This window comes from Sinorhizobium arboris LMG 14919, assembly GCF_000427465.1.
Classification (GTDB): domain Bacteria; phylum Pseudomonadota; class Alphaproteobacteria; order Rhizobiales; family Rhizobiaceae; genus Sinorhizobium; species Sinorhizobium arboris.
Genome location: NZ_ATYB01000008.1, coordinates 172,511 through 287,853 on the forward strand (window position 1 = coordinate 172,511; position 115,343 = coordinate 287,853).

The following is a 115,343-nucleotide window of genomic DNA, read 5'->3' on the forward strand; positions in this document are numbered from 1 at the left end:
GTGCATTATCCGCACCAGCTTTCGGGCGGCCAACGCCAGCGTGTCGGCATTGCGATGGCGCTCGCCAACGATCCGGAAATCATCATTGCAGACGAGCCGACGACCGCGCTGGACGTGACCGTTCAGGCCCGCATTCTGCAGCTCCTGCGCGATCTTCAGCGCGAGCGGGGGATGGCACTGCTCTTCATAACACACGACTTCGGCATCGTTTCGGAGTTCTGCGACCGCGTGGCCGTGATGAAGGATGGCGAGATCGTCGAAACCGGGAACACCCGGGAGGTGCTCGCCAATCCGCAGCATGCCTATACGAAACGGCTGATCGCCTGCGTGCCCGAGCTTGGAACGGGCGAGCGTTTCCTGGATCGTGTCGCGGGGCTTTTCGCGGGCGGCACGGCGGAGGTGGCATGATGGCGAGTACTGCCATTCAGGTTCGGGGCCTTTCCAAGACCTTCGGCGGAGGGCGTAATCTTTTCGGGAAGGCAAGGCACGAGATAAAGGCCGTGAAGGCGGTGTCGCTCGACGTTGCACGGGGCGAAACGCTCGCCGTGGTCGGCGAAAGCGGGTCAGGCAAGAGTACGCTCGCCCGCATGCTTGTCGGCCTCGAGGAGCCTACGTCCGGCAGCATGCTGATCGGCGGCAGGGATGCGGCGGCGCTTCGGCGATCCGGCCCGAGGGCCTTCGGCAAGACGATCCAGTATGTCTTCCAGGATCCGGTCGCTTCGCTCAATCCGCGCAAGACGATTCGTGAGATCCTTGATACGCCGCTGAAGCTTTTGTGCAGCTACGAGGCGCCGCGCCGACGCGCGCGGATGCAGGAGTTGCTTCATGCGGTGCAGATGCCTGAGGACACGCTCTTGCGCTACCCGCACGAGTTTTCCGGCGGACAGGCGCAGCGGATCGCCATCGCGCGGGCACTCGCGACCGAGGCCGAAATCATCGTGCTCGACGAACCGGTGAGTGCGCTTGACGTGTCCATCCAGGCGCAGGTCCTGCTTCTGCTTCGCGATCTGAAGGAGCGCTTCGGCCTTTCCTATCTCTTCATCAGCCACGATCTCGCGGTGGTCGAGGCGATCTCGGACCGGGTGGCGGTGATGTATTTCGGCGAGGTGGTCGAGACCGCACCGGCCGCCCGCCTTTTTGCCGACCCTGAGCACGCCTATACACGACAGCTGGTCGCAAGCGCGCCCCGCATCAGGAGAGAGTAACGGTTCATGCCAGTGGTCATCGAAAATAAGAAGGTACGCGGTGGAGACGGTCAGCGCCTCTTTGTTCCGGCCGAGCGAACGAAACGGAGACCGGAGGCGATCGCCGATCGCATCAAGGACTACATCCGCTCGGAAGGACTGGGACCCGGCGATCGCCTGCCGCAGGAACGCGACCTGATCGACACGTTCAAGGCGGCCAAGGGGACCGTACGCGAGGCGATGAAAGCGCTGGAGACGCAGGGCCTCGTCTTCACGCGCAGCGGTCCGGGAGGCGGCGCCTTCGTCGCCAAGCCCTCGGCGCGGCACGCGATGGAGCTTCTGTCGACCCACTTCTTCTTCGATCAGCCGAGCATTTCCGACATCTATGCCATCCGAAAGATGCTGGAGCCGGAAGTCGCGGCCCTGCTGGCCGGCAGGGTGACCCGGGAGGATCTCGTCGCCCTCGAAAACACGATCCGCATCTACGATCATCCCCCCGCGGATCTGGACGAACAATATCGCCAGCGCGTCGCCGAACTCGATTTTCATTCGATGCTGGCGCAGCTCTGTCCGAACCCGCTTCTCGGCTTCGTCTGCGGGCTCATGCACAATCTGCTGCGTGAACTCCCGGCCGCGCGGGCGATCTATGCCGACCCGACGTCGCTTTCACGCGAAACGGGCCTGTCCTTCCAGTACCGGCTCATGGCCGCCCTCAAGGACGGGCGGTCGGAAGATGCGCGCGCGATCGCCGCCGAGCATATGGCTTTCGCCGAAAACTATATGCTCGAACGCGCAGCCGCGACCGAATGAGGCCCATGGTGGAACTGTGGGCCCGGTGGGGCATTGGATTTTCATGACGACGCCGGGCCGCGGATCGATCCCCGGCCTGGCGTCGCGTCTCGTACCAACAATGGAGGTTTCGACCCGGTTCATGTGTGGAATTTGCGGAGAAGTCAGGTTCGATGGCGGTTCGCCGTCGGTTACGGCAGTCTCGACCATGGCGGACGTCCTTGCCCCGCGCGGGCCGGATGGATCAGGCGTGGTGGTGCGGGGCAATGTCGGGCTGGGACATCGGCGATTGCGGATACTCGACCTCTCCGACAAGTCGCAGCAGCCGATGGTCGATCCCGACCTCGGCCTGTCGCTTGTCTTCAACGGCTGCATCTACAATTTCCGCGAACTGAGGTCGGAGCTTGAAGCGAAGGGCTACAGATTCTTCTCCTCCGGCGATACAGAGGTCATCCTGAAGGCATGGCATGCATGGGGTGAGGAATGCGTCTCCCGGTTCCACGGCATGTTCGCCTTCGTCATCCACGAGCGTGACAGCGGCCGTGTCGTGATGGCGCGCGACCGTTTCGGCATCAAGCCGCTCTATATTGCCGAAGTGCAAGGCGCCTTGCGCTTTGCTTCCACCTTGCCCGCGCTCGTCAAGGCGGGTGGCGTCGACACCTCGATCGACGTGGCAGCGCTTCACAACTACATGACGTTCCATGCGGTCGTGCCGCCGCCGCGCACGATCCTGAATGGCGTGCGCAAGCTGCCGCCTGCGACCCTCCGCGTTTACGGACGCGACGGCAGCTTCAAGGACCGGCGCTATTGGGATCCGCCCTATCGCCGGCAGGCGGGCGACGCAGCTATTAGCCGCGAGGAATGGCAGGAACTGCTTCTGGACGCGCTGCGCATTGCCGTGAAGCGTCGCATGATCGCCGACGTGCCGGTCGGCGTGCTTCTTTCCGGCGGCGTCGATTCAAGCCTGATCGTCGGGCTTCTCGCGGAAGCGGGCCAGCGCGGCCTCATGAGCTTCTCCGTCGGATTCGAGGAGGCCAATGGCGAAAAGGGCGACGAATTCGTCTATTCGGACCTGATCGCCAGTCATTTCGGTACGGACCATCGCAAGATCTTCGTGCCCTCGGCCGATCTGATGGGCGCCTTGCCCGGAACCATCGCCGCTATGTCCGAGCCGATGGTCTCCTACGACAATGTCGGCTTTTATCTGCTGTCGAAGGAGGTCTCCAAACACGTCAAGGTCGTACAGTCGGGGCAGGGCGCGGACGAGGTCTTCGGCGGTTATCACTGGTACCCGCCGCTGATGAACTCCAACAACGTCGTCGCCGATTACGGCAAGGCCTTCCGCGACCGTTCCCATGAGGTCCTGGCCACCCAGTTGTCGGATGCCTGGATCGCTGAGCGCGACGTGAGCGGCGACCTGCTGAAAGAGCATCTCCTGCGCGACGGTGCCGATACGCCCGTCGATCAGGCGCTCCGTCTCGACAGCAACGTCATGCTCGTCGACGATCCCGTAAAGCGCGTCGACAATATGACGATGGCCTGGGGCCTGGAAGCGCGCGTGCCCTTCCTCGACCACGAGCTCGTGGAACTTGCCGCGCGCATACCGCCGGAGGAGAAGCTGCGCGACGGCGGCAAGGGAATTCTGAAGGATGTGGCGCGCCGGGTCATTCCGAGCGAGGTCATCGACCGCAAGAAGGGCTATTTCCCTGTGCCGCAGCTTAAATATATCGCCGGTCCTTACCTCGACCTGATACGTGACACCCTGCGCTCGCAGAAGGCGCGTGAGCGGGGTCTCTTCCGCGACGCTTACCTCGATCGTCTTTTCGCGCGGCCGTCGGATCACATCACGCCGCTGCGCGGCTCCGAACTGTGGCAGGTCGGACTGCTCGAGATGTGGCTTGAGGCGCAGGGGGTGTAGCATGAAGAAGACGCGCGAGATCGCGTTGCCGCGTCAACGCAGCAAAGGCACCAAAGCCGTCACCCACCGGCTGAAACGTTTGCGGACGCGTGCTCAGCCGAGCCGCGACACCGAGGGGTCGGGAGCCTCTGGGGGGATGAAGCGGGACGTCGTGCTCGACTGCGGTTGGGGCAGGCTGCTGTTTGCGCAGACCTTTTCCGACGACGAGAAGCTCCTGTCCGAGCTGCGCGAGGAAGCTCCCTCGAGCCGGGACATTGCCTTCTATGTCCGGGATCCGCATGTGCTTCTGTCACGGGCCCCGCAGGAGATTTTCCTCGATCCGTCCCACACCTATCGGCTCGACCTGTGGACCTACCGTGCCAATACCCGCCGCACGCGCGGCATCACGATCCGCAGGCTCGCTTCGGAATCCGATGGTGACGGCATCAACCGGGTCTATGCCGCCTGCGGCATGGTTCAGATCCGATCCGATTTCTTCTCTTCCGAGAGGGACGACCGGTCGCTGACCTATTTCGTGGCGCAGGACGACGCCACGGGCGATATCGTCGGCACGGTCACCGGGATCGACCACCAAAGACTGTTCAATGATCCGGACCGTGGCGCCTCGCTGTGGTGCCTCGCGGTTCATCCGCAGGCGCGCCAGCCGGGCATCGGCGAACAGCTGGTTCGAAAGCTTGCCGAGCATTTCCAGGCCCGTGGCCTTTCCTATGTCGACCTGTCGGTCATGCACGACAATACCTTGGCGATCGGGCTCTATGAGAAGCTGAATTTCCGGCGCATGCCGCTTTTCGCCATCAAGCGGAAGAATGCGATCAACGAGAAGTTCTTCGCGATGCCGCATCAATCCTACGATGCGCTCAATCCCTATGCGCGGCTGATCGTGGATGAGGCGACGCGGCGCGGGATCCATGTCGAGATCACCGATGCGGAAGGCGGGTTCTTCCGCCTGTCCCATGGCGGCCGCTCGATCCACTGCCGCGAAAGCCTTTCGGAGCTGACTTCCGGCGTCGCGATGTCGATTTGCGACGACAAGGCGATTACCCGCCGCATGGTCTCCGCCGCCGGGCTTGTCGTCCCGGACCAGATGGAAGTGGGGGAGGATCGAAAGGCCATTCGCGCCTTTCTCCAAGAACACGGCAAGCTCGTGGTCAAGCCGGCGCGCGGAGAGCAGGGCCGGGGCATTTCGGTGGGCATCACAACGATGGAGGCGCTGGAAGAGGCAATCGCGTCGGCCCGCCAGGTCTGCGACCGGGTCCTGCTGGAAGCGTTTTTCGAGGGAGAGGACCTCCGCCTCGTGATCATCGACTATACGCTCGTTGCCGCCGCCGTTCGTTTGCCGCCACGCGTCATTGGCGACGGCCGCAGCAAGATCGCCTCCCTCATTGAGAAGCAGTCGCGCCGGCGCGAAGCCGCAACGGGCGGCGAGAGCCGGATTCCGCTCGACGCGGAAACCGATCGCTGTCTTGCGGAGCAGGGGCTCGATCGCGAAACGGTACTGGACGAGGGACGGGAGATTACCGTGCGCAAGGCCGCCAATCTCCATGCCGGCGGGTCGATCCACGACGTGACGGCGATGGTGCATCCCGACCTCGTCGAGGCCGCCTGCCGTGCGGCGCGGGCGATCAACATCCCGGTGGTCGGCATCGACCTGATGGTTCGCGATCCGGCGGAGCCGACTTACGTCTTTATCGAGGCAAACGAGCGTCCCGGCCTGGCAAATCACGAACCGCAGCCGACGGCGGCAAGCTTTATCGAGCTGCTATTCCCCGGCAGTCGCACGGCGGTGTAGCGGGTCCCGTCATTCCTGAGGCACCTCGCTGTCCATCAGCGCATCGAGCGGACCGATCAGCGCCGTTCTCGGCGGCACGAGCTGCGGCTCGATCATGTGTATTTGCAACGATGCTCTCGGTTCTTCGATCACTTCGAAAGCTTTTGCGATCATTCCCTCGATATTCTGCCGGATCATGATCACGGGGAAGGGGAGGAAGGAGGCGAACGGATCGTAATCGTAGCAGCCGACGACGAGATCCGTGAAATTCTCGAGCGGATGCTCGGCCATGAAACGCAGCAACCCCTCGAAATTTATCGATGAGTTGACGAAGAAGCCGCGCGGCAGTTTCCCATGCTGTTCGTAGAACGCTTCGAAGGCCTTTCGGGCATTGTCGGCGGCATAGCCGGTCGGCCATATGCATTCGTCCGGATCGCTTCCCAGCAGCTCCTGCTTTACCGCCCGAAATCCGCGGATGCGCTCGCGGGTGGCGTGATCATCGCGGCCGCCGAACAGGTAGAGGTCGTCGGGCTCGAGCGGCCGCTCGGCGGGGAAGTGCCTGATGATCGCCTCGGTCAGACGGCGGCCGCCTTTGAAATTGTCGCTGATGACCGACGGCACTTTCGTGCCGGGAAGATCGATGTTGATATGCCTTAGGCCGGCCGCTTCGCAGACTTCGTGCACGCCATCGGGATCCGTCGCACCGCAGATGAACAATTCGTCGATGGAATAGGAGATCAGCGTTTCGGCCGTCCTGCGCTCCTGCTCCGGGTCCCGGCTGGCGCTGACGACGATCGGACATTGGCCCTTGCTGCGCACATGCGCCTCGAAGGTCTGGGCGAGCGAAGAAAAGTAGCGGTTGTCGTGCACGGGCAGGAGCAGCCCGACGAGGCCGGAACGGGAACTGCGCAGGCCCCGCGCTTGCCGGTTTGCAGTGTACTGATGGGTCTCGGCGAGGCTTCGGATGAGCTCCGCGGTGCTCTCCTTGATCCGTCGCTTGCGCCACGTGCCGTTCAGCACCGCGCTGACGGTAGAGGGCGAACTTCCGGAAAGCACCGACAGATCGTAGATCGTCGCCTTTTTCCTGATACCGTTCGTCATCCGAGCCTCCTCCAAAAACCCTTGGTGCATTCCCGCTTTTCGACGAGTGTCGGAAACGCTCTAACCCTCTGTTTTGCCGCAACTCCGGGCGGAAAGCCGCGACCCACTTTTCCTGGAATTGCTCTAGTGCCGATTTCGGCTTGACGAAAGATCAAGTCTGCATGATAGTCATTGCACCATCGATTGTGCAAAAAAGAAATATCGATTGTGCAAATTGTTGGTGCCGTCTGAGGAGGCGGCCGTCAGCGGCGGGGCATTCCCTTCCGTCCATGAGAATATTGGAGGCCGGAGCGTGAAGCGTCCGGGAGCGTTCCCTTTAGGGAACTTGTGGAGGAGAGACATGATCAGAAAAATTCTGGCTGCCGCTCTGGCGGCGTCGCTTTCGCTTGCGGGCGCTTACGTCGCCGCGGCGCAGGATTCTGGCAAGGTCGGCGTCGTCGTCAAGATCGGCGGCATACCGTGGTTCAACGCCATGGAGGCGGGTATCAAGGAGCGCGGCGAAAAGCTTGGCGTCGACGCATTCATGGTCGGGCCGACGAGTGCCGACCCGGCGCTGCAGGTCCGAGCGATCGAAGACCTGATCGCCCAGAACGTCAAGGTGATCGGCGTCGTTCCCAACGATGCCAAGGTGCTGGAGCCGGTGCTCACCAAAGCCAAGGAAAAGGGCATCATCGTCATTACGCATGAGTCTCCGAGCCAGAAGGGCGCCGACTGGGACTTCGAGCTGGCATCCTCCACCGGCTTCGGTGAAGCCCATGCCAAGCTGCTTGCGGAGAAGATGGGCGGCAAGGGCGAATATGCGGTCTTTGTCGGCTCGCTGACCGTTCCGTTGCATAATGCCTGGGCGGATGCGGCAATCGAATACCTCAAGAAGAATCATCCCGAGATGACGCTCGTCGGCGAGCGCTACGGCGTCGCAGAGGATGTCGACAAGAGCCGTTCGACGGCGCTCGACCTGATCTCCGCTCATCCGAACCTCAAGGGCTTCCTCGCTTTCGGGAGCCAGGGCCCGATCGGCGCCGGCCGCGCCATCGAGGAGCGCCGCAAGGTCGGCGAAATCTTCGTTCTCGGGCCCTTCTCGCCCGGCCAGGGCCAGAAGCTCATCAAGTCCGATGCGATTTCCGGCGGCTTCATGTGGAATCCCAAGCAGGCCGGCGAAGTCTTCGTAACGCTCGCCGACAAGCTCATGAAGGGCGAGGAAATCAAGGACGGCGAGGAAATCGAAGGTCTCGGCGTGATCCACCCGGACTTCGAAAACCGCAACATCATCGTCGACCAGCTCGTGCCGATCAACAAGGAGACGGTCGCCGACCTCGCGGCAATGGGCCTCTGACCGGACAGAAGTTGGGCGGGAGCCAAATGCATCCCGCTCACCAACGGGTTCTCCCGGCTGCTGGGCCGGCTCCGGCCGGCCTGGCAGATCCCCTGGAAACACCATCGATGGGCCTCGAAAAGGATGCACCAGTCGGCAAGCGCGGCGAGTACGGACAAGCCGCTTCTGTCTCTTCGCAACATCAACATGACCTTCGGCGGCGTCAAGGCACTGAAGAATGTCGGCTTCGATGTGCGCCCGGGCGAGGTGCACTGCCTGGCCGGAGAGAACGGTTGCGGCAAGAGCACGCTCATCAAGGTGATCACGGGCGTCTACCGCCCGGCCGAAGGGGCGGTCATCGAATATGACGGGGAGACCTATTCGCATATGTCGCCGGTCACCGCTCAGGACCGCGGCATTCAGGTCATCTGGCAGGATCTCGCCCTCTTCCCCGAAATGAGCGTTGCGGAAAACATCGCCTTTCGCGAAGTGCTCGGCGGCCGGCCGCGGCTGGTGGACTACGGCCGCATGCGCCGGATCGCCGTCGACGCGCTGGGCCGGCTGGGCGTCACGCTCGACGTCGACCTGCCGCTCAAGGAATATGCGATCGCCCAGCGTCAGATCGTGGCGATTGCCCGGGCGCTGGTCGGGGAGGCGAGACTGGTCTTCATGGACGAGCCGACGGCATCATTGACCCAGTCGGAGACGGACCATCTGCTCGAAATCGTCCGCAGCCTCTCCGCGTCAGGCGTCGCAGTCGTTTTCGTCAGCCATCGGCTTGCCGAGGTGCTGGAGATTTCAAGCCGCATCACGGTCTTGCGCGACGGTGCGCTGGTCGGGGTCTATCCCGCCGCCGGCATGACGCAGTCGAAAATCACCGAGCTCATGACCGGCAAGACCTTCGATCAGCAGGTCCGCGCGCGATCGCAGGAGGACCAGCCGGCCGTACTCGAGGTTCGCGGTCTCACCCGGCCAGGCGAGTTCGAAGACATTTCGCTGACCGTTCGCCGCGGCGAGACGGTCGGCATAACCGGTTTGCTCGGGGCAGGGCGGACCGAACTGGCACTCGCCCTTTTCGGCATGACGAGGCCCGGTTCGGGCACGATTTCCATCGACGGCCGGGAGGTCCGCTTCGCTTCGAACCGCGACGCGATCAAGGCCGGTATCGCCTACCTGTCGGAGGACCGTTTGTCACTCGGGCTCATCCAGCCGCAGCCGATCGCCGACAATCTGGTCATCGCCTCGCTGCGCAAGATACTCTCCGGGGGTCTGCTTTCCGAAGACCGCAAACGAAGTCTCGTCGGCCGCTGGATCGCCGATCTCGGCGTCAAGATCGGCCGCCAGTCCGATGCGATCTCGACGCTGTCCGGCGGCAACCAGCAGCGCGTGGCAATCGCCAAATGGCTTGCGACCGATCCCAAGCTGTTGATCCTCGATTCACCTACAGTCGGCGTCGATGTCGGGGCACGCGCCGGCATCTTCGACATCGTCGCCAAGCTCGCCGAGAGCGGGCTTGCGATCATCCTGATCTCGGACGAGGTGCCGGAAGTCTATTTCAACGCCGACCGTGTCCTGCACATGGCGCAGGGGCGCATCGTCGGCACCTATGATCCGCGCCGGACGCGGCTGGAAGAGATCGAGGCGGCCGTCTATGCGTAGTCTGATCCGCACTCACGCAACCGAGTTTTCGCTGCTGGCGGTCATCGTCGCCATCAGCGCTGTGCTCTCCTTCGCAACGACGAACTTCTTCTCGCTCGGCAACGCCTTCGATCTCTTGAACATCAGCGCGGTCAACATCATCTTCGCAGTCGGCCTCCTGGTGGTGCTGATCGCCGGTGGCATCGACATCTCCTTTGCCGTTGCCGCTTCCGTCGTCCAGTACGGTACGGCGATCGCGCTGGGCTGGATTGGCGGCGGCGGCTGGATCTCCGGGCTTCTCATCGCCGGCTCGCTGGGCGTGCTGCTCGGCTGCTTCAATGCCTTCCTGATCCACCGTTTCCGGATCATTTCGATCGTCGCCACGATCTCCACCTTCAACATCTATTTCGGATTGCTGATGTTCTTCACGCGTGGCGTGTCGATCTACGACCTGCCCGATTGGCTGACGGACCGGGTGATCCTCTTCGAACGTGAAATGCCCGACGGTACCTGGATCGAAATCACGCTTCCGGTGCTCGTCATGATCGTCTGCGTGGTCGCGACCTGGACACTGATCACGCGCACCACGATCGGCCGGCAGCTTTACGCCTTCGGCGACAATCCGGAAGGCGCCCGGCGCTTCGGCATCAATATCGGTGTCATGCAATTCATCGCCTTCGGCTGGCTTGGCCTAATGGCCGGCGTCGGGGGGCTGATCCAGGCGCATTATGCTCAGGAGGTCGTGCCGAATGCGCTCTATGGCCGCGAGCTCGACGTGCTTGCCGCGGTCGTCCTGGGCGGAGCGCGCCTGGGTGGCGGCAAGGGGACGGTGCTCGGCTGCGTGCTCGGCGTGCTTTTGATCTCGATCACCCAGAACGGTCTCAATCTGATGGGTGTGTCGCCCTTCGCCTTCAAGATGATCATCGGCGCCATCATCCTGATCGCCATCACCCTTTCCAACACGCGGATCGAGCGTCTGCTGCCTTTTATTGGTCAAAGGGGAACGAGACGATGACCACAGTCTTCGAAAGGATCAAGGTCGCGGCAGGTCCGGAAATGGCTGGTCCGGGGCTCGCTTTCATCGCCGTCGTCCTCATTTTCGGCATTGCCTCGCCGCAATTCCTGAGCGCCGCAACATTCGGATCCGTCGCCTTTCAGCTTCCCGAACTCGGGCTCCTCACGCTTGCCATGCTGCTTCCGATCCTGACGGGCGGCCTCAATCTCGCAATCACATTCACCGCGAATGTCGCGGGACTGACCGCCGCCTGGGTGCTGAAAGCAAACGGCGGTGTCGATGCGGGTCTCGGCATTTTTCTCGTCGCCGCACTCCTCGCCCTGATGGTCGGGGCGGCGAGCGGAGCCGTAATGGGCCTGGTGATCGCCTTTACCCGCGCCCACCCGATCCTCGTGTCTTTGTCGATGATGATCTTCCTGCGCGGGCTCGGAGAATTCCTGACGCGGGGCGGCGACATCTCCGGTTTTCCCGCCTTCGTCGGCGTGATCGGCCATGGCTCGATCGCCGGCATCCCGGTGCCGCTGATCGTCTTCGTCGTCTGCGTGCTCGCCTGGCACCTGCTTCTCGGCCGCACCAAGCTCGGCTTCAACACCTATATGATCGGCTCAAACCTCGAGGCGACGCGCTATTCCGGCATCAACACGCGCAAGGCGATCGTGCTCGTCTACACGCTGTCCGGCATCATGTGTGCGATCGCCGGCATCATCATGCTGGCGCGGTTCAATTCCGTGCGCATCGGCCACGGCGAATCCTACCTGCTGATCACGGTGCTTGCGTGCTTTCTCGGTGGCGTCGATCCGTTCGGCGGCTTCGGCCGGGTGATCCCCGTCTTCGTTGCGCTGGTGGTGCTGCAGCTTCTCTCGTCCGGGCTCAATCTCGTCGGAGCCAACCAGCATCTCGCGACCGCCGTCTGGGGCATCCTTCTTGTCGTCGTGATGATCCTGCGTTGGGCCGTTTCCAGGATCAGGATTTCAATTGTCAGAAGAGGATCATGACCATGCAGGGTTTTGGCGTCCATACGAGCATGTGGACAATGAACTGGGACCGTCCGGGGGCCGAGCGGGCGGTAGCGGCCGCAGTCAAATACAAGGTCGACTTCATCGAGATACCGATGCTTAATCCACCTGCCGTCGACACGGAGCACACCCGCGCGCTTCTCGAGAAAAACCGCCTGCGCGCGGTTTGCTCGCTCGGCCTGCCGGAGCGGGCCTGGGCGTCGGTGCGGCCAGAGGCGGCGATCGACCATCTTAAAATCGCCATCGACAAGACGGCCGATCTTGGCGGGGAGGCGCTGTCGGGCGTGATCTATGGCGGTATCGGCGAGCGGACCGGCGTGCCCCCGACCGTGGACGAGTATGACAACATCGCCCGCGTGCTGCAGGCCGCTGCCAAGCACGCCAAGACGCGCGGCATCGAACTCGGGGTCGAGGCCGTCAACCGCTATGAGAACCACCTGATCAATACCGGCTGGCAGGCGGTCAAGATGATCGAACGGGTCGGAGCCGACAACGTCTTCGTGCACCTCGATACCTATCACATGAACATCGAGGAAAAAGGTGTCGGCAAAGGCATCCTCGATGCCCGCGAGCACCTGAAATACATCCATCTGTCCGAAAGCGACCGCGGCACGCCGGGCTACGGCACCTGCGGCTGGGACGAGATTTTTTCGACGCTTGCGGCGATCGGCTTCAAGGGCGGCCTCGCCATGGAAAGCTTCATCAACATGCCGCCGGAAGTGGCCTATGGCCTTGCCGTCTGGCGCCCGGTCGCAAAGGACGAGGAAGAGGTGATGGGCAACGGCCTGCCGTTCCTGCGCAACAAGGCCATGCAGTACGGCCTGATCTGAAGGAGCTCGCAGCGGAGAAGGTCGAGGAGAAGAAGACGTGGGTGCGATGATCGGGCGGGACAGCGGAGCGGCTTCGATAGCGGTCCTCGACGTCGGCAAGACCAATGTCAAGCTGAGTGCCGTCACAGCCGACGGGATGGTGGTCGAGACGATCAGCGTCCCCAATCCCGTCCTCCCCGGGCCGCCCTGGCGCCACCATGATCTCACGAGTCTGGGCGAATGGGTTTTCGAGACCCTGGCGGCTCTGTCGCGGCGCCATGAACTTGCCGCCGTCGTCGCGGCAGGGCACGGCTCGGGCGGCGTTCTGACCGGTGCGGATCCGGACGCCGGCGATGGCGCCGCGCTCCCGATGATCGACTACGAGCAGCCGCTGCCGCCGGAGATTCGCGACGGCTACGCGCCGCTTGCCGGTACGTTTTTCGACCGCGGCAGCGCGACCATGCATGGCGCGACCCATCAGGCTCGCCAGCTTTTTTGGATGGAGGAGCGCGAACCGCGTGCTTTCGGGAAAGCCCGCTGGTATCTCGGCCTGCCGCAATATTGGGCTTGGCGTCTTTCCGGTGTCGCCGCGTCGGAAGCGAGCCTTCTCGGGGCCCAGTCGCATCTCTGGAATGTCGCCGAAAGGCGCTTCTCGCCGATCGTCGCTGCCCGCGGCTGGGAGCGGCTGATGCCGCCGTTCTCGAAGGCCTGGCAGACGCTTGGGCCGATCCGGCCCGAACTGGTCCGGAGGTTCGGACTCCCGGCAGAAATGCGCGTGCTTACGGGCGGCCACGACAGCAGCCTTAATCATTATCGCTATCACGCTGCCGGACTGAGGGATTTCACGGTAATTTCGACGGGTACCTGGATCGTCGGCTTTTCACGCACGACACCGATCGAGCGCCTCGACGAGAACAGAGGCATGACGCTCAACAGCGACGTTTTCGCAAACCGTCTCGGCGGTATCCTCACAATGGGCGGACGGGAATTCTCCCATATCGCCGGCGCCGATCCGCCGCGGGACGACGTCCCGCCCGAGGTCCTCGAGCGTCTCGTTTCGCAGCGGACCATCGCGGTGCCCTCCTTCGGCGACGATGATGGTCTCTTCCCCGGCAGCGCCGGACGCGGGCGCGTCCTTGGACCTGCCGAGACGGCAATGGAGCGCAAGGCCCTGGCGCTCCTTTATTGCGCGCTCCTGACCGCGGAATGCATCGAGACGCTTTCCGCCGATCGCCTCGTCGTGCTCGACGGCAGCTTCCTGCGCGATCCCCTCTATGCGGGCGTCGTTGCGGCATTGCTTCCCGAGCGCCGGGTGCGCTTCAATCTCGACGCCTATGGCGTTGCCGCCGGTGCGGCGCTGCTTGCCGGTCACGAGGCGCGTGCGGGGCCGGCGCCGCTGGCCCTCAGCGAGCCCGTCGATCTTGCGCGGCTCAATCCCGACCTTTCCCGCTATGGCGCCGATTGGCGCGCGATCGCCCGCGCAGTGGCAGGCAACAGAGATAAATTCCGGAACACGAAAGGAAAACTTCATGGCTGAGACGGACAAGCTGGCACTCCGGCGGGAAATGGTGGACATCTGCCGGCGGATGAATTCGAGCGGCATCAACCAGGGCACGGCCGGCAATCTTTCCGTCCGCACCGATGACGGCTTCCTCATCACGCCGTCCTCCATGCCCTATGACACGATGCAGCCGGAAGACCTGGTGGAGATGGGCTTCGACGGCACCTATGTGGGCCATCGGCCCTCATCGGAGTGGCGCTTCCATCGCGACATTCTGCGCGCGCGCACGGATATCGACGTGGTCCTGCATTGCCACTCGATCTACGCGACGACACTCGCATGCCATCACAAGACCATTCCGAGCTTTCACTACATGACGGGGATTGCCGGCGGCACGACCATCCGCTGCGCCGAATATGCGACCTTTGGCACACAGGCCCTGTCGGACAATGCGCTTGTCGCGCTCAAGGACCGCCTTGCCTGCCTGCTCGGCCAGCATGGTCAGATATCGCTCGGCAAGACGCTGGAACAGGCCTTGTGGCTCGCGATCGAAGTCGAAACGCTTTCGCGGATCTATGTCCAGGCTCTCACACTCGGCGAGCCTCCCGTGCTGCCGGACGAGGAAATGGAGCGGGTGATCGCCCAGATGCGGCGCATGAGCTATGGCCAGGCGCCGGACCCGGAGGGCGTCAACGACGTGGCGCGCCCGCGCGGCGCCTCGTGAGCCGGTGAGATCATTCCTGCTCGGATGAATTCAGGTTTGAGCCCCGTCCGGTCAGATCGTAACGGCGAAACAGCGGAGCGGGGGCTGAGACGCGGGACGCGGGCGGAAAACCGCACACACATTTCCTGGGCTTGCTTCAGCGGCCACCTTCCGGCGGATGGCTCTGGACGGCGTGCGCTGGCCGTTGACAAGGCCAGGCATGTATATACAATTGCCGTCACGATTTCTTTTCGGAATATTTTGGAAATTGCGTGATCACCAAACAAATCGCAGGGCCGGCGTTCCGATCAGCCAGCAGATCAAGGAATACATCCTTGAGGAGATAAGCTCCGGCCGATGGGTGGCAGGGGACAAGGTGCCCTCCGAAGCGCAACTTTCGGAGAGATTCTCCGCTTCTCGCATGACGGTCAACAGGGCGGTGAGGGAACTGACCGTTGAAGGCCGGCTGCACCGGATTCAGGGCTTGGGCACCTTCGTATCGGATTTCAAGCCGCTTGCGCCGCTGATCGAGATTCGCAGCATTGCGGAAGAGATCGCCCTGCGCGGCGGCGTTCATTCCTGCACGCCCATCCATGTCGGCGAAGGCCCGGTCACCACTCAGGAGGCGGAGTGGCTGCGTTTGCCGCCGCGTAGTCGCGTCTATCGGCTCAAAGCGGTCCATAAGCAGGATGGCGTGCCGATCCAGTTCGAAAACCGGATCGTCAATCCCGCCTTCTGCCCGAATTTTCTCGACCTGGATTTCACCAAGGCGACAGCATCCGACTATCTTCTGAAAAACGTCAAGTTCACCGAGGTCGAGCACCGGGTCGATGCGGTCCGGCCCACGCCGGAAGTCAGCAAGTTGCTCGAAATCAACGAAAACGACCCCTGCCTTCGGCTAGTGCGCAGAACCTGGTCGGAGGGTCGGCTGATCACCTATGTCCAGCTTATCCATCCGGGCGATTCGTTCTGTCTGGTCGGAAGGTTTCAAGGCCGCGGAATCGCAAAGGTAGTCGCATGATGATCGCTTGCACACGGATGTATAATCTCAACCCGGCGGTGACGGGTCATTGGCGCGATCTCGTCGCCAAGGTTGCCGCAAATGCCGAACTGCGGCTCGAATTCATCGAGTATCCGGCGCCCCAGCCTCTGGATGAACTGTGGGACCGCCCCGACCTCGGAGCGGTATTCATGTGCGGTTGGCCGTTTCTGAAGCGCTCGCCGGGGCCTCAGATCGTCGCGGCGCCGATGCCCGACGATCCCGATTGCGAGGGTGCAAGCTATTGCACCCACTTGGTCGTGCGCGCCGATGGACCTTTCGAAACCCTCGAAGACACGTTCGGCGGGCGAATCGCATGGACCGATCCCGGCTCGCAATCCTGATTCAATGCGCCGCGCAAACTGCTCCTCCAATATCGGCAGCCGGGCGCAAATCTCTATCGCGAACACGTCGGGCCGGTGATTACGCCGCGCGCGTCCCTGCAGTCGGTTCTGGAGGGCAGGGCCGATGTGGCGCCGCTCGACAGCTATTTCCACGCCCTGCTCAAACGCCACGAACCGGAGACGGCAGGGCGGCTGCGGGTAGTCGCCCGCACGCAGCCCACGGCCAACCCCATGCTCGTCGCCTCGCAGGAGATCGATCCGCGGATCGTACGGCGGCTGGGCGAAGCTTTCGAGGAGGCGAGACAGGATCCGGCGCTGCAAACGCACCTGGAAGCGCTTTGCCTGCTCGGCTTTGCACGCGTTCCCGACCCGGAGCGCTACCGCATCCTGGGCGAATGGGACCGCGAAGCGATCGCTGCAGGTTATCTGATGCCGTGCTGAGACCGGAGCACTAAAGGCTCCCGCGGCAGAAGCAGGCGCTCGTCACGGCGACATCGGCCCTTGCTTCGGCGAGCGTCAGTTTTTGTCTGACGATGTCGAGCTCGCTGCCGCCACCCTTCCGCTCCAGGCATTCAAGCAAGCCGCGCAGGGCCCAGATATTGTCGGGGTGCTGGGTGCAGCGGGCGACCTCGCCGACAAGTCCGAGATCGGCGCGATAGGCATGTTCGGCTTCGGCGAAACGCCCTTGCTCGGCCAAAAGCGCGCCGAGAGCGTGGCGCGGAGGGTGCATCCAGGCCCATGGCTCGGTATAGGTCAGGTTGTCGTCGCGCGAAACGGCCCGGCGCAGGCCCTGGAACGCGAGGTCGTAGTTGCCTTTGCGATATTCGAGCTCGCCTTCAAGCATCGCTTCGCCGACCGCCAGCATATCGGTCACCGGATTGCTGAGAAAAACCATTTCCGTCGGAATATCGGCCAGCAGTGCATGGAAGCGGCGGCGTGCCTGTTCGGCCTCTTTGATATTGCCGAGCGCGGCATGGGCTACGCCTTTGCCATAGGCATGCATCGCCCGGCGGATCGGGGCGCGCGTTCCATCCGGCTCTTCCACGGCGGAGACCAGATCCGCCCATCTGCCGAACCGCACCAGAACATGGGTGCGCATCGCCGAATAGCCGTCCAGAATCGCCGCCATGAAAGGCGGGCTCGTTTCGAGCTGCTCGGGCGTGGCCTCCGCGCAGATACGGTCGGCCGCATGGAGCGCCTCGCGGTACTGGCCGAGCATCATGGCCGCGAACATGTGAAGGTGCAGATCGTGGCAGCGGGCAGTGGTGTAGAAATTTCTCGCGCCCCGGCGCGCGACATATTCGTCGTCCTTCGCGACGGCGCGTTTGCTGACGGCGACGGACTGGGCATAGTCGCCGCATTGCACATAGATATGGGCCGGCATGTGGTGAAAATGCCCCTCGTCGCGGGCGAGATCCCGCATCGCATCGGCGGCCGGCAAGGCCTTCTCGGGAGTTTGCGACATCTCCAACGCATGAAGATACATGTGGACCAGACCGGGATGCCGGGCCGCCCGCGGATCGTTCATGCCGCGCAGCATCCTGTCGAGCACCCGGACGCATTCGGCGGCATCCGAGCCGGACAGAGGTTCGCCCGTGCGCAGGTCCCATAGCCGCCGGGGGGTGCGCGTCACCGCCGCTTCGACGAAGAGAGCGGCGATATCGAGGTCATCCGGAAAGGCTCTGTGGGCGGCGCGCATCCGATCGGTAAATTCGTCATGCCATCGGTTGAGCGTTTCCGGCGGCGCTGCTTCGGCTTGGGGATACCGGTAACCGATCGCGGCGATCAGAGCGCTTTCCGCCGGCGAAACGCCATCCCTGCAAGCGGCGGCCTTCATCGCCGCCTCATGGCAGACGGGCAGGGTCCGCTCGATCTCGGCCTGTGTGAAACGGACCCAGGGGCGATTGTAGAACGGGCCGCTGGCATAGGCTACGCCCCACCAGGCCATGGCGCAGCCCGGATCGTGTTTCAACGCTTCGCGAAAACACAACACCGCCTCTTCATGGTTATAGCCGTAGGTCCAGGTGAGCCCGCGATCGAACCATCGCTGGGCGGCCGGTGAAGACGTGGTGATCTCCCGGTGCCCCGCAGCCAGCTGAAAGCAATATTCTTCGTTCATCGCCCACCTCCTCCCTGTCTTATAGGCCGAGCGTTCGGCCGTTGACGAGTCACGCTATCGTATATACTCTTATATACAAGTAGGGGGCGCAATCGCAAGGCGGGGGCGGCGCTGTGCTACCCCGGAGGGTTGCGGGTTGCACTGTTCATTCGGGTGGGGGCGAGCGGGCGAGGCATGCATGTAAAGTTCAAGCCGCATGCGGACCGATTGCGGTCCATTGCTCCCGGGCTGCTGATAGCCGCCTTCGTGGCACTGGCGGCGCAATTCCTGTCGGAGCATTACGGCGTACCGGCCATGCTCATGGCCCTGCTGCTCGGCATGACCGTCACCTTCCTGTCGGAGTCGGGGCGTTGCGTGGAGGGAGTGAACTTTTCGGCCCGGTCGTTGCTGAGACTCGGCGTGGCGCTGCTGGGGGTGCGGATCAGTTTCGGGGCGCTGATCGAACTTGGTCCGGCAATGATACTGCTCGTGGTTCTGGCGGTTGTCTGCACCACCCTTTTCGGTTTCTTCGGCGCCAGACTGATGGGACGGGGATGGCGTTTCGGCGTGCTGACCGGCGGCTCTGTGGCGATCTGCGGCGCGTCGGCCGCCATGGCCCTGGCGGCCGTCTTGCCCCGCGACGAAAGGTCCGAACTCGATCTGACCTTTACGGTGTTGGGCGTGACCCTGCTCAGCACCCTGACGATGATCCTCTATCCTGTGCTTGCCACGTGGCTGAACTTCGACGACGTTTCCGCGGGACTGTTCCTCGGCGGCACCATTCACGACGTTGCCCAGGTCGTCGGGGCCGGCTACTCGGTCTCGGAGGTGGCGGGGGACACCGCGACGCTGGTCAAGCTGATCCGGGTCGCCATGCTGGCACCGGTGGTCATCACATTGGTCGCGCTGTTGCGGTTCCGCACGAATGGATCGCCAGGCGGGAGGGCCGGGGCACGCCTGGTTCCGACCTTCCTGGCCGGCTTCGCCGCCATCGCGGGGCTGAACTCGGCCGGCCTCCTGCCGCAAGCAGTCGTCCTTCTCATCAGCGACATTTCGAGGTGGCTGCTGCTGATCGCCATAGCCGCGGTCGGCATCAAGACTTCTGCTCGCACCGTACTGGAGGTCGGTCCGCAGGCGATGATCCTCCTTATGGCGGAAACGCTTTTCATCGCGGCCTGGGTCGTCGTTGGGTTGCACCTCTTGTAAGAGCGATTACGCGGATTTGTATATATGTGTATATACAAATCAACCGAAATGCGTTAGGTGTCGGTGTCTGTTCGCCGATGCCAGACCCTGGAAGACAGAGCATGATATGACGCATAATCCGCTTCACACCATATCCCTGGCCGGCAAGCCGCTGAACTTCGCGGAACTTGTCTCCATCGGCGCCCGGCAGGCGGTTCTCCGGGCTGGCCCCGAGGCCATGGCAAGGGTGGCCGCGGCCCGTGCCGTGGTCGACGCCGCACTGGCGCAGAACAAACCGATCTATGGTTCGACCACCGGCGTCGGCGCCATGAAGGAAGTGGCCTGGGCGGAAAATCAGCTGGATACGTTCAACATGGGTCTGGTGCGGGCCCACCACTTCGGCACTGGAGAGCCATTTTCCGACAAGGTGATCCGCACCGCCATCGCCATTCGCGTCAATACTCTGCTGACCGGCCGTGTGGGCTGCACCACCGGACTGGTCGATGCCTATCTTGCGCTCTTGTCCACCGATGTGGTGCCGGTCGTGCGGCGCACCGGTTCGATCGGCTGCGCCGACATCGGGCTGATGGGGCAAATAGGGGCCGTGCTGACGGGTGTGGGAGAAGCCGTTTTCGCAGGAAGGCGCCTTCCGGCCGATGAGGCGCTCGCAGCAGCCGGGATCGAGCCAATTCGGCTGGCGCCGCGCGATAGTTTGGCAGCGGTTTCCACAAATGCAGTGGGATATGCGGCGGCCGCCCATGCCGTGCGTGCGGCGGCGACGGTGGTGCGGGTGATGCTGGCCACGGGGCTGACGACAGCCGGCGCGCTTGGCGCCTCGCGTGATCCGTGGAGAGCCACGGCCCATGTCGGCAATGCACATGAGGCCGTCATCGGCGCCTGGCTCTATGCTAATGCCAAGGGGTGGGACTGGCCCGATGCCACCCATATCCAGGATCCGCTCAGCATAAGAATGATGAGCCAAGTCTTCGCGACTGCTTTCGACGTGCTGACGAAAGCCGGAAATGTCCTGCTCGACGCGACCGGCCGCACCGACGACAATCCGGTGGTCTGCGACGGGGAGGTGCTGACCTCGGGCGGTTCCCTGCCACTCGAAGTCACAGTCGCGATCCAGTCGGCCCAGATCGCGCTGGCGCATGTGGCGCGCAATTCCTTCAACCGCTGCGTGCTTCTCGGCAATGGTGGTCGGCGCGGTCTGCCGGTCAACCTGGTCATGCCGGGGGCAATTGCCACTGGTTTCGGACCTGCGATCAAGCTGGCAGGGGAGTTGTTCGCCCGTGTTCTGACCATGATGAATCCGATTTCGGCCAGCTCGGTCGTGGTGGCCGGCGGGCTGGAGGATGAAGCGGCCTTCCTGCCTCTGGTCGTCGAGCGCTTCGAGCGCCAGGTGGCGACACTCGAGCGTCTCGCTGCGCTCGAGAGCATCCTGGCGGCCCAGGCCATGGACATTTCCGGGGACCGGCCGGATTGCGTAGCCGGCATGATCTACGAGCTGACGCGTCGACACTCCGAAACCTATGTCACGGACCGCCCGCTCTCCGCCGAGGTTGAGGCGGTGGAACAGGCGTTATCCACGCCGGCCACGCTTGCCGAACTGATTTCCCATGCGTCGCTCGCGGACGTGGATACGTTCTTCGCGCTCGGCGGCGTCGGCGATTGCAACCGCCAAGGTTCGCTGCCCCTGACGGGATAGGTTTTGGAGAAGCCCGGCCGGTGCCGGGAATACGGAGGAGCCCATGCGACTGACAAGAGTAATGACGATATTCGCCGCCGCCTTTGCCCTATCGGCCGGTATCGCGAGCGCCCAGGTGGTCGTTTCGTCCAAGATCGACACCGAGGGCGGGGTTCTGGGCAACATCATCAAACAGGTTCTGGAAGCCAACCGGATTCCGGTCGAAAACCGTATTCAGCTGGGGGGAACACCGATCCTGCGCAAGGCCATCACCGCCGGCGAGGTCGACATCTATCCGGAATACACCGGCAACGCCGCATTCTTCTTCGAGAAGGCCGGCGACCCCGTTTGGAACGACGCTGAAAAGGCATATCAGGAGGCTTCGCGGCTCGATCTCGAGGCCAACCGCATCGTCTGGCTGACCCCCTCGCCGGCGAATAATACCTGGGCGGTGGCGATCCGAAAGGAACTCGCCGAGGCCAACAATCTGAAAACCTTCAGCGAGTTCGGCGCCTTTGTCGCGGCCGAGGGCGCGGTGAAGCTGGCGGCCTCGTCGGAATTCGTGAATTCGCCGGCTGCCCTGCCCAAGTTCCAGGAGGTCTACGGCTTCAGGCTTTCGCCTGATCAGTTGATCACTCTTTCGGGAGGCGATACGGCCGCAACGATCGCTGCCGCGGCCCAGCAGACCAACGGTGCGAATGCCGCCATGGTCTACGGAACAGATGGCGGCATCGCGCCCTCGGGCCTGGTGGTTCTGGAAGACGACAAGCGCGTCCAGCCGGTCTATCAGCCCGCCCCGCTCATCCGCGAGGAGGTATTGGCCAAATACCCGCAGATTGCCGATCTGCTCAAGCCGGTATTCCTGAGCCTGACGCTGGAGGTCCTGCAGGACCTTAACGGCCGCGTACAGGTGGGCGGCGAAGCGGCCGCGGCAGTGGCCGCCGATTACCTCGCGAAAAACGGTTTCGTGAAATAGGCCCGGCCGCCTGGCAAGACCAGAAGCAGGGCGGCACCTGACCTGCCGTCCTGCCCCCAAGCGACATGATTTCAAAGCGTTGTGGCGTTTCGCTGTCGAGTGAAACGTCTAGGGGGCCCCTCGGGCACCCGCGTTGGAGAACCCGTATGAGCAGAGCCGAAACCATCAGCGCAAGCAAACGTCCCATCTGGCCGGCGGTCGACAGGCTCGGCGTGCTGATCGCTCTTATCGCCATCATCGGGGCAGTGCTGCCCTTCGCTCTCTTTCGTGCCAACCGCATCGTTTCCGGGGAGGGCCGGAGCCTGACAGAAAGCCTTCCCGCGCCGCAGGCGGGCCTGCTGGCAGCCCTCCTTGCGATGAGCCTTCTGGCGGCGCTGCTGCGGATACGCCCCGTCATCAAGCTGGGAAGCGGCGCGGTGGCACTTGCCGGGCTTTTCCTGTTGGCCGGCGTGGCGGCCAGCACCCTGACGCCGCCTGAAAACAATTTTGCGCGCGTGTCCCCCGCGTCCGGTTTTTGGCTGCTGGTGTGCGCAAACGCGCTTCTGGTGGCCGATGCACTGACGCGCCTGCAGCTCGGGCCGTGGCCGCGTATCGCCATCCTGATATCGACCTCAGCCGGCTTCGCCGTCTTGCTCGCAAGCGGCGCCTGGAACGACCTTTCCATTCTGAAGGAATACGCAGTCCGCGCGCCGGCCTTCTGGCAGGAAGCCCGCATCCATCTTTTGTTGACCTTCGGCTCGGTGGCCGCCGCGATCGCCATAGGCATTCCGCTCGGCATATTCTGCTACAAGGTTCCGGTCTTGCGCGCTGCGGTGCTCAATTTCCTCAATATCGTGCAAACCATCCCTTCCATCGCCCTGTTCGGCCTCCTGATTGCGCCGATGGCCTGGCTTGCCGCCAACATGCCCGCCGCCGCCGCCATGGGCGTGTCGGGCATCGGCGTCGCGCCGGCCCTGGTCGCGCTTTTCGCCTATTCGCTGTTGCCCGCGGTCTCCAACACGGTGGTCGGCCTGATGGGCGTGTCTCCTGCCGCGGTCGATGCGGCACGCGGGATGGGCATGACCGGGGCGCAGCGCCTTGTCGGCGTCGAACTGCCTCTTGCCTTTCCGGTAATTCTGACGGGCATCCGCATCGTTCTCGTGCAGACGATCGGCCTGGCCACCATTGCCGCGCTGATCGGCGGCGGCGGCTTTGGCGTATTCGTGTTCCAGGGCATCGGCCAGACGGCGATGGACCTGGTGCTGCTTGGCGCGGTGCCGACCGTGGCGCTCGCTTTCGCGGCGGCCGTAGTGCTCGACGCGGCCGTGGAAATGATAAGCCGTGAGGAGGCGAAAACGCCATGATCGAAATCGACCGCATTACCAAAGCCTATGGCCGGGCCGTCGTGGTTGAAGAGGTGAGCCTGACGATCGAGCCGCACAGTATTTGTACGGTGGTAGGCACGTCCGGTTCGGGCAAGACCACGCTGATGCGCATGATCAACCGTCTGGTCGAGCCGACGGCCGGGCGAATCCGCATCGACGGGCAGGACGTGAACGAGGTTCCGGCTTACGAACTGCGTCGGCGCATAGGCTATGCGATCCAGGGAAATGGTCTGTTCCCGCACCGGACGGTGGGACAGAATATCGCTACGGTGCCGCGGCTGCTCGGCTGGGACGACAAGCGTATCGCCGCCCGGGTGGACGAGCTGCTGGGCCTTTTCCAGCTCGATCCCGCCAAGTATCGGGACCGCATGCCGCATGAGCTTTCCGGCGGGCAGCAGCGGGTCGGGGTGGCCCGCGCCCTGGCGGCCGAACCCAAGATCCTGTTGATGGACGAGCCCTTCGGTGCCTTGGATCCGGTGATCAGGACCAAGGCGCAGGACGATCTCCTCGCCATTCAGAAACGGTTCGGAACCACCATCCTGCTGGTGACGCACGACATGGAGGAGGCGATCCGTCTGAGCGACCGCATCGCCGTGATGGACAAGGGCAAGCTCTTGCAATATGCCCCGCCCGCCGAGATCGTCGCCCGTCCCGCCACCGGTTTCGTGGCCGAACTGCTGGGTCCGTCGGATCGCGCCTTCCGCCTCCTGTCGCTGTCACGGCTGGGCGATCATGCCGAGCCGGGCGAGGCCACGGGCGCGCCGCTTTGCGCCGGCGCGAGCCTGCGGGACGCCTATTCGGAGCTTCTGTGGTCGGGCAGGCAGGCAGCCCCGGTGGAGGCCGACGGCAAGCTGATCGGCCGTATCCGGCTTGAAATGCTGACCAGACTTGCGGTGGCGCCGAAATGACCGCCGGGACCCTTGTAAGACTTGCTGCGCTCGCCGCGCTCGCGCTTCTTCTGCTGCGGCCGGAGCTCTTCGCGGGATTCTTCGCGCTGTTCGCAAATCCGGAACAGCCGGTCATCTACAATCAGGGCAACCTGCTGAACATCACCGTCAGCCATGTCGCGATCGTAGCGGTGGCAGTGCTGGCCTCGAGCGTGGTCGCCGTTGCGCTGGGGATATTGGTGACCCGGCCGGCGGGGGCGGATTTCCTGCCGCTTTCTCGCGCCATAGCCAATATCGGCCAGACCTTTCCGCCGGTCGCGGTCCTGGCGCTGACCGTTCCGCTGCTGGGCTTCGGCACGGCGCCAACTCTGGTCGCGCTCTTTCTGTACGGTCTTCTGCCGGTGTTCGAAAACACGCTGGCGGGTTTTACCACACTGCCGTCTTCCGTGATCGAAGCCGCTCGGGGTATGGGCATGACCGGCCGGCAGCGCCTTCTTAAGGTGGAACTGCCACTCGCCCTGCCGGTGATCCTGGCCGGCGTACGGCTATCGACCGTCATCGCCCTGGCAACGGCCACCATCGGTTCGACCGTGGCGGCGCGCACGCTGGGCGAGGTGATCATTGCGGGCCTGCTTTCGAGCAACACGGCCTTCGTGCTGCAAGGCGGGCTGATCGTCGGCGCGCTTGCGATCCTGATCCATGACGCGCTGTCGGCGCTCGAGCGTTGGCTGACGGCACGCAACGGCCAGAAGGGGCGCAGCTAAACTAACCGCGCAGGATCGCCTCGGCTGCCTTTTCGGCAATCATGATGACCGGAGAATTGGTGTTGCCCGAGACGATGGTCGGCATGATCGAGGCGTCGACGACGCGCAAGCCGTCAAGACCGTGGACTTTCAGCGAAGGATCCACCACTGCCAATGGATCGCTGCCCATTTTGCAGGTGCCCACCGGGTGGAAGATCGTCGTCGCTATGTCGCCGGCGCGCCGAACGAGTTCCGCCTCGCTCTGGAACTCGACGCCGGGCAGCATTTCCGCCGGCTTGAATCTTGCGATCGCCTTCGTCGCCATGAGGTTGCGGGCGTGGCGGATCGCCTGCGCCGCAAGCAGCCTGTCGCCGGCGGTCGACAGGTAGTTCGGCCGGATCTCCGGCGCGGGCGACGGCTCGGCGGTCGTGACATGCACGCTGCCCCGGCTTTCCGGCCTCAGGTTGCAGACCGAAACGGTGACCGCCGGATATTTGTGCAGCGGCTCTCCCAGGCGGTCGGTGCTCAGCGGCTGGACATGGTATTCGAGGTCGGCGGTCGCCACCGACGGACTGCTCTTTGCAAATATCCCGAGCTGGCTCGGCGCCATGGACAATGGACCGGCACGCCTCAGCACGTATTCGAGGCCCATGCCCATGCGGGAAAAAGCGCTGTGATAGAGCTGGTTCAGCGTCTTCGCCCCTTCGATGCGGAAGACGGTGCGGATCTGCAGATGATCCTGCAGGTTTTCGCCGACACCCGGGAGGTCGTGGACCACCTCTGCGCCGGCCGCCGAGACGATATCCGGCCGGCCGACTCCCGATAGTTCGAGGATTTTCGGCGAGTTGATCGCGCCTGCGGAAAGGATCACCTCGCGCGTGGCGCGCGCCATCTGGATGCGGCCGTTCAACCGGAAGCGCACGCCCTTCGTCCGGCGGCCGTCGAAGATCAGACGCTCCGTCTCGGCGCCCGTCAGCACACGGAGATTTGGCCGCTTCATGGCAGGGCGCAGGAAGGCCTTGGTCGTGTTCCAGCGCACACCGCCGCGCTGGTTCACCTCGAAATAGCCGGATCCCTCGTTGTCGCCGGTGTTGAAATCCTCGGTCTTCGGAATGCCGAGCTCTTCGGCGGCATCGCGAAAAGCGTCGAGGATCGGCCAGGACAGCCGCTGCCGTTCGACCCGCCATTCCCCGCCCGCGCCGTGCATCGGCGACTTGCCGCGGAAATTGTCTTCCGACTTCAGGAAATAGGGCAGGACATCGTCCCAGCCCCAGCCGGTATTGCCGGCCTGGCGCCAGCCGTCGTAGTCGGCCGCCTGGCCGCGCATATAGATCATGCCGTTGATCGAAGAACAGCCGCCGAGCAGCTTGCCGCGAGGATAGGGGAGGCTCCGGCCATTGAGACCGGCCTCCGCAGCCGTCCTCATCATCCAGTCGGTGCGCGGATTGCCCATGCAGTAGAGATAGCCGATCGGCACATGCACCCAGTGATAGCGGTCGCTGCCGCCGGCTTCGAGCAGCAGGACCCGATTTTTCGGGTCGGCCGAAAGGCGGTTGGCAAGCACGCAGCCTGCGGAACCGGCGCCGATGACGATGAAATCGTAGGTGCCCGCGTCGGCTATCGTCTCTTCCATGTGAGGGTTCACGCAGCAGCTCCCGTCTTCATCGCCTGCATTGCCGAAAGCCGTTGCCAGAGCGGGGTCATGGCCTCCGCTATCTCCCTGTAGATTGCGTATCGCCGGGCATAGTGCGCTTCCAGCGCCGTGTTCGGTCGATAGTGCCGCTCGGTTCTCACCATGGCGGCAGCCCCATCGGCGAAGTCGGAGAAAATGCCGACGCCGGTACCGGCGGCGATTGCCGCCCCCAGTGCGCCCGTCTCACGCGAGCGGGCAACGGAGACCGGGACGCCGAGAACGTCGGCGAATATCTGCGGCCATACGAGACTGCGCGAGCCGCCGCCGGAAAGCACCGCCTCGCCGAAGGCCGCACCTGCTTTCCGCATCGTCTCGATGTGCTGGCGATGGCCGAAGGCCACCCCTTCCAGGACCGCGCGGACGAGTTGGCCTTTCGTGTGCCAGCCGGCGATCCCGTAGAACCCGGCGCGCGCGCTGCCGTCCTGCTGGGCGCCGTAAAGATAGGGGTGGTAGAGGGGGTCGTCGGACGCCGGATCGCTTAAGGACGCGAGTTCGCAGCAGAGGTCGAAGGGCGAGCGCCCATCGGAACGCACCTCGGAAAAGAACTCTCGCACCAGCCATTCGAGGTTTGCGGCGGAGGTCGCGCTGGACTCGATCGCCATGTAGCGGTCGCGGTCGAAAGTCGACGACATGAACACCGGGCCCTGGAGCTGCGGGCGTTCGATGATCACCTGGTTGATGCTCCAGGTCCCGGCGATGATGGAAGCCGCCCCGGTGCGGGTGACCCCGGAGCCGATCGCGGAGGCGACCACGTCGAAGAGACCGCCGACAACAGGCGTTCCCGCGGCAAGCCCTGTCTCGGCCGCGGCTGCTTCGGTGATGCGGCCGGCGATGTCGGCGCTTTCCACGAGCGGCGGCAGGAGGTGCATGGATTCAGAGAGCCCGTAAGCTGCCATGAGTTCCCGGTCGTAGTGCCGGCCGGCGACGTTGAGCAAACCGCAGCCGGTCATGTCCGAGACGTCGCTGACGCGCGCGCCCGTCAGCCGGTTGACGATGAAGTCCTTGCAGAGAAAGACCGTGCCGATACTGGCGAAGACCTCCGGCCGGTGCCGTTTCAGCCAGGCGAGCAGGGTAGGGGTCTGCGAGGGCCAGGGCCGTTGCTGACCGATCGGATAGGTCCGGTCGCCGACGCCTTGCGACGTCCACTCTTCGAGAAGCGCCGCCGCCCGGGTGTCGAGCGATTGGATGCCGAGAAGCGGATGCCCCTCATGGTCGAGCGCGTAGAGCCCGTTGCCATGGCCCGCGCAGCCGATCGCCGTGATTTCGACGGCGTCGATCCCGGCCTCATCGACACATGCGCGGATGACCCGGCGCGCATTCTCCCAAAGCTCGTCCAGGCCGCGCTCGACATGGCCGGGGAACGGCATCCGGCTGTGCCCTTCCGCCGCAGCCGAAGCGATCTCCTCGCCCGCCCGGTCGAAGATCACCGCCTTGATGACGGTGTTTCCGGCGTCGAGCCCCAATAGATAGTCTCCCATGCTGAACCCCTCCCAAGGTCCGATATCCGATCAGCCTTGACGATACAGCGCGAAAGCCTCTTCACCGCTCGCATTCTCGTGCACGATCGCCATCAATCCGCGCACCACGGCTTTCGGATTGGAGTGCTGATAGATGTTGCGCCCATAAACCATGCCCATAGCCCCCTGCTTCATCAAGGCCGCCGACTTGTCGAAGACGGATCTCAGATCCTCCTTGCCGCCGCCGCGAACAAGAACCGGGCAACGCGCCGCTTCGACCACCCGGTGGAAATCTTCAGCAGCGGTGGTCGGGTCCGCCTTGACGATGTCGGCGCCCATCTCCCGGGCAAGCCGTGTCAGCGTGACGATCTTGTCGGCATCGCCGTCGACCATGTAGCCGCCATGCTCGGTAACCGGCTGCATGACGAGCGGCTCTATCATCAGCGGCATGCCGTACTTCTCGCAATCGGCCCGCACTCGGGCGATGTTCTGCACGCATTGGCGGAAAAGATCCGGTTCGTCCGGCAGCATGAACAGGTTGACGACGACGCAGGCCGCGTCCATCGCGAGCGCGCCGATCAGCGGCTCGGCCTCGTTCTGCAGCACCGCCCACATGTCGCGGTGGCGAATACGGTTATAGGGATTGCCCATGTCGATGCGCATGACGAGCGCCGGTTTGTCCTTGCCCGGCAGTTCCTGCAGCAGATCGGCCTGGCCGTAATTCATCTGGATCGCGTCGGGGCCGGCCTCGGTAAGCGCGCTTACCACGGCCCCCATGTTCTCGAGCCCGTTCAGGAAGGATGGTTCGTTGCACACTCCGTGATCGATCGCCACGTCCAGGCAGCGCCCGCCGTTGAAAAGGCGGTTCATCCGCACCTTGCTATTGTTTCTCATTTTCTTCTCCTTCTTCGTATCTGCGTGCTGCCGGAATCGAGGCCACCATAAAAGATTGCGGTATCAACCCGCCGCGGCGGCCTTGGCCAATGGGCGCGGCATTCGGGTCGCAAGGGCTTGCTCGTCGAGCCCGTGCCGGTCTCGCAACAGCGCCAGGCACCGGTTCCGCTCACTCAGGCCGCGCGCCTCGGACCAGCCCTTCTCCTCCGTAAGCAGTTCGAGCGCAGCGTCGAGAATGGCGAGCGAGAGCGTGCCGGAGACCGCGAGCGTCGTGCGGCGCAAGAGCAGATCGTCCAGATGCTCGACCGCCTCGTTGCGGATCAGGTACAGAAGTTCCCGCACGGTATGACCGGCGCCCGGGATCACGGCATCGCTTCCCTGGGCGATGAAAGCCGCCAGCGCCTCCGCTTCCGTTCCGTAGCGGGAGAACAATTCGGCGACGTGCGGCGGCGGCAGGCCGCAACGAGCGGCCAGCGCGGCAATCCAGCTTTCGCGATCGGCTGGAAATCGCCGCCCGCCGCCGATGGCGCGGTCGGCCGTCGAGACGTGGCGTGAAAGACCGAGCCGTTCCAGAGCCGTGTCGGCGGCAAGTTCGCCGAACGAGCGAAAGGTCGTCCACTTGCCGCCGATCATGCACAGCACCGGCGTGCCGGCGCTCTCGATCATGGTGCAGAAATGGTCGCGCGGGATGCGGCCGGTGAAACTGTCGCTGCTGGCGGGCAGCGGTCGCACGCCGGAGAACTGGAAGACGATTTCATCCTGCCCGATCTCGATACCGGGCAAGACGAAGGCCAGAGACTGCAGGATGTAGTCGCGCTCTTGTTCCTCGCACCTGACGGACCCGGGATCCTCGACCCGAATGTCGGTCGAGCCGACCAGCACCTTGCCGAAAAAGGGAAAAAGGATGCAGATGCGGCCGTCCTCGTTTTCGTAATAGATCATGTGGTCGCCGAGTGCTTCTCGCAGGCGGGCATTGTCGATGATCAGATGCGATCCCTTCGTGCCGCCCATCAGGGGAGCTGGACGGTGGTCGGCGGGGAGCAGCGCGCAATTGGTGATGTCGATCCATCCGCCGGTCGCGTTTACGATCAGCCGGGGCTCGATCTCGACTCCGACCTCATCGATGCCGTCGGCTATGAGGTATTTGCCGGCCTCGTTTCTGCGAAGCTCGGCATAGTTCAGCGCTGCCGCCTCAGTCGAAGCGGACAGGCCGTCCTGCAACAGTTCCATGCCGATGCGCTCGGGGTGGCTCACCCAGGCATCGTAATAGGTGGCGGAACTGCGGATCTTCGGGTTGAGCGCAGGCCATTTCGCGAGCGTCGCACGACGGCCGCGGAACCGGTGCCGCGGCATCAGCGCCCGCTTGCGCGTCAGCAGATCGTAGATCGAAAGTCCGGCTTTGATCGCGATCGCACCGCGGCGGCTCGGCCGACGGCTCAAGCCGAGAAAGCGGACGATACCGTTGGCAAGGCCGGAGAATGTGTCGAAGACCGGAACCGTCGTCGCCAGAGGCGCCACAAGATGCGGCGCGTTCCTGAGCAGCCGGTCCCGCTCCACGAGCGACTCCTTGACCAGCGTGAATTCGCCGTTTTCGAGATAGCGCAGGCCGCCATGCACCATGCGCGACAGGGCAGCACTTGCACCGGAGCAGTAGTCGTGTTTCTCGACGAGCAGGACGCGCACCCCCTGCAGCGCGAGCTCGCGAAAGACGCTGAGCCCATTGATGCCGCCGCCGAGGACGCACACGTCCACCTTCGGGCTCCGGCGGAGCCCGTCCAAAATCTCTGTTCTTGTCATGGGGCGGTCCGTTACCTGTCCATGTTAGCCAGCTCAGCCGCTATCGCAGCATCGATCGCCGAGAGGTCGTTCGCGTCGAGCCGGATCGTGCCGGCTCTTGCGTTGTCGAGCGCCTGGGCTGGATTGCGTGCGCCACAAAGCGCAAAGGTTATGCCGGGCTGCGCCAGGGTCCAGGCGATGACGATCTGAGCGACCGTTGCCTCGCGCGTTTGGGCAATCGGCCGTATCGCGTCGGCGAAGCGCATGGCCTTTTCCCGGTTTGCGACGGAGAACCGCGGGTTGTCCTTGCGCTGGTCGTCGCCGGAAAAGACCCGTTCCGGCCCGATCGAGCCGGACAGGAGCCCCAGAGCCAGCGAAGAATAGCTGAGCGTTGCCACCCGATTGGCCGTCGTGACCGGCAGGAGCTCCGCCTCGATCTCACGGTCCATCATGCTGAATCGTTCCTGGATCGCGTCAAGGCCGCCGATCTTTACGTAGGTCTGAAGTTCTTTCAGGTTCACGTTGCTTGCGCCGATCGCCCGGATCTTTCCGGCAGCGCGCAGGTCTTCCAGCGCCCGCATGGTTTCCTCGATCGGCGTCGTCGGGTCCTGCCAATGGGTGATGTAAAGATCGATATAGTCCGTGCCGAGTCGCCTGAGGCTCTGTTCCACTTCGTGGAAGATCGATTCCCGGCCGAGATGGCGATGGACGGGCTTGCCGTCCTGGTCGAAGAAGTGATTGCCCCGGCGTGTGTGCCAGACGAGGCCGCACTTCGTTGCGATAACCGCCTTGTCGCGGCGCCCGGAAAGCGCCTTGCCGACGATTTCTTCCGCCCGGCCGAGCCCGTAGGCGGGCGCGGTGTCGATCAGCGTCACGCCGGCATCGAGCGAGGCATGGATGGCGGCGACGGATTCCCGTTCGTCCGTGCCGCCCCACATCCAGCCGCCGATCGCCCAGGTGCCGAGGCCGACCGCCGACGTGGCAACCCCGGAGCGGCCGATTTCCCGTATCAATTGCCGTCCGTTCATCAGTGCTCTCCGCCTTCCTTGGCCAGTTCGAGAATGCGAACCCCCGTCGCCTGGTCGGTGACGAGCGTGTCCAGATGATTGCCGCGCATGACGCTTAAGATCGGCCCCGCCTTGGTCGGTCCGCTTGCAACACCGATCTTCGTCGGGATCGAAGCGAATTCCGCGAGCGTCAGCGAGACCAGACGCCGGTTGAGACCGTAGCCGCAGACGCGCCCGTGATCGTCGAGCAGATGTGCCAACAGTTCGCAGGAGGCGCCGGATCGTTCGATCGCCTCGCGATCCGTGCTCGAGGAGGGGTGCAGGTCGTAATAGCTGGAGTCGTCCGACAGGATCGAACCGATGCCGACGACCGCAACCTTCGCTTCTCGTGCCCGCTTGAAAACGTCGGCCACCGCGCGCATCCCGAGCAGCATTTGCCGCTCTGCCTCGCTGTCGGCAAAGAGCGGCGCGTGGATCTGGAACGAATGCCCGCCGAGCCGGTCCGCCATCAGGGTCGAGACGTGGTTGACGTCGGTATAGTGCTTGCCCTGTACGCAGCCGGTGGCCGGTATGACCTCAACGTCGAAACGCCGTGGCGGCTGCAGGCCTGCGACCACGGCGCTCACGCCCTTGCCCCCGGTGATGCAGATCGTGTCGCCGTCGGCGATCTCCTCCATCAGCAGCCGTGCCGCCGCCTCGCCGACCGCTTGCAGCGCGATCTGGGGGTTGTCGGAGACGGTCGGCACGACGACCGCACGGCGGATGCCTCCGAGCGCCAGCAATTGCTCTTCGATTGCGACCAGCGGTTCGACGGGGGACTTGATCTTGATTTCGACAAGGCCGAGTTGGCGGCCGCGCTTGATCAGGCGGTTGACGGTCGCATGCGAGATGCCGAGCTGATCGGCTATCTGCGCCTGCGTCAGTCCCTCCAGGAAGTGGAGCACCAGGGCCTGGTGCATCTGCCGGGCGATGACGATCTCTTCACGCGGGGCAGACAAGGGTTTCGGTTTGGCGTTCGGCATTTCAGGCAGCCTTCCGCTTGTGCAGCATATGATCGATGGAAACGGCTGCGAGCAGTATGCAGCCCTTGATCATATCCTGCCAGTAGACCGAAACGTCGAGCAGGATCAGCGAGCTGGTGACGACGGAGAGGAGGGCGATGCCGAGGATGGCGCCGAGGATCGTCCCCGATCCGCCGTTGAGCGAAGCGCCGCCGATCACCGCCGCCGCGATGATGTTGAGCTCCATGCCGACGCCGAAGGTCGGCGTCGCCGCGCCGAAGCGCGACATGTAGATCGTGCCCGCCACACCCGAGAGTGTCGCGCAAAGAACCGTCACCCAGAATTTGACGTCCTTCGTCTTGATCCCGGAATAGAGTGCGGCCTTCTCGTTGCTGCCGGTGTAGAAAACCTTGCGGAAGGCGGTTGCCCGGCGCAGCAGAAAATCGAAGGCGGCAACGACGGCGATGAAGATCAGGATCACATAGGGCACACCGAAGAAAGTGCCCTGGCCCACAGCCTTGAACTCCGGCGGCAGGGTGAAGAGCGAAAGCGGCGTGCCTTTCGTGATGACGAGGCAGAGACCGCGCACGATCACCATGGCCGCAAGCGACGTGATGAAGTGGTTGAGCCCGACGACGGTGACGAAGAAGCCCATGATGCAGCCTATGGCGGCACTGGCGGCAATGCCGACGAGCGATGCCGTCCAAGGATCCAACCCCATCAGGAACAGAGAGCCGGAGAGTACCATCGAGAAGCAGACGACGGAGCCGACCGAGAGATCGATGCCGCCGACGATCAAGAGGATCGTCATGCCGACGACGACGATGCCCTCGACCGAGAAGGACATGAGCATCGCCCGGAAATTGCCGAGCGTCAGGAAATGCGGCGAGGCGAAGCTCATGATGATGCAGAGCGAAAGGATGATCGCGATCAGTCCCGCCTCGCGCATCGTGCCAATCCGCTTCCAGCCGGGTCTGCGCGTTCTTCCGGCGACCCCCAATGTATCGACTGCCATAGCCCTGTCCCCTGCTTCTTCAGGCAGCATGCCCGGATGCCTTCAAATTTGTTTCGTTCGCCGCGCCGATGCCGGATGCCAGCCGCATGATCGCTTCCTCGGTCATTTCATCGCCCGAGACCTCTCCGGCGATCCGGCCCTCGTGCACCACCAGCACGCGATCGCAGAGGCCGATGAGCTCCGGCAGTTCCGACGAAATCACCAGGATGCCGATGCCGGCCTGGGCAAGCTCGCGCAGCAACCGATGGATTTCCGATTTGGCGCCGACATCGATGCCGCGCGTCGGTTCGTCCATCAGGATCACCTTTGGATCGACGGCCAGTTGCTTGGCGATCGCGACCTTTTGCTGGTTGCCGCCCGAGAGCGAGGAGACCGGCATGTCGACGCCGCCCATCCGCACGCCAAGCCTGCGGGTCAGGTCTTCGGCGAGCATCCTTTCCCTGCGGGAGTTGAGCAGGCCCAATGAGGTCAACGCCTTCAGATCGAGTGCGGCGATGTTCTGGGCGATCGAGAGATCGAGGAAGACGCCGGATCCCTTCCGATCCTCCGAAAGATAGACGACGCCGGCCGTTGCCGCGTCGCAATAGCGCCGTAGACGAAGCACCCTGTCATGCAGCCGGACTTCGCCTTGCGTCACCGGTCGCAGCGCGCAGATGCCCTCGGCGATTTCCGTCCGCCCGGAGCCGATCAGGCCGCCGACGCCGAGAATCTCGCCGTGGCGAAGGTCGAAGCTGACGTCGCGGAAGCGCGCGCCGTCGCCAAGGCCGCGGACCGAAAGAACCGGCTTGCCTATGCGCCCGCAGAATTGCTGCTTGTCCGGATAAAGCTGATCGATCTCGCGGCCGACCATCAGGCGGACGACGTCGTCAGGAGTGACCTCAGCGATGGTTTCCGTCGCAACATAGCGGCCGTCGCGGAACACGGTCACCCGGTCGCAAAGGCTGAACACCTCCGCCATGCGATGGCTGATATAAATGATCGAGATCCCGCGCGCCTTGAGGTCGCGAATGATGCCGAAGAGCACCTGCGCTTCTGTCTCGGTCAGCGCCGCCGTCGGCTCGTCGAAGATGAGCACGCGGCAATCGAGCGTCAGCGCCTTGGCGATCTCTACGAGTTGCTGGCTGGAGATCGGCAGGTCGCCCACCCTTTGGGTAACGTCGATCGCGGCCAGTCGGTTCATCACGGCCTGGGCGTCGCGCTCCAGCTTGGCGAAGTCCATCAGAACCGAGCGTCTCCGGTTCGTCGCCGCCATGAACATGTTTTCCGCGATCGTCGCGTCCGGGCAAAGAGCGATCTCCTGGTGGACGAGCCCGATCCCGAGCGACTGCGCCGCCGCTGGCGAGGCGATCTTCACCGGTGCGCCTTCGACGAGGATCTCTCCCTCCGACGGCTGCAGCACGCCGGCGATGATGTTCATCAGTGTCGATTTGCCGGCGCCGTTCTCACCGCAAAGTGCGTGAACTTCGCCCCGTTCGAGCCGAAAGTTTACAGCTGTCAATGCCTTCACGGCACCGAAGTGCTTGCTGACATTGTGGATCTCCAGCACGGTTGCTGACGCCATTACCGATCTCCTCCCGGTTCGTGGGCCGCCCGGAGGGCCGGGCGGCCGCTTTGGAACCTTATTCCTCGATACCCTTGGTGCCGCGGCGCTTCAGGTACCTGTCCCAGTAGAAGTCGTCGGCGTTGTCGGCCGTGACGATCGACAGTCCGTTGTCGACGACGGGGATGCTCATCGGGTTGAAGCCGGAGCGCTTGGCGTCGTTCATCGGGTCGATGAGCTCGGGATGCTTGGCGAGCCAGAGCAGCAGGAAGCCCATATAGCCCTGCATGCCCTGGTTCGGGTTGATCGAGCCGAAGACCTCGCCAGCCTTGATCATGTCGAGAATGTTGGCGTTGACGTCGGCGCACATGACGAGGACCTTGCCGCCGGTTTCCTTGTTCGCCTGCGCCGCGCCGATCGCCGAATTGGCCTCGGGCATGAAGACGGCGCCAAGGTTCGGGTTGGCCTGGATGAGGCTCGTCAGGCCCTGGTAGGCCTTGTTCGGGTCCTGATTGGAAGCGGCCCGGCCGACGAGCTTCATATCGGGCCATTTTTCCTCCATGCGGCCGATGAAGGCCGCAATGCGCTTGTCGTGATTGTCCTGGCCGGGATTTTCGAGCACCGCATATTCGCCCTTGCCGCCGAGCTTTTCGGCGATCTTGTCGGCGGCATAGATGCCTTCGCGGGTATTGTCGGAGGTGATGTAGGAAACGCGCTTCGACAAGGGTGAATCCGCGGCGAAGGTGACGACCGCCGTACCCTGCTCGATCGCCCGGTTGATCGGCTCGATGAACGGATCGGAGTTCATCGGATGAACCAGGATGCCCGCCGGGTTCTGCGCGAGTGCCTGGTCGAAGCTGGCGATCTGCTTGTTGACGTCATATTCCGGCGTTCCGGTGTATGCCGTCTCGCAGCCGAACTGCTGGCCGGCCTGCTTGAACATCTCATAAACGGGGAACCAGTATTCGACGCCGGATACCATCACGTTCATGACGTATTTTTCGCCCGGCTTGCAGCGGAACGGGTTTTCCGTTTCGGCGGCGGCTGTGCCGGCAAGAAGCGTGGTTGTAAGGACCGCCATCGCGGTCGTGCTGAGAAAATTGCGCAAGAGTCCTCCTCGAGGCCGAAGCCCCTCCCAAAAAGCGCGTCGGCGCGCCCAAGGCGGCCGCTCAAGTTCGTGAAGTCCGACCTTCCTCCTCGAAGTCCGGTAGAGGCAGGTAACTCCATGGAAGGACGTGTGTCAATATATTTCGCTATGTGAAATATATTTCATACCGTCTCCGCTTGTGCGGGGATGCCGGGTTTGAAGACAGCTGGTCGAGAGGACAAAGTCATGGAGCATGGGATCACACCTAAGACCGAGCATGCTCCGCGCGTCCGGGGCATCGCCTGGCAGACGCGCAGCGTCGCCTGGTTGCTGCGCAACGGCAACGCTCTCGAGAGCGCACTTGCGCAGCAATAGCGATCAAACCCTGTCGGTGCGGCCTTCGGCGTTGCGGCTTCAGCCCCGCGGCCTGCCGGCGACGGATCGCAGGTTGTCGAGGAGGACCGCGATCAGCAGGATGAGGCCACGCACGACATTTTGATAGAAGGCCTGGATGTTGAGCAGGTTCATCACGTTCTCGGCAATGCCCATGATCAATACGCCGACGACGACGCTGGTCATGGTCGCCCTGCCGCCGGCAAGCGAAACACCGCCGAGAACGCAGGCGGAAATGACCGAGAGTTCGAGGCCGATTGCCGCATTCGGCTGGCCGGAAGTGATGCGCGAGGCCAGCAGGATTCCTGCCACGGCGCATACGAGTCCCTGCAGTGCGAAAATCCAGATGCGCGTGCGCGCGACGTCTACGCCCGCAAGCCGGGAAGCTTCCGGGTTGCCGCCGATCGCAAGCGTGTTCTTGCCGAAGACGGTACGGTTGAGCAGGAAGCCGAAGACGATGAAGAAGGCGACCATCACCCAGATCGGCGTGGGGACAGTCAGAAACTTGGACAGGGAGAGCTGGTAAAAGGCCGGATCGTTGATTCCGACCGCGCGCCCGTTCGATGCGATCAAGCCGAACCCGCGGACGATTTGCATCGTCGCCAGCGTAGTTATGAGCGCATTGATGCGGAAACGGGCGATCACGATGCCGTTCGCGACGCCGACGATTGCGCCGCAGGCGAGAGCTGCGAGCAGCCCGAGTACGATCGAGCCCGTGGCATTCGATGCCATGACGGCTACCATTCCGGAGAAAGCCACAGTCGAGCCGACGGAAAGGTCGAAGTCACGCGACGCCAGGCAGAACATCATCGTGCAGGAGACGACCCCGATGGTCACCACCGACTGCAGCAGGCCCAGCATGTTGCGTTCGGTGAGGAAATTCGGAACCGTCAGCGACACCACCAGCAAGGCCGCGGCGAAAATAACCACCAGTCCCTGCTCGCCGAGAAGGAGTTTTTTCAAGGAAGTCGTCATCGTTACCGTACCTGTTCGGAAAGGGACACACTTTGGGCTGAAGCATCCGGGAGCGCGGCTGCGAGAATCCGGTGTTCGTCGAAGTCGGCTCTTGCGACATCGGCCGCGATGCGGCCTTCGCACATCACCAGAATGCGGTCTGCAATGCCCATTACCTCGGGCAATTCGCTCGAGATGACGACGATGGCCATGCCTTGCGCCGCAAGCTCGTAGAGAATGTCGTAGATTTCCGATTTCGCACCGACATCGATGCCGCGGGTCGGCTCGTCGACCAACAGCACCTTGACGCCCTCTTCCGACAGCCAGCGTCCAAGGATCACCTTCTGTTGGTTTCCGCCGGAAAGATTGACGATGTCCTGGGTGCGCGACGGCGTGCGCACGCGCAGCTTCGCGATGAACCTGTCGGCGAGCTCCGCCTCTTTTTCGAGGTCGAGAATGCCGAAACGCGAGAAATGGCGGCGGGAGGAGATCGCTATATTCTCCTCGATTGAACGCCCCTGGACGATCCCGTCGGATTTTCGGTCTTCCGGGCATAAGACGACGCCGGCACGGATCGACAGTTGCGGATTGTCCGCCGGTACGGCAACGCCATCCACCAGGACCTTGCCCCGCGAGCGGCTATCGGCACCATAGACCAGGCGGGCCATTTCGCTGCGGCCGGCGCCGATCAGCCCGAAGAAGCCGAGAATTTCGCCCCTGCGCACGGAGAAACTGATCGGATGGGGCAGAGCGGCGCCGGCAACGCCTTCGACTGTAAGCCTCGCCGTCCCGAGCGGCCTGGGACGCCAGCCCCAGATGTTCGCTATTTCGCGCCCGACCATCTCGGCGATGATCTGCTCGCGGCTGACTTTCGAGATGTCCGGATGATGGGCGGCAAGGCGGCCGTCTCTCAGCACAGTGAGGCTGTCGCACAGGCGGAAGATCTCATCCAGCCGATGCGAAACATAGAGGATAACGGTGCCGTTCGACCGCAACCTCTCGATCAGGGAAAAGAGGATCTCGCTTTCGCGTGAGGAAAGCGAAGAGGTCGGCTCGTCGAGCGCAATCACCCGGGCATCGATCATCACTGCCTTGGCGATCTCGACCATCTGGCGCTCCCCGATCGACAGGGACGCGACCTTCGCGGCAGGATCGACGTCGATACCGATTTCCGCAAGCCTGTCGGCGACGACTCTGACCAACTGGCGGCGGTCGATGACGCCGGCCCTGCCGGGAAAACGTCCTAGCCAGAGGTTTTCGGCGACCGTCAGCTCCGGCACGAGCTGCAGCTCCTGATGGATGACGATTACGCCCGCGTCAAAGGCGTCGCGTACGGAACGATAGTGTTGCGGCTCGCCGTCGATGCGGATCTCGCCGGTATCGGCAGCCTGGTCCCCGGAGAGCACCCGTATCAAGGTGGACTTTCCGGCTCCGTTTTCGCCCATCAGTCCGTGAACGGCACCCTTGCGGACGGAAAAGGAGACCTCCGACAGCGCCTGGACGCCGGGATAGCCTTTTGAAATCGATTGGAAGTCCAGAAAATCCTGCATGGCAGCGCTCGGGGAAGGATGCCCGGCGCTTGCGACCGCCGGGCTCGTTTCAAACGGGGGCAGGGCTTACTCGATGCCGAGTTCCTTGCGGACGGCCTCGTAGTTGTCGCGCAGCGCGAGCTGGCCCGCGGTCAGGGTCAGCTTTTCCGGTTCCTTGGCGTTGGCGATCCACTCATACATGTTGAGGGCCGTCTCGTAGCCGTGGCGCTTCGGCGAGATGATGACGGTGCCGAAGAATCCCGTGGGCGAGGGCTTCTTGAATTCGTTGATCGCGGAGTCCGCGCCGCCGATGCCAACGCCGATCATGCTGTCTGCGGAAATGCCGACCGTCTCGGTGGCGCGCACTGCACCGAGAACGGCTTCGTCGTTGAGACCGACGGCAACCCACTTCTTGATGCCGGCGTTCTTGTTAAGAACGACCGTCGCGGCGTTGAGCGCAGCTTCGGTGTCGGTCTTTGCCTGCGGTGCGTCGAAGATATTGGCTTCAGGGAAGCCGTTCGCTTTCAGGACGGAGAGCGCGCCCTCGACGCGGTCGACCGCAGTCGGGAGCTGGTCGTAGGAAACGCGGATCGCGCCGACGTCCTTCATGTCCCAGCCACGCTTCTTGATCTCGGCAATAATCGCCTCGCCGACGGCCTCGCCGATCTTCGTGGCGGATATGCCCATATGCGGCACGTCTTCGATCGGGCTGCCGTCTGCATTGACCAGGCGATCGTCGACGGTCATCAGCTTCAGGTCGTTGGCTGCCGCCTTCGCGACGATGCCGGGGCCAAGCTTCACGTCAGGGGTGCAGATGATGAAGCCCTGTGCACCTTGAGCGCCGAGATTGTCGATGGCCGACTGAACCTTTTCGCCATCCTGGGCGCCGATCTTGACGAGCGTGAAACCCTTTTCCTTGGCTGCCTCGTCGGCGAATTTCCATTCGTCCTGGAACCATGGCTCCTCCGGTTGCTTGACGATGAAGCCGATCTTCACGTCGGAGGCGAAGGCGGATGTTGCAGCAAGAATCGCGACGGTGCCGGCCAAAGCGACGGCCTTGATAAAGCGCATGATCTCTCTCCCTGTTCGAACTGCTCCCTGCAGCGGTCATTGGTGTAGGATGGAAAGATCATACTTGTCAATTGGTCTTGTATGATGAATGATGGACTTAAATCTGATAATGAGCCGTGAGCGGGGGATCGTCACTCCAGGCCAATTGCGATAAGCATCGCTTCAAGCCTCGAGAAATTCGGTCGCAGATGGAGAGTTCGGTGCAAGCACAAGAGGAAGAATTGGTGGATGCGAGCGGCACGTCTGCCCGCCGGCCCCGTGTCCGGAAGGACGTGACACGGGCGATCGCTTCCGAGATCTGCGGCGACACCTATCCGGCGGGCAGCTTTCTGCCGCGGGAGAACGACCTATGCGAGCGCTACGGCGTCAGCCGGACGGTGATACGGGAATCGCTGAAGATTCTCGAATCGAAGGGACTGGTGCGCGGTCGCTCGCGCGTCGGCACCGTCGTCTGCAGCAAGGACGAGTGGAACATTCTTGACCAGCAGGTGCTGGAGTGGATCGGCGACCGGATTTTTCAGTTCGACCTTCTGAACTGCATTCTGGAAGCCCGCCGTGCGATCGAGCCGGTTGCGGCGGAGCTGGCAGCTGCCCGCGCGACGGTGCAGGAACTCGCCGAGATCGAGCGCGCCTGGCAGCAGATGAGAGACGCCGAAGGCGACATCGTGAAGTTCACGGCGGCCGACGTCGCCTTCCACGAGTCACTGTTGAGGGCGAGCCACAATCAGGTGTTTCAGCAGCTGGCGAGCATCATCCAGGCCGGCCTCAAATTCTCTCTGCAAGCCTCGAACGAGGCGGCGGATACGTGCGGCGACGCTGTGGAGATCCACAGACAATTGCTCGAAGCGCTGCGGATGCGCGACACGGCTGCAGCACGTGCCTGCTCGTATCGGTTGTTGGACCTTGCCGCACGCGATCTCGCCGTCGCCGTCGAAAGGCATTCGCCGCAAGTCTGACGGCCAATATCCGACGCCGTTCGGATAACCATCTTCCCACGCAGATTGGACGCATTTCCATGAAAATCACAAAACTGACGACCTATATCGTTCCGCCGCGCTGGCTGTTTCTCAAGATCGAAACCGATGAGGGTGTCGTCGGGTGGGGGGAGCCCGTGGTCGAGGGGCGGGCTCTGACGGTCGAAGCTGCCGTTAACGAGCTCTCGGATTATCTCGTCGGCAAGGACCCCTTCCTCATCGAGGACCATTGGAATGTCCTTTACCGCGGCGGGTTCTACCGCGGCGGCGCGATCCATATGAGCGCGCTCGCCGGTATCGACCAGGCGCTCTGGGACATCAAGGGCAAGGCGCTCGGTCAGCCGGTGCACTCCCTCCTCGGCGGGCAGTGCCGCGACAGGATCAAGGTTTATTCCTGGATCGGCGGTGACCGCCCGAGCGACGTCGCGAACAATGCGCGCGAGGTGGTCGCCAGAGGCTTCAAGGCGATCAAGCTCAACGGCTGCGAGGAGATGCAGATCGTCGACACCAATGAGAAGATCGACAAGGCGGTCGAGACGATCGGGCTCATCCGCGATGCGATCGGACCCCACATCGGCATCGGCGTGGATTTCCACGGACGGGTCCACAGGCCGATGGCGAAGGTCCTTGCCAAGGAACTCGAGCAGTTCAAGCTGATGTTCATCGAGGAGCCGGTTCTTTCGGAGAACCGCGAAGCCCTCAAGGAAATCGCCAATCACTGCTCGACGCCGATCGCGCTTGGCGAAAGGCTCTACTCGCGCTGGGACTTCAAATCGGTTCTCTCAGACGGCTTCGTCGATATCATCCAGCCGGATCTTTCCCATGCCGGCGGGATCACCGAATGCCGCAAGATCGCCGCGATGGCCGAGGCCTACGACGTGGCTCTGGCGCCGCATTGCCCGCTCGGGCCGATTGCGCTTGCCGCCTGCCTCCAGGTCGACGCGGTCAGCTATAATGCATTCATTCAGGAGCAGAGCCTCGGAATTCACTACAACGAGGCGAACGACATCCTCGACTACATCTCCAATAAGGAGGTCTTCGCTTACGAGGACGGCTTCGTTTCCATTCCGCAGGGACCCGGTCTCGGCATCGAGGTGGACGAGGCCTATGTGGTGGAGCGCGCGAAGGAGGGGCATCGCTGGCGCAATCCGGTCTGGCGCCATTCGGACGGCAGTGTGGCCGAGTGGTGAGGACTATGCGCCGATCGAAGGGAGGGCAGGGATGAGCGGCCGGCTTCAAGGCAAGCGGATCATGGTGACCGGGGCGGCGCAGGGCATCGGCCTTGCCATTGCCGAAGTGTTCCTGTCGGAGGGGGCGGCACTCTTCCTTATCGACCGCGACGGCCCCCTGCTCGAAAAGGAAGCAAGGCGCCTGCAGCGGCCGGGACGAGTGTTGGCCTCCGCGCAGGCCGACATTACCGATGCGGAAGCGATCGAGGCGGCCGTCTCGGCCGCCGCTTCGTCGATCGGCCCGGTCAATGCGCTCGTCAACAATGCCGGGGTCAACGTGTTCTCGGAACCGCTGGCGACGAGCGATGCCGACTGGCAACGATGTTTCGACGTCAATCTCCGTGGCGCCTGGAACTGCTGCAAGGCGGTGCTGCCCGGCCTGATCGAGCAGGGCGGCGGGGCGATCCTCAACATCGCCTCGACGCACGCCTTCACCATCATTCCGCACACATTTCCCTATCCGGTCGCAAAGCACGCGCTACTCGGCATGACGAAATCGCTCGGCATCGAGTACGCGTCGAAGGGTATACGGGTGAATGCGCTGGCGCCGGGTTACGTCCTGACCCAGAAGGCCCATGACTACTGGAACAGTTTCCCGGACCCGGCGGCAGCCGAGGCCGCAACCATGAAGCTTCACCCGGGCGGCCGCATCGCGACAGCGGAAGAGATCGCCCGCGCCGCCGTCTTCATGATCTCGGACGAGTGCCCGTTCATGAATGCGACGTGCCTGACGGTGGATGGCGGGCTCAGCGTCCTGCATCATCCGGCGTGAAGCCAAGCGCCGCCGCGGCAGGCGCTGACTGAAGGAGCTAAAAAGCCGCTCGCCCGGTGCCCCGAGTCACAATGCCGACGCATGTGGCATCGAAGCGCAGCATTTCGCCTCTCTTCGGGCGTGATCTACAATCGGTCTCGCCTGCGGCGGAGTTCGGCGGCGATCAGTGCTTCGTCCCTCCGCAGGGAAAGATGTTGTGCGGCGGCCATCCCATCCTTCCAGACGGACATGGCGCGAGCCTCCTTCCCGTCCAACCAAAGCGATACGCCCGACCACAAGGCAAATTGCGGCGCTCCGATCGGAAATATCCGGGCGTATCGATCGAGTTCGCGGAGCGCCTGGCCTTCCCATTGCGGCCAGTCTTCGTATGCGTGTGAAAGGCCCGCCTCGCGGCCGCGCAGGAAAACCTCGGCCGCGCCCGAGATGCCGACCAGCGTGCTGTGGGACGAGGGGCGCCGCATCGCTTTCAGCAGCTGCAGGGTTTCCGCAGCAGCCTGGACGCTCTCCGCATGCCGCCCTGTACGCGCAAGAGCAAGCGCAAGCGCCCCCTTCGCCGATATCTGCGCCGCCAGATCCACCGACCCGAGCATGGCTGATGTGATCAGTCGGAGAATATCGACTGCCTCGCGCGGCTGATCGGTATGGAGCACGCAGAGCGCCTTGCACCGGAGCGCCCAGATCTCCTGCTGGATATTTCCGGCGTTCTGAGCGCGGGAGAGAAGCGCCGTCGTCGTCGGCTCGAGGGCGGCCTGCTCGCCGCGGTAGTACAAGGACCAGAAGCGCATGCCCTGGGCGTTGCACCATCGCAGCTGGTCGCCGGATCGAAGGCAAAGTTGTTGTGCCTGCTCGAGCCGCGCGTCGACGCCCGGCCATTCTCCACGGCCGAGTTGCCAGAGAGCATCGAGATTGCACACGTGCGAATGTATCGCGGTGTCCGCAAGTTCGACGGCAATCCGTTCCGCTCTTTCCATGAAGTATCGGCAAGCGCGGCGCCAGCCCATCATCCCGAGTCCACAGCCGAGCTGAGACGCGGCGACCGCCATTTCGGTCGTCTGTCCGGTTCGTTCCGCGCGTGCCACGGCTCCGAGCAGATTGCACATTCCGCGCGTGAAGCGAAGCTCGAAATAATCCACCATCGCAGCCTGGTTGAGGCAGCGCGCCATCTCCCGTTCCCAGGATCGGAGGTCTTCGCGGCGTATGATCTTCGCGGACGCCGGCAGGACCTGCTGCAACGCCAGCCGCATACCCCGGGCGGCAAGGCGCAGCAAAGTGACGGATGGGGAGACTGGAACCGGTTGCCCGGCCGCCTTGAGTGCCTTTCTGACGGCCACGCCCTGCGCATGAATATCGCCGCGGCTGTAGTGAGCCTCCGCCAGCTTCCGACGCCACCGAACCGCCTGAAGCCGCTGTTCGGGGGTCCAATCCTGCGGCTTGGCTTCGTGGGTCATGCATATACCCAGGAAAGATTCGACCTCCCGGAAGGCGCCGATCTGCAAGGCCCTTGCGGCAGCCAGATCCGCATACTTGACGACTTTCTCCTTATTGTCCGCAGCTTCGAAATGCCGGACGAGAACCGCCAGGTCGCCCCCCATTGCTTCGATACGGCTGCGCTCGAGCCATTGGGCGAGGTTTGCGTGCAGACGGCCGCGCAAGTCCCCGGGCATCGATCCATAAACAACATCTCGCGTCTGGTCATGGCGGAACTCATAGCTTCCCGGTTGATCGAGCCGGCGCACGAGATGGGCGTCGACCAGTGCCTCGACGGCCGATCTTAGACTCTCCGCATCCAACTCGTCCTTGAGCAAAGCCTCGAGCTCGACGAAGGTGAATGAGCGCCCGATGACGGCCGCGGCCTTGATCACGTCCTGCGATGTCGCGTCGAGGCGATCCACACGCTCCCTGATAACCCGTTCGACTCCCTCGAAATACTGAAGATCGTCAAGTGGACGTATCGAGCGCCAGAGACCATCGCGCACTGCGATCAGGCCTTCGCTCTTCAGGGTATGGGCGATCTCCTCGGCGAAGAACGGGTTGCCACCGGCAAGAACCGCGATCCTGCGGGCGAGCTCTTCCTGGGGCGATACGTCTCCGAGCGTGCGCGAGACCAGCTCGCAAACCGCGCTGTCGCTGAGCTCTTCGAGTTCCAGCATCCGGCAGCGCCGCGCCGGATTGTCCATGTCGGTTTCGTTAATTCTCGCCGCCTCGGCCCGCCGCCGCAGATGTTTCCATTCGGCGGGGACCTCCTCGGAGCGGATGCAAAGCACGAGCAACAGCGAAGGTAACGATCCAAGCACCCACTCGACGAGGCGCCATGAGGCCGAGTCCAACCATTGACTGTCTTCGAGCACGAGGGCGAACGGCCGTGGAGCCAACACGCCCAGAATGTCTCCCAGGAGGCGCATGGTGGCATCGGCGCGATGCGCGCCGTCAAGGTGTCGCGTTCCCTCGCTCTGTTGGATCTCGACCGCCAGAAGGTCGTTAAGCAAGGGCAGGCGATCCGCAATCCAGGGGACCGAGCGAACGCGGGCGGCAATGCTCTCAAGCAGGACGAGGCCATCGCTCTCGGAGGGCAGCCCGAGGAGCGATTCCAGCACCCGCCGCCACGCCAGGAGAGAGCTACGACGGTCGTCCCGCTCGGCGGGGACCACGGAGACGGCGACCCCGACAGCGCGGAGATTGTCCGTGAACGTCGCCACCAGCCGGCTCTTTCCGATCCCCGGCTCCCCGAGCAGGGCGACGAGGCCGCTTGAGCCGTCACGCGTTTCATCGAACGCTTTCTGAAGAAAGGCGAGCTCGCGCTCGCGGCCGATAAGCGCTGCCGCAGGCAGCGGCCGCGATCGCGGCTCCAGGGGACGAAAGACCGGAGCTACGTCGCCGAGTCCAGCCAGCTGGAGGGTCCCGCGCCTTTCGAAATCAAACGATGTACGGCTCGCTCTCTCGGTCGGCGCGTCGCAGAGCACATCGTCGGAAACCGTCGTGACGAGTCGCGCCGCGCGATTGAGGGGGGTGCCGAGCACCATCAACTGCTGCCGGCGGGCGCCCCCCACGACGCGAAACAGTGCCTCACCTGTCGCAACGCCAACCGAAACGGAGAGGCCCATCTCTTCTGCCTGGCGGCTGATGGCGCGAGCAGCCTCCACGGCGCGGGCCGGGTCATCGCGATGAAACGTACCCCTCGTTCCAAATACACAGATATATACGAGCCCCTTATCGTCGAACAGCAGTTCGCCGGCCGGTCCGCCGCACCGCCTTGAGATGCGTTGAAGTTCGGCGCAGAGGCTGTGATGTCGCGCAAGCGCATCAGGGTCCCGATGCCCGATACCGATGATCCGGGCAAAAAGGACTGACACCGGCCTGATCTCGGCAAGCGTGTCGAATCTGGCATCACGGCGGCGGTCTCGCTCGGCGGAATTGACCGCCGGGCCCGCTGCAGGCGCGGATTGGGGGGCCAGAAGCAGCTCCTGCAATTGCAGCGGCAGGAACTCGACAAGCCACTCGGAGGCAATCGTCGGCCCCGAAGGAGCAACTGGGGGCATCAGCGCATTTTCACCATCGCCGCGAAGCGCCTTCGCCGCATCCTCGGAAAGAACGACCTCCCAGCGACGAGCGAGCGCCTGCGAACGGGCCGCCTGAATGACGGCATCGCCGCCGGCCACCAGGTTCCATACCGGCGCGCCGCCTACCGCGGCGGCCCATAGCTGCCCGGCGCCAACGCCGATGTGGAGAGCCGGCCCGATTTCCCCTTGCCCGGGATCTCGCCGATCTCGGCTTTCCCTGCAGATCGCCTCCGCGCACTCGGCGGCGCATTTGACCGCGTTTCCGAGACCCGCTTCCCCAGCGGGCCAATAGGCGAGGAGCGAGTCTCCCGCAAAACAGACGACTTCGCCGCCCCGGTCGCAGACGTGGTCGGCACAGCGCGCGTAGGAAAGGCTGAGCAGCTTCGGGATCTGCACGAGCCCCTCCTGGCCGCGGCGCGCGAGCTGTTCGACAAGGGCCGTGTACCGCGAGACATCGACAAAGATCACCGCGGCCGGAAACGTCACCGCCGACGGCCGCTCTCCGTGAGAGCCGTGAAGTCGGCCGAGCAAAGTCAGCGGCAGAAAGCGTTCGAGCGACTTTGCGATCGTCTCCATGTCTCCTTCGCACGATGATCAATCACGCGAGTAAAGGGCGTCTCTCGCGTAAAAGTGCATTTACCTCTCGCCGAGCCGTCGACTCTCGCATATTATTTAGCAATCGCTAAGAGGGACGGCCGACTTAGAAGATCGGCAAGGGCGAAAAAAGTTTCTTCCTGATTTTCGATCCCGTCCGTCGGGATCAATGAAAGACGGAGCCACGGCTCAATACCGGGTTCAGGCGTGAAGCGCATCTTTATGGAGAGCGTTATGCCCGATTGGAATTACGGTCACCCATCTCGCGTCCACCACCCACTCCAGGGAGACAGCGATGCGCAGCCCTGACTTGGACAACGACTCCCGCACCGCTTGGATCTCCCAAGGCTTCGAAAGACTGGTCGACCGCGTTCGCAAAGCGCCTGCGGATCTCCATTTCGATGTTCTGATCATCGGCAGCGGCTATGGTGGCGCGATCGCCGCAGCTGTCATGGCCGGCCGCAAGAACGGGAACGGCGACCTGAGGGTAGGGGTGCTCGAGCGGGGGAAGGAATATCTGCCGGGTTCATTCCCCGCAGGCCCCGGCGAGTTGCCTCGTCATATTCGCAGCGACCGCAACAAAGAGGGACTTGTCGACGTGCGGATCGGACCGGAGGTCGTCACCGTGGTCGCTAACGGCGTCGGTGGTGGCTCGCTGATCAACGCCGGGGTCATGGAAGTCCCGACGGAGACCGTCTTTCAGACACGTTGGCCAGATCAGCTCCAGAACCTCGGCACGTGGCGACAGTATTTCGAACGGGCGCGCGAACTGCTCGGGGCCACGGCGAACGGTGTACCGAACACGATCTCCCTGCACCCAGACGGGCTTCCTCAGAAGCACAAATCCATCCGCAACATCGCGCCATCGAGTTTCCGGGAAGCGGCGATCACGGTCGCCATGGCGAATTCGACGAACTCTGGAAATGTCAGGCTCAACAAATGCGTTCGCTGCGGCGACTGCGCGACTGGCTGCAATTTCGGCGCGAAGAACTCGCTCGACATCAATCTCCTCGTTACCGCGCTGCGCAATGGCGCCGAGATCTTCAGCGGCGCGACCGTGCTCAGCATCAGGGAAGGGTCCGGCGCCTGGATCGTCGACTGCGTCTACACCAATGCCGCGCTCCGGGCGCGCGACGGCGAGGTGCTGAAGATCCGTGCCAGCAAGGTCGTGCTGGCGGCGGGAACGCTCGGAACCTACGAGATCCTGAAACGGTCGGAGGGTGAAGGGCTGCGACTCTCCGGCACACATCTCGGCAATCATTGTTCCACGAATGGGGACATGCTGATAACCGACTACGCGACGTCGAGTACGGTCAATACCGTCTCGGACGAGTCCGTGCAGCCGTCTAAGCGGGCGATCGGCCCCACGATCACGGGCATCATCGATCTTAGAAAGACGGCCGGCGTGCTGATCGAAGAGCTGTCGGTGCCGTCGAGCCTGCGCGTGGCTTTCACTGAAATCTTTGCATCCCTCAACACCCTCCACGGCCTCGACCGAATCGACTGGACGACGCACAGCAAGGGTCTTGCGGTCGATGACGAGTACGTGGTCCCTTCCGATCGGGTCGAACATTCCGCCGTTTACGCGGTGATGGCCGACGACGGAGCCGCAGGACATCTGGAACTCGACCCGACAGCCCCGTCGGGCGAAGACGGCGTCGCGCGGATGCGCTGGGACGACTTGCCCGATCATCCGGTATTCGACGGACAGGTAGAAACGCTGGCAAGGCTCACGAAGAACACGGGCGGGCGCATCATTGCAAATCCCGTCTGGAAGCTCTTGCCGCCCGGTCTGAACTGGTTGCTGCAGAACAAGCGCGGCCCCCTCACGACCGTCCACCCGCTCGGCGGCTGCGTGATGGGAAACAGCGGAGCCATTGGCGTTGTGGACCATCTGGGGCGCGTCTTCAAGACCGATTCGACCGCGGAGGTCCACGACGGCCTCGTCGTTCTCGACGGCTCGATCATCCCGACGGCACTTGGAACGAACCCAGCCCTCACAATAGCGGCGGTCGCTCTGCGCGCTTCGGAGGCGCTTGCAACCCTTTGGAACTATGCCGCCGCTCCGGCGGCAGCCGCCGCGCCCCTGGTTCGCCCGGTGTTCCGTGCAACCGATGTTGCTGCTCCGCAATCCGATACCAATGTCGAGATCATCGAGCGGCTCGTCGGTCCAGTCAGCTTTCGGCCGCACGGCGAAAACACCAGGACGAGGATCGTCGAGCTCACACTCCGCTTCGAGCCGAAGGCGCTCGCAGACCTCGCACCCAGCAACGGCGGCGACGCGACCTTGAAGGTTGCGGCCGATGCTTCCGCACCGCTGGCGCGCAGCATGATCCGTATCTTCCCCCGGGACAAATGGGAGGAAATCGAACGGACCTGGGACCCGGCCGGTCTGAAGGAACAGAAACTGGACGCACTGGCCGAATTCAAGGCGCCGCTGACCGGCAGCCTCCGCGTCCTGGAGCGGCAGGCGACGTGGGTAGGCGGGAGGGTTTGGCGGGCCGGTAAGGCCTGGGTCCTCAATCGCGGGCTGCGCGACATTTATCAGGCGATCGTCGATGGCGATGGCGGCCCCGGCTTCTGGCAACGCGTCCGCTCGGGACTCGCAATCGCCAGCCGTTCAGGTGAAATTCGTGCATTTACCTACGACCTTAAGATCGGAGCGCCCGACCCGGGCGCCCGGATCTCCCTCAGCGGCGACCGTATTCTGGGGATGAAGCGGTTCACCTATGAGCGCCGCTGCAATCCCTGGCGCCAGCTCATGGAGATCGCACTGGAGCGTTTTCCCGGAGCTGAGGGAGCCGTTTCACGACGGGTATTGAAGCTCGATCTCGAATATCTCGCGCGGATCGGCGTGCCGCTTTTCCGCGTTACGAAGCAGCGCGACGGCGTGGCCGCCATCGGCGAACTCGTCACCTTCTTCGGATACTTCCTCCGGCTTCTCCTGGGCCTGCACATCTGGAGCTTCCGGGCGCCGGACAAGGACAAGGATCCGGCGAACGACGTCGTGGATTTCCGGCCGCCCTCTATCCTGAAGATTCCTGGCGGCGGGACAGTCGCGGCGGCCCGGCAGACGATCGCAATGGGTGTGAAGGCGCCAGAGCTCGGCGGGCCGCCCGTCCTCGGCAAGATACTCCTGACGCGCTATCCCAATCCGGGAACGACAAAGAGGCCTCTCGTCATGTTTCACGGCTACAGCGCCGGTGGCACGACATTCGCCCATCACGCCGTCAATCCCAACTTCGCAAGCCACTTCTGGAAGACGGGGCGCGATGTCTGGATCGCCGACCTCAGAACGAGTCCTGCGCATCCGACTGCCAGCGCCGCCTGGAGCTTCGATGAGATCGGCAAGGAAGACGTTCCCCTGGCGCTGAAAACGATAGCGGCTCAGACCGGTGCGACCAAGCTCGACGTCATAGCGCATTGTATGGGAACGATCGTTTTCAGCATTGCCGCGCTCGAGGGGAAAATCGACGGGCTCGTCGACCGCGTGGCCTTCACACAGGTGGGGCCGCTGGTCGTCTTCACGCCCGCCAACATATTCCGTGCCTATGTTGTGCGCTATCTCCTCGGTTTCCTGCCGGACAGCTACAGCTTTCACCCGGAAAAGCCGACGCTGGCGGACGATCTCTGGGACCGCGTGCTTTCCACGCTTCCCTATCCGGTCGAAGAGTTCGACGTCGAAAACCCGGTCTGGCCATGGAAACGCACGCCGTGGACACGCACGCGACACCGCATGGATGCGCTCTACGGCCGGGACTTCAACGCCGCGAACATGGAGCCGGAGATGCTGCGCTTCATCGACGAGCACTTTGGTGCCCTGAGCCTCAAGACAGTCTCGACGACCTTGCATTACGTGCGGCACGCCATGCTCACGGACCACAAGGGACAAAACAGGCTCGTGTCTCGCCAACTCTTCCGCGACCGATGGGATTTCCCGGCGTTCAGCGTGCACGGAGCGGAAAACGGCCTCACACATCCCGCGACCGTCGACCGCATGCGGCGCATCCTGGAGGATGCCGGACGGGTTTATATGGAGCCACCCTTCGTCAATCCGGGCGCCGGCCATCAGGATGCGCTCGTAGGTACGACAAGGCACGCAACCTTCAGGAAGATCGAAGAGTTCCTTGACAGGAACATAAACAGGCAAAGCGGGCAGGCGGACGTGGAGATGACGGCCTATCCGCCCTGGATCGGTCCCATAATCACCAGGGAGGAGCATCCCATTGGGAACCATGTCCTCGTGATGCGGCTGGGGGCACATCCATCAATTCGTGAGACGGAATGTGCCATAATGCTGCGCGTCCTGTTGAGCGGCAACGACATCCTCCGGCCGGACGGTCAGCCTTGGGATTTGCCTTACATCCTCGGCCACATGATGGCTTACTCGTCGCCCGCGCTGAGGGACGCAGGCTGGGATGCCTTCAAGGTTCCGCCTGCAGCGTCCATGCCCGGGCATGATCCGAATTATCCCGGAGACGCACTGTTGGTTCTGCTTGTCTATGCGGAAGACAGATCGCTCCCGCGGTCCGTCGACCTGGAATATTTTGCGGTGTCGAGAGGCGGCATCGTCTATTGGATCGATCCTCACGAGCCTGACGTCAATAATGACAGGGTTCTGGATGAGCTCGACTACGAGCGTTTCGAGACGATCTCCCGCGGGGCGCTGCGGGCCTTGGACGCACCGCGGCCCGACATCAATCCGGAGCACGCATCGAAGAATTCGCCGAAGCGACTGGTCTACCGCGGCATGGCGCCGGTCCGTGGCGCTTCGGTGGCCCCCACGACGGAACCGGAAGCCGGAGCCGGCACCTTGATGGTGTCAGACTTCGCAATGGGCCAGTCCGCGCTGGAGCGTCTGGTCGAGCAGGACCGTAATCTGATGGATGGCGTCATTCCCGATCGGCCGCAGGCTTCGCGGCCATCGGCAGGCGGTACCGGCTTCATGCTCGCCTCATGCCAATATCCCGCCGGCTTTGTCGATGGCACGGTTGCCTATCGCTCCTATGCCCGCGTCGCGGAGCGAATAGGAGCGGCGACGGGCATCCAGCCTCAATTTGCCGTCTTCGTCGGCGACCAGGTCTATGTCGATCCGACCGCCGGGCTCTACGATCCAGCGGCCGAGGATGACCGGTACAAGCTGCCTTACGAGGCATGGCTGCGCGAGCCGAACGTACGGGAGGTGCTGCGCCGTATCCCGTCGTTCATGCTCCTCGACGACCATGAAATCGACGACAATTGGGAGCCGCCTTCCGATGAAGCCAAGAAAAAGGCCGGTCTTGAGGCCTTTCGTAAATACCAGCGCGGCATCAAGCGTGATCTCGAAACTTTCGATTTCGACGGCCTCCATTTCTTCCTGCTCGACACGCGAACAGAAAGGACGCATCGCAGGGTCGGCGACCTTGACAGGGCCTTCCTGTTCAAGACCGGTCCCGGCGCGACAATGGAGAGGCTGGCCGCTTGGCTCAGGCTTCCGAATGGCCCGAAATTCATAGCATCGCCGTCGATGTTCCTGCCACGCCATCGCCGCGCGGTTCAGCGCGACAGCAGCCTCAGTCCGGCGAACCTGAGCGCGCTGCATTCCGATGGCTGGGACGGGTATCCTAACAGCCTGCGCGAAGTCCTCGGCGTCCTTGCCGCCGGGAAGATCCGGCACGTCGTGTTTCTTTCGGGCGACGAGCACAGGGGCTGCATCGCGACCGCGCGATTGACAGACACGAACGATACTTTGCTTACCACCATTCATTCCGTCCACACCGCCGCGATGTACGCCCCGTACCCGTTCGCAAACGGAATCGACGAAGACATCGTCGAGAAGGAGGATTTCGAGTTCGAGTACGGATCGAAGCGCTATCGCTGCGTCGTCAACGCGACCCGGCCACCTCCAGGCGATGGCGCGACATTCCTCCGTGTGCGACGAGAGGGAACCGACTGGAAGCTGGACTGCGATTTTGCCGGAACCGTGCACACGCTCGTGCTCTGACCGTCGCCGCGCTTGCACGACGGTCGGACCGGGCCGCGATGCGGCCGCACCGGGCTCGGCGCCGCCGGTATACAGTCCAGCGCTCGACGACACGGGACGACCGGCACCCCGAAGGGCGCTCAAGCGAGGCTCAAATCATCCTCCGTCGGCAGCGGCAGAGGCGTCAGGCGGAAGCTCCAGGTTCAGTCCAGAATTTGCCGCAGCGTCGCCGCATCCTCGAGAAACGCCTCCGGATCGTCTCGCGCCACGAACTCCAGCATGGCAAAACGACGGCCGGTCCAACGGGGTGGCGGCATGGCGGCCAGAACCGTTTGCCAGTAGTCGGCAGCGGACGCCAGGGGGAAGCGGTTGCGGGCGCGATCCCAGGCGAAGACATGGACATGGGAGACATGCTCGCCAATCCGAGCAACCTCCGCGAGTGCGTCGTCAAGCGGGAGACCGGGTCGAGGCTGCCAGTAGAGGTAGACATTCGGGTGCGCGACCGCCTCGATAAGGCGGAGTGCCGACCGGGTCTCGTCCGTGAGGGATTGCGGGTGGTATTCGAGCGACACCGTGACGCCGTGCCGGGCGGCTTCCGCGCCCATGTCGCGGATCGCATCCGCCGTGGCGCGCCGTTCGTCGGCGCTGTAGTCCCTCGAATCGCGCTGGCGGGTGCCGGGCCAGATGCGCATGTTGGAGGCACCAAGCGCGAGAGTCGTCTTCAGTGCAGGTTCGAACGCGGAAAGATCGTCGGCCGGCGGCGCGACATACGAGCCGTAGGAGGTCTTCAGACCCGTGCTTTCGCACAGACGCCCGACAGCGCGGGCAGCAGAGGCATCGCCGGGGGGAACATGGGCATCTCCCGCCCATTCGATCGCGGCGAACCGCGCCTCCAATGCGAGAGCGACGATTGCCGCCACGGGGAGCTTGCGGAAGGTGACCGTACAGAGGCCCGGCTCGAAAGCGCTCATGCCATGCGCCCCAGGTCCTGCTTGCAAACCTCGAACAGGAGCGGTCTGCCCTGGACGAACCGGCCGACCTCGTCGACGGCCATTTCTCCCAGCCGCGTGCGCTCCAGACCGATGGCGCCGGCAATATGCGGCGTCAGAAAGACGTTCGGCATGCGGTAAAGCGGCGAGCTTCTTTCCGGAATTTCGGGATGCGTGACATCGATCACCGCATTGATCGCACCCGACTGCAGTCTTTCGATGAGCGCCGCCTCATCCACCAGGGCACCCCGCGCCGTGTTTATCAGCGTCGCGCCATCCTTCATGAGGGCGAGCTGTCGGGCGTCGATCATGTGCCGGGTCTCTGGCAGCAGCGGCGCGTGCAGCGAGACGATGTCGGAGCGGGCCATCAGCGTCTGGAGATCGACCTTTTCTACCTTGAGGGCGCAGGCTTCGGATTCGCCGACCAGCGGATCATGAAGCAGCAGGCGATAGTCGAGCAGGCGCAACAATTCGATCACGCGGCGCCCGATCCGCGATGCGCCGACAATCCCGACCGTGCGGCGATAGTTTCCGATCGCTTCCCCCTGAAGAACCTGTGTGCGCTCGCGTCCGCGGTCGGTGGCGTAGATATCGCGGAAGCGGAACACCTGCTTGCCTGAAAAAATGACGGCTGCGAGGGTGAACTCGGCGACCGGCACGGCATTGGCTTCCGCCGCATGGCTGACCTTGATGCCCGCGTCGAAGGCGCTCTCGTCGACGAGCCCCTTGATGGTGCCGGCGGCATGGACGATGAGGCGGAGGCGCGCCGCGCGGGCAAGGACGGCAGCATCGATGAACGGGGCGCCCCAGCCGGTCACCAGGATTTCCGCATCGCCCAGCAATCGCTGCGACCGCTCATCGCCGAACTCCGTCATCGGCTGTCGGTCCAGGATCCGGGCGACGTCACCGAGCCGCGATAAAAGCTCCGGCGTAAAGACGTAGCGCGTTCTTTCCGGCTGCATCGCAATGGCGACGGTCGGGAGGGTCATGGCATTCGTCCCGGGGCCTGCATCGCGCTGACGGTCGGGCCTTCCGCCCGGAGCGCATCGAGCGCCGCGATATCCGGCATCGCCGGCGGGTTCGACCAGTCTTCGGCGACGGCAGACGTGTTGGGGCTCGCGACCACCGCGCAGGCGAAGATGGTTGTTCCGGAGGGAATACTTGCCCGCAATTGCGGCACCAGGGTCTTTGCGGCGATCAGGTTCGTATTTGGCGGCGCTTTCTGGACCAGTCCTTCGCGTGGAACTGTGGAACCGAGATCGCGGATCCCGCTGAAATCCTCAGCCCCGATTGCATGCGCCATCCCTTCCTCTGCGGCGAGCGTGTCAGTCTCGAAGTCCCGTCGGGGAATGGCGAAGCCACCTTCGGCAGTTTCCAGGGGTCGCGGCGTCGTGATCCGGTGCAGGCGTAGATGCCAGGGCGAAAAAGGGATCAGCCAGGTTTCGACAAACACATCCGGCCAGGGCGACCATCTGGAAAACAGCACGTCGCCTGCAAGCCGAACCTCCTCATTGGCCTCGCGCACCCGGTAATGAAGACCGTCGTCGCTGAATGCCAGCATCGAGTCGAAGGCGCCGCCGGCAAATCCCCGTTCGTCGCTCTCGACGCTGAAAGCGTAGCGCGCCGAGTAGGCAAATTTCGCATATTTTTCCGGGCCGAAGCGCATCTGGCGGTTTTCCTGGCCGGAGGAAAGCGCCACCGTGTCTCCTTTGACGGGCATCATGACCATGCCAGGATGGCGAAGGGCGACCGGCCCGGCCGGTGGCCGAGGCGGGGCCTCCGCGCTCGTCCAGAACGGGTGGTTTTCGCCGACGCCAAGCGGCAGGAAAGCCTTGAAGGCCCAATAGGGCGAGCCCGCCGAATTGTAGTTTTCCGACATCAGGAGGTTCGGATAGCCGTATCCGATCGAGAGCACGCCGTCCCGATGCGCTATCGGCTTGTCCGCCCACCATCTGAGGTGGCGAAGGCAGAGCCCCTTGATTTCGCCCCAGGGCAGCGCCTCGAGGTCGGCAAAGGCCAGCGCCGCCCAGAAGCCGGCGCAGGCGAAGCGGTAGGTGAGGCTCCTGCCAAAGGGAAGAGTCGCTCCGTCCTCGGCGAACCAGTGGCGAAAATCCTCAGCGAAGGCGACCGCTCGCTCGCGATAGCGTTTCGCATGGTCGTCTTCGACGAGGCGCGCATAGATCAGCCCGTAGAAGTGCATGGCAAAGGCGATGTAGTGGTCGACGCGCCGCACATTGCCGTCGCGATACCAGCCGTCCCCGATATAGAAACCGTCGAGTTCGGCGAGATAGGCTTTCGTCAGGCTGCGGTCGTGCCCGATACCGAGACGATCAAGGGCGATGTCGACGAGAACGCGGAAGAACTTCCAGTTGTTGTCGGCGTAGTCGAACTTGCGGGCATGGAGAAGATAAGAAACCAGATTCTCCCTCTCACGCCCGCTCAAGGGATCCCAAAGCTTCTCCGGCACTAGCGCCAGCGCGAAGCCGAGGGCCGCAAGCTCGACCATTCGCTGGTCCCGTCCGTTCACCCGTCCCCAATATTCCGGGTGTTCAGGATCGGTGCCGTTGGCGATCCCTTCCGCATAGCGCCCCCAATGAGCAAAATCTCCGCCGCCGGCCGCAAAGGGAGCGAGCCCCCAGAGAGGCCGGGCAAAGCCCTCCAGATCGGCGGCGGACCGGTCGAAATGGGCAGCGGCGGCGTCGAGACGGACCCGAGCGTTTCCTGCAGAGAAACGCGGTAGCAGCGGATCGAAGAGATCGATCAGCGCGCGCTGCATGTCGCTCCGTGTCTTGAGCGGATTTCCGGCAAGCGGGTTGGCGCTGGCGGGGTCATAGGTCATGACTTGTCTTTCGCACTGATTGTGCCCCCGGCCACCGGGACGGCCGCGTGAGAGATATGCCGGGCGGGAACGTCCGGATGGCGGAAGCGAAACTGCATCATGCCGACGGCTTCCCGGCCGAGCGCTGCGCGATCGACACGCATCGTCGAAAGGCGCGGATTGGCCATTTCGGCGCAGGGCAGGTCGTCGAAACCGATGATCGCGAAATCGTCCGGTACCCGCCGGCCCAATTCGGTCACCGCCTCGAGAACGCCCACGGCGATGAAGTCGTTCATGCAGAAGGCCGCGGTGAAACGCCCGTCCTCAGCAAGAGCGGCGAGCGTTGCCGCATGGGCTTCGGCGCTGGAGTTGTTCGCGAACGGCAATCGGATGACACGCGCATCGCCGCCCACGGAGGCGACGGCCGCTTCGAAGCCGCGCACGCGCTCGCGGATCGTATGCCTATGCGATCCGGTCAGATGCAGGATACGCCGGTGGCCGGCGTCCAGCAGCATCCGCGTCGCTGCGTAAGCACCGAAGAAGTTCGGCGGCGAGACACCGTCGAAGCGCAATTGCGGATCGACACCGTTGACGAGGACAACGGGGGTACGGCTTTCCAGGAGCCACTCGGCAAGCGCTTCGGAGGGATCTATGCCGACCAGGAAAAGCCCTTGCGCCCCGACCGATTGCATATGTTCGCCAACGGCTTGCGGCGTCGCCTTCATCTCGTTCATGAGGCGGATGTCGAAAGACATGCCCTGCTCGGCCGCCTCGGAGCGCAAGCCCTCGACTATGCCCTGGTAGAATGCGCTCAGGCTGCCCGTGACGCCGTTGCTCGCGATCAAAGCCAGTGTGCGAACGGCTGCCGCAGCACCGGTTTTGAGAGGATAGCCGAGGTCATTGGCGACCTTGAGGATCTGAGCCCGGACATCCTCGCTGATGCCGGGCTCATTCGCGAGAACCCGTGAGACGGTGGAGACGGAAACGCCTGCATGTGCAGCAATGTCGGCTTGACGGAGTCTTCTGGAAGGTCTTTCGATCATGGTGCAAACATTGCGCAAACAACGCAAATTTGCAATAGGCAAAAGATATATTGCACAACTCCGATTTTTGCATAAGCTCTTGCGTAACTTGGTTCCCTGCAGGCGCTGGAGGAGAGCTCCGGGCAGGGCAGCGATAGGGGAGGACTGGCATGCTACTCAACAGACGCGGATTCATGGTCGGCGCGGCCGGCGCGGCGACAGGTATCGCTCTCGGTTCCCGTTCGGGCCTTGCGGCCGACAGCGTGCAGTTGCGCGCGATGTGGTGGGGATCGAACGACCGCTCGAAGCGGACGTTGGCGGTCGCCAAGCTCTTTCAGGAGAAGAACCCGGATATCGGCATCGTCGGGGAGAGCCTGAGCGGTGACGGGTATTGGACGAAGCTTGCGACGCAGATGGCCGGCCGCGCCATTGCCGACATCTTCCAACTCGAGCCGAGCACGATATCGGACTATTCCAAGCGCGGCGCCTGCATGGCGCTCGATCCCTTCATCTCTTCAGCGCTCGACGTTAGCGCCTTTGGCAAGGACGTGCTGAAGCTGACGACGGTGGACGGAAAGCTCTGGGGTGTCGGCCTCGGTCTCAATTCCTTCGCGCTGTTCTACGATGCCGATGCTTTCGCCAAAGCCGGCATGACGCCGCCGGGCGTCGATACGACCTGGGCGGACTATGCCGACATCGCCGTCGAGATGACCAAGGCGGCCGGCAAGAAGAGCGTCTGGGGCGGACCCTACGGAGCCCGCTACGCCTATGTCTTCGATGCCTGGCTCCGCCAGCGCGGCAGCAGTCTTTACACCGATACCGGGCTCGGCTTCGGCGTCGAAGAGGCGAAGGAGTGGTACGCCTATTGGGAGGAACTGCGCAAGCGCGGCGGCACCGTCGGCGCCGACATACAAACGCTCGACCAGAACACGATCGACACCAATTGCCTGGCGCTCGGCTACTCGGCGATGGGCATGGCCTATTCCAACCAGATGGTCGGCTATCAGCTCATCATGAAAAGCAAGCTCGGTATCGGCATGCTGCCGCGCGCTGAGAAGGGCGGCCCCTCCGGCCATTATTACCGCCCGGCGCTGATCTGGAGCATCGGTGCGTCGACGGAACACGGCGAAGAGGCCGCGAAATTCATCAACTTCTTCGTCAACGATATCGAGGCGGGCAAGATCCTCGGCGTCGAGCGCGGCGTGCCGATGTCGCCGAAGGTTCGCGAAGCGATCCTGCCCTCACTCAACCCGACGGAGACGGAAACGGTCAACTACATTAATGCCCTCAAGGATCAGGTCGGCGGCTATCCGGCGCCGGCGCCGCTCGGATCGACCGAGTTCGATCAGCGCGTCCTGCGACCCATCGCCGACGAACTCGCATTCGAACGCATATCGATCGACGACGCGGCGACACGGCTGGTGGAGGAAGGCAAGGCTACGGTCCGTGCCGGCTGAGCAGTCACACATGGCCTTCCTCTTAAATCTTAGGATTGCCCCGTCCGCGTTCGATGGCGTTTACTCGCCTTGAGCATACGGGAGTGAGCGATGGACGTCGAAATGTTGGCCGGCCTCGGCGTTGCCGTCTTCATCCTTGCCATGTCGATCCTGGTCGCGGACGAAGTCGGGGACCCGCCCGACCTCTCTGCGGCACAGATGAGCTTCGTGTCGGGGGAATAGAACGGACCTGCCGGAGGGGGTGTCACCGGACGTTCACTTCTCCTCCGGCGGCTCCGGCCGCGAGGCGATGAAGATCGCGCAGGTGATCAGGATCGCCGCAACCGAAATCAAGCCGACGACCGGCGGCCCGACCGCAAGCCAGAGATAGGCGAAGCCCAGGCTCATCAGGAAAATCGCTATCATTTTGGTGCGGCGCGCTATTGCTCCGTTCTCCCGCCAGTCGCGCAATGGCGGTCCGAACAGGGCGTGCCCCATCAGCCATTGCTCGAGTCTCGGCGAGGAGCGCGAAAACAGCCACGCCGCCAGCAGCAGAAAGGGTGTGGTCGGCAGCAGCGGGAGAAAGATTCCGGCTGCGGCAAGACCGACCATCACCCAGGCAAGACAGAGAAGCGCGAGGCGCGCGGAAAGGTTCATCTGCCGTCTCTTTCGTCGGATATCAGGGCCGTCCATTTGCAGCAATCGCGTGTTTCCTCAGTCTGCACAGTTCGCGACAATAGCCTACCGCACGTCTCCGGTCGCGGCGCTGATGGGAAGAATTGCTTTCCGGCAGTGAATCAGGCGCGCGGCAGCTAGCCGCTTCAGCGTGGATGTATTTGATGTACTGGCGAATGCTGCGGCATCGTCTTGGCGAATGCGTGGGTTACAAGTAATAGGGTCATGCGATGTTCGCGCTTATTCACTCTCTGCGCCTGTTGTCGGCGCGCCTGCAAGCGGATGCAGGATCAAGGATTGCGAAGACTGTACAGTAATCAGGAACGGAATAAATGACCATAAGCGTTTTGGCAGCAAGTGGCGGCGTGAAGCAAGTCATCTGCATCAATTGGGGCACAAAGTATGGAGCGCCCTTTATTAACAGGCTGTACGCGATGGTTGCCCGCAACATTACGCCGCCTTTTACCTTCACGTGTTTTACCGATAACAGGGCAGGGCTGAACCCCGCGATACTTTGCGAAGACTTGCCTCCGCTCGACGTCAAGAACATGCCGACCAACACGCGAGGCATATGGCCCAAGGCGCGTCTCTGGGGGCCGGCCTTGGGAAAGCTGAAGGGCCCGGTGCTGTTTCTCGACCTGGATCTGGTGATCGTGTCATCGCTGGATGTTTTCTTTGAAATAGGGGAGGCGGATGACGTAATTCTGGCGAGAAACCAAACCACGCCCTTTGAGCGTCTCGGGCAAACGTCCCTCTTCCGCTTTCCCGTCGGGAAGCTCGCACCGCTTCAGGACAGGTTCCGCTCCGACCCACAGGGCGTCGCCGACGAGTACCGGTATGAGCAGCGCTTCGTAAGCCGCAATGCGCCTGGGGGGATAACGTTCTTTCCACGAAAATGGGTTCTTCATTTTCGCCAGGACTGTCGCTGGCCATTTCCACTCAATTACTTCTTTGCGCCCAGTCTGCCGCATGAGGCACGTGTCGTCATTTTTCCGCGCGGTCTGCAACCGCTGCACGCGATAGAAGGCCGGTATGGAACCAAGCGTCCCCACAGGACAGCACTCAAACACATAGCGGGCGTCTTCGACGCGAAGCAAAGGAAGGATAAGGGCGCGCTGCAATACTTGCGGCACTATATCCGTCCGACGCCTTGGGTGGCGGAGCATTGGCGCGAATGATCGTGCGCCGCACTTAGGGTCTCACGGGCGGTTGAGCCGGGAACGGATGACCGAGGCGATGCGGCGTGTCTCATCGAGCGGTTCGTAGCTGTATGGTTCGATCTTTCCTTCGAACGGCCGGGTCAGCTGCAGGGTTTCATGCAGATCCCGGTGATAGCGCTCGAACTTGTCCAGCCGCGGACCCACGACGGGGGTTAAGTCGAGTGTGAAGACCGGCTTCCCCGTCGCCAGGGCTTCGCAGGGCATTGTGATCGAGTCCTTTGCGATGACGAACGCGTCGGCGGCGGCCATGTAGTCGAGATAGGGGTTCTCGCTTCGTCTGTCCCAGACAGTGATACTTTCGCCGTCGAGTGTCGACAGCGCCTGCTGAGTGTGGTCTTCGGATCTGCGTGAGACCGACGCGACGATGCGCCAGCCATCTCTCGCCAACTGCCCGATGGCGTCTTTTATATTCTGGTGGGTTCTGTCGTCGTAAACATATGCGCCATTCGAGCCGCCGACGAAGACCGCGGCTATTGGGCGTCCGTCGGGCGACAATCGTGCACGGGCAGCATCTCTGAGGGGCGCCAGCCGCGCCCAGGTAATCTGATGCGGTACTCCGACCATCGGATGATAGTTCGGCCGCCGGTCCAATTCCTCGACCCAATCGTGACGAGAGACGAAAACGAGATCATATCCTTCGATGCGCGGGCGTTGGAGGTGGATGGCGAAAGGCTTGCCGCCATAGGCCGCTTTAATGTCGAGAACCGCCGGTTCAGCGCGGAAACCGCAGGAGATCACGAGTTCGGGACGCTGTTCCTTTGTGCGGAACAGTCTGGGTTCGAACAGTTTTCTCAGGCCGCGTGTCCGACTTATCAACTTAACCACCGGCTCCCGGTGGAACTGTTTTCCAACGCCAATGCACTGGGTAAGCGTTCCCGCCTTGCTTTCGGCCACGGCCCACACGCAGCTCGTGCCGGGAGTGTCCACCGTTTCGTCGTTGCTGTCTTGCAAATTCGAGCTCCGTTGTGACGCTGCTTTTCTCCGGCCCGTGCCTGGCTGGCGCAGAATTACTGGCCGAGATCGATCCCGTTCTTGTCGACAAAATCGAGCATGCTGCGGTCTTCGATGACGTTCGCTTCGATATACTCTATGGTCGTGGCGACCTTGTTCCGGTATTTCTCGGTGGAACCGTCGAAAGACCAGCCCCTCTCGGTCTTTTCCTTCAGCTCCTCGATCGATTTTGCGTAATAGTGATTGAGCTGAATGAAGTCTGCGGAGTAAAATTCGGCAGCCTTCCGCTTTTTCTTGGGCACCACCACCCCCGCATCATTCGCGGTCTTGTCGCCGTAGGAACGTGTTTGGAAGTGATGCACGCTCACTTTCGTGACTTCGACCGGATCGACGATGCATTTGAAGTTGCTTGCATCGAGGTTCTGCCGCATGGGATCGGAAACTCGCATCTTATAGTTGAGGCAAACGGGCCCTGCCGGTCGCGAGATGTGGCCGCTATGGCCGAACATGTGCCACGGCAACGAAATGTTGGGAAAGTCACCTGCGCCTCGTAAGGCCTCCTCTAACGTTCGCCCCTTTTTCGGAAGGAGAAACTCGTCGACGTCGATGAAGGCCATACGCTCGTAACGGCTGCCGAAATTCAGAATCGCATGGGCGAAAGCGATCGTCTGCCCGTTCAGGAATTCACCACTCCTTTCGTCCCGCATACGCATTCTCCAGGGTACGACGGTCAGTTCCTGGCTGGCTAACACCCTCTGCAGAATATCGAACGTCCCGTCGGTCGAGCCGTCATCGTAGAGACAGAAATGGCGAACACCCACGGCGCGGTGGAATCGCACCCATTCCTCGATGTAGCTGGCTTCGTTTTTGACGCAGGCGACGATCGCGATGCCGTGTCGGCTGGGGTCGCCTGGCGGAGGTGTGATCGCAAGTTCTCTCGTAAGGTGTGTTTTAGGGTTTATTTTGAACATTTACACCCCATGGTGGACAAGATCGGCGTTTACTTCGAATACATCGTCTTTATAGAAGGGGATAGCCGAACTTGGAATCCGGGCTTCGGCAACACTGAGAGGCCGCGCGGTCAAAGCACGCCAAGTTGGGATGAGTAAGCATGGACTTCCCCGCTTCCGGAGCAACGCAGAATTTGGCAACGCCCGAGCAATGGCGTTCTCTGTTTTCCAAGTTTTCACACGTGATCCTCGTGGCTAACAGCGACCAGGTTGACGTCAAGGAACTTCAGGCCGAATACCCGCACACGGCCGTCTTCGTATTCTTCAATAGGGTCTACAAGGTTCTTGATAAACAATTTTCCGGCCACTCCCTGCTGATTTCACGCGCTCAGCCACGGGGCGCCAACATCGTTTACCGGCAAGAGGTCGCTGACGTCGTCAAGCTGTTCGCGCCGCAGGAGTTCCTGGGCATAATGAACATTCGCCTGGCGGCGAACGAGACGTTGAACACAAGCTCCGACTACTTGGGAACGCCCACGGGGCATTTGGATTTGACCGGCTTCTGCGCTGACTTTTACCCAGAGGCCAAAGTCCCCACGAGCGGCTTCGCCATGGCTCTGTGGCTGGTCGATCAGGCGCTCCCGGCCAAAATCATCCTCGCAGGGTTCTCGGCAAAGCGCAGCGAGAAGTGGCGGGTGGTCGCTGTCCACGACTGGACGTTCGAGCAGGTCTTTCTGCGCCTCTTCGCAAGAGCGGGCAAGCTGACGATGCATGGCGGTATTGCGACAAACAGTTACGCATCGCTTGCCTCACGGTTCCCGGAGCTGCCCGCTGCCGAAATCTCTTCGACGATCGCAGAAGTCCTGTCATCGCGTCTGAGCCAGACCGACGCGCAGGTCGACAAGCTGATTTCCCTGACAGGCGCATTTCGGTCCATTGACGAATTCTTACGTGGGCTGAGGCCGAAGTTTCTGAAGAAAACCAAAGCATAGCAGCATCGAAATTCCTGATATCGAATTCTGGTGAGGACAAATGGGATCATGGATCTCCGACGCCCGTAAGCGCATATACCGGAATCTGAAGTACCGCATCACGCGGCCGGATCCGCCGGCCGCACCCTTTCGATTCAATGGCCCCGTCGTCGTTGTAGGGTCCGCGCCTATCTCCAACAGGCCGGCCGGATTGGACGAGAGCTTCAGGATCATTACCGTGAACGGCTCGCAATCGGTCATCGGCAAGTGGGGCGTTGATGCGCCGGACATTACCATGATGATGTTCAATCAGGTCGAAGGAACCACTGCGAACGCGATCGAGGTCAGGCGTGTGCTGAAAGGGCAGCGCACAGGGACGCTCTACGTATTTCTCTGGCGCAAGGACGATCGCGCGCGCCTGGAGGAAGGGTTGCGGGCGTTCGACTATAGATACGACCGGCTGGAAATCGTCGATCGATATGAGCGGATGGCGTTGCTGGATCGGGTTGCCGACTTGCGTTCCCTCGAGATGGACGCCGATTCCAAATGCTCGAACGGTATGAACGCGGTCCTTTTTGCCCTCTACAACGGAGCGCCCGCCGTCATCGTCACGGGAATAAATCCGAACTCAAGCGGTCACGTCTACAATTCAACGGGCTTGAAGCGTTTTCATGTTCAAATGGACAAAGTCCTCGTTTCCAAGCTGATTAGCGAGGGTCGCCCCATCTTCACGGCGGATCCGCCGGTTTCGGAAGAACTGGGCATTCCGTTGTGGAGCGGTTCAAGCCGCTAGTACTTTGAATATTTGTTCCGTGCCGTCGTTTTGTCCGCTCAACGCCTGCGTTAGAGAAATCAATGATTTCAAATCGTCCGTTTTCACGTTCCTTCATCAAGATCGCCGTTCGCCTCCTCCTGGGCCGTTCCAGGGCCCATGTTCAGGACTGGTTTCCCGGCCTCAAGCTCGAACTTGCAACCGCTGATCGAGACGGCATGATCCGGTATCGAGGCGAGTCGGTAGGACGTCTCACGAGCCCATCGCGCGCCGTGGAAGAAATGCCGTCGAACGTACTTATCGTCGGCTCCGGCCCCTCTGTCGCCCGATGCGATCTGACGCGCGCAGACAGGTCTTCATGCCTTCTCTTGAACGGCGCGTTGCACCTCTTCCCCAGCGTGGTGGCAAAGCCTCTGGCGATCGCAATCGAAGACGAACGGTTCATATGGAGGCACTTCGATCTCGTGAAGCGGATTCCTGCCGGATGCGTCTGTCTTCTGTCCGTGAGCGTCATAAGGGCGATCTGCGAGTTGGACGGCACATGGCTGCGAGACAGGCCGGTCGTATTGATCGATAACGTGCGAAAGCCGTACGGGGTGGCACGTCGGGACACCGCTGAACTGCGCAAGCTGCCGTATGTGCGGCTGAGCGAGGACGGCGACGTCGGCTTTTCCGAGGACCCCTTTGCCGGCATTTTCCAGGCAGGCTCGGTCGCGGTTTCCGCCGCACAGTTTGCCGTCGCCTGGAGGCCCCGCTCGATCGGCTTCGTGGGGATCGATCTCAGTAACGCCGATGAACCGAGGTATTACGAAACAACCGATAAGGCCTATTCGGGAATCGTCGCAGCCCAAAGGCGGATCGTCGACCATCTGGTCATGGCTCGCAGCATAGCCGCCGAGAGCGGCATCGAGGTCGTTAACCACTCGCCTGTCTCGGCCCTTGTCGGGATGGGGTTTGGCTACGACGCCACCTTTGCCAAAGCCGAGTGACGCTTGGCTGGGATGGCGTTGGCTGACGTTAAAGCGCTGAAGCCGTATCGCAGCACCGCATCGGGGCGGAAGGCGGTCCGGTGATTGCCGCCGCCCCGATGAAAATCGCTTAGGGTGTCGAGCGATTAAGCCGAGCGCTGCGTTACATGAAGGACACGATCACGCGCGGCGAACCATTCCTCGGCGTAGTCATCGTTCTTATATTCATCGAAGTAAGGCCCGCCATCGGTGAAATGGACAAGCTTTGCATCCGGCGAATATTCGTACTCGTTTACGAGCCAGTTCCAGCTCGCGGGCAGTTCGCCGATGAGATCGTCGGAATCCAGCCATTTGAACTGATGCAACTCGAGCCCGGTAGCCGTATTGACGTAATCCAAATCAAGCTTGCGGCACTTGGCGTTGTTGAACAGGATCACGCTCGACCAGTTCTTCTTTTCGTACTTGGTCTGGACCTGGCCCAGGAACTTCGTTTCGACTTTCGGAACGTAGTCGTGTTTTACGCACATCGCTGCGTAGCGATCGTCTCTCAGTTCCCACAACTGCGCGATATCAGTCCGCATCAGCATGTCGCAGTCGACGAAAAGGGACCAACCCTCGTAGCGGCTCAGATAAGGCACGAGGAACCGAGAAAAGGAAAACTCTGTGGATTGGAGAGGATTCCGCTCGCGCGTAAAAATCCTGTCGACGTTGTTCAAGGATATCGGCGTGAACGTGACCGGGATGGAGCTCTTTTCCAGAATACTTTGGCAAAGAACATGATAGGCGACGACTTCCTTGCTGTCGAAGCCGATGTAAATATGAGCACTTTCCGTCATTAAACCTCCGGTGACAGGTAGGCTTCAAGCGTGCTTGGCAAGCGGCGAAACGACTCAAAATCACTTATTTGCGTATAAGCGGTTTTCAGGTGTAAACAAAAAAGGCGACGCCGTGAAGCCTTGTGCGACGGATAACGTTCTCTCGCCGGCATCAACCGCTTTCCTGTCGCATCGTCTCGTCCTCGTGATGAAGCGAACGATGCGGCTGGTTGCTCGTGGACCTCAATCGGGCGTCTGGCAATTTCCTCGAACTTCGCCTAGTAGCTTGTCGCTGGCCCGCGCTATCGCGACCGATACGGGCGACGACGTTGGGGATAGAAATGCGCAGTCTCCTGGTTCGAAGACCGGATCTCTTATACGTTCTGATTGCCGGCTATTGCCTGCTCAGCATCGCCCTGAAGATTCTGCGCCCGGACTCGCTCGAGATCGACGAATCCGAGCAAGCCCTGCTCTCACAATATCTGCTGCTCGGATACGGAGCCCAGCCGCCCTTCTATAATTGGCTTCAATATGGGGTCGTGGCGCTGTTTGGAATCTCGGTCGCGTCGCTCACCATCGTAAAAAACGTTCTTCTGTTCCTCTTCCTCCTGTTCTACGGACTCACTGCAGGTGTCCTCTCCAGCAGCCGGCACGCTCCGGCCGTGGCGGTGCTGGGCGTGCTGACGCTGCCACCGGTTTTCCTTCTGGCGCAGCGCGATTTGTCCCACACCGTCGCCGCGCTTTTTGCGGTGTCGCTTTTCCTTTACGGCTTTTTCCGCGCCCTGAAGAACCCGCCCAGCCTTGGCCCTTATCTGCTTGTCGGCGTTGCCGTGGGGCTCGGGGCACTTTCGAAGTACAACTTCGTTATCCTCCCCGCGGCGGCACTGCTCGCCATTCTGCCGGAAGCAAAGCTGCGCAAACATCTGTTCGACTGGCGTGTGCTCGCTTCAGTTGCCGTTTGCGCGGTGATCGTGGCACCCCATGCCTACTGGGTCGTCAATAATCTCGGACATGCGACCGGTGTCACTGTCGCTGAAATGAAGGAGGGGGCGGACAGCGCGCTGCTGCCGCACGCAATCCAAGGGCTTGTTTCGCTTGCGGTTGCGAGCCTCAAAGGCGTCGCGCTGACCCTTGCCGTCTTCGGATTGCTCTTCTACGCGGATCTCGGGAAAATCCTTCGCGCCGAGAGCCTATGGACGAGGGTCGTCGGCAGGATGATTCTCGCCTGCTTCCTGATGATAGCGCTTATCGTCGTTGCAATGGATGCGACCCATATCCGTGCGAAATGGCTGGCGCTGTTTACTGCGCTTCTTCCACTCTATCTGATGCTGAAAATCGACGCCGCCGGTCTGGACTCTGCCAGGCGCCTGCCTGCACTTCTTTCTGTCGCGGGCGTCCTCTCCGTCGGCGTGATCGTGATGCTTTGGGCAAGGGTATTCGTCGGCCCTATGATCGGCGACTATTCCTTCGCACATACGCCCTATAACGCATTTGCCCGGGTTGTGCGCGCTCAGCCCGGTCCGCCCCCGGTAGCCATAGTGGCCGACGACAGAATCGTGGCAGGTAACCTCAGAGTACAGTTTCCCGGCACCCCGATCATTCTGACGGGGTTTTCTCCGGAACCAGAACGACGTCTTCAGGCAGGACGGATTTTGGCGGCCTGGCCGGCAGAAGAACGGAAGGGGCGAGAAGAGATTCCCCCTCGCATTTCGGCTCTGCTGCAGCTCATGCCCGTGACAATTGCCGACGCGAGGCCGACGATCGTCTCGGTTCCTTACAACGCCGGACGCCCGGGCGACGTATACGCTTTTGCCTATGTCTGGGCGGACGTCCGCTGACGCCGATCCGGGCCGATCGGGGTGCCCGGCTTGCCGGCGATGTCGCCTTTGTCACGAACGAAAGGCAGGCCGATATGCTCGGAGAGTTCCGACTCGGTCGTGAAGACATTGCCCCGATCTCTCAATTGGGTCAGAACGTAAGTGTCCTCGGCAATCTGCCGCCGGGTTTTCCCCTTGTCGTCGTAGGAATGTCCCATTTTGGTGACCGAGAAGCCCGCAAGGGTCACGGACGGCACGCCCATGAAAAGTGCATAGCACAGGGCGGCAACTCCGTTGGTCACCTTGCCGACTTCTCCAATATCGGAGGGAAGCCCGCCACTGACGATGTCGACGATCGCCTCGCGCTCGTCTTTGGTGGCACGCATCAGGCTCTTGTACCGCACGTGCGGCATTGCCAGAAGTTTCAGATACATCACCCAGATAGGCTTCGTATGAAGCCATAGAAGACCTCGCGTCCTTACGTGGGGATGCTCTTCCCACGATTTCTTCCGCTTTCGAAACGTCAAATCAGCGGGCGGGAGGCCCAATGCATTGGCCGTCTTGCCTGCGTTATTGACGTCGACGCGCGCGCAATATCCAATCAGGTCCGGCGGAATCGTCGGAGAGGGCGCGGAACCGAGAATCAGCCACGGCTTATCGAGAATGCCGAGTCGCGAGAGCCAACGGCGGTGCTTTTCCCGCAGTTTTTCAAGCGCTTCAGGTTCAATCGTCATCGCGAATTCCATTGACCGGGTGGGCAGGCGAGATTCACTTAAAGAACTGACATGTTATGTCTCGCACAAGCCAGGCTGCCTGTCCATTCGCCGCCGGGGCTTCGACCGGAAGGGGTGAACCGGTATTGCAATATCTCAATACTTCTGTTGTCACGCTTCAGTAAGCGTGGAAATACTCGCAAATCGCACAATTTAGCCATCTTGATTTGATTTCGAAGACTTCAATGGTAAGCGACGCCTTGAGAACCGGTCGTCGATAATGACGGGCAGTCAAGAAATGAACGTGTTTGTAAGTGACGCAATACTGGCGTCGATCAGTCGTACGATCGCCACCGCCGCCGACGGGATCAATGCGCTGGCGGCCTGTCTTGAGGATGACGCGGCCTTTCGCCGTCGTTTCGTCGACGCCATCGAACTCGTCGCCTCCAAGCGTGGCCGGGTGGTTGTCGCGGGTGTCGGCAAGAGCGGGCACATCGGGCGCAAGATCGCCGCGACGCTTGCCTCTACCGGTACATCCGCCTACTTCGTTCATCCGACGGAGGCAAGTCACGGCGATCTCGGCATGATCACCGCGCAGGATCTGCTTATCCTGCTTTCATGGTCCGGTGAGACGGTCGAACTCGGGAACGTCCTTACTTACGCCAAGCGCTTCGACGTTCCGGTTATTTCCGTCACGTCGAATGCGGGCAGCACAATCGCTCGCAACTCGACGATCCCGCTCGTCCTGCCGAAAGTGCCGGAGGCATGCCCTCATGGTCTGGCCCCGACCACGTCTGCGATGCTGCAGTTGGCGGTGGGGGATGCTCTCGCAATTGCATTGCTTGAGCGCAGGGGGTTTTCGGCCGAGGACTTCAAGACGTTTCATCCGGGCGGCAAGCTCGGTTCGCAGTTGCTGCTTGCCCATGAGCTCGCCCATTCGGGCGAGGCTGTGCCGCTTTTGCCGATCGGCAGCCCCATGAGCGAAGCGGTCATCCAGATGTCCTCGAAGGGTTTCGGGGTCGTCGGCGTCGTTGGCAGCGCCGGTGAACTTGTCGGTGTCATCACCGATGGGGACTTGCGGCGCCACATGTCAGAGAATCTTTTGCTCCTCACGGTCGAGACCGTGATGTCGCATACGCCGCGCGTCATTACGGGCGGCATGCTGGCCAGCGCCGCAATGGAAATGATGCAATCGCAGAAGATCACGGTGCTGTTTCTGGTTGATGATTTGCGCCGGCCGTCGGGCATCCTGCACGTCCATGATCTTTTGCGTGCCGGAGTCGCCTGAAGATATTCCGGTGCCGCCTCGAAGATGACTGACGAGTCGGTCTCCGAGTGCAACGTTCGATGCTTTGGACTCGAATATCGGCTTTAGGCAGTCCGTCGTGGAAATGGGGAGCAGCTTGGCAGTAACTCAACAGAACTTCGAATACCGCCCGGACCTGGACGGTTTGCGCGCCGTGGCGATCTTGCCGGTGCTCCTCTTTCATGCCGGCTTCAGCCCGTTCTCGGGCGGATTCGTCGGGGTCGACGTCTTTTTTGTTTTGTCCGGGTTTTTCATGGCGAGGATCATCCTCGCTGACCTGGAGCGCGGCAGCTTCAGCTTTTGGGCATTCTACGTCAGGCGGATGCGACGCATCTTCCCGGCTCTGTTCTCGATGATCGCCGTTTCGACCGCTGCGGCATGGTTTTTGTTCATGCCGCAGGAGTTTCGGTATTTCGGTGACAGCGTACAGGCCGCTGCCCTGTTCACTTCGAACATTCTGTTCCGTAGCGAGAGCGGTTATTTCGATCTCTCCTCGGAGATGAAGCCATTGCTTCATACCTGGTCTCTGTCCGTGGAAGAGCAGTTTTACCTGCTTTTTCCGCTCGCGGCTTTCCTTGGCTTCAAATACGCACGCAGGCACATTCTCGCAATCGTGTCGGCGGTGGCGCTCTTGTCCTTCGGGGCAAGTATGTGGGGGACCGTGCACGCTCCGGAAAAGGCATTCTATCTGCTGCATTTTCGCGTTTGGGAGTTGCTGATCGGAGTCCTTGTTGCCCTTGCTCCGCGCTCGACATATGGCTTCGGCGGGTCACAGGCATTGGCGGCCCTTGGACTGCTGGCGATTTTCCTCGCCGTTTTCGTCTATTCTCCCGATACGCCCTTTCCCGGTATCTATGCCGCCGTGCCCTGTCTCGGTACGGCCCTTGTGATCCACGCGCATTGTCGAGGCGGGGCGATCGGGCGCCTGCTGAGCAATCCCGCTTCTGTCTTCATCGGGCGCATCTCCTATTCCCTCTACCTCTGGCATTGGCCCGTAATTGTGTTCCTGCGCTATGGCCTTGGCCACGAACTCACAACCGGGTGGGCGCTGACGGCCGTGGCGATGTCCTTCGCGCTGGCTTACATTTCATGGAAGTTCGTCGAGCAGCCTGCGCGTTATGGCAGCCTGGCATCCTCGCGCGTCGCGATTATCGGCGTGAGCAGCGCTGCCATTGCTTCCGCAGTCGCCTTCGGCGGCATCGTCAATGCTCTGCAAGGCATTCCCCAAAGGTTGCCCGAAAACGCGAGAACGCTTTACCAGGCCACCTATGATGAGAGCCATTTCTCTTCGGAGCGGTGTTTCACCGATTCGAACGGCGAAGGTCTGACCCCGGCTCAGATAAGGAGAGGGGATCTTTGTGGGGTCGGAGTCGAGACTGCAGGCGAGCCGCAGTTCCTCGTGTGGGGAGATTCTCATGCCGCTGCCATCGCTCCTGCGATTGATGTCGCGGCTCGTCAAATGGGGTTATCGGGCGTGTTCGTCGGGCGCGGATCGTGCCCGCCTCTGCCGGATACGGATTACGGGAGTCCGGCGGCGGTCAAGAGGTGCGCAGATCACAATTCCGCGGTGATGGCGCTAATCGAGAAGAGAAAATTCGCCTTTGTTTTCATGGTTGGCTATTGGCCCAAGTATGTCCACCGGGAAGAGCTTCCGGGTCAGGGCATCTTTTTTGACCCCCGCGTCGTACCCTCCCGGGCAGATTGGTCCGCTCCGGTCAGGAAGGGACTTGACGCGACTTTGACCAAGTTCGCGCGGCAGGGAACGAAGGCAATCTTGGTGATGGATGTGCCGGAGATGGGATATGACGTTCCCGAGGCCCTCGCACGAGCGGCTGCGTCCGGACGCTCGCTCGATATAGCGCCTTCTCTCGAATACACGAATACGCGGCAGGCTCTGGCCAGGCGCGTTCTGGCGGACGCGGCCAGATCCAGCGGAGCTTTGGTGGTCGATCCGATGAGCGCAATCTGCGACGCTTCCAGGTGTCATGCCATTCGAGAGGGTACCGTTCTCTACAAGGATGGAGATCACCTGTCGGCAAAAGGTGCGGAAAGCCTCTCAGCACTCTTCCGTCCCGTGCTTGATAAAATGCAAGAGAGTGTCGATCTGTGAAACTCCGACCGAGGTCTTAAGACTGAATTGCAAGCGACGAGCGCTGCTGCTAGTCTCCAGGCAGAGTGCAATCACCGGGGGACGGAAGTTTGCATATCGAAGATGACCGACTGCGGGTCGCGACCCTCGAATTTCTGGTGAAAGTCCTTGCAACCAGAAGAGTCAGGGACGATCCCGGTGCTGATCTGAAGCAGGACGTACTGAGCGCACTTGAACGCGTACCGCTTCAATGCATTTCCAGTGAAGTCGAACAGGCCGAGATCAGAGCAAGGATGCATGCGGAGGCGGATGCAATTCTAAGCTGGGCAGTCAATGGTCGTACGACCACGATTTCACCGATTGAGGGAAGGCCATTATCGGCCTCGCACTATCGTCAATGGCGCTAGGGAGCGTGCTCAAATCACCTTGAGGCGGTTGAGCAGGTTCTCTTCCGGTTCGGCGGCTGCCCATCCGTCATCCGGTCTCTGCCACTCCCCAGTGTGATTGCAAATGCTGACGCTGCCTGCCGCTGCACTCGTCAACCGCTGCATGTGTTCGCTCGAGCGGAAGCTTTATCAAAGGTCGCGCGGATCCCTGCAGGCTTGGCATTTCGAGGGCTCTGCTGCCGAGGAAGAAGCGCTTGAAGACTGCGGTTCTTATCAATGACACATCCACAAAGGCCCATCTGGGATGTCGGGTCGTTGTCAGCCAAATTGTCCGGCTGGCGACATCGGCGGGCATCCGAGTTGCGGCGTCCTCGTCGGTGCATACCGACTGGCGTGACCATGAAAATCTCATAGCGGCCATGCGGGCCGCGGATATTGTCATCGTCAATGGCGAGGGGACGCTTCACGATGCCACAAGGCAGGCGAAGGCTCTCGCTGCCGTGGGACCATTTTGCCGAGATGCCGGCGTCCCGAGCGTCCTCATAAACAGCGTATACGAACGTAACGACCCGGAGGTCGCAACGGCGTGCCGGGCTTTTGACAGGATCTATGTGAGGGAGTCGATAAGCGCTTATGAAGCGCGACGGGCCAGTCTGAAAGTTGAAGTCGTGCCGGATCTCACGCTGTCGAGCGATGTCATGGACCCCTTCCGCGAGACCCCTAAGGTTTCGACGATAGTCGTGACCGACAATGCAAACCGGGATGTCGGACGACGCGCCTTGGAGGCAGCGCTAACACGGGATGACGTGTCCTTTCTTCATCTCGATACATCGGAACCGAACAATCCCTTTATGGAGGGCGCCCAACCGCCGGAATTCGTGTTCATGAAGACGGGACGGGTGGCCGGGGCGCCTCCTCCTCCGCCTCAGCGAAGGCAGAGCTCAGCGTTGAGAGCCTTGCGCAAGTCCCTCTTCAGGCGGCACATGCTCAGACGCATGAAAATGATCCGCCAGTTGAGCGAACCCCTTTCGTCGACACAGATCCTCTCGCTGATAGCGAGTTCGAGAGGCGTTGTGGCCGGACGCTTCCATGCGGCATGCATGTCCATGTTGTCAGGCACGCCCTTTGCTGCGATGTCTTCGAACACGTCGAAAATGAAGGGCCTGCTGACTGACGCGGGGATTGCACGCTTCCTGACCGACGACCCGTCTGCCACATTCCGGTTGATAGACGATTGGAAGGAAGCCGACGAATTTGCCGTCAGAGACTATGTGCAGAAGGCGAGGCGAGACGCGAAGGCCATGTTCGATGACATCGCGAGCCTTGCGTGATGTCACGCGCAGGATTTGGGGATATCCGAAACGGCAATTCCTGCCTTTTCTCAGGCATCAACCGGCATTGGTGTTGCCGTTGAGGGACGCTGCTGCAGAAGGTGAGACCATTCACCGCAAAGACTCGCCAAGACGCCGGCAAACCTCTATAGAGCCACGGGTAGCGTCGGCGGACGGCGGCGCACCATCGGAGGTGCAGGGACGGGCGTATTGAACGTCGACGATCGAACACAGCGCGCAGTCGATTCCGAAACGGTCAAGGGAATCCTCAGGCGCGTCATCGCCGAAAACGGCCGCGACCACATCCGGGGCTATGCTTTTGCCATCGCATGTCTCGTCGTGGTGGCCGCGACGACCGGCTTCACCGCCTGGATCATGGAGGCGGTCGTCAACGAGGCCTTTGCCAACCGGCGCGCGGATATCGTTCTCGTCATCTGCGTGGCACTGTTCGCGACGTTCGTGTTGAGGGGACTTGCGACCTACGGGCAAGCTGTCGCCTTTTCCAAGATCGGCAACAGCATCGTCGCGACCTATAAGCGCCGCCTTTACGCGCACCTGATGGCGCTCAGCGTCAGCTATTTCCACGAGCAACGCTCTGCGCGGCTTCTCGCAAAGATCAACCAGAATATCGGCGGCATTCGCGACGTGCTCAACATGACGGTCACGTCGGTCGCCCGCGACCTGCTGACACTGATCGGCCTGGTTGCGGTCATGTTCAGCAAGGACTGGGTGCTTTCACTCATCATCTTCCTCGTCGCGCCGCCGTTGCTCCTCGGCCTTCGCTACATAGCGAGGCGCCTGCGCCTGGCGACGCGCGAGGCGTTGGAAGCCAACAGCCGGGTTGTCGGCGCCATGCAGGAGACCGTCCAGGGCATCCCCATCGTCAAGGCCTTCACGATGGAGAACGAGCTGCGGCGCAAGGTCGAGGCGATCATCGATCACGCCGAGAACCGCGCCAACCGCATCGCGCGGCTCAGCGAGCGAACCGCGCCGATGACCGATACCTTCGCCGGACTGGCGATCTCAAGCGTCCTCGCCTATGCCGCCTTCCGCACGATCTACTACAATATTCCACCGGGAGCCTTTTTCGCCTTCGTCACCGCGCTGCTGTTGGCGTATGACCCGGCGCGGCGCTTGGCGCGCCTGCAGGTTTCGCTCGAGCGCGCCGCCGTCAACGCACGGATGCTTTACGAAATACTCGATACGGTGCCGCATCAGCGGGATCTGCCGGGCGCGACGGAGCTGACCTTCAGCGAAGCGACCGTCGAGTTTCGCGACGTGCGCTTCTCCTACGGCAATGGCGAGGAAATCCTCAAAGGGGTCAGCTTCCGCGCGGAGGGCGGCAAGACCACGGCGCTCGTCGGCCCGTCCGGCGCCGGCAAGTCGACCATCATCAGCCTCATTCCGCGATTCTACGATCCACGGTCCGGCGAGATCCTGATCGATGGCCAGAATATCGCCGGCGTCACCAAGCAGTCGCTCCGTGCCGGTCTCGCCTATGTCTCGCAGCAGCCCTATCTCTTCGAAGGTACCATTCGCGACAATATCCGCTACGGCCGGCCGGAAGCGACGGATGCGGAAGTCGAGGAAGCGGCGCGGCTTGCCCATGCCCATGATTTCATCCTGGCGCAGCCGCAGGGCTACGATACGCCCGTCGGCGAACAGGGGATGACCCTTTCCGGCGGCCAGCGTCAGCGTCTGTCGATTGCGCGCGCACTCGTCCGCAACGCGCCCGTCCTGCTTCTGGACGAGGCGACATCGGCGCTCGACACGGAGTCGGAAGCGGCCGTCCAGAAGGCGCTGGATCAGGCGATGAGCGGCCGCACCGTCATCGTCATCGCCCACCGGCTCTCCACCGTCGTCAATGCGGACAAGATCGTCGTCATGAAGGATGGCATGGTCGTCGAAGAGGGCACCCACGAGGAGCTTGCGCGCCGTCCGGGCGGTCTCTACGCCCGCCTCCACAATCTGCAAGGGAGCGCCTTGGAACTGTCCGTGGGGGCCGATGCCACTTAGGGCTTTTCACTGTCGGGCCGGAACGATGAAACGCCGCGTCATGGGTTCGTCTACCGGAGGAACTTCTTGAAAAGGCTCTCCATCGGATTATCGGCCTCGTCCCCGGGTTCCTCTCCGCCGTTCGCCGGCTGCTCGGCGGCCCCGTCGGCTGCGGCGGGTTCCGCGTTCGCAGGCATTTGGCCGGGCTCGGACGCCGCATCGCCACCGATGATTTCCTCGATCGAAAGCTGCTGTCCTTTCTGCTTGAGCACCTTGTCCAGGGTGCCGCCGAGCAGATCCTTGACGGAGCCGCCCGATCCGGCCCCGTTAATCAGGTCGCCGATCGGCAGCTTGTCGACCGGCAGTCCGAAATCCCTGAGCTTTGCCAATGCGGCACCGGGATTCTTCAGCAGGTCCGAAAGATCAGGATAGATGCGGGGGGCGGCGAAGCTGCCTTCGACCACGACGGGGACGCCGATGCCGTCGGTGGAGATTTCGGCGCCCTGGCCCTGGAGAGAAGCGACCAGGCGGGGCTCGAGCCGGAAGTTCAAAGTGCTCTCCGCGAGGTCTGCCGCACCTTTCCCTGTCATGCGGACCAGCGGGCCGACAAGCCTGAGGTCCTCGGTGCGCGCAACGCCGCCTTCGATGGCGAACGACGCCGCAAGCTCGGTGAAGGTGGTGGCTTTGCTGTCGTCCTGTTTGAAGCCTGACGACATCAGCCGCACGAGATTGTTGTAGACGTTTGCGATGTCGATACCGCGGATGGCTCCATCCGAAAATCCTGCATTGGCGGTACCTTGAAGCGACTTCGCAAGCGTCCTGGTCGTTCCGCCCGCACCGGTCACGTCGAACTCGGCTTTCAATGTGCCCTCGAGATGTTTGAAGTCCGCCATGTCCTTGAGCAGCGGCGCAGCCGATGCCCCGGAGATGGAGGTCTTCAGGGCAATCGAGGGCTCGGACCGGGAGCCGTCGGCCCTGAGATTCGCGACGATATGGCCGCCGTAGAATGGGCTTTCGGGCAGCGTCAGGCTTGCGACGCCATCGGAGACGACGAGACTGGTGGCGACCGGTCCGGCAAAGACCTTGCCGTAGCCGAGCTTTTTGGCATTGACCTTGATGGTCGCATCGATCGAGCGGAGCGCGGAAAGATCCAGCGGCGCGTCGGCGGGCTCAGCCCGCTTCGCCTTCGCATGCGGCACAGGGGATTTCGTTCCGGCCAGGCGCGCAAGGTCCAGTTCGTCGAAGTCCAGAGAGGTCGAAATCTTCAGCGGCATCGCGAATTCGACGGAGCCGCTGCCCGCGCCTTCGATACCATTGACGGACAAGGACGCATTTTCGAAGGAAACGCCCGTCGCGCCTGCATCGACATTGCCGCGGAACGCCAGCGGGCCGATGCTCTCAGCGCCGCTCTGACCGAGACCGGCAAGGAAAGCGGAAAGGTCGGCGGTGGAAAAAGCGAGCTTTCCCGCATATCTGCCCGAAAGCGCAGCGCTGCCGTCGAGCGACAGGCTCGCGTCGGGCATTTTCACCTGAAGCTTGAGCGGGACCGCCCCGGAGGCGAAGCTGCCGGCGAGAAATGTCTCGGCGGCGGGGATCTGCAGGTCGACGTCGACCGGCTTCCTGCGCCAGTCCAGGCGGCCGGCCACGCGCACCGGCTTCGCGAGGCCTTCAATCTTGGCCGTGATCTTCTTCGCTTTCACTTCGCGCATCGTCTCATCGGCAATGCCGGGCAGCGTATAGGCCGCATCGCGAAGGCCGATCGTTCCCGCCAGATCGACCGTCTTTCTGATGGTCTCCGCGTCGAGACCGCGAAAGGCAAAGCCGGCATCGGCCGTCAATGCTCCCGAAAGCGGTGCGGGTTGGCCGGCGAGGGCGGAAAGCTTGGCTATATCGAGGCCCTGGCTGGTGATCCGGCCCCGGAAGACCGGATCGTCGGCCCGGACGTCCGTGGCGACGTTGGCGGCGACGCTTCCGGCATCGATCCCCAGATGCCCGAGCTCGGCCGTCAGCTTTCCGTCCGTGAGCGTCGCCGAAACGGAAACGTCCGATACGGAAATTTCCCCAAGGACCAAAGAGGCCGCGTTGATGCTCATATCGGCATCGAAGCCGGCCAGGAACTGCAAATTCGCCCGTTTGGCCGTGTCCGCTGCCGGCGCTTTGGACTGCGACGACGCTGGAGAGGCGTCCATGAACGGCGTCAGGTCGAGCCGCTCGGCTTCGAGGTCGACAAGAAAGCGCGCACGTTCTCCAGGGACGAAGAGCGCGTTCAGGCCGAAGGCCTGTTCGCCGGCTTCCACTTGGCCGCCACGGATCTGGTAGCTGCCATTCGTGTTCAGGGTGACCTGTCCGCTTGCCTCAACGTTGGCCAGGCCCGGCGCGGGAGCGGGGTCCGCTTTCACGGTCAGGGTGACGTCGGCGGGCTGGCGTTCGAGCAGCGACCGCAAGGTGGAGATGGTGAAGCTCGTCCCGTAGCTCCGCTCTCCCATGCGGGCGGACGCGGAAAGAGAGAACTCGTCATCGATATCGGGGGCCGTGAGCGTGAGCTCGATGTCGGAAACGACCTCCTCGGGACTTGCGGCGCTTCGCCGTATCAACGTGCCGGAGGTGATCGCGACCGACTCGATTGCGCTTCGCTCAAGGAAAGCGACAAGGGCGGGAAGCGGGTCGCCGGAACCGGTCTGAGCGCCGCCGCCGGGCGTGGGCGTCGCGTCGTCCGGCGCTTTCTCGTCAAGGATGATGACGGGGCGGTTGAGCGCGATCTGCTTGATGTGCAGTCGGTCCGACCAGAGCGAGGAAAGGGCCACCGAGCCTGCAACCTCCGCGAACTCCGCCGTCACTCCCTCTGTTTCGGCCGAGAGCGTCACGTCTTCAGCCACAACGGCGAGATACGGAAATGCCGAGAGTTTCACGGAACCGTTGAGCGCGATCGAACTGCCCGTCGCGGCGGATAATTGCCTGCCGAGTTCGGCCCGCATCCAGTCGCTGGAAATCAGGCTCGGCAAAATGGCAATTGCAGCGACCGCGAGCGCGGCTACGCCCAGAAGACAAAGAAAGAAGCGCCGCATCGCATTCTCCTGGTTGTGAAAGCTGTTGATTCGCTATCGTTTTCCAGAATGGGTGATTTCGCAAACGTCTTTCGCCGGGTGGGCGTCAGATATTTTCCGGCGTGTAGATGTCGAAGGGCAGGAATGTCTGGCCGGGAACGCTTGCCGCGCCCCGTTCGATCGCACCGATCATAAGATCTATCGTTTCCCGGACCAGAGCCGGAACGGGCGTCGAGATCGCCATCAGCACCGTTTCGTCGGCAAGGGCTGCGCGCGATTCCGGCGTCAGCTCGTTGACGACGGCGAGCAGCCTGCCCCCGAGCTGTTCCTCGCGGATCGCCGAGATGGCCCCTTCCATGCCGCCGCCGCAGACGTAGAAGCCTAAAAGATCCGGATGGCGCTGCAGGAGATCGAGCGTCGCCTCGTGGGTGATCTCGGGCGTGTCGAGGTTCACCATCGTGTCGAGGACTTCGAAATCGGGTGCGTTCTCGCGAAAATAGGAGCGAAAGCCGATCTCGCGCAGTTCGTGCCCGTGGAAGCGGTGGCTGCCGACGAAGGCGGCGACCTTTCCCGGCCGCTTGGCCGCCTTGGCGATCATCCAGGCAGCCGTCCTGCCGACTTTCTGGTTGTTCAACCCGACATAGCCTTCGCGCACGCCCGCCGCGAAATCCGAAAGCAGGGCGAAAACGGGGATGCCGCGTTCCTTGAGTTCTTCGATTGCCGCGGTCACGGCCGGATAATCGGGCGATACCAGCGCGATCGCCTGATTGCGCGCGGCAACCGCCTTCAGTTTTTCGACGATCGCCGTGGGCGTCGAGCTTGCGACGAAATCCACCTGCGCGTTGGCGCGGACATGCGTCACCGAAAGCGCCGCATTCCCGATCTCCTTTGCCAGCGCCTTGTAGAACGACTGCTCGGGCTTCTGCAGAAGAAAGCCGAGCCGGTATTGCGGCAGGTCCTCGAAGACCCGTTGGCGCAGCAGGCCGACGGCGTGATAGCCGATCGTTTTCGCCGCATCATAGACGCGGCGCGCCGTTTCCTCGCGCACGGGATGGCGGCCGTTCAGCACCCGGTCGACAGTTGCGACGCTGACGCCGGAGGCGCGGGCGAGATCCGCGATCGTCGGCCTCTTCGTCATGTCTCCTCCCCTGAAACTATTCCCTCATCGTTGAGGCTGTGATGCTGATAGGATTTGAGAGAATATATCATGACTGCATTGAGAACCGTCAAAAGTCAACCTATCCTCACTTCATCGAATGGAGGCGCCGATCGGGAGTGGCGCCGGTTCAAAAGGCTGCAGCGGCTTTGGCGTCTATGAGGCGTCCGCTGCAGGGGAGGCAGGGATGACGACAGTTGCGACGAAGCGCGATTACAGCCTGCTCGGCCGCGATGCCGAGGCGGCGGTTGCAAGCGGCCTGGCCGCGGCCGAATGGTATCACACCGACATTCCGCGCAAGCAGATGAAGGAGCTGATGAAGCGGGAGGACGGCCCCGCCATCCGCGACACGGCCATCTGGCTCGGCAGCATGGTTCTTCTCGGCGGCCTCGGCGTCTTTTTCTGGGGCAGCTGGTGGGCGGCTCCCTTCTTTCTCGCCTATGGCGTCCTCTACGGTTCCGCTTCCGATAGCCGCTGGCACGAATGCGGCCATGGCACGGCTTTCAAGACGATGTGGATGAACGACGCCGTCTACCAGATCGCCTGCTTCATGATCATGCGCAATCCGGTCACCTGGCGCTGGAGCCATACCCGCCATCATACCGACACCGTCATCGTCGGCCGCGACCCGGAAATCGCCGTCATGCGGCCGCCGGACCTCCTGCGTCTCGTCCTCAATTTCTTCGGCATCATCGACGTCTGGCATGCCATGATCGACATGGTCAGGAACGCCTTCGGCGTGATCAGCGCCGCGGAGAAGACTTTCATTCCGGAAATGGAGCAGCCGAAGGCCATCCGCGTCGCCCGCATCTGGCTCGCCATCTATCTGGCGACGATCGGGTTTGCGCTCTATCTCGGCTCGATCCTGCCCTTGATGCTCATCGGCCTGCCGCGGCTTTACGGCGCCTGGCATCACGTGCTGACCGGGCTGCTGCAGCATGGCGGCCTTGCCGACAACGTGACTGACCATCGGCTGAACAGCCGCACTGTCTACATGAATCCGGTGAGCCGCTTCATCTACTGGAACATGAACTACCACGTGGAGCACCACATGTTCCCGATGGTGCCCTATCACGCGCTGCCGAGGCTGCACGCCATGATCAGGCACGACCTGCCGGCGGCCAATCCTTCGATCCTCGACGGCTACCGCGAAATGATCCCGGCATTCCTGCGGCAGCTGCGCAACGAGGATTACTTCCTGAAGCGCGAATTGCCGCCGACGGCAAAGCCCTATCGCGAAGAGTTCCACAACGACCGGCTCGTCCCTGCCGCGGAGTGAGGCGGCGCGGGCGATCGCAGCAACCATCGAATGGAGGAAGAAATGAGCTCGAACTGGGTGGAGGTTTGTGCGGCCGAAGAGATCGACGAGGAAGACGTCGTCCGTTTCGATCACGAGGGACGCACCTTTGCCGTCTATCGCAGCCCGGACGACGAATATTTCGCGACCGACGGGCTCTGCACGCACGAGCAGATCCACCTCGCCGACGGCCTGGTGATGGGCGACATCATCGAATGTCCGAAACATAACGGCCGCTTCAACTACAAGACCGGCCAGGCCAGGGGCGCCCCCGTCTGCGTCAACCTCAGGACCTATCCGGTCAAGGTGGAGGCGGGGAGCGTGTTCATCGGGCTTTCCTAGGGGGGTTGAGCGCCCGGCGGGGTTGCCCCTCATCCGCCTGCCGGCACCTTCTCCCCGCAGGCGGGGAGAAGGGGACTCGCGGCTCGCGAAGAGGGAAACGTCAGCGCCCTCGGCTTGTCCCTTCTCCCCGTATGGACGGGGAGAAGGTGCCGGCAGGCGGATGAGGGGCATGATTCCGGTGGGGCGAAATGCTCCCGCGGGAAGAGGCAGAATGGGAGGAGAGAGCATGACCCATATCCTTATCGTCGGCGCCGGCGAATGCGGCGCGCGGGCGGCTTTTGCCCTCCGGGAAAAGGGCTTCGGCGGCGAGATCACGCTGATCGGCGCCGAGCCGCACCTTCCCTATGAGCGGCCGCCGCTTTCGAAGGACGGCCTCGCAGAGGCCTCGCTGCCGAAATTCGTAGCCAGCGCCGAGCGCTATGATGAAGCGCGGATTGCGGTCCTGACCGGCGCGACGGCTGGAAGCATCGACCGCGCGCGGAAAGCCGTCACGCTCTCGGACGGACGATCCCTCGATTATGACCGCCTGCTTCTTGCCACCGGTGCCCGGCCGCGCGCCTTCCCGGGCGTGCCGGAGAGTGCCGGGCGTATCCGCATGCTCAGAACGCATGCCGACGCGCTTGCGATCCGCGCTGCCCTTACATCAGGTGCAAGGCTCGCCGTCGTCGGCGGCGGCTTCATCGGTCTCGAGCTTGCCGCCACCGCGCGCAGGCTCGGCGCCGAAGTCGTGCTTGTCGAAGGCCAGACGCGCGTTCTCTCCCGCGGGGTGCCGGAGGAGGTTGCCGCCGTCGTCGCCGAGCGGCACAGGCGCGAAGGGGTGGAGATCATCTGCGGCGCGCAGATCGCGGCGATCGAGGAGGGCGGCGACGGCGCACGTCTGATGCTCTCCGGCGGCCACAGCATCGAGGCCGATCTGATCGTCGTCGGCATCGGCGCGGTGCCGAACACCGAACTTGCGGAGGCGGCGGGGCTTGCGATCGAAAACGGCATTGCCGTCGACGAGAGGCTCTGCACCTCGGACCCCGACATCTACGCCGCCGGCGACTGCTGCTCCTTCCCTCTGCCGCATTACGGCGGCCGGCGGGTGCGGCTGGAGGCCTGGCGCAATGCCCAGGACCAGGGCGCGCTTGCCGCGGCCAATCTGATGGGCGCGGGAGAAACCGTGGCCAGCGTGCCGTGGTTCTGGTCGGATCAATACGAGTTCACGCTGCAGATCGCGGGGCTTGCCGAGGGCGCGGAAACGACCGTCCGGCGCGACATGGAGGAGGGGGCCTTCATTCTCTTTCACCTGGACGGCGGGGGACGGCTGATCGCCGCAAGCGGCATCGGCCCCGGCAATGCCGTCGCCCGCGATATCCGCCTTGCCGAAATGCTGATCGCCGCAGGCGCAATACCGGATCCGCTGGCGCTTGCCTCACCCGAAACCAGACTCAAGAAGCTGCTGGCGGCCTGAACCGCCGCAGAGCTTTCCTGAAAGCGCTCTGCCGGAGAAACCGATGAGACACCGCCGCCCGACCGTTGCCGATCTCCTGTCGATGAAAGGAAAGCGGCAGCTCACCATGCTCCGGGTCGTGACGCTGGAAGAGGCCGAGGCCGCGGAGAAGGCGCGCATCGACCTCGTCTCCGTCCCGCCGGCGCTGCTCGGCCCCGAATTTCGCGAGGCGGCCCCTTCCGTCTTCGCCTTTCCCGGCCTCGAATATGGCGACCATGTCACCGCCGACGATTATATCCGCGCCGCCTTTCAGGCGCTGAAGGCGGGCGGCGACGCGGTCTACTGCGCCGCCAGCCTTTCGACCGTGCGGCGCATGCGCGAGGAGGGCATTCCCGTCTGCGGCCATGTCGGGCTGATCCCTTCCAAGGCCACCTGGACCGGCGGCTTTCGCGCCGTCGGCAAGACGGCCGCAGGCGCGCTCGAGATCTGGCGCCAGACCAAGGCGCTGGAAGAGGCGGGCGCCTTTGCCGCCGAGATCGAGGTGGTGCCCGGCGAAGTCGCCGCCGCGATCAGCGCGCGCAGCTCGATGCTGATGCTGTCGATGGGGGCGGGGACGGGCTGCGACGCGCAATATCTCTTCGCCGAGGACGTGCTCGGCGCCCACCGTGGCCATTATCCGCGGCACGCCAAGACCTATCGCAACTTTGCCGCCGAATATGACCGCCTGCAGCAGGAGCGCATCGCCGCCTTTTCCGAATTCGCTTTCGACGTCCGTTCCGGCGCCTATCCGGAAAAAGGCCATCTTGTCGGTATTGAGGAGAAGGAGTTGAGCGCTTTCCTGAGCGAACTCGAAGACGGGCAAAGTGCGGGATGAGGAAAGGCGCGCGCGGCTTTCCGCCCGCACCTCGCGCCAGGCTCGGCAAGCGCAAGACGAGCTCACCTCCCAGTGGGGCCGCCTGGCCGCCTTGATCGAATAGGATCGAGGCGGTCTTTTTTGTCTGGTGAGGCAGAGCGCCAAAGATTTGCCAGCAAGAACGGTTTGTGGAATATGGCGGCAAGATGCGGGCGCCGCCCCTTACCCCAATCTCTGCCCGCAGGCGGGGCGAGGGGACTGGAAGCATGCCGCGAGTCCCTTCTCCCCGCCCGCGGGGAGAAGGTGCCGGCAGGCGGATGAGGGGCAGCATCACTCATCCATGGCAGTACACTTGAGGTCGGACGTGAATCTCATCCAGCAGCATCTGCGAGTGACGGCGGCGCTCATCGTGCGCGAAATGTCCACGCGCTTCGGCTCGAAGCCGGGGGGCTATCTCTGGGCGATCTTCGACCCGGTGGCCCATGTCGCACTGATGACGCTGATCTTCCAGGCGATCGCCAGGATGCCGGCGCTCGGCCTGAGCTTTCCGCTGTTCTTCGCCAGCGGCTATCTGCCCTTCGCCTTCTATCAGCGCATGTCCGGCTTCATGGCCGGCACGGTGAAGGCCAACAGGGCGCTTTTCTCCTACCCCATCGTCACCCCCTTCGATGCGATCGTCTCGCGCTTCATCCTGCAGCTGATGACCGATACGCTGGTGACGATCCTCATCCTGATGATGATCCTCGAACTCGGCGGCGTCAGCCAGCCGATGAACATCGCCGGCATGATCGAGGCCGCCGGCGCCGCCGCCCTGCTGGGTCTCGGCATCGGGACGATCAACATCGTGATGTTCGCCCGTTTCCCGCTTTACGAACAGATCTTCGGCATCGTCAACCGGCCGCTCTTCATGATATCAGGCGTCTTCTTCCTGCCGGAATCGCTGCCGAACCCCTTCCGCGATTTCCTCCTCCACAACCCTCTGGTGCATGTCATCATGTGGTTCCGAGAAAGTATCTACCCGGAGTACCGAGCCGATTTGCTGGACAAGGGCTATGTGATCGAATTCGCGCTCGTCTGTTTTGTGGCAGGGCTGCTGCTGCTGACAACCTCGACGCGGGAGATACGGGAGGACAGACTTTGAGCGGCTCGCGCCGGCCGGCAATCTTCTTCGGCTTCAAGCCTTGGAAAGACTACGTTCCCCGCTGGTTTCCCGACCGGGACTGCAGGGTGGTGAGCCGCAAGCCACGCGACATGCTTCTCCAGGGTTGGCCGCTTCGACTGCTTCTCTGCCGCAGCCCTGAAGTCTATGTCTGGGGCTCCAAATATCCGCCGTTCCTGAAATCGTTCTGCCGCCGCTTCGGCATTCCCTTCTATCACGTCGAGGACGGATTCGTCCGTTCCGTCTCGCTCGGGGCCCAGAGATCGCCACCGGCCTCGCTTATCATCGACTCCCGGACGCTGCATTACGATGCGCGCAGTCCCTCGGACCTGGAACTGACGCTGCAGACTTATGACTTCGCCGCCGACAAGGCGCTGATGGAGCGCGCGGACAGGTGCATCCGCATGCTGCTCGATCTGCGCGTCAGCAAGTACAACCTAGGCAAGCGCGTGAGCCTCGACATCCTGTTTGGACCTAAAACGAGGCGTCGCGTGCTGGTGATCGGACAGGTGGAAACCGACGCCTCGATCGCTTTCGGCTGTGACCGGCCGGTGACCAACAACGATGTCGTGCGCCTCGCCGCGGTGGAAAATCCGGATGCGCAGATCATCTACAAGCCGCATCCGGAAGTTCTGCACGGTACCCGCACGGGTGTGTCGAATCCGGCCGAGGTGGCGGACATTTGCGAGATATTGAAAGAGGATATCGCGCCCGCCGACGCTTTGGAGGGGATCGACCACGTCTACACGATAACCTCGCTGATGGGCTTCGAGGCACTGCTCCGCGGCATTCTGGTGACGTGTTATGGGATGCCGTTTTATGCCGGTTGGGGTGTGACGGATGACCGCCAGAAGTGCGCGCGGCGGGTGAGGAGGCTCACGGTGCCCGCCGTTTTTTCGGCGGCGTATCTGTTGCGCTCGCGCTACTTCGATCCGGCGACTGGTGGTTCCACGAGCTTGGAATCGGTAATCTCGGAGCTAAGCCAAGACGTGTGCTGTCGCACGCCTGCAACAGGGACGTAGAACCCTTGGTGACTGGCGGCCAATTGCGACGCTTGCTCCCAATTTCGCCTACTTGGTCGATTGCCTTTGCGGAAAGGAATGTCTAAGGACAGCCGGAGCATTTTGACACCTGAGATTGTGCGGGTGTCTGGAACTGGGGTGCGATGAAGCGCTCCTCCGATTGATGTCGACGGGTGTGACGTCGATAAAGAGGGAAGCATTTATGACTGAAACCAAGGAAATCAAGGTTATCGCCGAAATCGGCTGCAACCACATGGGCAGCATGGATACTGCCAAGGAATTGATCCGGGTGGCGGCCAAGGTTTGCGGAGCGCATGTTGCGAAGTTCCAAAAGCGGCACAACCGCGAGCTGCTGACGCCGGAAGAATATGACCGCCCGCATCCGGTGCCTGCAAATTCCTACGGCAAGACCTATGGCGAACACCGCGAGTTTCTGGAGTTTTCGGTCGGCCAGCATAAGGAACTGCAGGAGGAGTGCCGGGCGATGGGGATCGATTATTCGACCTCCGTGTGGGACCTGACTTCTGCCCAGGAAATCGCAGCGCTGAAGCCGAACCTTATCAAACTGCCTTCGGCCACGAACCAGCACTATATCCTCCAGGATTTCCTCTGCAAAAATTATGACGGTGAAATCCATGTTTCGACCGGCATGACCACGCATGACGAGACGGACCGTCTCGTGAAATTCTATGAAGAGCGCGGTCGTGCAAAGGACCTCGTGCTTTATGCCTGCACTTCGGGATATCCGGTTGCTTTCCCAGACATTTGCGTGCTCGAGATCAATCGTTTGCAGGAGCGGTATGGCGATAAGGTCAAGTCCATCGGCTTCTCCGGCCACCACCTCGGCATCGCTGCCGATGTCGCGGCAATGACGGCCGGCATCATCGGCCGCAACATCTACGGCAAGGGCGAGTTCGAATATGTCGAGCGTCACTTCACGCTCGACCGTACCTGGAAGGGAACCGACCACGCGGCGAGCCTGGAGCCCGATGGCCTGCGCCGCCTGTGCCGGGACCTCAAGAACGTCCGCCAGGCTGTCGCCTACAAAGACAAGGAAATGCTGGACGTCGAACTCGTCCAACGCGACAAGCTGAAGTGGCGCGAAGAAAAGCACGGTGCTCAGATCAGGCAAGTTTCCTAAATGAAGGTTATCGCCGTCATTCCTGCTCGGGGAGGTTCCGTTGGTCTCCCCGGCAAGAACATCAAGCCTTTGAACGGCGTGCCTCTAGTGGGGCGCGCTGTACTTGCAGCCGTCAACTCGGCATTCGTATCGGATGTCTACGTATCGTCGGATTCCTCGGAGATTCTCGGAGTCGCCGCGTCTTTTGGCGCCACAGGCATCAGCCGTCCCGCCGAAATCTCCGGCCCGACCGCCAGCTCGGAGTCGGCGCTGATTCACACACTTCATGAGGTTGAGAGAATAAAGGGCAAGATGCCCGACGTTCTCGTCTTCCTCCAGTGCACGTCGCCCTTCACCACATCGGAGCAGATCGACGCCGTGGTGTCGAAGCTCCTTGAGGAAGAGGCAGCAAGCGCTTTCAGTGCGATCGAGGACCACGGCTTCATTTGGCAGATTGCGGATGACGGTACGGCGGCCGGCATTACCCATGATCATACGAAACCTCGCCAGCGCCGGCAGGATATGACGCCGCGCTACCGGGAGACCGGCGCAATCTATGCGATGCGTGTTCCGGAGTTCCTGGCGCAAGGGAATCGTTTCTGCGGCAAGACGGTGCTTGTGCCCGTAGAGATGCCGCCGATCGAGGTCGACACCGCAGAAGACTGGACGGTTGCCGAGGCCTATGCCCGCCTGCGGGACCCGCACCGCTTGCCCCAGCTTAAAAGGATCAAGGCGCTTATCACGGATTTTGATGGCGTGCATACGGACGATCGCGTGATCGTCAACCAGGACGGCAGCGAGGCCGTACGTTGCAGCCGCAGCGACGGCATGGGCATTGAAATGCTAAGGCATCGCGGCCTCAAAATGCTTATCCTTTCCCGCGAGCAAAACCCGGTGGTCAAGATGCGTGCAGCAAAGCTCCAGATGGACGTGCTGCACCATATTCGCGACAAGCTTCCGGCGCTTGACGCTTGGCGTACGGAGCAGCGGCTGGAATGGGCGGAGATTGCTTATGTCGGGAACGACATCAATGATCTCGACTGCATGAAGGTGTGTGGTATGAGCTTCGCCCCTTCGGATGCCCATCCGGAAGCGAAGGCGATCTCCACGATGGTGCTGCAGAGGTCCGGCGGCAACGGCGCTCTGCGGGAACTGAGCGAGTATCTGGTCTCGAACGATCTGATTGGCTGAACCAATGCGCGTGTTGGCGCTCGCCTCCTACGATTCCTTTCTCAACATCGCGCGCCTGATCGCGCCGCATTTCGAGCGCGAGGGCTGCGAGGTGGAATTCGCGCTTGTCCAGGCGCGGCGTCATAAGCAAATCAGTGACAGCCAGGTGCAGCGTAGTGGCCTTGGGGCAAAGGTTTGCTGGATCGATATCGAGTCATTTTGCGGCTCCGGCGAGATTGCCGCCTATGACATCGTGCTTTCCTGTTTGGAAGGCCTTTCCACGCGCCGTCTGATGCACCATCTGATCCCGCTCGGCAGCAAGCGGCCCTTGGTGATTTCCGCCTATCCGGGGCTGGTACTGCGCTATGCCTATGACGGTTTTTCGATGCGCACCGCAAGTGACCTGCTCTGGCTGAACTGCGAAGCCGATGTGGAGGCCTACCAGACAATGTGCAGTGCCTTCGACGTTGACGGCAGCAATGCGCGCGTCTTTGGCGTTGGTGCGCTTCTGGAACCAGTGAGCAGACAGCTGACAACGGAAACCGGTCCCGTCGTCTTCTTTGAGCAGGCGGTAATCCCGCGCAACGAAGCCGAGCGCGAGTTTCTGGCCGAACAGCTTATTTTCTTGGCGAAGCGCTTCCCGCGAACCGATTTCGTAATTAAGCCGCGCACGACGGGCAACGACGCGACATTGCACCGCTCGGGATATCCGGTCGAATCACTGCTCAAGGCTGCCGCCAAGCGTCAAGGCGGCTGGCCGGGCAACTTGTCACTGACTTCAGAAAAAGCCTCGACGCTCCTCTCGGGAGCTTCCCACTGCCTTACCGTTTGCTCGACTGTTGCCGCCGAGGCCATCCATGCAGACATTCCGACAGCGATCATCGGCGACTTCGGGGCGTATGATGACTACGGACTTCAATATTTCTACGGTTCTGGGTTGATCAGGACGTTTGCCGAGCTTGAATTTCCGTTTCAGGAGAAGCCAAACGCCAAGTGGCGCTCGCGGTATGTGGGTGACCCCAATCGGACAATCGACGAGCTAATTGCCGAGGCTGTGGGTCTCGCGCGACTTGAACGCCTGCCGTTGGTTCAAAGGCCGTTGCGTGCTGAAATGTCGCCGGAACTACGGGAGTATCTCGTGCGGCGAAACGGCCCATCTAACGTTCTCAGTCGAGCAGCGGCGGGCCGGCAGGCGAAAGGAGCACAGATGGTGCTCCACAGACTGGCACGAAAACTCGCCAAGTCAGCGCTTTTTGGGAGAGAATAGGATCTGTGCAATAGATTCGATGCACGGCGATTGGCGTCCGAGGGCACGATGTGACAGGGACGACTGCGCGCCTTGGAGGCCATCCAGTTCCGAAAGAAGATCCTTCAAATGCCACATCGGGTGACAAATCAACAGCCTCTGAACTCGCTTTTGATGCCGATCGATGTTAGGGGGGCGGGGATTTTCGTCTTTTGAGAGGTCGAGAGTGACAAAAAAAATTCTGATGGTTGGCGCTGGTCTTTCCGGTTCGGTGATTGGTCGAAAGCTTGCAGAGGCGGGGCACGATGTCACCATCATCGATGAACGCAATCACATCGCCGGGAATTGTCACACAGAAAGGGATGCCGGGTCTGGCGTGATGATGCACGTATACGGGCCCCACATTTTCCACACGGATGATCAAGAAGTTTGGAACTATGTGAATAGTTTCGAAGAGTTTGTTCCGTTCGTGAATCGAGTGAAGACGACCTCTGGGGGCAGTGTGTATCTGTTGCCGATTAATCTTCACACCATAAATCAGTTTTTTGGAAAGGTGCTGAGGCCGGATGAAGCGAGAGAATTCATCGAAACTCTGGCTGACCGGTCGATCGAGGAGCCAAAAACGTTCGAAGAGCAAGCCCTACGGTTCGTCGGTCGCGATCTCTACGAGGCATTCCTGAAGGGTTATACGGTTAAGCAATGGGGTTGTGAGCCAAAGGATCTTCCTGCGAGCATTTTGAAAAGGCTCCCTGTCCGTTTTAATTACGACGATAACTATTTCTTTCATCGCTTCCAGGGGATGCCGCGACACGGCTATACCCATATGGTTGAAAAAATTCTGCGGCACGAGAGAATTACGCTCATGCTTAACCGCCGCTTTCGGCACTCTGACGCTCCGGCCTTTGATCATATTTTCTACTCCGGTCCTCTCGACGGTTATTTTGAATATGAGCTCGGGCGCTTGGGTTACCGCACTCTTGATTTCGAGCTTTTTCGCTACGACGGCGATTATCAGGGCTGCGCGGTGATGAACTATGCTGATGTTGATGTTCCCTACACTCGGATTACAGAACACAAGCATTTTTCGCCTTGGGAGACGCATGAACAGAGTGTCTGCTATCGCGAGTATTCACGATCTTGCGGGGCTCAGGATATACCGTACTACCCAATCCGCATGGCGGAAGAGAAGTCACTTCTCGGCAGATATATCGATCGCGCTGCTCGAGAATCGAATGTCACGTTTGTCGGCCGTCTTGGTACATACCGCTACCTGGACATGGATGTGACGATTCGAGAGGCTTTGGATACAGCCGAAAGGTACCTGCGCCATTTAGATGCGGGTTCCAAAATGGAACCGTTCTGCGCAAAGGTGTGATTTCCTCGCACTTGCAGAAAGTCAAAGCTGCAAATAGGTGTGCCGCTCACCGATGACCGCGTAGCGGACATGCAACTGCAGGTCGATTTTGCTCGTCTTAGGGAACTGAAGTATGAAGCGTCTGATTCTCGCCACCGGGAAATGGTCAACGATCCTGACTGTCGCGTATTTGAAGAGCCGTGGTGACCTCCATCACTACGACGATACTCTCGTGCACATGTCCCATGTGTGCGACCAGTCCTATCTCGACTCCTTCAATGAGTTTTGCAGCAAGTTTTGGGACTTCTCCGGGGTTCACTGCATCAACTACTGCATTTACGAAAACTCCACGCCAGAGAACTTTACCTTTGGAGACCTAAAAGAAAAATCGGATGCAGAGTGCACACGCCTGCTGTTGGAGATTCTTGGAGACGAGGAATACGACGAAATCATTGTGCCACATCTTTTCTCCCCGAAGTCTCGTTTGCTGATGGAGGTTTACGCTAAAGCGAGTGCGTATTGCATCGAAGAGGGGCTCAATTCGTATTTTAGACACCACAGCAAACTGAAATTAAACGACAGGGAAAGGTACTTTCTATCCAGGCTTCAAGGATACGTTAGCTTTAATTTCATGGGACTGCAGCCACTCTTCGATTTTGACGCTCATGGTGTGCCTGTGATCATCCCTGAGGTCACCTACGTCAAAGAGGCCATTGACCGAATTGCAGCTGAGGGATTGAGGGTTGCAGAGCCCCACGACCCGAATAAGGTCTTGTTTATAGGTCAATTCGCACGGGCCGACATGTCAGTCGACCAGCTGTTAGAGCATTATCTTGCTTCAATTTCGTCGCTTCTACTGTTTGGATTCTCGGTTCATTTTGTAAAGCACCCGCGAGATACGGGCGTTATCAGCGAACTCCTGGAAGAGGCATTTGCCGGTCAGCAGTTTCATATAATCGACGCACCGAATGTACCGGTGGAAAGAATTGCTTCTTCCCACCACTGGTGCGCTGCGGTCTCGTATGCTTCATCCGCGCTGGTAAGCATACCCGCCCTCTATCAAATCCCAGCCTTCACAATTGACGAGTACGATCTGGAGAAACTTTTGCCTGGGAATGGCGATTTCGGCAACGCACGCAACTTTTGCGCTGTGGTCGTTCCGACGCTGCGGTCGCTGCTAGCGAGATTGGAAGAGAACGGTGATAGTCCTGCGGAAGTTGCGGCTGAGGTGTTCAGGTCCTTTCCTCCTCAGCACCACCTCCTGAAGAGGATTTACGCCCCCAAGCGGCCTGGCAACGATATACAGAGCCTGACCAAACTGACTCTCCGAACTATCGAAGAAAAGATTCAGAGAAACCCGTTCAACTCTAAGCTCAGATTGGCCCACGCTCTCAGGGAACAGAATTACACCCGCGCAATGAAGTCGGCGTGGCAAGGATTACTGTTGCATCCTGGCCGGCTGGAGGCGTACCGAATTCTAATTTCTAAGCTTGTAAGCCCTGTGTCGCGTAAGCTCAACCCCACTATTCCTGATAAGGAGGCTGATGTCTTCAGGATCGCCCGCGCAAGGCCATTGTCGGTAGAAGCACTCTTTGGCTACGCCAAGCTTTGGGAGAGAAAATCCGAGTACAGCAAAGCCTTGGAGTATCGACTGCTCTCGGTGCTGACACATCCTTTTCATCCGCTGTCCTACTACAACCTTCTGAAGTGGGCACAAAAAAAAGCAACGTTCGACATCCGAAATAAGCGTTGTGGTTGGTTGTTCAACGTGCTCTTTGACCGTTCATTGCGACGATTACAACGGCAGGCGACGGCGATAAGAAAAGCTAACGTGCCGGGAAAGCATATTTCGGCCTTGGCCTACCGCCCCAACAAGGGTGCTACAGGGGGGCCGGGCGGAGTGTTGGCGCTGCAAAAGGCGGTATTGGGTCCATACTTCGACGATCGTTTGATCAAGTACAATTTTCGAGGGAGTAAGTCTTATACGGACTGGTATGCCGACATCGTCAGCGGAGGGAGTTTTGCGCTCGATCAGTGTAAGACTGGCGAGTACGCGCACTTTTTTGCCCATGACTTGGGTTGTGCGTATGGTCTTGCTTTAGCCGGCAGGAGTTATGTACTTGATTGGCATTTCCAAGGGTCGTTCGTCACGCAGATGCGGAACTTCGGCCATGAGCTGTCGCCAGCATTTATTGAGAAGTTGAAGGCAATTGAAGGCGTGGCTATGAAGGGAGCAAAATATGTGGTGTTCCCGAGTGATGGCGCTAGAGACATGTACTTCGACGACGAATTCAGGGGATGCAACCGCGACGAAGTTTGCGTCGGCCCAAGTGTCTACAACACTATTCTCCCTGGGGCCGCGCGTCCCGACCTTTCAATCGGAAGAAGTTTGCCAGCCTTCGATGGCATTACCTTCACGAGCATTGGGACGTTGACGTTGGCAAAAGGCCAAGACCAAGTCTTGGATTTCTTTGACAGAATGCTTCCGCATGCGAAAACGCCCGTCCGGTGGATTTGCATCGGAGATGGTGTCATGCGGGAAGAGCTTCTTCTGCGAGCGAACAAACTCGCCGATGGGTACGAGAAGTTCGAGTTTACGTACCTTCCGAAGATCCCACACAAGCAAGTGATGAACGTGCTGCACGCATCTGACGTTTACATCATGCTCCACAGAATTTCGATTTTCGATTTTGCCACGCTCGAGGCGATGAAAAACAAGTGCGCGATTGTGCTTTCGAGAATTGGCGGGAACGTAGACTTCAATAAGGAAGGCAACGTCCTCTTTGCTGAGGATATGAAGTTTCCCAACAATGAGGTCTTTGGAGTTGAGAATATTTCGCGATTGAAAGAGCTTAATGTCGAGGTCTTCAATCGGTGTTTCTCCATCCAGAATTTCAAAAAGCAGAATTTCGACTTGATTGAAAAACTCTGCGCCTAGGTGAGGCGCGCCCTTCACGCAGCAGCAGGAAAAGGGATTTGGTGGGATGGGTCGGCTAGCTATCTGGATAGAATAAGTGACCTTGCCCCCAAGTTTTATCCAGCTTTGAGTTCGCACCAGCGGTTTTGGGTTGCTGTCATCTGCGCGGTAGGGGCGCGTTGTGGTGCGGAGCCATTTCGGCTGCGCACCACGGGGCAAGGCCAGTATTTAGGTGAGGGTGGCGGCGAACTCCGCAGCCTGGGCACGCAGTTTGTCGCCGAGCACCGCGCGCTTTTCCGCAATCGAGGCGACTAGGCGATCCTCGTTATGGATGAAGAAATTAAGTTTGCCGATCATAGCATTTGCCATGTCGTCTAGTTGTCCCCGCGTCATTTTTGGATTGCGTGGTACGTTGCAGAGGAATTCGTTCGACCCAAAATAGTCCACCGGCATCCCGCGCCGCTCAGGCATTCCGATGAACGCAGCAGGCGTGTCGAAAGCGAGGAACGGCAACCAGCCGTGCAAGCGCTTCCCGAACGCAAAGCGGCTATCGCAGTATCGCTCACCGAATGACGGGTGCTTCGACAGTGCCTCGTTAAATTCGTAATTGAACTCCTTCCCCGTAAGTTCCGCCTGCAGCAGATCACCGAAATAAGGCATGTCAATTTCAATGGGTGGAAACAGCTCCAGCAGCATCCGATTTGAGTCACCGGCAGCATTGATCATTGAGCGCACTTCCAGGCCTTCGGCCTCGGCATAGGCCTTGAATCGTCGAAGGGGGTGGTCTTGGAAGTTCGCCTCGTTGAAGAGGAACTCGTCGAGGTTCACCACTACGAGGTCGCGTTTTCGCGGCTTGATGTCGAGCAGAGTGTCAGTGAAAAGTGATACGCAGGGAGACCACTCGGGTTCAGTCGAGGGGTCCACCCCGCGGATAAAGTCGGCTTCCCGTGTTGCGCGAACAATAATCTTCGGCGCGCGTGCTGTGACCCGGCGCACTGCATTGAGTTCTTCATCGGTTGGTTTCGCGAGGATCCCCGTCGACCAAAGAAAGAACTTGGAGTTCTGGAATTGATCCCACTGCTTGGCGATTTTCTGGTGCAGGTGTCTGGATGAATTCGTTTGGACGAACATCCCGCCGGGACCGATGATTACGTTATCTGGCGCGTCTTGTCCGTCGCGGATGTAGACTGGTTCGTGCACGAAGCGAAAATCGAGGTCCACAAGACCATCGAACAACTTCCGAGTAACCTGGTATAGAAGGGCATCTCCGGCATTACCACGAACGCCACACGTAACCCATAGGGCCTTCTTCATTGCTCGTCCTTTTCCAATGTCCACCCGGGCGGTCCGAGACGTGTCTGCACAGGTCGACGAGCCCTTTCCGCCCGGTGTATCAAGTCCTTGTGCCTCTTGGTTAAAGACCCGGAGACCGGAAGCGCCGGAAATCGCCTCCTGACATAGCGCAGCTAGACTTTTTGTTCGGGGCAGCATCAATATTTCGTCCACGATTGCATTCGATCGCATGGAGCTTTGAAGATCCGCTTGCTTCCCCGCTGCACGCGTCAGACTATCGACTACATCGGACACAGCGGCTTTGTCTGTGTTGTCAACTAAGAATGGTAGGACGACTGAGTGTGTTTGCAGCGGAAGCCGGACTAGCGAAACGCTCTCGCCGGACACGCTCTCTGCTTCTGACCGGTCGTTCGCGTTAAGATTGCCAAAGATGATGGTCGCGCTCGTGGTTGAGGGGACGTGTGTTACATCACCATAGCGAGCTAAATCCTCTGCGATGCTCCTATCGGCCGATGCCACCTCCAGCAACTTCTTGTAGCTTGGAAAGCGCACCCGTGGATTCTCAGGGAAGATTCGCGTCTGCGGCCCAAAGCACAGACTTGAATACCGCCGGTGTCTGTCCTTGGTCGAGCATAGTGCTGCCATCAGCAGGGCGCCAAAGCCACCCTTTGAACACCCAATAAAAAGCACTCGTGCTACGGCAAGTTCCGCCGCAATCGCTACGATAGCGCCTGAAGTCTCAGCGGCTCCGAGGGTGAAATATGTGTCTTTTTGGTCTGCGAGATGCAGGACGGTGGAGTGAAACTCAGTCTTGTAGAAGGCAAAGCTTTTCTTCTGAGAGAGCACGACAATCATCTCGTCGAGTCGCTCTCCGAACCGAAGCTCAGAACTGATCCAGGGCGGAAGAGTGTTTTTAGTCTTTGCTAGCACTCGTTGGAATCCTCACGATGAACCCTCACTTTAGCGTATATGCACAACCTTAGTCGGAGTTGGAAGTGCCGCTGTGCAGAAAGGCTTTGCTGGACGCAGTTCCGTATTTGGTCCATATCGCTCCTGCCTAGGCTTTTACGATCTACACGCCGGTTTGTTTGAAGTGCGGTGTTTGTGCGATCGCGAAGACAGGCGAGCGGGGTTCACGGTTTGGGAGCCGTGTTGACCAAGCGTGCGCGATCGTCTGGTTGGCGACCTCAATTAGCCGTCAGTATCTCCAGATTGTAGTATTTTCAAAGCTGCTATACAGAGGGCGATTGCTGGGCTAGCGGCAGAGCAATACGGCCCGTCACCAATTTTTGCGTAGCCACCGCGACTGTCCCAACTCACACCCCCGGCAAGGTCTGGCGCTACCATCTGGGCAAATGCGCATGCGTCATCAATCACGGCGGTATAGCGTGGTACGCGACCGGGATCTTGACCGCCGGGGTGCAACCAGAGAACGCGCCTCGTCTGCTCCCCAGAATTTGGGTCCCTGACGTTTTCGACTTTCCGTTTGTAGCCAATCAGCATCGCCAAGGCTACATCCAACTTGCGGCTTGGCTCCTGCGCCTCCTCAAGGTCTCTGATAACATCAATAACAGCCATCAAGTCGTTCTTTACAGTTTGGATCGGTACTCGTTCTGAAGCATGCGACATTACCATAAGCAGTTTGCTGTCCCTCGAACAAGTGTTGACGGTCTGAAATCGCTGATGGGCCTGCCCGCTTCGGCTTGTACCCGGCGGCACTGCCGAGTTCGCTCTGGATTTCCGAAAGGTCAGTCAACCTCCTCGAGAGCACGGAAACCTGTTCATCGTTAGCGGCAGGCGCATCGCGTAAACTTGAGTGGCGCGCTCGGTTCCTCCGTCAATGGAAGCGCCTTACTGTGCTACGTATAGAGTTGCGACGGGTCCAGTTCCTGAGACCGCACAAATCGCCAATATATTGGCACCAGGGCGAGAGCGCCTCCGCGACAAACCGCGCGTTCTCTCCGACCAGTGGCGTGGCTTGCGTCGAGACTGCGCCGGCTCGGCTGTCAGGTCCTCGAATGATGATTCACATTGTCGCTCATCGGTTTCTCCGCATAACTCATGCTCAGAACGCGCGCTCAGCGGTCTTGAAATTACGTGGGGTAGTCTACGCGCTTACGGCACATCTAAAGCACTCGCTCTTACTCCTAACGGGATGGCGAGGACGATGAGAAGCGCATTGCCTGCAACTTACAAGTGCTCTATACACGGCGATCAGTGCACACTGGAGCAGACAATGGCAAGATTAACGGTCGCATCAAACTATGGCTTTGATCAATGGAGCTTCGATTTCAGCCAGCTCTACTACGGGACGTCCTATGTTGGGACATCGACCCTGTTCCGGATCAACTATTCAGATGGCACAAGCGAAGAATTCCGTGGTACGGGGATTCAATACGATGCTTATGGAGTACCTTATGCCGGCATCATCACCTCGTATGCCGGCTATTACAACGGTCAGCAGCTTGTAATCTTCCAGGGCGGTAACATTGCTGTCGCTGATATTGTCGCGGCAGCAGATACTTGGTATGCCGGCGACGATGAGCAAGTCATTTTCAATGCCCTGAACGGTAACGACACGCTTGTCGGTGGTAATCTCGCGGACGCCCTCGCAGGCTTCAATGGTAATGACGTGGTCAACGGCAACGGTGGAAACGATTTGCTCTACGGCTACGATGGTAAGGATACGATCATAGGCGGAGCCGGGCGTGACTATATAGATGGCGGGGAGGGTAGCGACACTGCATCGTATGCGACCTCTCGGTCCGGGGTGGTGGCCAATCTTGCCAATCGCTATGCAAACACCAATGACGCCTCTGGTGACTACTACGTTTCGATCGAGCATCTATTCGGCACGGGTTACAGCGATCGCCTTTACGGCAATTCGGCTGGAAACGTCATCACAGGAGGTAATGGCAACGATTCTATCGCTGGCGCGGGTGGCAATGATGCACTCGTTGGTGGCGCTGGCGCTGATCGACTTTGGGGCGGGATCGGTGCCGATCGGTTCATCTTCAAAGCCGTGTCTGATTCCGCTGGATCCCAGGTCGACACAATCTTCGATTTTGCGCCGAGTGGCGGCGACAGGATTGATCTCGCCACGATCGACGCCAATGTGAATGCCTCGGGCAACCAAGCGTTCACCTTTATTGGTACCACAGCCTTTCAGGGGAAGGCCGGAGAGCTCCGCTATGTGAAGCAAGCGTCCGACACCTACGTCTATGCGGACGTGAACGGGGACAAGAAGGCGGACTTGGCGATCCATCTCGACGGTGCTGTGGCGCTGACGAAGGACTATTTTCTACTTTAAATTGGCCGTCATTGAAGAACGCTTAATCGCTACCATTGATGTAGCGCTTTTGAATACGATCGCTTAAACACCGGGCATCTCCTCTCTCGTGATTGGGAGAGGAGACCTTTTCAAAATAGTCCAGCTTCGGCGGTTTTTCCATTTTCCATTGGGCAGAATACCTACCCTTATAGGGAGTGGAAGGGAGAACTGTAATTCTTTATGGGCAAACGGTACCGTAGCGGCAAGTCGGGACCGTTCAGCCAACGTAGGTCCTCGAAGCGGCGTGCGACTTCGGAAACCTCCACGCCCGGCGCGAAAGCCTCCGCCAGTATCCGCGCGCGATCTTTCATCTCGCAACGACCGTCGCCGACGCCGCTCTGGTCCCGTCAGCAAAACTGTATGTCCATGAATCGGACAATGCACTCTTAAGTCCACTCTTGAGTGCGCAGACTCGCGGGAGACACGGAACTCCGCAAGGCGGTGCCCGCCGGAGGGAAGCCTCATGGCTGGTGAGTGACTTGGGAGAGGGTGAGCGTCAATCAGGTTCGCGGATTCAGAGGAGCTTTTGGTAATCCCTAGTGACCGCGATTGCGAGACTAAACCGCCGTTCTTGTACCGGCGCCACCAGTTGCAGGTGTTGGTGCTCCGAGCGGGACGATACCGTGAAACTTAAGAACTGAGCCAACAGTTGCCATGTTTATGATTGCCTGTCCCGAAAAAGCATTCCGCAGGCTCACCCCATCAGCAAGAATTTCGGTGTCCGCGCCAGTTCCAACCACATTTACACCACTGTAAGTTAAAGCGCCTGCTGACCCGATTTCTTGCAAATCAACGTTGCGAATGACTCCCTGGAAATCACCGCTGTGCAGGTCGATGCCATGACCTCGACAATACGTTCCGTGAAAGCCGTTAATGACGAAACCTCTGTTGTGCCCGGTCATCGTCATGAAGCTCATCGGTTCTACGCTTCGGATTGTTGCGCGCGTGCCGCTCACGCTATTATTGCGTATAGTGTAGTTAGCGCCGCCATCTATCTGGAATGCGATGGTGTTTGCATGCGTGACTGTACAGTTTTCAATGACAGAACCGTCACCAAGGGACCCGACGAAAATGCCGTCCCCAATGTTCGAATAGCAGTTGCGGACAATCAGATGAGCATTGCTTGCGTTAGCACCTCTGTTGCGAACGCCCGCGACCTGGATAGCGTGGAACTCGCATCCGTCCACGAGCAGGCGGCGAAAGCCAGTGGCACTGCTCGCGTTATCTCCGCCGCCTTTGACATAGTCGGCCTCGGCAGGCCAATCAAAGTCGATGCAGTATCGTGCTCTGGTCAAAAGTGAACCGATAAATGAACATCCTCGCCCCCGGTTCTTCGCAAGGTAGTAAAATCCGGAAACATACCCATCACGAAACGTGAAGTCTTGATCAGCGCGGCCGCCGTCTGGCTTGATCAAATGCACTCCAATATTTGCCTCACTCATTCCTGCAAAACTGTCGCATTGAATGCCGATATTTCGCATACCATTGCGCTCCCCCCGGACAACTATGGCCGCCTCGTCCACAATGGTTGTCCGCTTAAGCAATGAGCTGTTGTCTTCACCATCGCCAACCCATTTTTGTCCGTCCTCATTAATGGACCACTGATCGGCAAAGGTGACCGGTGCATCAGCGTGCACTCGGATGGTGGGTTCACCGCTATCGGCCGCAGCTTGCAGCGTGCTGGACCAATTCGAAGGGTCAACACGGGTTTTGCGGAATTTTCGAAGCGAGATCGCGTCCGAACCGTAGTCTTTAATGTAGGTGAGGTTGAGCTGCTCAACCGGTTGATCGGGGCCTTCCCCTGACAGGTCTTGGGCTGAAGCTATCAACGGGAGCGCCGCCCCCGCCGTCAAAAATCTTTGCAGGAAATAACGCCTTCCGAGATGTTTTACCATAACACGTTATAACACCCCGAAGCGTTCCCTCACAGACACCAGTCCCCGTGATGGACCGGCTACGAAGCGTTCGTACTCATTGGCAATCCGTCTCGAACTCACGGGGTCCGGCGCCGAGACTGGCATTCGGTGGCTGCGGTTTGATCGAGCCTTGGATGTCCGATGGATTCCACCGTCGAATCCGGGGTTGAAGAGCTTGCGAGTGTCCGCGCTCCGAAGCGCAACATTGCAATTGCCACCAACGTTCAGATTGAACGATCAATCGAGGTACTTAGGCCCGGTCCCGAATGTTGTAATAACTCATCACGCCGATTCCCCAGGCAAACAGCAGACCGAGCGCCAATAAAAGGGAGTTCAACAACCGAGCGGGATATTGCGCCATCTGCGATAGCGTAGGCTCTATGAAAAGAGCGAGATACCGCTGGCGATTGTTCGCGTCGATACGGGCCTTCTCAAGCGAGCCCAACGCCGCCGTATAGGCACGCTCGGCGAATTCGCGTTCAGTCTCCAATTCCTCGAACTCAGCGATCCGGCCAGCGACGTCCGGGGCGTTTGGATCGTCAGCAGCCGACGTGCCCTTTTCGCCTGCACCCAAACGCTGCCGCTCCACGGCAAGCTGCTGTTCCAGGCTTTCGATGCGGGCCTTGAGTACGCGGATACGCGGCGTGTCCTCGCTCATCTGGCTTTTCGCGGTGGCGAGATCGGCGTTGAGCTTCGTCAGCTCTCCTTCCAGGCTGCCGATCAGCTGAACCGCAAGCTTCGCGCCTTCTTCCGGGCTGATTTCCTGGGACTTGTCACGATACTCGCGCAGCCCCGCGCGAGCCTTCGAAAGCCGCGCTTCGCCGGCTAGCACCTCGTCCTGCGCGCCGCGCAGGACGTCATTGCGCGCCGAAAGTGAGAGGCTGTTCACGAGGCTGTCGCTCTGATCGACGATGAATTGCGCAATCTCCTGCGCCTGTTTCGGCTCGAAGGCCTTGACGGTCACCTGCATAATGCCGGAGGCATGGTCGAAACTGACCTTCACCATATCGCGCCAATAGGCAAGCTTGTCCTCGATCGGAAGGTCGGAGCCGATGCCGTAGAAATAGTCGAGCCCGCGGGTGGCGTAGACCTCTTCCAGCTTGAAACGCCGGTCCGCGTCGGCGGCCATACGCTCGCTCAGGATATAGTCCATCAGGATATAACTGTCCGAAACGGTGCTGCCGCCGGAAGCCTGGGTGAACATGCCGAGGATGTCGCTGGAAACGCCGCCTTCGATGCTGCGGACGGCGAAGGAGGCCGTGCTGTGATACTGGTCGGCGGCGATGAACGCCATGTAGAGCGAGGCGAGAGTCGCCGGCAGAGCGACGAGACCGAGGAAAGATGCCGCGATGATAGTGTGACGAAACGCCAGTTTCGTCAGCCATTTTGGCCTGAAGTCGGGCTTGTTGGCCGGCAAGATTCTGTCCTGCCGTTCGCGAAGCGGGATGACGGGGGCGCTCTCTCGTGCGAGCAAGCCCTCTAATATGGCAATTCCCTTGCTTTTGGCATCGCCCTTGGCAGCCGCGGCTATTTTATCAGCTTGAGCGGAGTCGGCTCCGTTCACCGCCGCGTCGTTCCTGACTGCCATTAATTTTCCCTCATATTCTTGTCGTGCGCGCGGATCGCGTCTTCGACATTCTCATAATAGGTCATCTTGCCTTTTTCCAGCACCACGCCGCAATCGCAATAATCGCGGATCGTCCCGGTGCTGTGCGAGACCATGACCACGTCAGAATCCTGTAGCCTGGTCTCGAAGACAGCTTGGCACTTTTTCTTAAAATTTGAGTCACCAACGGCGGTGATTTCGTCGACCAGATAATAGTCGAAGTTGACGCCCATGCTCAAGCCGAAGGCGAGACGCGCTTTCATGCCGGAGGAATAGGTGCCGACCGGCGCCTTGAAAAAAGGGCCGAGCTCGGCAAAATCCTCGACATAGGCGATCAATTTCTCCGAATCAACGCCGTAGATCCGGGCGACGAAACGCACATTCTGTTCGCCCGTCATCGAAGGCTGAAAGCTGCCGGCAAAGCCGAGCGGCCAGGAGATCTTGCCGCGGCGGATGATTCGGCCCTTGTCGAGCTTGATGGCGCCGGCGATCAGCCGCAGCAGCGTCGATTTTCCGGCGCCGTTGCGGCCGAGAAGGCCGACGCTCTTGCCGCGGTTCAGCGTCAGCGATGCATCCTCGATGATCGGCTTCTTGATGCCCTTGGTGCGGGCGTATTTCGTCGCCTGCTCGAACCGGATCATTCGTTTCTCAGCGTCTTTCTGGAAAGGGTGAAGATCAACATTCCGGCAAACAATGTCAGAAATGCGATTCCGTAGACATAGTTCATGTTAAGGCCCACTGCGCGATACTCCGGATAGAAGCCCTGGCGGAAGCCCATAACGATGTGGACGAGCGGATTGATGAGCACGAGATCGCGATATGGCGCGGGGATCGAATCGGGCAGGAAGAAGACGCCTGAGATCAGGAAGAGCGGTCGGTTGACGATGCCGAAGACCTGCTCGTAGAGCGGATATTTTAGAAACAGCACGCAATTGACCATGGCCACGCCCAGGCCGAAGAGACAGGCGAGCCCGATCGCCTCGAGAATCGAGGGCCAGTGGATATCCGTGTCGACCCGCATGCTGGCGACGATCGTGCCGAGCACGATGAAGGCGACGAGGGAGGTCGTGCCCATCTGCAGGATGAAGCGGGCGACGATCGTGTCGATCGGCGCGACATTCGGGTAGCTGAGCAGCGCCTTGTTGGCCTTGACCGCGGCGTTCAGGTAGCCCGTCATCGCCTGGTAGAACTGGAAGGCGATATAGCCTGTCGCGAAGAACAACGCGAAGCTCGTGCCGAGCGCCGGCGCTCGGGCGATCGCCCGGAAGATGACCGTCATCAGCAGGATATGGGCCGCCGGGTCGAGCAGCGCCCAGACATAGCCGCCGGGCTTGGAGCCGAATCGCGTCGCCATTTCGCGGACCAGAAGGGCGCCGACGACGCGGAAATGGGTGGTGAGATAGCCCATGTCAGTCAACCGAACGGATAGAGGATGCGGCCGATGATGCGGTATTTCCGCTCGGACAGGTTACGGAAGAAGCGGATCGGGTCGGACCTGAAGTCTTCGACATCGCGGTCACTGCCGATCCTGCGGATCGCCGGTGTGACGAAGGCGGTCAGCAGATGGCGCCAGCCGAGAAGGCCGTAAGGGCCCCAGGCGCGCCATTGCGGCCGGCGCGGGCGAAGGCCCTGCGGCTCGTCGAGCTGTCTTCTGATCGCGGTCACGGTCGCTTCGAATGAGGTCTGCGCTCCTGTATCAGGATCGAAGTAGCGAGGATAAAGCAGATAGGCGCCGGCGAAAAGCGCTTCGATGCTCAGGCGCCGGCCGCGGCGCGGGTTCGGCTGGCGGTCGTCCGTCAGTCCCCATCCGGAATAGAAGGGACAGCCGGCCGTGGTGACTGGAATGCCGCGAATGAGCGCCTCGAAGCCCGCAAGCGAGGTGATCGTATAGACGTGGTCGACGGTGCGCAGCGCCTCGGCCAGCGGCAGACTCTCGGTCACCAGCTCGCAAAGATGCGCCACTTCGGCGGGGTCGGACCTTGCCGGGCGGGCGCGGCTCAGCACGTCCGGATGCGGCTTGTAGAGGATCTGGGCGTCCGCCTGCTCCGAGGCCGCGAGCCGCACCAGGTCGTTGTTGGTCATGCGGGTAAGACAGCCGTAGCGGATCGAAGCGTCGTCCTCCACCTGGCCGACGACCAGCACCCGCCTGCGCGTCTTCTCGCCATAGACCTCCTCGGCGGTGCGCCGGCGCGCGCCGTTATATTTGCTGATGCCGCTTTCGGTGAGAAGCGCGATGCCGGCGCGCGCCCGCTCCGCCAGGGCCGCGTCCGCATCGAAGTCGTAGGTCTTCAGCAGCACTTCGAGGTCGGAGGGATGGCGGCAGTCGAAATAAAGCGCCCTGCCGTCGAGCGCCAGGGAGAGGGGAGGCGTGCGACTGGCGCTCGGACGGGCCGAGCGAAGGAAGCCGTCCTCGATGAAGGTGACGGGAATGTTCCGCGCTTTTGCCAGCGCCTCCACTGCGCCCGGAAGCTCCGGGCCCCAGGCGAGAATTTCGGGGTCGTGCTCGGCCAGGATCCGCGGCTTCCAGACGCGCTCGAATTCGCGCTCGCCGAGATTCATGGGGAGGAAGCGGAAGTGCCTGTCGGGAAAATATCGCTCGAAAGACTCTCTCTTCCATCCGATGATATTGACGGCAAAGGTCGTCCGGGGCCGCATAGGCGCAGCGCCGTCATCGAAATCCCTCTCCCGTGAGCCCTCGCCGGCGTGAGGTTTCATCGCATTTCCCGTTGTCCGCCGTTCCGGACGCCTGTCGACGGCGCCAGCGCGTCTTCTACATGTCCGGCCCCGATATCGCCAGCCCTTTGGCGTCGTTGACGCGGGCGGGCAGCTGCATTTCCCGAGCCCGTGTTGCGGATGCGGCGCGCTGGCGGCTTGTCAAACTCACCTATATGTGAATTAAGTATTCAAATAAGAAGAAGATCGGGCTTCGCCGGGTCCAGGGCGGATGGCCGTCCGCATCCGTTGCCGCTGCATGAGGGAAGAGTAACCACGCATGACAACAGAATCCGAACTGCCGCTTTCCGGGCTGGTCGTCGTCGATATGAGCCAGTTTCTTTCCGGCCCCTATTGTTCGCTGCGGCTGATGGATCTCGGCGCGCGGGTCATCAAGATCGAGCGGCCGGATGGCGGCGATCTTTCCCGCCGGCTTTATCTGAGCGACACCGAGATCGGCGGCGATTCGACCATTTTCCACGCGATCAACCGCGCCAAGGAAAGCCTTGCGATAGACCTCAAGAACGAGGCCGATCTTGCCGCGCTGAAGCGGCTTCTCGCGCAGGCCGATGTCGTGATCCAGAACTTCCGGCCGGGCGTCATCGAAAGGCTGGGGCTGGATTACGAGGCGGTCAGGGAAATCAATCCGCGCATCGTCTATGCCTCGATCAGCGGTTATGGCGAGGAGGGCCCCTGGGTGAAGCGCCCCGGCCAGGATCTTCTGGCGCAGGCGCGCTCGGGTGTCATGTGGCTGAACGGCGACGAAGGGCAGGGGCCGGTTCCCTTCGGGCTCGCCATCGGCGACATGCTGGCCGGCGCCGCCGCCGCCCAAGGAATTCTCGCGGCGCTGGTGCGGCGGGGCATTTCCGGCAAGGGAAGCCTCGTCGAAACGAGCCTGCTGGAGGCGCTTGTCGATTTCCAGTTCGAGGTATTGACCACGCATCTCAATGACGGCGGCCGCCTGCCGAAGCGGTCGGCGTTCCGCAGCGCTCATGCCTATCTCGCCGCGCCCTACGGCGTTTACGCGGCGAGCGACGGCTATCTCGCGATCGCCATGACGCCGATCCCGAAGCTTGCGGACCTGCTCGAGATCGGCGAACTCGCCCCCTATCGCGACGACCCGTCCTCGTGGTTCACCGAGCGCGACCGCATCAAGGCGCTGATTGCCGCGCGAATCGCGCTGCGCAGCGTGGGCGAGTGGCTGGCGGTGCTGGAGCCGGCCGATATCTGGTGCGCGCGCGTGCTCGACTGGAACGAGCTCCTGGAAAGCGAAGGTTTCCAGGTGCTCGACATGCTGCAGACGGTGGTGCGCGAAGACAACGTGTCGATCACCACCACGCGCTCGCCGCTCAGGATTAACGGCCGCCGGCCGCGCGTCGAGCGCGCCGCGCCCCGCATCGGCGAGCATGACCGTTCGATCAGGGAGGAGTTCGGCCTATGAGCATGGTCCTCAAGGGCATGACCTGGAACCACCCGCGCGGCTATGATCCGATGGTGGCCTGCTCGCAGTCCTGGCGGGAAAAGACGGGCGTCGAGATCCGGTGGGAGAAGCGGTCGCTGCAGGATTTCGAGACCTTCCCGGTCGAGACCCTGGCAAGGAGCTATGACCTGATCGTCATCGACCATCCGCATGTGGGGCAGATCACCGGCGAAAATTGCCTGCTGCCGCTTGACGTGACGGGCCGCGAGGCGGAGCGGCAGGCGCTCTCGGCGGCAAGCGTCGGCCCGTCCTATCGCAGCTATGCGTGGAACGAACGCCAATGGGCCTTTCCGATCGACGCCGCGACCCAGGTTCAGGCCTGGCGGCCGGACCGGACGGAACGCCTCCACGCCTGGCGGGATATGCTCGCGCTCGCGCGCAGCGGCGGCGTCCTCCTGCCGCTCAGGCCGCCGCATTCGCTGATGAGCTTCTACACCCTCTGCGGCAATCTCGGCCGGCCCTGCCGCAGCGGCGGGAAGGGCGATCTCGTCGATGCCGAAACCGGCGCCATGGCAGTCGATCTGCTGCAGGAAATCTCCGCCCTGATCGACCCGGCATGCTTCGGGATGGACCCGATCGCGGTTCTCGAGGCGATGGCGGCCGAGGCCTCGCCCGCCCTGTGCGCTCCGCTCATCTACGGCTATGTCAGCTATTCCATCGCCGGCTTTCGCCCGGCGCTCGTGCGCTTCGGCGATTTCCCGACCGTGGGCGCCGCGGGGCCCGTCGGCTCGGCGCTCGGCGGGACGGGCATCGCCGTCTCGGCCTTTTCGCAAGCGCCGGGAGGGGCGATCGACTTCGCCTATTGGGTGGCGAGCGGCGGCGTGCAGCGCGGCCTCTATGCGGCATCCGGCGGCCAGCCCGGCCATGGGGACGCCTGGCAGGACGGCACCGTCAATGCGGCGACCCATGATTTCTACCGCGCGACGCGAGCGACGCTCGAGGGCGCCTGGCTCCGGCCACGCCACGACGGCTACATGAGCTTTCAGCAGGCGGGCTCGGATCGCCTGAACGAAGGCCTGATGCGCCGGGAGAGGCCGAGGCTCGTGGTCGAAGAGCTCAACCGGCTGTTTCTTGCGAGTTTTCGCTGAGGGCGAATTGCCCCTCATCCGCCTGCCGGCACCTTCTCCCCGCAGGCGGGGAGAAGGGACCCGCGGCAGCCTCCAAAGTCCCCTCTCCCCGTATCCGGGGAGAGGGTTAGGGTGAGGGGCAATCTTGACGACAGAATTTCAAAAGCCGCCTGGCAACTCTGCCCGCGTAAAGATTGGATTCAATCTTTCTTGGTAATTTCCCGTTAGCAAGTCTCGTCAGTGGGTCCTGACGGCGCGTTTGCCGTCGGCTTTTGTATTGCGTGCGGGTCCTCATGCGTCCTTTTTCGGCTGTCTCAGCGATCGTCATAACGTGCCTGGTTCTATCGAGCTGCGGCTTCGGCGGGAGCCGGCCGTCGCGGGAGACGACGAGCTCCGTCGTCCGTCCGGCAAGCCCGGTTCCTTCAACGGAGGTCAGTGCTGCCGCCGTGCCGGCGGATCCGCAGCCGGAGGCGCTCGCCTGGGCGGGAACCGTTCCGCAGCCGCAGGCCTTCATGCCGGCGGAAAGGGCGGTGGGCATGCCGGTTCCGACCGAGCGACCCATTGCGATGCTCGCTCCTGAAAATCCCGCGCGCGAGCCGCGCGGCCGCTCCCGCGTCTACAGCCACAGCTTCCGCGATGCCCATCCGATCAATTTCGGTACCCGCTCGCCGCGCAAACTCGCCGTTCACGGCGTCGACGTTTCGCGCTGGCAGGGCGAAATCAACTGGCCGAAACTGCGCACGCAAGGCGCCAATTTCGCCTATATCAAGGCGACCGACGGCGGCGACCATCTCGATCCCATGTTCAAGAAGAACTGGCGCCGGGCCGACGAAGCCGGCCTGAAACGCGGCGCCTACCACTTCTTCTACTGGTGCCGCACGGCCGGCGAGCAGGCGGACTGGTTCATCCGCAACGTCCCCCGGGATCCGACCGCGCTTCCGCCCGTCATCGACGTCGAGTGGAACGGCGAGTCGAGCTGCAAGCGGCGTCCCTCGCCCGAGCGGGTGCGGGAAAAGATGCAGGTCTTCATGGACAAGCTGGAGCGCCACTACGGCCAGCGCCCGATCATCTATACCGCCCCGGATTTCTACCGCGACAATCTGCAGGGCGCGTTCCCCAACCATCCCTTCTGGCTGCGCTCGGTTGCGGCCCATCCGTCCAAGGTCTATCCCGGACGCAAATGGGTCTTCTGGCAATATTCGGGTTCGGGCCTGTCGCACGGCGTCGACGGGCGCATCGACCTCAACGTCTTCAACGGCAGCGAGGAAGACTGGCACAACTGGGTGGCGGCGCGCTCGAGCTGAGGGAATGAAGTTGACGCCGATCCGCCTGCTGCAGGCCAATGACGCCGCCTTCCCCGCACTTGCGGCCCTCATGGAGGAAATGCAGGCGCATTACCGCGTGGCCTGTCCGCCGCGCGCCGAGATCATCGCGGGGCTTGAAGCCATGCCGCCGGGCGCGGAGATCCTCGTCGCCGAGGAGCATGGGTCGGTGCTCGGTTTCGCCGCCTTCTCGGCGATCTATCCCGGGCCGGGCCTGCAGCCGGGCATCTTTCTGAAGGAACTCTACGTCAGCGGAACGCAGCGGGGCCGCGGCCTCGGACGCGCTTTGATGCGGGAGCTCGCCAGCCTGGCGAAGGAGCGCGGGCTCTCGCGCATCGATTGGACCGCGGAGGCCGAAAACACGCGGCTCCTCTCCTTCTATGAAGAGCTGGGCGGTGCACGCAAACCGGACAAGCTCTTCTTCCGGCTCGACGGGGAGGCCCTCGCGCGGCTGTCGGGCTGAGCCGGCGCGCCACCGCCCGGCCTGCCGTCCTCAGTCGCCCATGCCTTCCGCTTCCGCCATCAGCCATGCCTCGAAGGTCCGCATGGAAGCGCTCGGCGCGATGTCTCGCGGTTTTGCGAACCAGTAGCCGTAGTCGCTTCGATAGCCGAAGCCGTTCGGATTGACGAGCTTTCCCGCCGCAAGGTCATCGAGGATCAGGCCGCGCGGGATCAAAGCCATTCCCTGTCCGGCAAGTGCTGCCCGGATCACCATCGTATAATAGCCGAAGCGCGTGGTGTGCCGCACCGCGAGGTCGTCCCTGCCGTGACCCTTGGCGAAATAATTCCAGTGCAGCGGCGTCTGCGGGTGCTCCAGCATGATGCCGTCGGCGAGGTCCTCGATCGTCTCCGGAGTGCCGTTCTTCTCCCAATAGGAAGGAGCGCTGACGGCAAGGACCTCTCGCCCGAACAGATAGCTGGTCTCCTCTTCTGGCAGCGGTTGGCTCAGGAAGCGGAATATCGCATCGGGCGTCTGGGACTGGGTCGGAGACACGAAGGTCGTGAACTGCACCTCGATCTCCGGGTGCTGCTCGGTAAAGCGAAGGAAGCGCGGCAGCAGCCACCGGTCCCCGAAAATGGGCGGCACCTGCAATCTGAGGACCCGCGGGCCCGGTTTCAGGCGGGCGACGCGAAGGGCGGCGTCCTCCATCGCCTTCAATGCGGTGCGCGCCTGTTCGATATAGATCGTGCCTGCTTCCGTCGGGATCATTCCGCGCGGCGTCCGGACGAAGGCGGGGCTGCCGATCAGGTCTTCGAGCGCAAGCAATTGCTTGCTGACGGCGCTCTGCGACAGCGACGTGCTTTCGGCGGCGGCGCTCGTCGATCCCCTCTCGGCCACCGCGAGCAGCACCTGAAGCGCGGTCGTCGAAGGCAAGCGCCGCCGTCCCGAAGCCATGAAAATCCCTCCGCCATGTTCAGCCGATGCGCTTCCGCTCCGCCCCGTTCCTTGCGCAGACCCTAAATAAGTGCCCGGAGCAAGGCTAGTCGTTTTTGTCATAGTCTGGTGAAATAACTTCGCTTGCCGGGGCATGCGACCCGTGGGAGCTTCTCCGAAAGAATGTACAAATAAAGGGAACGAAGATGACTGAGCCCACTCAGCTTTGGGGTGGACGATTCAAGTCCGGACCGTCGGAAGCGCTTGCAAACCTGTCCCGCGCGCCGCGATCTTACTTTCGGCTTTACAGGGAAGATATTGCAGGTTCTCGCGCCCATGCTTGCGAACTGAAGCGGGCCGGCGTCCTGGACGAGAGTGAGTTCTCCGCGATACGCGCGGCCCTGGAAGGCATCGAGGCCGATGTCGGTGCCGGCCGCGAGGAGCCGATTGCGGCCGACGAGGATCTGCATACCTTTCTCGAACGCCTGTTGATGGCGCGCCTCGGCGCGCTCGGCGGCAAGCTTCGCGCCGGGCGGTCGCGCAACGACCAGACGGCAAACAATACGCGCCTTTATCTCCGGCGCATGGCGCGGGAGCTTTGCCGGGGCGTCATCGCCATCGAAGAAGCCCTGACGGAGCAGGCATCCCGCCATGCGGAAACCGTGATGCCCGGCTTTACCCATCTTCAGCCGGCCCAGCCGGTCGTGCTCGGCCACCACCTCATGGCGCACGCGCAGTCGCTGCTGCGCGACCTGCAGCGCTTTGCCGACTGGGACCGCCGCTTCGACCGCTCGCCTCTGGGGGCGGCCGCGCTGGCCGGATCCGGCATTGCGCGCCGCCCCGATCTCTCCGCCATCGATCTCGGCTATTCGGCCGCTTGCGAGAACTCCATCGATGCGGTCGCCGCGCGCGATCACGTCGCCGAATTCCTCTTCATCTGCTCGCTGGTGGCGGTGGATCTTTCGCGGCTTGCGGAGGAAATCTGCCTGTGGAGTTCCAAGCAGTTCAGCTGGGTGCGGCTGCATGATTCCTATTCCACCGGCTCCTCGATCATGCCGCAGAAGAAGAACCCCGACGTCGCCGAACTGACGCGCGGCATGTCGGGCACGCTGATCGGCAACATCGCCGGTTTCCTCGCGACCATGAAGGCGATGCCGCTCGCCTATAACCGCGATCTCGCCGAGGACAAGCGCAGCCTGTTCGAGACGATCGACGTTCTCGAACTGATCCTGCCCGCCTTCGCCGGCATGGTGGGAACGCTGGAATTCGACGTGGAGAAGCTGCGCGAGGAGGCGCCGAAGGGTTTTACGCTCGCGACCGAAGTGGCCGACTGGCTGGTGGGCCGGAACGTGCCTTTCGCGGAAGCGCACGAGATCACCGGCGCAGTGGTGCGCTATTGCGAAGAGCGCGGACACGACCTTGCCGGCCTGACGGCGGAGGACCTGCCGCGGATCGATCCGCGGCTTCAGCCGGAGATGCTGGCGGCACTCGCGCTCGAAAAGGCGCTTGCGAGCAGAAACGGCTACGGTGCAACCGCGCCGGAGCGGGTTCGCGAGCAGATTGCCCGCTTCGAAACGGCGCTCGCCGAATGCCGCGCCTTTGCCGGCGGCCCGATCGGCGGCACGGCCTTTGCGGGAGCCAAGAACGGCGCAGAGGAGGCGCGACGCCGATGAATGTGGCAAGCCTCGCAACTCAGCCTGCGGATTCCAAATACGAGGTCGCCCACCTGAAACTGGTGCCGAAGCGCCATATCGGGAGGATGATCGCAGCGGGCGTCGTGCTCCTGCTGCTTGCGGGCCTCGTGCGGGCCTTCAGCGTCGGGCAGATCGAATGGAGCTATGTCCGCGATTTTCTCTTCGCGCCCGCCATCCTCGCCGGCCTCTACAACACCCTGCTGATGACCGTTGCCGCCATGGGGCTCGGCATCGTCCTCGGCGTCGTTGTCGCCATCATGCGGATATCGGGCAATCCAGTGCTGTCGTCGATCGCCGTCGGCTATGTCTGGGTCTTTCGCGGCGCCCCGGCGCTGCTGCAGCTGATGCTGTGGTTCAATCTCGCGCTGATCTTCCCGACGCTCGGCATTCCGGGACTGTTCGAGTTCAGGACCGTCGACGTCATGACGCCCTTCGTCGCCGCCGTACTCGGGCTCGGCATATCGCAGGGCGCCTATACTTCGGAAGTGGTGCGAAGCGGGCTTCTGTCCGTCGACGCCGGCCAATACGAGGCTGCGCGCACGATCGGCATGACGCAGATGATGATGCTGCGCCGTATCGTCCTGCCGCAGGCGATGCGCGTCATGGTGCCGCCGGTCGGCAACGAGGTGATCGGCATGGTGAAGCTGACGTCGCTCGCAAGCGTCATCCAGTATTCCGAGATCCTCCACAATGCGCAGATCATCTATTTCGCCAACACCCGCGTACTCGAACTGCTGCTGGTCGCAAGCTTCTGGTACCTGCTGGTCGTCTCCGTGCTCTCGATAGGGCAGCACTATATCGAGCGCTATTTCGGCCGCGGTTCGAAGTCGATCCGCTCGTCCATGTGAGGTCGGTCATGAACCAGGATATTCTCGTCAAGGCTATCGACGTCACGAAGAACTACGGCACGTTCCGCGCTCTCGACAAGGTCAGCCTGGACGTCGCCCGCGGAGAGGTGAGCTGCATCATCGGTCCTTCGGGTTCGGGCAAGAGCACGCTTCTGCGCTGCATCAATCTCCTGGAACGCATGGACGGCGGAGCGATCTGGGTCAAAGACGAACTGATCGGCTACCGCCGCGACGGCGACAATCTCTACGAGATCAGCGATGCGGAAATCTCGCGGCAGCGGCGGCGGATCGGCATGGTGTTCCAGCGCTTCAACCTGTTCCCGCACATGACCGCCCTGGAAAACATCATCGAGGGGCCGGTGCAGGTGCTCGGCGAGCCGGTGAAGGAAGCGCGCGACAGGGCCGCGGCATTGCTGGAGCGGGTGGGCCTCGCGGATAAGGCGAACCATTATCCTTCGGAGCTTTCCGGGGGCCAGCAGCAGCGCGTCGCGATCGCCCGCGCCATGGGCATGCGGCCGGATCTCATCCTCTTCGACGAACCGACATCGGCGCTCGACCCGGAGCTCGTGTCGGAAGTGCTCGACGTGATGCGGGACCTTGCCGCTTCCGGCATGACGATGATCGTCGTCACCCATGAGCTGGGCTTCGCCCGCAACGTGGCAAACACCGTGACCTTCATGGAGACCGGCAAGGTGGTCGAAACAGGCTTGGCATCGGAGGTTCTCAGCACCCCGAAAAGTGCCCGAACGGCGGAGTTCATCAAAGCCGTTCACAGCTGAGGAACAGGAGAACAGCGGCAGAAGTGGCCGCCGGCTCGAACCAGGACAAATGGGGAACCACATGAACAAGCACATCGCAGCGCTCACGGTCGCATGCCTCGCCGCAACCTCTGCCAATGCCGCCGGCCTGCCCGAGCGCGTGAAGTCGGCCGGCAAGGTCGTCGTCGCCAACCAGCCGAACTATCCGCCGATGGAATATGTCGATCCGGCTACCAACGAACTTAAGGGTGTCGACATCGATCTCGGCGTTGCGCTTGCCAAAGAGCTCGGCACCACGGTCGAGTGGTCGAACATCGGCTTCGAGCAGATGATCTCGTCGCTTCAGACCGGCCGCGTCGACCTTATCCACAGCGGCATGAGCGATCTCCCGAAGCGCCGCGACACGCTCGACTTCATCGATTACATGAAATCCGGCGCGCAGTTCTACACGTCCTTTGCCCGCAAGGACGAGTTCAAGACGCTCACCGATTTCTGCGGCAAGACCGTCGGCATGAGCCGCCGCACCTCCTTCCCGGACGAGACGGCGAAATGGAGTGCCGCCAATTGCGAAGCCAAGGGTCTGCCGGCCATCAAGGTCGTCGGCACGGAAGGCTCCGCCGACGCCCGCGCCCAGCTGAAGCAGGGCCGGCTCGACGCGGCGGTCCAGGGTTCCGAAACACTGCCCTATCTGATGGATCTCGAGAAGGACACCTACGCCGTCGTGGGCGAGCCCTTCACCACGGTGTACCAGGGCATCGGCTTCGCCAAGAAGGACACGGAACTGCGCGACGCCTATGCCGCAGCGTTGAAGGCCCTCATGGAATCAGGGGAATATAAGGAGATTTTCGCCAGATACGGCCTCGAGGGCACCTTGCTCGACGGCATCTACGTCAATGGCGAAGCGGTGAAGTAATTGCCGCGCCGCGGCCCCGCCGAATAGGCCGGGGGCGCAACAGGCGCCGCCGCCGACCGATTCCCGACAAGACATGAGCAGTTCCATGCCCCGCGTTGCTGCCGACG

Annotated in this window: 93 protein-coding genes (2 of these 93 running past the window's edge); 60 read left to right on the forward strand and 33 right to left on the reverse strand. The window is 61.7% G+C overall.

Annotated features, from left to right (window positions below; genetic code table 11):
- From SINAR_RS0101585 to ngg, 5 genes are all read left to right on the forward strand, one after another.
- Window positions 1–408 carry the final stretch of a dipeptide/oligopeptide/nickel ABC transporter permease/ATP-binding protein gene (locus SINAR_RS0101585; RefSeq protein ID WP_027997408.1) on the forward strand. The gene continues 1,392 nt to the left of window position 1, outside the view, so the window shows 408 of its 1,800 coding nt (coding positions 1,393–1,800); its start codon lies off the left edge, out of view; the stop codon is at window positions 406–408.
- Window positions 408–1,205: an ATP-binding cassette domain-containing protein gene (locus SINAR_RS0101590; protein ID WP_027997409.1), complete on the forward strand. Its 798-nt coding sequence runs from the start codon at window positions 408–410 to the stop codon at window positions 1,203–1,205. The genes SINAR_RS0101585 and SINAR_RS0101590 overlap by 1 nt, the downstream gene beginning before the upstream one ends.
- A gap of 6 nt (window positions 1,206–1,211) precedes the next feature.
- A complete protein-coding gene (locus SINAR_RS0101595) occupies window positions 1,212–1,994 on the forward strand; it encodes a FadR/GntR family transcriptional regulator (protein WP_027997410.1) in 783 nt (260 codons plus the stop codon).
- A 121-nt stretch (window positions 1,995–2,115) separates the two neighbouring features.
- Window positions 2,116–3,891: an N-acetylglutaminylglutamine amidotransferase gene (locus SINAR_RS0101600; RefSeq protein WP_027997411.1), complete on the forward strand. Its 1,776-nt coding sequence runs from the start codon at window positions 2,116–2,118 to the stop codon at window positions 3,889–3,891.
- A gap of 1 nt (window position 3,892) precedes the next feature.
- On the forward strand, window positions 3,893–5,680 hold the full coding sequence (ngg, locus tag SINAR_RS0101605; protein ID WP_027997412.1) for an N-acetylglutaminylglutamine synthetase: 1,788 nt from the start codon (window positions 3,893–3,895) through the stop codon (window positions 5,678–5,680).
- A 9-nt stretch (window positions 5,681–5,689) separates the two neighbouring features.
- On the opposite strand, the gene SINAR_RS0101610 is transcribed toward ngg, so the two are convergent.
- Entirely contained in the window at window positions 5,690–6,760 is a 1,071-nt protein-coding gene (locus SINAR_RS0101610) for a LacI family DNA-binding transcriptional regulator (protein WP_027997413.1), read from the reverse strand.
- A 340-nt stretch (window positions 6,761–7,100) separates the two neighbouring features.
- On the opposite strand from SINAR_RS0101610, the gene SINAR_RS0101615 reads away from it, so the two are divergent.
- From SINAR_RS0101615 to SINAR_RS1000000134650, 10 genes are all read left to right on the forward strand, one after another.
- Entirely contained in the window at window positions 7,101–8,093 is a 993-nt protein-coding gene (locus SINAR_RS0101615) for an autoinducer 2 ABC transporter substrate-binding protein (RefSeq protein ID WP_027997414.1), read from the forward strand.
- A gap of 123 nt (window positions 8,094–8,216) precedes the next feature.
- Window positions 8,217–9,731 (forward strand): sugar ABC transporter ATP-binding protein, encoded by a 1,515-nt coding sequence (locus tag SINAR_RS0101620; RefSeq protein WP_027997415.1) that lies wholly within the window; start codon window positions 8,217–8,219, stop codon window positions 9,729–9,731.
- The gene (locus SINAR_RS0101625) at window positions 9,724–10,725 is read left to right on the forward strand and encodes an ABC transporter permease (RefSeq protein ID WP_027997416.1); all 1,002 of its coding nucleotides are present in this window, start codon (window positions 9,724–9,726) and stop codon (window positions 10,723–10,725) included. The genes SINAR_RS0101620 and SINAR_RS0101625 overlap by 8 nt, the downstream gene beginning before the upstream one ends.
- Entirely contained in the window at window positions 10,722–11,720 is a 999-nt protein-coding gene (locus SINAR_RS0101630; RefSeq protein ID WP_027997417.1) for an ABC transporter permease, read from the forward strand. The genes SINAR_RS0101625 and SINAR_RS0101630 overlap by 4 nt, the downstream gene beginning before the upstream one ends.
- Window positions 11,721–11,722: 2 nt before the next feature.
- Window positions 11,723–12,571: a sugar phosphate isomerase/epimerase family protein gene (locus SINAR_RS0101635; RefSeq protein ID WP_027997418.1), complete on the forward strand. Its 849-nt coding sequence runs from the start codon at window positions 11,723–11,725 to the stop codon at window positions 12,569–12,571.
- Between the two features lie 46 nt (window positions 12,572–12,617).
- A complete protein-coding gene (locus tag SINAR_RS0101640) occupies window positions 12,618–14,087 on the forward strand; it encodes an FGGY-family carbohydrate kinase (RefSeq protein ID WP_027997419.1) in 1,470 nt (489 codons plus the stop codon).
- Window positions 14,080–14,775, forward strand: coding sequence for a class II aldolase/adducin family protein (locus SINAR_RS0101645; protein ID WP_027997420.1), 696 nt, complete (start codon window positions 14,080–14,082; stop codon window positions 14,773–14,775). The genes SINAR_RS0101640 and SINAR_RS0101645 overlap by 8 nt, the downstream gene beginning before the upstream one ends.
- 247 nt (window positions 14,776–15,022) lie before the next feature.
- Complete coding sequence (hutC, locus tag SINAR_RS0101650; protein ID WP_050577408.1) at window positions 15,023–15,775, forward strand: histidine utilization transcriptional repressor HutC; 753 nt, start codon at window positions 15,023–15,025, stop codon at window positions 15,773–15,775.
- On the forward strand, window positions 15,775–16,137 hold the full coding sequence (locus SINAR_RS1000000134645; protein WP_150851976.1) for a substrate-binding domain-containing protein: 363 nt from the start codon (window positions 15,775–15,777) through the stop codon (window positions 16,135–16,137). The genes hutC and SINAR_RS1000000134645 overlap by 1 nt, the downstream gene beginning before the upstream one ends.
- A 75-nt stretch (window positions 16,138–16,212) precedes the next feature.
- Complete coding sequence (locus SINAR_RS1000000134650) at window positions 16,213–16,578, forward strand: PhnD/SsuA/transferrin family substrate-binding protein (protein WP_050577410.1); 366 nt, start codon at window positions 16,213–16,215, stop codon at window positions 16,576–16,578.
- Window positions 16,579–16,588: 10 nt separating this feature from the next.
- Here SINAR_RS1000000134650 and SINAR_RS0101660 read toward each other — a convergent pair whose 3' ends face one another.
- Window positions 16,589–18,256 (reverse strand): tetratricopeptide repeat protein, encoded by a 1,668-nt coding sequence (locus tag SINAR_RS0101660; protein ID WP_027997422.1) that lies wholly within the window; start codon window positions 18,254–18,256, stop codon window positions 16,589–16,591.
- Between the two features lie 174 nt (window positions 18,257–18,430).
- On the opposite strand from SINAR_RS0101660, the gene SINAR_RS0101665 reads away from it, so the two are divergent.
- The 6 genes from SINAR_RS0101665 to SINAR_RS0101690 all read left to right on the forward strand — a co-directional run bounded on the left by SINAR_RS0101665 (window position 18,431) and on the right by SINAR_RS0101690 (window position 25,101).
- On the forward strand, window positions 18,431–19,441 hold the full coding sequence (locus SINAR_RS0101665) for a YeiH family protein (protein WP_027997423.1): 1,011 nt from the start codon (window positions 18,431–18,433) through the stop codon (window positions 19,439–19,441).
- Between the two features lie 106 nt (window positions 19,442–19,547).
- Window positions 19,548–21,131 (forward strand): aromatic amino acid lyase, encoded by a 1,584-nt coding sequence (locus SINAR_RS01000000132940; protein ID WP_050577411.1) that lies wholly within the window; start codon window positions 19,548–19,550, stop codon window positions 21,129–21,131.
- A 43-nt stretch (window positions 21,132–21,174) separates the two neighbouring features.
- Window positions 21,175–22,086 carry a glycine betaine ABC transporter substrate-binding protein OsmF gene (osmF, locus tag SINAR_RS0101675; RefSeq protein ID WP_033056928.1) on the forward strand — a complete coding sequence of 304 codons (912 nt, stop codon included), beginning with the start codon at window positions 21,175–21,177 and terminating at the stop codon, window positions 22,084–22,086.
- 146 nt (window positions 22,087–22,232) lie between these two features.
- Complete coding sequence (locus tag SINAR_RS0101680) at window positions 22,233–23,429, forward strand: ABC transporter permease (RefSeq protein WP_050577412.1); 1,197 nt, start codon at window positions 22,233–22,235, stop codon at window positions 23,427–23,429.
- Window positions 23,426–24,358, forward strand: coding sequence for an ABC transporter ATP-binding protein (locus tag SINAR_RS0101685; protein ID WP_027997426.1), 933 nt, complete (start codon window positions 23,426–23,428; stop codon window positions 24,356–24,358). Before SINAR_RS0101680 ends, SINAR_RS0101685 begins: the two co-directional genes overlap by 4 nt.
- Complete coding sequence (locus SINAR_RS0101690) at window positions 24,355–25,101, forward strand: ABC transporter permease (RefSeq protein ID WP_027997427.1); 747 nt, start codon at window positions 24,355–24,357, stop codon at window positions 25,099–25,101. The genes SINAR_RS0101685 and SINAR_RS0101690 overlap by 4 nt, the downstream gene beginning before the upstream one ends.
- A gap of 1 nt (window position 25,102) precedes the next feature.
- Here SINAR_RS0101690 and SINAR_RS0101695 read toward each other — a convergent pair whose 3' ends face one another.
- From SINAR_RS0101695 to SINAR_RS0101735, 9 genes are all read right to left on the reverse strand, one after another.
- On the reverse strand, window positions 25,103–26,713 hold the full coding sequence (locus SINAR_RS0101695) for a GMC family oxidoreductase (RefSeq protein ID WP_033056930.1): 1,611 nt from the start codon (window positions 26,711–26,713) through the stop codon (window positions 25,103–25,105).
- Window positions 26,714–26,721: 8 nt separating this feature from the next.
- A complete protein-coding gene (locus tag SINAR_RS0101700) occupies window positions 26,722–28,251 on the reverse strand; it encodes an FGGY-family carbohydrate kinase (protein WP_027997429.1) in 1,530 nt (509 codons plus the stop codon).
- 30 nt (window positions 28,252–28,281) lie between these two features.
- A complete protein-coding gene (locus tag SINAR_RS0101705) occupies window positions 28,282–29,124 on the reverse strand; it encodes a class I fructose-bisphosphate aldolase (protein WP_027997430.1) in 843 nt (280 codons plus the stop codon).
- 63 nt (window positions 29,125–29,187) lie between these two features.
- Window positions 29,188–30,921 carry a glycerol-3-phosphate dehydrogenase/oxidase gene (locus SINAR_RS0101710; RefSeq protein ID WP_027997431.1) on the reverse strand — a complete coding sequence of 578 codons (1,734 nt, stop codon included), beginning with the start codon at window positions 30,919–30,921 and terminating at the stop codon, window positions 29,188–29,190.
- 11 nt (window positions 30,922–30,932) lie between these two features.
- Window positions 30,933–31,928, reverse strand: coding sequence for an aldo/keto reductase (locus SINAR_RS0101715; RefSeq protein ID WP_027997432.1), 996 nt, complete (start codon window positions 31,926–31,928; stop codon window positions 30,933–30,935).
- A complete protein-coding gene (locus tag SINAR_RS0101720) occupies window positions 31,928–32,929 on the reverse strand; it encodes a sugar-binding transcriptional regulator (RefSeq protein ID WP_027997433.1) in 1,002 nt (333 codons plus the stop codon). Before SINAR_RS0101720 ends, SINAR_RS0101715 begins: the two co-directional genes overlap by 1 nt.
- A 1-nt stretch (window position 32,930) precedes the next feature.
- On the reverse strand, window positions 32,931–33,923 hold the full coding sequence (locus tag SINAR_RS0101725; RefSeq protein ID WP_027997434.1) for an ABC transporter permease: 993 nt from the start codon (window positions 33,921–33,923) through the stop codon (window positions 32,931–32,933).
- 19 nt (window positions 33,924–33,942) lie between these two features.
- Window positions 33,943–35,484, reverse strand: coding sequence for a sugar ABC transporter ATP-binding protein (locus tag SINAR_RS0101730; RefSeq protein ID WP_027997435.1), 1,542 nt, complete (start codon window positions 35,482–35,484; stop codon window positions 33,943–33,945).
- A 58-nt stretch (window positions 35,485–35,542) separates the two neighbouring features.
- Window positions 35,543–36,571: a substrate-binding domain-containing protein gene (locus SINAR_RS0101735; RefSeq protein WP_027997436.1), complete on the reverse strand. Its 1,029-nt coding sequence runs from the start codon at window positions 36,569–36,571 to the stop codon at window positions 35,543–35,545.
- Window positions 36,572–36,796: 225 nt separating this feature from the next.
- On the opposite strand from SINAR_RS0101735, the gene SINAR_RS1000000138135 reads away from it, so the two are divergent.
- Complete coding sequence (locus tag SINAR_RS1000000138135; protein ID WP_272913669.1) at window positions 36,797–36,925, forward strand: hypothetical protein; 129 nt, start codon at window positions 36,797–36,799, stop codon at window positions 36,923–36,925.
- Window positions 36,926–36,964: 39 nt separating this feature from the next.
- Here SINAR_RS1000000138135 and araH read toward each other — a convergent pair whose 3' ends face one another.
- The 3 genes from araH to SINAR_RS0101755 all read right to left on the reverse strand — a co-directional run bounded on the left by araH (window position 36,965) and on the right by SINAR_RS0101755 (window position 40,497).
- On the reverse strand, window positions 36,965–37,918 hold the full coding sequence (gene araH, locus SINAR_RS0101745) for an L-arabinose ABC transporter permease AraH (RefSeq protein ID WP_027997437.1): 954 nt from the start codon (window positions 37,916–37,918) through the stop codon (window positions 36,965–36,967).
- A 2-nt stretch (window positions 37,919–37,920) separates the two neighbouring features.
- Complete coding sequence (gene araG, locus SINAR_RS0101750) at window positions 37,921–39,447, reverse strand: L-arabinose ABC transporter ATP-binding protein AraG (protein ID WP_027997438.1); 1,527 nt, start codon at window positions 39,445–39,447, stop codon at window positions 37,921–37,923.
- Between the two features lie 66 nt (window positions 39,448–39,513).
- The gene (locus SINAR_RS0101755; protein ID WP_027997439.1) at window positions 39,514–40,497 is read right to left on the reverse strand and encodes an arabinose ABC transporter substrate-binding protein; all 984 of its coding nucleotides are present in this window, start codon (window positions 40,495–40,497) and stop codon (window positions 39,514–39,516) included.
- 188 nt (window positions 40,498–40,685) lie between these two features.
- Between SINAR_RS0101755 and SINAR_RS0101760 the strand changes: the two genes are divergently transcribed.
- The 3 genes from SINAR_RS0101760 to SINAR_RS0101770 are packed head-to-tail and all read left to right on the forward strand — an operon-like array spanning window position 40,686 to window position 43,472.
- Window positions 40,686–41,453: a FadR/GntR family transcriptional regulator gene (locus tag SINAR_RS0101760; protein ID WP_027997440.1), complete on the forward strand. Its 768-nt coding sequence runs from the start codon at window positions 40,686–40,688 to the stop codon at window positions 41,451–41,453.
- Between the two features lie 59 nt (window positions 41,454–41,512).
- Window positions 41,513–42,661 (forward strand): galactonate dehydratase, encoded by a 1,149-nt coding sequence (gene dgoD, locus SINAR_RS0101765; RefSeq protein ID WP_027997441.1) that lies wholly within the window; start codon window positions 41,513–41,515, stop codon window positions 42,659–42,661.
- Between the two features lie 31 nt (window positions 42,662–42,692).
- Window positions 42,693–43,472, forward strand: a complete 780-nt coding sequence (locus tag SINAR_RS0101770) for an SDR family oxidoreductase (RefSeq protein WP_027997442.1) — start codon at window positions 42,693–42,695, stop codon at window positions 43,470–43,472.
- Window positions 43,473–43,597: 125 nt separating this feature from the next.
- On the opposite strand, the gene SINAR_RS0101775 is transcribed toward SINAR_RS0101770, so the two are convergent.
- Complete coding sequence (locus tag SINAR_RS0101775) at window positions 43,598–47,605, reverse strand: AAA family ATPase (RefSeq protein WP_027997443.1); 4,008 nt, start codon at window positions 47,603–47,605, stop codon at window positions 43,598–43,600.
- Window positions 47,606–47,918: 313 nt separating this feature from the next.
- On the opposite strand from SINAR_RS0101775, the gene SINAR_RS0101780 reads away from it, so the two are divergent.
- Window positions 47,919–53,606, forward strand: coding sequence for an alpha/beta fold hydrolase (locus tag SINAR_RS0101780; RefSeq protein WP_027997444.1), 5,688 nt, complete (start codon window positions 47,919–47,921; stop codon window positions 53,604–53,606).
- A gap of 182 nt (window positions 53,607–53,788) precedes the next feature.
- Here the strand turns inward: SINAR_RS0101780 and SINAR_RS01000000132945 are convergent, their stop codons facing one another.
- From SINAR_RS01000000132945 to SINAR_RS0101800, 4 genes are read right to left on the reverse strand one after another with little or no spacing between them, the layout of a single operon-like run.
- On the reverse strand, window positions 53,789–54,556 hold the full coding sequence (locus tag SINAR_RS01000000132945; RefSeq protein ID WP_150824007.1) for a sugar phosphate isomerase/epimerase family protein: 768 nt from the start codon (window positions 54,554–54,556) through the stop codon (window positions 53,789–53,791).
- Window positions 54,553–55,563: a hydroxyacid dehydrogenase gene (locus SINAR_RS0101790; RefSeq protein ID WP_027997445.1), complete on the reverse strand. Its 1,011-nt coding sequence runs from the start codon at window positions 55,561–55,563 to the stop codon at window positions 54,553–54,555. The genes SINAR_RS01000000132945 and SINAR_RS0101790 overlap by 4 nt, the downstream gene beginning before the upstream one ends.
- Window positions 55,560–57,413: a DUF2264 domain-containing protein gene (locus SINAR_RS0101795; RefSeq protein WP_027997446.1), complete on the reverse strand. Its 1,854-nt coding sequence runs from the start codon at window positions 57,411–57,413 to the stop codon at window positions 55,560–55,562. The genes SINAR_RS0101790 and SINAR_RS0101795 overlap by 4 nt, the downstream gene beginning before the upstream one ends.
- The gene (locus SINAR_RS0101800; RefSeq protein WP_027997447.1) at window positions 57,410–58,435 is read right to left on the reverse strand and encodes a LacI family DNA-binding transcriptional regulator; all 1,026 of its coding nucleotides are present in this window, start codon (window positions 58,433–58,435) and stop codon (window positions 57,410–57,412) included. Before SINAR_RS0101800 ends, SINAR_RS0101795 begins: the two co-directional genes overlap by 4 nt.
- A 149-nt stretch (window positions 58,436–58,584) precedes the next feature.
- Between SINAR_RS0101800 and SINAR_RS0101805 the strand changes: the two genes are divergently transcribed.
- On the forward strand, window positions 58,585–59,871 hold the full coding sequence (locus SINAR_RS0101805) for an ABC transporter substrate-binding protein (protein WP_027997448.1): 1,287 nt from the start codon (window positions 58,585–58,587) through the stop codon (window positions 59,869–59,871).
- Window positions 59,872–59,961: 90 nt separating this feature from the next.
- A complete protein-coding gene (locus SINAR_RS1000000138140) occupies window positions 59,962–60,093 on the forward strand; it encodes a hypothetical protein (RefSeq protein ID WP_027997449.1) in 132 nt (43 codons plus the stop codon).
- Window positions 60,094–60,126: 33 nt separating this feature from the next.
- Here SINAR_RS1000000138140 and SINAR_RS0101815 read toward each other — a convergent pair whose 3' ends face one another.
- Window positions 60,127–60,507, reverse strand: coding sequence for a YbaN family protein (locus SINAR_RS0101815; RefSeq protein ID WP_027997450.1), 381 nt, complete (start codon window positions 60,505–60,507; stop codon window positions 60,127–60,129).
- Window positions 60,508–60,857: 350 nt separating this feature from the next.
- Between SINAR_RS0101815 and SINAR_RS0101820 the strand changes: the two genes are divergently transcribed.
- Window positions 60,858–61,703 carry a hypothetical protein gene (locus tag SINAR_RS0101820; protein ID WP_027997451.1) on the forward strand — a complete coding sequence of 282 codons (846 nt, stop codon included), beginning with the start codon at window positions 60,858–60,860 and terminating at the stop codon, window positions 61,701–61,703.
- A gap of 21 nt (window positions 61,704–61,724) precedes the next feature.
- On the opposite strand, the gene SINAR_RS0101825 is transcribed toward SINAR_RS0101820, so the two are convergent.
- Together SINAR_RS0101825 and SINAR_RS0101830 are read right to left on the reverse strand one after the other, a co-directional pair.
- Window positions 61,725–62,696 (reverse strand): mitochondrial fission ELM1 family protein, encoded by a 972-nt coding sequence (locus SINAR_RS0101825; protein WP_027997452.1) that lies wholly within the window; start codon window positions 62,694–62,696, stop codon window positions 61,725–61,727.
- A 56-nt stretch (window positions 62,697–62,752) separates the two neighbouring features.
- Window positions 62,753–63,622, reverse strand: coding sequence for a glycosyltransferase family 92 protein (locus tag SINAR_RS0101830; RefSeq protein ID WP_234710572.1), 870 nt, complete (start codon window positions 63,620–63,622; stop codon window positions 62,753–62,755).
- Between SINAR_RS0101830 and SINAR_RS1000000137630 the strand changes: the two genes are divergently transcribed.
- From SINAR_RS1000000137630 to SINAR_RS0101845, 4 genes are all read left to right on the forward strand, one after another.
- A complete protein-coding gene (locus SINAR_RS1000000137630) occupies window positions 63,503–63,805 on the forward strand; it encodes a hypothetical protein (RefSeq protein WP_234710577.1) in 303 nt (100 codons plus the stop codon). The genes SINAR_RS0101830 and SINAR_RS1000000137630 overlap by 120 nt on opposite strands.
- Window positions 63,806–63,807: 2 nt before the next feature.
- Window positions 63,808–64,638, forward strand: a complete 831-nt coding sequence (locus SINAR_RS0101835) for a hypothetical protein (RefSeq protein WP_027997454.1) — start codon at window positions 63,808–63,810, stop codon at window positions 64,636–64,638.
- A gap of 40 nt (window positions 64,639–64,678) precedes the next feature.
- Window positions 64,679–65,410, forward strand: coding sequence for a hypothetical protein (locus tag SINAR_RS0101840; protein ID WP_027997455.1), 732 nt, complete (start codon window positions 64,679–64,681; stop codon window positions 65,408–65,410).
- Window positions 65,411–65,472: 62 nt separating this feature from the next.
- Complete coding sequence (locus SINAR_RS0101845; RefSeq protein ID WP_027997456.1) at window positions 65,473–66,378, forward strand: glycosyl transferase; 906 nt, start codon at window positions 65,473–65,475, stop codon at window positions 66,376–66,378.
- A gap of 125 nt (window positions 66,379–66,503) precedes the next feature.
- Here the strand turns inward: SINAR_RS0101845 and SINAR_RS0101850 are convergent, their stop codons facing one another.
- Window positions 66,504–67,193, reverse strand: a complete 690-nt coding sequence (locus SINAR_RS0101850) for a glycosyltransferase family protein (protein ID WP_027997457.1) — start codon at window positions 67,191–67,193, stop codon at window positions 66,504–66,506.
- A gap of 320 nt (window positions 67,194–67,513) precedes the next feature.
- Between SINAR_RS0101850 and SINAR_RS0101855 the strand changes: the two genes are divergently transcribed.
- The gene (locus SINAR_RS0101855; protein ID WP_027997458.1) at window positions 67,514–69,010 is read left to right on the forward strand and encodes an ArnT family glycosyltransferase; all 1,497 of its coding nucleotides are present in this window, start codon (window positions 67,514–67,516) and stop codon (window positions 69,008–69,010) included.
- On the opposite strand, the gene SINAR_RS0101860 is transcribed toward SINAR_RS0101855, so the two are convergent.
- Window positions 68,986–69,723: a hypothetical protein gene (locus tag SINAR_RS0101860; RefSeq protein ID WP_027997459.1), complete on the reverse strand. Its 738-nt coding sequence runs from the start codon at window positions 69,721–69,723 to the stop codon at window positions 68,986–68,988. The two genes, SINAR_RS0101855 and SINAR_RS0101860, sit on opposite strands and share 25 nt — an antisense overlap.
- Window positions 69,724–70,000: 277 nt before the next feature.
- On the opposite strand from SINAR_RS0101860, the gene SINAR_RS0101865 reads away from it, so the two are divergent.
- From SINAR_RS0101865 to SINAR_RS0101890, 5 genes are all read left to right on the forward strand, one after another.
- Window positions 70,001–70,990: a KpsF/GutQ family sugar-phosphate isomerase gene (locus tag SINAR_RS0101865; protein WP_027997460.1), complete on the forward strand. Its 990-nt coding sequence runs from the start codon at window positions 70,001–70,003 to the stop codon at window positions 70,988–70,990.
- Between the two features lie 103 nt (window positions 70,991–71,093).
- Window positions 71,094–73,118 carry an acyltransferase family protein gene (locus tag SINAR_RS0101870; protein WP_027997461.1) on the forward strand — a complete coding sequence of 675 codons (2,025 nt, stop codon included), beginning with the start codon at window positions 71,094–71,096 and terminating at the stop codon, window positions 73,116–73,118.
- 89 nt (window positions 73,119–73,207) lie between these two features.
- Window positions 73,208–73,504 (forward strand): hypothetical protein, encoded by a 297-nt coding sequence (locus tag SINAR_RS1000000134940; protein WP_167333576.1) that lies wholly within the window; start codon window positions 73,208–73,210, stop codon window positions 73,502–73,504.
- Window positions 73,505–74,484: 980 nt separating this feature from the next.
- Window positions 74,485–74,814 (forward strand): polysaccharide pyruvyl transferase family protein, encoded by a 330-nt coding sequence (locus tag SINAR_RS1000000137635; protein ID WP_272913679.1) that lies wholly within the window; start codon window positions 74,485–74,487, stop codon window positions 74,812–74,814.
- Between the two features lie 210 nt (window positions 74,815–75,024).
- Entirely contained in the window at window positions 75,025–76,830 is a 1,806-nt protein-coding gene (locus tag SINAR_RS0101890; protein ID WP_027997464.1) for an ABC transporter ATP-binding protein, read from the forward strand.
- A 50-nt stretch (window positions 76,831–76,880) separates the two neighbouring features.
- Here SINAR_RS0101890 and SINAR_RS1000000136405 read toward each other — a convergent pair whose 3' ends face one another.
- On the reverse strand, window positions 76,881–79,874 hold the full coding sequence (locus SINAR_RS1000000136405) for an AsmA family protein (protein WP_027997465.1): 2,994 nt from the start codon (window positions 79,872–79,874) through the stop codon (window positions 76,881–76,883).
- Window positions 79,875–79,959: 85 nt separating this feature from the next.
- The gene (locus tag SINAR_RS0101900) at window positions 79,960–80,991 is read right to left on the reverse strand and encodes a LacI family DNA-binding transcriptional regulator (RefSeq protein WP_027997466.1); all 1,032 of its coding nucleotides are present in this window, start codon (window positions 80,989–80,991) and stop codon (window positions 79,960–79,962) included.
- A 205-nt stretch (window positions 80,992–81,196) separates the two neighbouring features.
- Here SINAR_RS0101900 and SINAR_RS0101905 point away from each other — a divergent pair, with 205 nt between their 5' ends.
- From SINAR_RS0101905 to SINAR_RS0101955, 11 genes are all read left to right on the forward strand, one after another.
- Window positions 81,197–82,288: a fatty acid desaturase family protein gene (locus tag SINAR_RS0101905; protein ID WP_027997467.1), complete on the forward strand. Its 1,092-nt coding sequence runs from the start codon at window positions 81,197–81,199 to the stop codon at window positions 82,286–82,288.
- 42 nt (window positions 82,289–82,330) lie between these two features.
- Window positions 82,331–82,648 (forward strand): MocE family 2Fe-2S type ferredoxin, encoded by a 318-nt coding sequence (locus SINAR_RS0101910; protein ID WP_010975439.1) that lies wholly within the window; start codon window positions 82,331–82,333, stop codon window positions 82,646–82,648.
- 226 nt (window positions 82,649–82,874) lie between these two features.
- Complete coding sequence (locus SINAR_RS0101915; RefSeq protein ID WP_027997468.1) at window positions 82,875–84,101, forward strand: NAD(P)/FAD-dependent oxidoreductase; 1,227 nt, start codon at window positions 82,875–82,877, stop codon at window positions 84,099–84,101.
- Between the two features lie 43 nt (window positions 84,102–84,144).
- The gene (locus SINAR_RS0101920; protein ID WP_027997469.1) at window positions 84,145–84,954 is read left to right on the forward strand and encodes a 3-methyl-2-oxobutanoate hydroxymethyltransferase; all 810 of its coding nucleotides are present in this window, start codon (window positions 84,145–84,147) and stop codon (window positions 84,952–84,954) included.
- 343 nt (window positions 84,955–85,297) lie between these two features.
- Window positions 85,298–86,074, forward strand: coding sequence for an ABC transporter permease (locus tag SINAR_RS0101925; protein WP_027997470.1), 777 nt, complete (start codon window positions 85,298–85,300; stop codon window positions 86,072–86,074).
- Window positions 86,071–87,114 carry a capsular polysaccharide export protein, LipB/KpsS family gene (locus SINAR_RS01000000132950; protein ID WP_050577413.1) on the forward strand — a complete coding sequence of 348 codons (1,044 nt, stop codon included), beginning with the start codon at window positions 86,071–86,073 and terminating at the stop codon, window positions 87,112–87,114. The genes SINAR_RS0101925 and SINAR_RS01000000132950 overlap by 4 nt, the downstream gene beginning before the upstream one ends.
- Window positions 87,115–87,316: 202 nt before the next feature.
- Window positions 87,317–88,255, forward strand: a complete 939-nt coding sequence (locus SINAR_RS0101935) for an N-acetylneuraminate synthase family protein (RefSeq protein ID WP_027997471.1) — start codon at window positions 87,317–87,319, stop codon at window positions 88,253–88,255.
- The gene (locus SINAR_RS0101940; RefSeq protein WP_027997472.1) at window positions 88,256–89,425 is read left to right on the forward strand and encodes an acylneuraminate cytidylyltransferase; all 1,170 of its coding nucleotides are present in this window, start codon (window positions 88,256–88,258) and stop codon (window positions 89,423–89,425) included.
- Window positions 89,426–89,429: 4 nt separating this feature from the next.
- On the forward strand, window positions 89,430–90,671 hold the full coding sequence (locus tag SINAR_RS0101945) for a DUF6716 putative glycosyltransferase (RefSeq protein ID WP_027997473.1): 1,242 nt from the start codon (window positions 89,430–89,432) through the stop codon (window positions 90,669–90,671).
- A gap of 163 nt (window positions 90,672–90,834) precedes the next feature.
- Entirely contained in the window at window positions 90,835–92,025 is a 1,191-nt protein-coding gene (gene glf, locus SINAR_RS01000000132955; protein WP_050577414.1) for a UDP-galactopyranose mutase, read from the forward strand.
- A gap of 112 nt (window positions 92,026–92,137) precedes the next feature.
- Complete coding sequence (locus SINAR_RS0101955; RefSeq protein WP_027997474.1) at window positions 92,138–94,942, forward strand: glycosyltransferase family 4 protein; 2,805 nt, start codon at window positions 92,138–92,140, stop codon at window positions 94,940–94,942.
- A 207-nt stretch (window positions 94,943–95,149) separates the two neighbouring features.
- On the opposite strand, the gene SINAR_RS0101960 is transcribed toward SINAR_RS0101955, so the two are convergent.
- Complete coding sequence (locus tag SINAR_RS0101960; protein ID WP_027997475.1) at window positions 95,150–97,069, reverse strand: polysaccharide pyruvyl transferase family protein; 1,920 nt, start codon at window positions 97,067–97,069, stop codon at window positions 95,150–95,152.
- A 1,381-nt stretch (window positions 97,070–98,450) separates the two neighbouring features.
- On the opposite strand from SINAR_RS0101960, the gene SINAR_RS0101970 reads away from it, so the two are divergent.
- On the forward strand, window positions 98,451–99,524 hold the full coding sequence (locus SINAR_RS0101970; RefSeq protein ID WP_027997477.1) for a calcium-binding protein: 1,074 nt from the start codon (window positions 98,451–98,453) through the stop codon (window positions 99,522–99,524).
- A 578-nt stretch (window positions 99,525–100,102) separates the two neighbouring features.
- Here the strand turns inward: SINAR_RS0101970 and SINAR_RS0101975 are convergent.
- The 5 genes from SINAR_RS0101975 to SINAR_RS0101995 form a co-directional block, all read right to left on the reverse strand.
- On the reverse strand, window positions 100,103–101,440 hold the full coding sequence (locus SINAR_RS0101975; RefSeq protein ID WP_027997478.1) for a right-handed parallel beta-helix repeat-containing protein: 1,338 nt from the start codon (window positions 101,438–101,440) through the stop codon (window positions 100,103–100,105).
- Between the two features lie 271 nt (window positions 101,441–101,711).
- On the reverse strand, window positions 101,712–103,049 hold the full coding sequence (locus tag SINAR_RS0101980) for a KpsE/RkpR family capsule polysaccharide export protein (RefSeq protein WP_027997479.1): 1,338 nt from the start codon (window positions 103,047–103,049) through the stop codon (window positions 101,712–101,714).
- Complete coding sequence (locus tag SINAR_RS0101985; RefSeq protein WP_027997480.1) at window positions 103,049–103,708, reverse strand: ABC transporter ATP-binding protein; 660 nt, start codon at window positions 103,706–103,708, stop codon at window positions 103,049–103,051. Before SINAR_RS0101985 ends, SINAR_RS0101980 begins: the two co-directional genes overlap by 1 nt.
- The gene (locus tag SINAR_RS0101990) at window positions 103,705–104,475 is read right to left on the reverse strand and encodes an ABC transporter permease (protein WP_027997481.1); all 771 of its coding nucleotides are present in this window, start codon (window positions 104,473–104,475) and stop codon (window positions 103,705–103,707) included. The genes SINAR_RS0101985 and SINAR_RS0101990 overlap by 4 nt, the downstream gene beginning before the upstream one ends.
- A gap of 5 nt (window positions 104,476–104,480) precedes the next feature.
- A complete protein-coding gene (locus tag SINAR_RS0101995) occupies window positions 104,481–105,722 on the reverse strand; it encodes a capsular polysaccharide export protein, LipB/KpsS family (RefSeq protein WP_084617152.1) in 1,242 nt (413 codons plus the stop codon).
- A 337-nt stretch (window positions 105,723–106,059) separates the two neighbouring features.
- On the opposite strand from SINAR_RS0101995, the gene SINAR_RS0102000 reads away from it, so the two are divergent.
- The 4 genes from SINAR_RS0102000 to SINAR_RS0102015 all read left to right on the forward strand — a co-directional run bounded on the left by SINAR_RS0102000 (window position 106,060) and on the right by SINAR_RS0102015 (window position 110,111).
- Window positions 106,060–107,220 carry a CaiB/BaiF CoA transferase family protein gene (locus tag SINAR_RS0102000; RefSeq protein ID WP_027997483.1) on the forward strand — a complete coding sequence of 387 codons (1,161 nt, stop codon included), beginning with the start codon at window positions 106,060–106,062 and terminating at the stop codon, window positions 107,218–107,220.
- Entirely contained in the window at window positions 107,217–108,347 is a 1,131-nt protein-coding gene (locus tag SINAR_RS0102005) for a type 2 periplasmic-binding domain-containing protein (RefSeq protein WP_027997484.1), read from the forward strand. Before SINAR_RS0102000 ends, SINAR_RS0102005 begins: the two co-directional genes overlap by 4 nt.
- Before the next feature lie 272 nt (window positions 108,348–108,619).
- A complete protein-coding gene (locus SINAR_RS0102010) occupies window positions 108,620–109,630 on the forward strand; it encodes a glycoside hydrolase family 25 protein (protein ID WP_027997485.1) in 1,011 nt (336 codons plus the stop codon).
- A gap of 4 nt (window positions 109,631–109,634) precedes the next feature.
- A complete protein-coding gene (locus tag SINAR_RS0102015) occupies window positions 109,635–110,111 on the forward strand; it encodes a GNAT family N-acetyltransferase (RefSeq protein ID WP_027997486.1) in 477 nt (158 codons plus the stop codon).
- Between the two features lie 30 nt (window positions 110,112–110,141).
- Here SINAR_RS0102015 and SINAR_RS0102020 read toward each other — a convergent pair whose 3' ends face one another.
- Window positions 110,142–111,044 carry a LysR substrate-binding domain-containing protein gene (locus SINAR_RS0102020; protein WP_027997487.1) on the reverse strand — a complete coding sequence of 301 codons (903 nt, stop codon included), beginning with the start codon at window positions 111,042–111,044 and terminating at the stop codon, window positions 110,142–110,144.
- Window positions 111,045–111,229: 185 nt separating this feature from the next.
- On the opposite strand from SINAR_RS0102020, the gene argH reads away from it, so the two are divergent.
- The 5 genes from argH to SINAR_RS0102045 form a co-directional block, all read left to right on the forward strand.
- Window positions 111,230–112,696: an argininosuccinate lyase gene (argH, locus tag SINAR_RS0102025; protein ID WP_027997488.1), complete on the forward strand. Its 1,467-nt coding sequence runs from the start codon at window positions 111,230–111,232 to the stop codon at window positions 112,694–112,696.
- Complete coding sequence (locus SINAR_RS0102030; protein ID WP_027997489.1) at window positions 112,693–113,565, forward strand: amino acid ABC transporter permease; 873 nt, start codon at window positions 112,693–112,695, stop codon at window positions 113,563–113,565. The genes argH and SINAR_RS0102030 overlap by 4 nt, the downstream gene beginning before the upstream one ends.
- An 8-nt stretch (window positions 113,566–113,573) precedes the next feature.
- Window positions 113,574–114,344: an amino acid ABC transporter ATP-binding protein gene (locus tag SINAR_RS0102035; RefSeq protein WP_027997490.1), complete on the forward strand. Its 771-nt coding sequence runs from the start codon at window positions 113,574–113,576 to the stop codon at window positions 114,342–114,344.
- A 61-nt stretch (window positions 114,345–114,405) separates the two neighbouring features.
- The gene (locus SINAR_RS0102040) at window positions 114,406–115,236 is read left to right on the forward strand and encodes an ABC transporter substrate-binding protein (protein WP_033056938.1); all 831 of its coding nucleotides are present in this window, start codon (window positions 114,406–114,408) and stop codon (window positions 115,234–115,236) included.
- An 85-nt stretch (window positions 115,237–115,321) separates the two neighbouring features.
- Window positions 115,322–115,343, forward strand: the 5' end (the start) of a protein-coding gene (locus tag SINAR_RS0102045; protein WP_027997492.1) for an MmgE/PrpD family protein. 1,370 nt of this gene lie beyond the right edge of the window; 22 of the gene's 1,392 nt are visible here — the first part of the coding sequence; it begins with the start codon at window positions 115,322–115,324; its stop codon lies off the right edge, out of view.

Excerpts from the sequence above, each read along its gene's own strand:
- SINAR_RS0101590 (WP_027997409.1), top strand. The coding sequence starts at position 408 with ATGGCGAGTACTGCCATTCAGGTTCGGGGCCTTTCCAAGACCTTCGGC.
- SINAR_RS0101595 (WP_027997410.1), top strand. The coding sequence starts at position 1,212 with ATGCCAGTGGTCATCGAAAATAAGAAGGTACGCGGTGGAGACGGTCAG.
- SINAR_RS0101600 (WP_027997411.1), top strand. The coding sequence starts at position 2,116 with ATGTGTGGAATTTGCGGAGAAGTCAGGTTCGATGGCGGTTCGCCGTCG.
- ngg (WP_027997412.1), top strand. The coding sequence starts at position 3,893 with ATGAAGAAGACGCGCGAGATCGCGTTGCCGCGTCAACGCAGCAAAGGC.
- SINAR_RS0101610 (WP_027997413.1), bottom strand. The coding sequence starts at position 6,760 with ATGACGAACGGTATCAGGAAAAAGGCGACGATCTACGATCTGTCGGTG.
- SINAR_RS0101615 (WP_027997414.1), top strand. The coding sequence starts at position 7,101 with ATGATCAGAAAAATTCTGGCTGCCGCTCTGGCGGCGTCGCTTTCGCTT.
- SINAR_RS0101620 (WP_027997415.1), top strand. The coding sequence starts at position 8,217 with ATGCACCAGTCGGCAAGCGCGGCGAGTACGGACAAGCCGCTTCTGTCT.
- SINAR_RS0101625 (WP_027997416.1), top strand. The coding sequence starts at position 9,724 with ATGCGTAGTCTGATCCGCACTCACGCAACCGAGTTTTCGCTGCTGGCG.
- SINAR_RS0101630 (WP_027997417.1), top strand. The coding sequence starts at position 10,722 with ATGACCACAGTCTTCGAAAGGATCAAGGTCGCGGCAGGTCCGGAAATG.
- SINAR_RS0101635 (WP_027997418.1), top strand. The coding sequence starts at position 11,723 with ATGCAGGGTTTTGGCGTCCATACGAGCATGTGGACAATGAACTGGGAC.
- SINAR_RS0101640 (WP_027997419.1), top strand. The coding sequence starts at position 12,618 with ATGATCGGGCGGGACAGCGGAGCGGCTTCGATAGCGGTCCTCGACGTC.
- SINAR_RS0101645 (WP_027997420.1), top strand. The coding sequence starts at position 14,080 with ATGGCTGAGACGGACAAGCTGGCACTCCGGCGGGAAATGGTGGACATC.
- SINAR_RS1000000134645 (WP_150851976.1), top strand. The coding sequence starts at position 15,775 with ATGATCGCTTGCACACGGATGTATAATCTCAACCCGGCGGTGACGGGT.
- SINAR_RS0101660 (WP_027997422.1), bottom strand. The coding sequence starts at position 18,256 with ATGAACGAAGAATATTGCTTTCAGCTGGCTGCGGGGCACCGGGAGATC.
- SINAR_RS0101665 (WP_027997423.1), top strand. The coding sequence starts at position 18,431 with ATGCATGTAAAGTTCAAGCCGCATGCGGACCGATTGCGGTCCATTGCT.
- SINAR_RS01000000132940 (WP_050577411.1), top strand. The coding sequence starts at position 19,548 with ATGACGCATAATCCGCTTCACACCATATCCCTGGCCGGCAAGCCGCTG.
- osmF (WP_033056928.1), top strand. The coding sequence starts at position 21,175 with ATGCGACTGACAAGAGTAATGACGATATTCGCCGCCGCCTTTGCCCTA.
- SINAR_RS0101680 (WP_050577412.1), top strand. The coding sequence starts at position 22,233 with ATGAGCAGAGCCGAAACCATCAGCGCAAGCAAACGTCCCATCTGGCCG.
- SINAR_RS0101685 (WP_027997426.1), top strand. The coding sequence starts at position 23,426 with ATGATCGAAATCGACCGCATTACCAAAGCCTATGGCCGGGCCGTCGTG.
- SINAR_RS0101690 (WP_027997427.1), top strand. The coding sequence starts at position 24,355 with ATGACCGCCGGGACCCTTGTAAGACTTGCTGCGCTCGCCGCGCTCGCG.
- SINAR_RS0101695 (WP_033056930.1), bottom strand. The coding sequence starts at position 26,713 with ATGGAAGAGACGATAGCCGACGCGGGCACCTACGATTTCATCGTCATC.
- SINAR_RS0101700 (WP_027997429.1), bottom strand. The coding sequence starts at position 28,251 with ATGGGAGACTATCTATTGGGGCTCGACGCCGGAAACACCGTCATCAAG.
- SINAR_RS0101705 (WP_027997430.1), bottom strand. The coding sequence starts at position 29,124 with ATGAGAAACAATAGCAAGGTGCGGATGAACCGCCTTTTCAACGGCGGG.
- SINAR_RS0101710 (WP_027997431.1), bottom strand. The coding sequence starts at position 30,921 with ATGACAAGAACAGAGATTTTGGACGGGCTCCGCCGGAGCCCGAAGGTG.
- SINAR_RS0101715 (WP_027997432.1), bottom strand. The coding sequence starts at position 31,928 with ATGAACGGACGGCAATTGATACGGGAAATCGGCCGCTCCGGGGTTGCC.
- SINAR_RS0101720 (WP_027997433.1), bottom strand. The coding sequence starts at position 32,929 with ATGCCGAACGCCAAACCGAAACCCTTGTCTGCCCCGCGTGAAGAGATC.
- SINAR_RS0101725 (WP_027997434.1), bottom strand. The coding sequence starts at position 33,923 with ATGGCAGTCGATACATTGGGGGTCGCCGGAAGAACGCGCAGACCCGGC.
- SINAR_RS0101730 (WP_027997435.1), bottom strand. The coding sequence starts at position 35,484 with ATGGCGTCAGCAACCGTGCTGGAGATCCACAATGTCAGCAAGCACTTC.
- SINAR_RS1000000138135 (WP_272913669.1), top strand. The coding sequence starts at position 36,797 with ATGGAGCATGGGATCACACCTAAGACCGAGCATGCTCCGCGCGTCCGG.
- araH (WP_027997437.1), bottom strand. The coding sequence starts at position 37,918 with ATGACGACTTCCTTGAAAAAACTCCTTCTCGGCGAGCAGGGACTGGTG.
- araG (WP_027997438.1), bottom strand. The coding sequence starts at position 39,447 with ATGCAGGATTTTCTGGACTTCCAATCGATTTCAAAAGGCTATCCCGGC.
- SINAR_RS0101755 (WP_027997439.1), bottom strand. The coding sequence starts at position 40,497 with ATGCGCTTTATCAAGGCCGTCGCTTTGGCCGGCACCGTCGCGATTCTT.
- SINAR_RS0101760 (WP_027997440.1), top strand. The coding sequence starts at position 40,686 with ATGGAGAGTTCGGTGCAAGCACAAGAGGAAGAATTGGTGGATGCGAGC.
- dgoD (WP_027997441.1), top strand. The coding sequence starts at position 41,513 with ATGAAAATCACAAAACTGACGACCTATATCGTTCCGCCGCGCTGGCTG.
- SINAR_RS0101770 (WP_027997442.1), top strand. The coding sequence starts at position 42,693 with ATGAGCGGCCGGCTTCAAGGCAAGCGGATCATGGTGACCGGGGCGGCG.
- SINAR_RS0101775 (WP_027997443.1), bottom strand. The coding sequence starts at position 47,605 with ATGGAGACGATCGCAAAGTCGCTCGAACGCTTTCTGCCGCTGACTTTG.
- SINAR_RS0101780 (WP_027997444.1), top strand. The coding sequence starts at position 47,919 with ATGCGCAGCCCTGACTTGGACAACGACTCCCGCACCGCTTGGATCTCC.
- SINAR_RS01000000132945 (WP_150824007.1), bottom strand. The coding sequence starts at position 54,556 with ATGAGCGCTTTCGAGCCGGGCCTCTGTACGGTCACCTTCCGCAAGCTC.
- SINAR_RS0101790 (WP_027997445.1), bottom strand. The coding sequence starts at position 55,563 with ATGACCCTCCCGACCGTCGCCATTGCGATGCAGCCGGAAAGAACGCGC.
- SINAR_RS0101795 (WP_027997446.1), bottom strand. The coding sequence starts at position 57,413 with ATGACCTATGACCCCGCCAGCGCCAACCCGCTTGCCGGAAATCCGCTC.
- SINAR_RS0101800 (WP_027997447.1), bottom strand. The coding sequence starts at position 58,435 with ATGATCGAAAGACCTTCCAGAAGACTCCGTCAAGCCGACATTGCTGCA.
- SINAR_RS0101805 (WP_027997448.1), top strand. The coding sequence starts at position 58,585 with ATGCTACTCAACAGACGCGGATTCATGGTCGGCGCGGCCGGCGCGGCG.
- SINAR_RS1000000138140 (WP_027997449.1), top strand. The coding sequence starts at position 59,962 with ATGGACGTCGAAATGTTGGCCGGCCTCGGCGTTGCCGTCTTCATCCTT.
- SINAR_RS0101815 (WP_027997450.1), bottom strand. The coding sequence starts at position 60,507 with ATGAACCTTTCCGCGCGCCTCGCGCTTCTCTGTCTTGCCTGGGTGATG.
- SINAR_RS0101820 (WP_027997451.1), top strand. The coding sequence starts at position 60,858 with ATGACCATAAGCGTTTTGGCAGCAAGTGGCGGCGTGAAGCAAGTCATC.
- SINAR_RS1000000137630 (WP_234710577.1), top strand. The coding sequence starts at position 63,503 with ATGGCGAACACCCACGGCGCGGTGGAATCGCACCCATTCCTCGATGTA.
- SINAR_RS0101835 (WP_027997454.1), top strand. The coding sequence starts at position 63,808 with ATGGACTTCCCCGCTTCCGGAGCAACGCAGAATTTGGCAACGCCCGAG.
- SINAR_RS0101840 (WP_027997455.1), top strand. The coding sequence starts at position 64,679 with ATGGGATCATGGATCTCCGACGCCCGTAAGCGCATATACCGGAATCTG.
- SINAR_RS0101845 (WP_027997456.1), top strand. The coding sequence starts at position 65,473 with ATGATTTCAAATCGTCCGTTTTCACGTTCCTTCATCAAGATCGCCGTT.
- SINAR_RS0101850 (WP_027997457.1), bottom strand. The coding sequence starts at position 67,193 with ATGACGGAAAGTGCTCATATTTACATCGGCTTCGACAGCAAGGAAGTC.
- SINAR_RS0101855 (WP_027997458.1), top strand. The coding sequence starts at position 67,514 with ATGCGCAGTCTCCTGGTTCGAAGACCGGATCTCTTATACGTTCTGATT.
- SINAR_RS0101860 (WP_027997459.1), bottom strand. The coding sequence starts at position 69,723 with ATGACGATTGAACCTGAAGCGCTTGAAAAACTGCGGGAAAAGCACCGC.
- SINAR_RS0101865 (WP_027997460.1), top strand. The coding sequence starts at position 70,001 with ATGAACGTGTTTGTAAGTGACGCAATACTGGCGTCGATCAGTCGTACG.
- SINAR_RS0101870 (WP_027997461.1), top strand. The coding sequence starts at position 71,094 with ATGGGGAGCAGCTTGGCAGTAACTCAACAGAACTTCGAATACCGCCCG.
- SINAR_RS1000000137635 (WP_272913679.1), top strand. The coding sequence starts at position 74,485 with ATGATCCGCCAGTTGAGCGAACCCCTTTCGTCGACACAGATCCTCTCG.
- SINAR_RS1000000136405 (WP_027997465.1), bottom strand. The coding sequence starts at position 79,874 with ATGCGGCGCTTCTTTCTTTGTCTTCTGGGCGTAGCCGCGCTCGCGGTC.
- SINAR_RS0101900 (WP_027997466.1), bottom strand. The coding sequence starts at position 80,991 with ATGACGAAGAGGCCGACGATCGCGGATCTCGCCCGCGCCTCCGGCGTC.
- SINAR_RS0101905 (WP_027997467.1), top strand. The coding sequence starts at position 81,197 with ATGACGACAGTTGCGACGAAGCGCGATTACAGCCTGCTCGGCCGCGAT.
- SINAR_RS0101910 (WP_010975439.1), top strand. The coding sequence starts at position 82,331 with ATGAGCTCGAACTGGGTGGAGGTTTGTGCGGCCGAAGAGATCGACGAG.
- SINAR_RS0101915 (WP_027997468.1), top strand. The coding sequence starts at position 82,875 with ATGACCCATATCCTTATCGTCGGCGCCGGCGAATGCGGCGCGCGGGCG.
- SINAR_RS0101920 (WP_027997469.1), top strand. The coding sequence starts at position 84,145 with ATGAGACACCGCCGCCCGACCGTTGCCGATCTCCTGTCGATGAAAGGA.
- SINAR_RS0101935 (WP_027997471.1), top strand. The coding sequence starts at position 87,317 with ATGACTGAAACCAAGGAAATCAAGGTTATCGCCGAAATCGGCTGCAAC.
- SINAR_RS0101940 (WP_027997472.1), top strand. The coding sequence starts at position 88,256 with ATGAAGGTTATCGCCGTCATTCCTGCTCGGGGAGGTTCCGTTGGTCTC.
- SINAR_RS0101945 (WP_027997473.1), top strand. The coding sequence starts at position 89,430 with ATGCGCGTGTTGGCGCTCGCCTCCTACGATTCCTTTCTCAACATCGCG.
- glf (WP_050577414.1), top strand. The coding sequence starts at position 90,835 with ATGTTAGGGGGGCGGGGATTTTCGTCTTTTGAGAGGTCGAGAGTGACA.
- SINAR_RS0101955 (WP_027997474.1), top strand. The coding sequence starts at position 92,138 with ATGAAGCGTCTGATTCTCGCCACCGGGAAATGGTCAACGATCCTGACT.
- SINAR_RS0101960 (WP_027997475.1), bottom strand. The coding sequence starts at position 97,069 with ATGATTGTCGTGCTCTCTCAGAAGAAAAGCTTTGCCTTCTACAAGACT.
- SINAR_RS0101970 (WP_027997477.1), top strand. The coding sequence starts at position 98,451 with ATGGCAAGATTAACGGTCGCATCAAACTATGGCTTTGATCAATGGAGC.
- SINAR_RS0101975 (WP_027997478.1), bottom strand. The coding sequence starts at position 101,440 with ATGGTAAAACATCTCGGAAGGCGTTATTTCCTGCAAAGATTTTTGACG.
- SINAR_RS0101980 (WP_027997479.1), bottom strand. The coding sequence starts at position 103,049 with ATGGCAGTCAGGAACGACGCGGCGGTGAACGGAGCCGACTCCGCTCAA.
- SINAR_RS0101985 (WP_027997480.1), bottom strand. The coding sequence starts at position 103,708 with ATGATCCGGTTCGAGCAGGCGACGAAATACGCCCGCACCAAGGGCATC.
- SINAR_RS0101990 (WP_027997481.1), bottom strand. The coding sequence starts at position 104,475 with ATGGGCTATCTCACCACCCATTTCCGCGTCGTCGGCGCCCTTCTGGTC.
- SINAR_RS0101995 (WP_084617152.1), bottom strand. The coding sequence starts at position 105,722 with ATGCGGCCCCGGACGACCTTTGCCGTCAATATCATCGGATGGAAGAGA.
- SINAR_RS0102000 (WP_027997483.1), top strand. The coding sequence starts at position 106,060 with ATGACAACAGAATCCGAACTGCCGCTTTCCGGGCTGGTCGTCGTCGAT.
- SINAR_RS0102005 (WP_027997484.1), top strand. The coding sequence starts at position 107,217 with ATGAGCATGGTCCTCAAGGGCATGACCTGGAACCACCCGCGCGGCTAT.
- SINAR_RS0102010 (WP_027997485.1), top strand. The coding sequence starts at position 108,620 with ATGCGTCCTTTTTCGGCTGTCTCAGCGATCGTCATAACGTGCCTGGTT.
- SINAR_RS0102015 (WP_027997486.1), top strand. The coding sequence starts at position 109,635 with ATGAAGTTGACGCCGATCCGCCTGCTGCAGGCCAATGACGCCGCCTTC.
- SINAR_RS0102020 (WP_027997487.1), bottom strand. The coding sequence starts at position 111,044 with ATGGCTTCGGGACGGCGGCGCTTGCCTTCGACGACCGCGCTTCAGGTG.
- argH (WP_027997488.1), top strand. The coding sequence starts at position 111,230 with ATGACTGAGCCCACTCAGCTTTGGGGTGGACGATTCAAGTCCGGACCG.
- SINAR_RS0102030 (WP_027997489.1), top strand. The coding sequence starts at position 112,693 with ATGAATGTGGCAAGCCTCGCAACTCAGCCTGCGGATTCCAAATACGAG.
- SINAR_RS0102035 (WP_027997490.1), top strand. The coding sequence starts at position 113,574 with ATGAACCAGGATATTCTCGTCAAGGCTATCGACGTCACGAAGAACTAC.
- SINAR_RS0102040 (WP_033056938.1), top strand. The coding sequence starts at position 114,406 with ATGAACAAGCACATCGCAGCGCTCACGGTCGCATGCCTCGCCGCAACC.